At 71.6% G+C, this 107533-nt stretch carries 119 protein-coding genes, 1 tRNA gene, 6 pseudogenes and 2 riboswitches (2 of these 128 running past the window's edge); of the genes and pseudogenes, 75 read left to right on the top strand and 51 right to left on the bottom strand.

What is annotated here, in order from left to right:
- On the bottom strand, positions 1-313 hold the 5' portion of the coding sequence (locus ACFQUZ_RS10025; RefSeq protein ID WP_377440496.1) for a hypothetical protein. Its footprint begins 131 nt before the window's first position; the window shows 313 of its 444 coding nt (coding positions 1-313); its start codon is at positions 311-313; its stop codon lies off the left edge, out of view.
- Positions 314-564: 251 nt separating this feature from the next.
- Between ACFQUZ_RS10025 and ACFQUZ_RS10020 the strand changes: the two genes are divergently transcribed.
- The 3 genes from ACFQUZ_RS10020 (at position 565) to selB (ending at position 3878) form a co-directional block, all read left to right on the top strand.
- Positions 565-660: transfer RNA gene (locus ACFQUZ_RS10020), tRNA-Sec, on the top strand.
- A gap of 79 nt (positions 661-739) precedes the next feature.
- The gene (gene selA / locus ACFQUZ_RS10015; protein ID WP_377440494.1) at positions 740-2038 is read left to right on the top strand and encodes an L-seryl-tRNA(Sec) selenium transferase; all 1299 of its coding nucleotides are present in this window, start codon (positions 740-742) and stop codon (positions 2036-2038) included.
- A gap of 34 nt (positions 2039-2072) precedes the next feature.
- Positions 2073-3878 (top strand): selenocysteine-specific translation elongation factor, encoded by a 1806-nt coding sequence (selB, locus tag ACFQUZ_RS10010; protein ID WP_377440493.1) that lies wholly within the window; start codon positions 2073-2075, stop codon positions 3876-3878.
- Positions 3879-3950: 72 nt separating this feature from the next.
- Here selB and ACFQUZ_RS10005 read toward each other — a convergent pair whose 3' ends face one another.
- Positions 3951-4169 carry a hypothetical protein gene (locus ACFQUZ_RS10005; protein WP_377440492.1) on the bottom strand — a complete coding sequence of 73 codons (219 nt, stop codon included), beginning with the start codon at positions 4167-4169 and terminating at the stop codon, positions 3951-3953.
- A 208-nt stretch (positions 4170-4377) separates the two neighbouring features.
- Between ACFQUZ_RS10005 and ACFQUZ_RS10000 the strand changes: the two genes are divergently transcribed.
- Positions 4378-4533, top strand: coding sequence for a hypothetical protein (locus ACFQUZ_RS10000; protein ID WP_377440490.1), 156 nt, complete (start codon positions 4378-4380; stop codon positions 4531-4533).
- Positions 4534-4540: 7 nt separating this feature from the next.
- Here the strand turns inward: ACFQUZ_RS10000 and ACFQUZ_RS09995 are convergent, their stop codons facing one another.
- The 4 genes from ACFQUZ_RS09995 to ACFQUZ_RS09980 all read right to left on the bottom strand — a co-directional run bounded on the left by ACFQUZ_RS09995 (position 4541) and on the right by ACFQUZ_RS09980 (position 7277).
- On the bottom strand, positions 4541-5209 hold the full coding sequence (locus tag ACFQUZ_RS09995; protein WP_377440488.1) for a hypothetical protein: 669 nt from the start codon (positions 5207-5209) through the stop codon (positions 4541-4543).
- A 339-nt stretch (positions 5210-5548) separates the two neighbouring features.
- Positions 5549-5983, bottom strand: coding sequence for a hypothetical protein (locus ACFQUZ_RS09990; RefSeq protein WP_377440712.1), 435 nt, complete (start codon positions 5981-5983; stop codon positions 5549-5551).
- 137 nt (positions 5984-6120) lie between these two features.
- The gene (locus ACFQUZ_RS09985; protein WP_377440486.1) at positions 6121-6333 is read right to left on the bottom strand and encodes a phosphatidylethanolamine-binding protein; all 213 of its coding nucleotides are present in this window, start codon (positions 6331-6333) and stop codon (positions 6121-6123) included.
- A 47-nt stretch (positions 6334-6380) separates the two neighbouring features.
- On the bottom strand, positions 6381-7277 hold the full coding sequence (locus tag ACFQUZ_RS09980) for a universal stress protein (RefSeq protein ID WP_377440484.1): 897 nt from the start codon (positions 7275-7277) through the stop codon (positions 6381-6383).
- Between the two features lie 496 nt (positions 7278-7773).
- Here ACFQUZ_RS09980 and ACFQUZ_RS09975 point away from each other — a divergent pair, with 496 nt between their 5' ends.
- The 10 genes from ACFQUZ_RS09975 (at position 7774) to ACFQUZ_RS09930 (ending at position 15120) form a co-directional block, all read left to right on the top strand.
- The gene (locus ACFQUZ_RS09975) at positions 7774-8235 is read left to right on the top strand and encodes a MarR family winged helix-turn-helix transcriptional regulator (RefSeq protein ID WP_377440482.1); all 462 of its coding nucleotides are present in this window, start codon (positions 7774-7776) and stop codon (positions 8233-8235) included.
- Between the two features lie 332 nt (positions 8236-8567).
- Entirely contained in the window at positions 8568-9215 is a 648-nt protein-coding gene (locus tag ACFQUZ_RS09970) for a CDP-alcohol phosphatidyltransferase family protein (RefSeq protein WP_377440480.1), read from the top strand.
- Positions 9212-10135: a DUF881 domain-containing protein gene (locus tag ACFQUZ_RS09965; RefSeq protein ID WP_377440478.1), complete on the top strand. Its 924-nt coding sequence runs from the start codon at positions 9212-9214 to the stop codon at positions 10133-10135. The genes ACFQUZ_RS09970 and ACFQUZ_RS09965 overlap by 4 nt, the downstream gene beginning before the upstream one ends.
- Positions 10132-10464, top strand: a complete 333-nt coding sequence (locus ACFQUZ_RS09960) for a small basic family protein (RefSeq protein WP_377440476.1) — start codon at positions 10132-10134, stop codon at positions 10462-10464. Before ACFQUZ_RS09965 ends, ACFQUZ_RS09960 begins: the two co-directional genes overlap by 4 nt.
- Positions 10465-10475: 11 nt before the next feature.
- Complete coding sequence (locus ACFQUZ_RS09955) at positions 10476-11609, top strand: DUF881 domain-containing protein (protein ID WP_377440474.1); 1134 nt, start codon at positions 10476-10478, stop codon at positions 11607-11609.
- Between the two features lie 63 nt (positions 11610-11672).
- Positions 11673-12053 carry a glycine cleavage system protein GcvH gene (gcvH, locus tag ACFQUZ_RS09950; protein WP_377440472.1) on the top strand — a complete coding sequence of 127 codons (381 nt, stop codon included), beginning with the start codon at positions 11673-11675 and terminating at the stop codon, positions 12051-12053.
- Positions 12054-12265: 212 nt separating this feature from the next.
- Positions 12266-12718 (top strand): FHA domain-containing protein, encoded by a 453-nt coding sequence (locus ACFQUZ_RS09945; protein ID WP_377440470.1) that lies wholly within the window; start codon positions 12266-12268, stop codon positions 12716-12718.
- Positions 12715-13485, top strand: a complete 771-nt coding sequence (locus ACFQUZ_RS09940; protein WP_377440468.1) for a MerR family transcriptional regulator — start codon at positions 12715-12717, stop codon at positions 13483-13485. Before ACFQUZ_RS09945 ends, ACFQUZ_RS09940 begins: the two co-directional genes overlap by 4 nt.
- Positions 13486-13889: 404 nt before the next feature.
- Positions 13890-14354 carry a bifunctional nuclease family protein gene (locus ACFQUZ_RS09935; protein ID WP_377440466.1) on the top strand — a complete coding sequence of 155 codons (465 nt, stop codon included), beginning with the start codon at positions 13890-13892 and terminating at the stop codon, positions 14352-14354.
- A gap of 166 nt (positions 14355-14520) precedes the next feature.
- A complete protein-coding gene (locus ACFQUZ_RS09930) occupies positions 14521-15120 on the top strand; it encodes a MerR family transcriptional regulator (RefSeq protein WP_377440464.1) in 600 nt (199 codons plus the stop codon).
- Positions 15121-15190: 70 nt separating this feature from the next.
- Here ACFQUZ_RS09930 and ACFQUZ_RS09925 read toward each other — a convergent pair whose 3' ends face one another.
- The gene (locus ACFQUZ_RS09925) at positions 15191-15349 is read right to left on the bottom strand and encodes a hypothetical protein (RefSeq protein ID WP_377440462.1); all 159 of its coding nucleotides are present in this window, start codon (positions 15347-15349) and stop codon (positions 15191-15193) included.
- Positions 15350-15465: 116 nt separating this feature from the next.
- On the opposite strand from ACFQUZ_RS09925, the gene ACFQUZ_RS09920 reads away from it, so the two are divergent.
- The 5 genes from ACFQUZ_RS09920 to gcvP all read left to right on the top strand — a co-directional run bounded on the left by ACFQUZ_RS09920 (position 15466) and on the right by gcvP (position 20832).
- Positions 15466-15636 (top strand): hypothetical protein, encoded by a 171-nt coding sequence (locus ACFQUZ_RS09920; RefSeq protein ID WP_377440460.1) that lies wholly within the window; start codon positions 15466-15468, stop codon positions 15634-15636.
- Positions 15637-15974: 338 nt separating this feature from the next.
- Positions 15975-16397, top strand: coding sequence for a group 1 truncated hemoglobin (locus ACFQUZ_RS09915; RefSeq protein ID WP_377440459.1), 423 nt, complete (start codon positions 15975-15977; stop codon positions 16395-16397).
- 2 nt (positions 16398-16399) lie between these two features.
- Complete coding sequence (locus ACFQUZ_RS09910; protein ID WP_377440457.1) at positions 16400-16678, top strand: hypothetical protein; 279 nt, start codon at positions 16400-16402, stop codon at positions 16676-16678.
- Positions 16679-16816: 138 nt separating this feature from the next.
- A complete protein-coding gene (locus ACFQUZ_RS09905; RefSeq protein WP_377440455.1) occupies positions 16817-17668 on the top strand; it encodes an NAD-dependent protein deacetylase in 852 nt (283 codons plus the stop codon).
- Between the two features lie 145 nt (positions 17669-17813).
- Positions 17814-17909, top strand: a riboswitch (glycine riboswitch).
- A 70-nt stretch (positions 17910-17979) separates the two neighbouring features.
- Positions 17980-20832 carry an aminomethyl-transferring glycine dehydrogenase gene (gene gcvP / locus ACFQUZ_RS09900; protein ID WP_377440710.1) on the top strand — a complete coding sequence of 951 codons (2853 nt, stop codon included), beginning with the start codon at positions 17980-17982 and terminating at the stop codon, positions 20830-20832.
- A 26-nt stretch (positions 20833-20858) separates the two neighbouring features.
- Here the strand turns inward: gcvP and ACFQUZ_RS09895 are convergent, their stop codons facing one another.
- Entirely contained in the window at positions 20859-21059 is a 201-nt protein-coding gene (locus ACFQUZ_RS09895) for a DUF5999 family protein (protein ID WP_377440453.1), read from the bottom strand.
- 122 nt (positions 21060-21181) lie between these two features.
- On the opposite strand from ACFQUZ_RS09895, the gene ACFQUZ_RS09890 reads away from it, so the two are divergent.
- Entirely contained in the window at positions 21182-22489 is a 1308-nt protein-coding gene (locus ACFQUZ_RS09890) for a chorismate-binding protein (protein WP_377440451.1), read from the top strand.
- Positions 22490-22766: 277 nt separating this feature from the next.
- Here the strand turns inward: ACFQUZ_RS09890 and ACFQUZ_RS09885 are convergent, their stop codons facing one another.
- Entirely contained in the window at positions 22767-23558 is a 792-nt protein-coding gene (locus ACFQUZ_RS09885; protein WP_377440448.1) for an ABC transporter permease, read from the bottom strand.
- Complete coding sequence (locus ACFQUZ_RS09880) at positions 23555-24625, bottom strand: ATP-binding cassette domain-containing protein (RefSeq protein ID WP_377440445.1); 1071 nt, start codon at positions 24623-24625, stop codon at positions 23555-23557. The genes ACFQUZ_RS09885 and ACFQUZ_RS09880 overlap by 4 nt, the downstream gene beginning before the upstream one ends.
- 73 nt (positions 24626-24698) lie before the next feature.
- Here ACFQUZ_RS09880 and ACFQUZ_RS09875 point away from each other — a divergent pair, with 73 nt between their 5' ends.
- From ACFQUZ_RS09875 to ACFQUZ_RS09850, 6 genes are all read left to right on the top strand, one after another.
- A complete protein-coding gene (locus ACFQUZ_RS09875) occupies positions 24699-25511 on the top strand; it encodes a TetR/AcrR family transcriptional regulator (protein WP_377440442.1) in 813 nt (270 codons plus the stop codon).
- A gap of 57 nt (positions 25512-25568) precedes the next feature.
- Positions 25569-26075, top strand: a complete 507-nt coding sequence (locus ACFQUZ_RS09870) for a peptide deformylase (protein ID WP_377440439.1) — start codon at positions 25569-25571, stop codon at positions 26073-26075.
- A gap of 3 nt (positions 26076-26078) precedes the next feature.
- The gene (locus ACFQUZ_RS09865; RefSeq protein WP_377440436.1) at positions 26079-26420 is read left to right on the top strand and encodes an NIPSNAP family protein; all 342 of its coding nucleotides are present in this window, start codon (positions 26079-26081) and stop codon (positions 26418-26420) included.
- Positions 26421-26479: 59 nt separating this feature from the next.
- Entirely contained in the window at positions 26480-27178 is a 699-nt protein-coding gene (locus ACFQUZ_RS09860) for a class I SAM-dependent methyltransferase (RefSeq protein WP_377440434.1), read from the top strand.
- A 69-nt stretch (positions 27179-27247) separates the two neighbouring features.
- A complete protein-coding gene (locus ACFQUZ_RS09855) occupies positions 27248-28243 on the top strand; it encodes an NAD-dependent epimerase/dehydratase family protein (RefSeq protein WP_377440433.1) in 996 nt (331 codons plus the stop codon).
- Positions 28244-28532: 289 nt separating this feature from the next.
- Positions 28533-28608: riboswitch (S-adenosyl-L-homocysteine riboswitch) on the top strand.
- Between the two features lie 51 nt (positions 28609-28659).
- Positions 28660-29730, top strand: coding sequence for an adenosine deaminase (locus tag ACFQUZ_RS09850; protein WP_377440431.1), 1071 nt, complete (start codon positions 28660-28662; stop codon positions 29728-29730).
- 216 nt (positions 29731-29946) lie between these two features.
- Here the strand turns inward: ACFQUZ_RS09850 and ACFQUZ_RS09845 are convergent, their stop codons facing one another.
- Positions 29947-30756, bottom strand: coding sequence for a class I SAM-dependent methyltransferase (locus ACFQUZ_RS09845; protein ID WP_377440430.1), 810 nt, complete (start codon positions 30754-30756; stop codon positions 29947-29949).
- Positions 30757-30829: 73 nt separating this feature from the next.
- Between ACFQUZ_RS09845 and ACFQUZ_RS09840 the strand changes: the two genes are divergently transcribed.
- Both ACFQUZ_RS09840 and ACFQUZ_RS09835 read left to right on the top strand, forming a co-directional pair.
- Positions 30830-31426 carry a TetR/AcrR family transcriptional regulator gene (locus ACFQUZ_RS09840; protein WP_377440429.1) on the top strand — a complete coding sequence of 199 codons (597 nt, stop codon included), beginning with the start codon at positions 30830-30832 and terminating at the stop codon, positions 31424-31426.
- A gap of 250 nt (positions 31427-31676) precedes the next feature.
- Positions 31677-32450 carry an endonuclease/exonuclease/phosphatase family protein gene (locus ACFQUZ_RS09835; RefSeq protein WP_377440427.1) on the top strand — a complete coding sequence of 258 codons (774 nt, stop codon included), beginning with the start codon at positions 31677-31679 and terminating at the stop codon, positions 32448-32450.
- Between the two features lie 9 nt (positions 32451-32459).
- On the opposite strand, the gene ACFQUZ_RS09830 is transcribed toward ACFQUZ_RS09835, so the two are convergent.
- Positions 32460-33443 (bottom strand): ArsR/SmtB family transcription factor, encoded by a 984-nt coding sequence (locus ACFQUZ_RS09830; RefSeq protein ID WP_377440425.1) that lies wholly within the window; start codon positions 33441-33443, stop codon positions 32460-32462.
- Positions 33444-33502: 59 nt separating this feature from the next.
- On the opposite strand from ACFQUZ_RS09830, the gene ACFQUZ_RS09825 reads away from it, so the two are divergent.
- On the top strand, positions 33503-34414 hold the full coding sequence (locus ACFQUZ_RS09825; RefSeq protein ID WP_377440422.1) for a GNAT family N-acetyltransferase: 912 nt from the start codon (positions 33503-33505) through the stop codon (positions 34412-34414).
- A 59-nt stretch (positions 34415-34473) separates the two neighbouring features.
- On the opposite strand, the gene ACFQUZ_RS09820 is transcribed toward ACFQUZ_RS09825, so the two are convergent.
- Complete coding sequence (locus ACFQUZ_RS09820) at positions 34474-35889, bottom strand: MFS transporter (RefSeq protein WP_377440420.1); 1416 nt, start codon at positions 35887-35889, stop codon at positions 34474-34476.
- A 170-nt stretch (positions 35890-36059) separates the two neighbouring features.
- Here ACFQUZ_RS09820 and ACFQUZ_RS09815 point away from each other — a divergent pair, with 170 nt between their 5' ends.
- The 3 genes and pseudogenes from ACFQUZ_RS09815 (at position 36060) to ACFQUZ_RS09805 (ending at position 38258) form a co-directional block, all read left to right on the top strand.
- A complete protein-coding gene (locus ACFQUZ_RS09815) occupies positions 36060-36668 on the top strand; it encodes a TetR family transcriptional regulator C-terminal domain-containing protein (protein ID WP_377440418.1) in 609 nt (202 codons plus the stop codon).
- Between the two features lie 48 nt (positions 36669-36716).
- A pseudogene (locus ACFQUZ_RS09810) lies at positions 36717-37813 on the top strand (SulP family inorganic anion transporter); the annotation flags it as partial.
- A gap of 46 nt (positions 37814-37859) precedes the next feature.
- Complete coding sequence (locus ACFQUZ_RS09805) at positions 37860-38258, top strand: MerR family transcriptional regulator (protein ID WP_377440415.1); 399 nt, start codon at positions 37860-37862, stop codon at positions 38256-38258.
- Positions 38259-38486: 228 nt separating this feature from the next.
- Here the strand turns inward: ACFQUZ_RS09805 and ACFQUZ_RS09800 are convergent.
- The 6 genes and pseudogenes from ACFQUZ_RS09800 to ACFQUZ_RS09775 all read right to left on the bottom strand — a co-directional run.
- Positions 38487-39464 (bottom strand): annotated as a pseudogene (locus ACFQUZ_RS09800) (tyrosine-type recombinase/integrase); the annotation flags it as partial.
- 733 nt (positions 39465-40197) lie between these two features.
- Positions 40198-41085, bottom strand: a complete 888-nt coding sequence (locus tag ACFQUZ_RS09795; RefSeq protein WP_377440412.1) for an arginase family protein — start codon at positions 41083-41085, stop codon at positions 40198-40200.
- A gap of 56 nt (positions 41086-41141) precedes the next feature.
- Positions 41142-43520 (bottom strand): ATP-binding cassette domain-containing protein, encoded by a 2379-nt coding sequence (locus ACFQUZ_RS09790; protein ID WP_377440410.1) that lies wholly within the window; start codon positions 43518-43520, stop codon positions 41142-41144.
- 43 nt (positions 43521-43563) lie between these two features.
- Positions 43564-43974 (bottom strand): VOC family protein, encoded by a 411-nt coding sequence (locus ACFQUZ_RS09785; RefSeq protein WP_377440407.1) that lies wholly within the window; start codon positions 43972-43974, stop codon positions 43564-43566.
- A gap of 5 nt (positions 43975-43979) precedes the next feature.
- Complete coding sequence (locus tag ACFQUZ_RS09780; RefSeq protein WP_377440404.1) at positions 43980-44459, bottom strand: helix-turn-helix transcriptional regulator; 480 nt, start codon at positions 44457-44459, stop codon at positions 43980-43982.
- A 76-nt stretch (positions 44460-44535) separates the two neighbouring features.
- On the bottom strand, positions 44536-44886 hold the full coding sequence (locus tag ACFQUZ_RS09775; protein ID WP_377440402.1) for a DUF1330 domain-containing protein: 351 nt from the start codon (positions 44884-44886) through the stop codon (positions 44536-44538).
- A 53-nt stretch (positions 44887-44939) separates the two neighbouring features.
- Between ACFQUZ_RS09775 and ACFQUZ_RS09770 the strand changes: the two genes are divergently transcribed.
- Positions 44940-45143 (top strand): hypothetical protein, encoded by a 204-nt coding sequence (locus ACFQUZ_RS09770; RefSeq protein WP_377440401.1) that lies wholly within the window; start codon positions 44940-44942, stop codon positions 45141-45143.
- A 176-nt stretch (positions 45144-45319) separates the two neighbouring features.
- Here ACFQUZ_RS09770 and ACFQUZ_RS09765 read toward each other — a convergent pair whose 3' ends face one another.
- Together ACFQUZ_RS09765 and ACFQUZ_RS09760 are read right to left on the bottom strand one after the other, a co-directional pair.
- Positions 45320-46045, bottom strand: a complete 726-nt coding sequence (locus ACFQUZ_RS09765) for an SDR family oxidoreductase (protein ID WP_377440398.1) — start codon at positions 46043-46045, stop codon at positions 45320-45322.
- A gap of 112 nt (positions 46046-46157) precedes the next feature.
- A complete protein-coding gene (locus ACFQUZ_RS09760) occupies positions 46158-47111 on the bottom strand; it encodes an NAD-dependent epimerase/dehydratase family protein (RefSeq protein WP_377440395.1) in 954 nt (317 codons plus the stop codon).
- 88 nt (positions 47112-47199) lie between these two features.
- Between ACFQUZ_RS09760 and ACFQUZ_RS09755 the strand changes: the two genes are divergently transcribed.
- Together ACFQUZ_RS09755 and ACFQUZ_RS09750 are read left to right on the top strand one after the other, a co-directional pair.
- Complete coding sequence (locus ACFQUZ_RS09755; RefSeq protein WP_377440393.1) at positions 47200-48024, top strand: patatin-like phospholipase family protein; 825 nt, start codon at positions 47200-47202, stop codon at positions 48022-48024.
- Between the two features lie 111 nt (positions 48025-48135).
- Positions 48136-48888, top strand: a complete 753-nt coding sequence (locus ACFQUZ_RS09750) for a hypothetical protein (protein WP_377440390.1) — start codon at positions 48136-48138, stop codon at positions 48886-48888.
- A gap of 191 nt (positions 48889-49079) precedes the next feature.
- On the opposite strand, the gene cydB is transcribed toward ACFQUZ_RS09750, so the two are convergent.
- The gene (gene cydB / locus ACFQUZ_RS09745) at positions 49080-50078 is read right to left on the bottom strand and encodes a cytochrome d ubiquinol oxidase subunit II (RefSeq protein WP_377440388.1); all 999 of its coding nucleotides are present in this window, start codon (positions 50076-50078) and stop codon (positions 49080-49082) included.
- Between the two features lie 53 nt (positions 50079-50131).
- Positions 50132-51580: a cytochrome ubiquinol oxidase subunit I gene (locus tag ACFQUZ_RS09740; RefSeq protein ID WP_377440708.1), complete on the bottom strand. Its 1449-nt coding sequence runs from the start codon at positions 51578-51580 to the stop codon at positions 50132-50134.
- Between the two features lie 376 nt (positions 51581-51956).
- On the opposite strand from ACFQUZ_RS09740, the gene ACFQUZ_RS09735 reads away from it, so the two are divergent.
- The 4 genes from ACFQUZ_RS09735 to ACFQUZ_RS09720 all read left to right on the top strand — a co-directional run bounded on the left by ACFQUZ_RS09735 (position 51957) and on the right by ACFQUZ_RS09720 (position 55076).
- Positions 51957-52430: a nitroreductase/quinone reductase family protein gene (locus ACFQUZ_RS09735; RefSeq protein WP_377440385.1), complete on the top strand. Its 474-nt coding sequence runs from the start codon at positions 51957-51959 to the stop codon at positions 52428-52430.
- A 58-nt stretch (positions 52431-52488) separates the two neighbouring features.
- A complete protein-coding gene (locus tag ACFQUZ_RS09730) occupies positions 52489-53394 on the top strand; it encodes an aminoglycoside phosphotransferase family protein (RefSeq protein WP_377440707.1) in 906 nt (301 codons plus the stop codon).
- 62 nt (positions 53395-53456) lie between these two features.
- Positions 53457-54236, top strand: coding sequence for a lysophospholipid acyltransferase family protein (locus ACFQUZ_RS09725; protein WP_377440382.1), 780 nt, complete (start codon positions 53457-53459; stop codon positions 54234-54236).
- 45 nt (positions 54237-54281) lie between these two features.
- Complete coding sequence (locus ACFQUZ_RS09720) at positions 54282-55076, top strand: spermidine synthase (RefSeq protein ID WP_377440380.1); 795 nt, start codon at positions 54282-54284, stop codon at positions 55074-55076.
- Here ACFQUZ_RS09720 and ACFQUZ_RS09715 read toward each other — a convergent pair.
- A complete protein-coding gene (locus tag ACFQUZ_RS09715; protein WP_377440378.1) occupies positions 54972-55598 on the bottom strand; it encodes a LuxR family transcriptional regulator in 627 nt (208 codons plus the stop codon). The two genes, ACFQUZ_RS09720 and ACFQUZ_RS09715, sit on opposite strands and share 105 nt — an antisense overlap.
- Before the next feature lie 243 nt (positions 55599-55841).
- Between ACFQUZ_RS09715 and ACFQUZ_RS09710 the strand changes: the two genes are divergently transcribed.
- From ACFQUZ_RS09710 to ACFQUZ_RS09700, 3 genes are read left to right on the top strand one after another with little or no spacing between them, the layout of a single operon-like run.
- Positions 55842-56621, top strand: a complete 780-nt coding sequence (locus ACFQUZ_RS09710; RefSeq protein ID WP_377440376.1) for a glycerophosphodiester phosphodiesterase — start codon at positions 55842-55844, stop codon at positions 56619-56621.
- Between the two features lie 50 nt (positions 56622-56671).
- A complete protein-coding gene (locus ACFQUZ_RS09705) occupies positions 56672-58093 on the top strand; it encodes an MFS transporter (RefSeq protein ID WP_377440373.1) in 1422 nt (473 codons plus the stop codon).
- A gap of 31 nt (positions 58094-58124) precedes the next feature.
- On the top strand, positions 58125-58835 hold the full coding sequence (locus ACFQUZ_RS09700) for a thymidine kinase (protein ID WP_377440371.1): 711 nt from the start codon (positions 58125-58127) through the stop codon (positions 58833-58835).
- A 76-nt stretch (positions 58836-58911) separates the two neighbouring features.
- On the opposite strand, the gene ACFQUZ_RS09695 is transcribed toward ACFQUZ_RS09700, so the two are convergent.
- Complete coding sequence (locus ACFQUZ_RS09695) at positions 58912-59373, bottom strand: hypothetical protein (RefSeq protein ID WP_377440369.1); 462 nt, start codon at positions 59371-59373, stop codon at positions 58912-58914.
- A 55-nt stretch (positions 59374-59428) separates the two neighbouring features.
- On the opposite strand from ACFQUZ_RS09695, the gene ACFQUZ_RS09690 reads away from it, so the two are divergent.
- A complete protein-coding gene (locus ACFQUZ_RS09690; RefSeq protein ID WP_377440706.1) occupies positions 59429-59809 on the top strand; it encodes a GntR family transcriptional regulator in 381 nt (126 codons plus the stop codon).
- 61 nt (positions 59810-59870) lie between these two features.
- Positions 59871-61589, top strand: a complete 1719-nt coding sequence (locus tag ACFQUZ_RS09685; protein ID WP_377440367.1) for an acyl-CoA dehydrogenase family protein — start codon at positions 59871-59873, stop codon at positions 61587-61589.
- A 78-nt stretch (positions 61590-61667) separates the two neighbouring features.
- On the opposite strand, the gene ACFQUZ_RS09680 is transcribed toward ACFQUZ_RS09685, so the two are convergent.
- Genes ACFQUZ_RS09680 through ACFQUZ_RS09670 form a run of 3 tightly spaced genes read right to left on the bottom strand, consistent with a single transcriptional unit; the run spans position 61668 to position 64126 of the window.
- Positions 61668-62069: a hypothetical protein gene (locus ACFQUZ_RS09680; protein WP_377440364.1), complete on the bottom strand. Its 402-nt coding sequence runs from the start codon at positions 62067-62069 to the stop codon at positions 61668-61670.
- 33 nt (positions 62070-62102) lie between these two features.
- Positions 62103-63491 carry an MFS transporter gene (locus ACFQUZ_RS09675; RefSeq protein ID WP_377440361.1) on the bottom strand — a complete coding sequence of 463 codons (1389 nt, stop codon included), beginning with the start codon at positions 63489-63491 and terminating at the stop codon, positions 62103-62105.
- A 29-nt stretch (positions 63492-63520) separates the two neighbouring features.
- The gene (locus tag ACFQUZ_RS09670) at positions 63521-64126 is read right to left on the bottom strand and encodes an NADPH-dependent FMN reductase (protein ID WP_377440359.1); all 606 of its coding nucleotides are present in this window, start codon (positions 64124-64126) and stop codon (positions 63521-63523) included.
- Between the two features lie 81 nt (positions 64127-64207).
- Here ACFQUZ_RS09670 and ACFQUZ_RS09665 point away from each other — a divergent pair, with 81 nt between their 5' ends.
- Both ACFQUZ_RS09665 and ACFQUZ_RS09660 read left to right on the top strand, forming a co-directional pair.
- Positions 64208-64858: a TetR/AcrR family transcriptional regulator gene (locus tag ACFQUZ_RS09665; RefSeq protein ID WP_377440356.1), complete on the top strand. Its 651-nt coding sequence runs from the start codon at positions 64208-64210 to the stop codon at positions 64856-64858.
- 89 nt (positions 64859-64947) lie between these two features.
- Positions 64948-65166 carry a DivIVA domain-containing protein gene (locus tag ACFQUZ_RS09660; RefSeq protein WP_377440354.1) on the top strand — a complete coding sequence of 73 codons (219 nt, stop codon included), beginning with the start codon at positions 64948-64950 and terminating at the stop codon, positions 65164-65166.
- A 46-nt stretch (positions 65167-65212) separates the two neighbouring features.
- Here ACFQUZ_RS09660 and ACFQUZ_RS09655 read toward each other — a convergent pair whose 3' ends face one another.
- Both ACFQUZ_RS09655 and ACFQUZ_RS09650 read right to left on the bottom strand, forming a co-directional pair.
- Positions 65213-66058 carry an LLM class flavin-dependent oxidoreductase gene (locus ACFQUZ_RS09655; protein ID WP_377440351.1) on the bottom strand — a complete coding sequence of 282 codons (846 nt, stop codon included), beginning with the start codon at positions 66056-66058 and terminating at the stop codon, positions 65213-65215.
- A gap of 58 nt (positions 66059-66116) precedes the next feature.
- Entirely contained in the window at positions 66117-67100 is a 984-nt protein-coding gene (locus ACFQUZ_RS09650; RefSeq protein ID WP_377440349.1) for a tyrosine-type recombinase/integrase, read from the bottom strand.
- A gap of 243 nt (positions 67101-67343) precedes the next feature.
- Between ACFQUZ_RS09650 and ACFQUZ_RS09645 the strand changes: the two genes are divergently transcribed.
- Positions 67344-68747, top strand: a complete 1404-nt coding sequence (locus ACFQUZ_RS09645; RefSeq protein WP_377440346.1) for a hypothetical protein — start codon at positions 67344-67346, stop codon at positions 68745-68747.
- Positions 68748-68914: 167 nt separating this feature from the next.
- Here ACFQUZ_RS09645 and ACFQUZ_RS09640 read toward each other — a convergent pair whose 3' ends face one another.
- The 3 genes from ACFQUZ_RS09640 to ACFQUZ_RS09630 form a co-directional block, all read right to left on the bottom strand.
- On the bottom strand, positions 68915-69340 hold the full coding sequence (locus ACFQUZ_RS09640) for an Hsp20/alpha crystallin family protein (RefSeq protein WP_377440344.1): 426 nt from the start codon (positions 69338-69340) through the stop codon (positions 68915-68917).
- Positions 69341-69812: 472 nt separating this feature from the next.
- On the bottom strand, positions 69813-70448 hold the full coding sequence (locus tag ACFQUZ_RS09635; RefSeq protein WP_377440342.1) for an ATP-binding cassette domain-containing protein: 636 nt from the start codon (positions 70446-70448) through the stop codon (positions 69813-69815).
- 165 nt (positions 70449-70613) lie between these two features.
- Complete coding sequence (locus ACFQUZ_RS09630) at positions 70614-70880, bottom strand: hypothetical protein (protein WP_377440339.1); 267 nt, start codon at positions 70878-70880, stop codon at positions 70614-70616.
- Positions 70881-71060: 180 nt separating this feature from the next.
- On the opposite strand from ACFQUZ_RS09630, the gene ACFQUZ_RS09625 reads away from it, so the two are divergent.
- A complete protein-coding gene (locus tag ACFQUZ_RS09625) occupies positions 71061-71798 on the top strand; it encodes a hypothetical protein (protein WP_377440337.1) in 738 nt (245 codons plus the stop codon).
- 16 nt (positions 71799-71814) lie between these two features.
- Here ACFQUZ_RS09625 and ACFQUZ_RS09620 read toward each other — a convergent pair whose 3' ends face one another.
- Complete coding sequence (locus ACFQUZ_RS09620; protein WP_377440704.1) at positions 71815-72384, bottom strand: GNAT family N-acetyltransferase; 570 nt, start codon at positions 72382-72384, stop codon at positions 71815-71817.
- A gap of 143 nt (positions 72385-72527) precedes the next feature.
- Positions 72528-73082: an AAA family ATPase gene (locus tag ACFQUZ_RS09615; protein WP_377440335.1), complete on the bottom strand. Its 555-nt coding sequence runs from the start codon at positions 73080-73082 to the stop codon at positions 72528-72530.
- Between the two features lie 85 nt (positions 73083-73167).
- Here ACFQUZ_RS09615 and ACFQUZ_RS09610 point away from each other — a divergent pair, with 85 nt between their 5' ends.
- The 3 genes from ACFQUZ_RS09610 to ACFQUZ_RS09600 all read left to right on the top strand — a co-directional run bounded on the left by ACFQUZ_RS09610 (position 73168) and on the right by ACFQUZ_RS09600 (position 75523).
- Positions 73168-74085, top strand: a complete 918-nt coding sequence (locus ACFQUZ_RS09610; RefSeq protein ID WP_377440332.1) for a pentapeptide repeat-containing protein — start codon at positions 73168-73170, stop codon at positions 74083-74085.
- A gap of 82 nt (positions 74086-74167) precedes the next feature.
- A complete protein-coding gene (locus ACFQUZ_RS09605; RefSeq protein WP_377440330.1) occupies positions 74168-75031 on the top strand; it encodes an SDR family NAD(P)-dependent oxidoreductase in 864 nt (287 codons plus the stop codon).
- Positions 75032-75049: 18 nt separating this feature from the next.
- Positions 75050-75523 carry a MerR family transcriptional regulator gene (locus tag ACFQUZ_RS09600; RefSeq protein WP_377440328.1) on the top strand — a complete coding sequence of 158 codons (474 nt, stop codon included), beginning with the start codon at positions 75050-75052 and terminating at the stop codon, positions 75521-75523.
- Positions 75524-75609: 86 nt separating this feature from the next.
- Here ACFQUZ_RS09600 and ACFQUZ_RS09595 read toward each other — a convergent pair whose 3' ends face one another.
- Positions 75610-76449 carry a helix-turn-helix domain-containing protein gene (locus ACFQUZ_RS09595; protein ID WP_377440326.1) on the bottom strand — a complete coding sequence of 280 codons (840 nt, stop codon included), beginning with the start codon at positions 76447-76449 and terminating at the stop codon, positions 75610-75612.
- A gap of 112 nt (positions 76450-76561) precedes the next feature.
- Between ACFQUZ_RS09595 and ACFQUZ_RS09590 the strand changes: the two genes are divergently transcribed.
- Positions 76562-77161: an NADPH-dependent FMN reductase gene (locus tag ACFQUZ_RS09590; protein ID WP_377440324.1), complete on the top strand. Its 600-nt coding sequence runs from the start codon at positions 76562-76564 to the stop codon at positions 77159-77161.
- A 6-nt stretch (positions 77162-77167) separates the two neighbouring features.
- A complete protein-coding gene (locus ACFQUZ_RS09585) occupies positions 77168-78133 on the top strand; it encodes an aldo/keto reductase (RefSeq protein ID WP_377440323.1) in 966 nt (321 codons plus the stop codon).
- Between the two features lie 113 nt (positions 78134-78246).
- Here ACFQUZ_RS09585 and ACFQUZ_RS09580 read toward each other — a convergent pair whose 3' ends face one another.
- Both ACFQUZ_RS09580 and ACFQUZ_RS09575 read right to left on the bottom strand, forming a co-directional pair.
- Complete coding sequence (locus ACFQUZ_RS09580; protein WP_377440320.1) at positions 78247-78393, bottom strand: hypothetical protein; 147 nt, start codon at positions 78391-78393, stop codon at positions 78247-78249.
- Entirely contained in the window at positions 78390-79175 is a 786-nt protein-coding gene (locus ACFQUZ_RS09575) for a Clp protease N-terminal domain-containing protein (protein ID WP_377440318.1), read from the bottom strand. Before ACFQUZ_RS09575 ends, ACFQUZ_RS09580 begins: the two co-directional genes overlap by 4 nt.
- 96 nt (positions 79176-79271) lie before the next feature.
- Between ACFQUZ_RS09575 and ACFQUZ_RS09570 the strand changes: the two genes are divergently transcribed.
- The 4 genes from ACFQUZ_RS09570 (at position 79272) to ACFQUZ_RS09555 (ending at position 83109) form a co-directional block, all read left to right on the top strand.
- A complete protein-coding gene (locus ACFQUZ_RS09570; protein WP_377440316.1) occupies positions 79272-79760 on the top strand; it encodes a MarR family winged helix-turn-helix transcriptional regulator in 489 nt (162 codons plus the stop codon).
- 103 nt (positions 79761-79863) lie between these two features.
- Positions 79864-81297 (top strand): MFS transporter, encoded by a 1434-nt coding sequence (locus ACFQUZ_RS09565; protein WP_377440314.1) that lies wholly within the window; start codon positions 79864-79866, stop codon positions 81295-81297.
- 101 nt (positions 81298-81398) lie between these two features.
- A complete protein-coding gene (locus ACFQUZ_RS09560; RefSeq protein ID WP_377440312.1) occupies positions 81399-81809 on the top strand; it encodes a MerR family transcriptional regulator in 411 nt (136 codons plus the stop codon).
- Between the two features lie 58 nt (positions 81810-81867).
- On the top strand, positions 81868-83109 hold the full coding sequence (locus tag ACFQUZ_RS09555; protein WP_377440309.1) for an MFS transporter: 1242 nt from the start codon (positions 81868-81870) through the stop codon (positions 83107-83109).
- A 7-nt stretch (positions 83110-83116) separates the two neighbouring features.
- On the opposite strand, the gene ACFQUZ_RS09550 is transcribed toward ACFQUZ_RS09555, so the two are convergent.
- The gene (locus tag ACFQUZ_RS09550) at positions 83117-84304 is read right to left on the bottom strand and encodes a right-handed parallel beta-helix repeat-containing protein (RefSeq protein ID WP_377440307.1); all 1188 of its coding nucleotides are present in this window, start codon (positions 84302-84304) and stop codon (positions 83117-83119) included.
- A 203-nt stretch (positions 84305-84507) separates the two neighbouring features.
- Here ACFQUZ_RS09550 and ACFQUZ_RS09545 point away from each other — a divergent pair, with 203 nt between their 5' ends.
- On the top strand, positions 84508-85047 hold the full coding sequence (locus ACFQUZ_RS09545; protein WP_377440305.1) for a DUF1697 domain-containing protein: 540 nt from the start codon (positions 84508-84510) through the stop codon (positions 85045-85047).
- A 15-nt stretch (positions 85048-85062) separates the two neighbouring features.
- Here ACFQUZ_RS09545 and ACFQUZ_RS09540 read toward each other — a convergent pair whose 3' ends face one another.
- On the bottom strand, positions 85063-85290 hold the full coding sequence (locus ACFQUZ_RS09540; protein WP_377440303.1) for a hypothetical protein: 228 nt from the start codon (positions 85288-85290) through the stop codon (positions 85063-85065).
- Positions 85291-85385: 95 nt separating this feature from the next.
- On the opposite strand from ACFQUZ_RS09540, the gene ACFQUZ_RS09535 reads away from it, so the two are divergent.
- A complete protein-coding gene (locus ACFQUZ_RS09535; RefSeq protein ID WP_377440301.1) occupies positions 85386-86081 on the top strand; it encodes a TetR/AcrR family transcriptional regulator C-terminal domain-containing protein in 696 nt (231 codons plus the stop codon).
- A 5-nt stretch (positions 86082-86086) separates the two neighbouring features.
- On the opposite strand, the gene ACFQUZ_RS09530 is transcribed toward ACFQUZ_RS09535, so the two are convergent.
- Positions 86087-87070 carry a helix-turn-helix transcriptional regulator gene (locus ACFQUZ_RS09530; protein WP_377440299.1) on the bottom strand — a complete coding sequence of 328 codons (984 nt, stop codon included), beginning with the start codon at positions 87068-87070 and terminating at the stop codon, positions 86087-86089.
- Positions 87071-87123: 53 nt separating this feature from the next.
- On the opposite strand from ACFQUZ_RS09530, the gene ACFQUZ_RS09525 reads away from it, so the two are divergent.
- Entirely contained in the window at positions 87124-87579 is a 456-nt protein-coding gene (locus ACFQUZ_RS09525) for a VOC family protein (RefSeq protein WP_377440297.1), read from the top strand.
- Between the two features lie 24 nt (positions 87580-87603).
- Here the strand turns inward: ACFQUZ_RS09525 and aroA are convergent, their stop codons facing one another.
- A complete protein-coding gene (gene aroA / locus ACFQUZ_RS09520; RefSeq protein WP_377440295.1) occupies positions 87604-88881 on the bottom strand; it encodes a 3-phosphoshikimate 1-carboxyvinyltransferase in 1278 nt (425 codons plus the stop codon).
- 112 nt (positions 88882-88993) lie between these two features.
- Between aroA and ACFQUZ_RS09515 the strand changes: the two genes are divergently transcribed.
- Entirely contained in the window at positions 88994-89773 is a 780-nt protein-coding gene (locus ACFQUZ_RS09515; RefSeq protein ID WP_377440292.1) for a class I SAM-dependent methyltransferase, read from the top strand.
- Positions 89774-89813: 40 nt separating this feature from the next.
- Positions 89814-90212 (top strand): NUDIX domain-containing protein, encoded by a 399-nt coding sequence (locus ACFQUZ_RS09510; protein ID WP_377440289.1) that lies wholly within the window; start codon positions 89814-89816, stop codon positions 90210-90212.
- A gap of 80 nt (positions 90213-90292) precedes the next feature.
- Here the strand turns inward: ACFQUZ_RS09510 and ACFQUZ_RS09505 are convergent, their stop codons facing one another.
- Positions 90293-90736, bottom strand: a complete 444-nt coding sequence (locus ACFQUZ_RS09505) for a MarR family winged helix-turn-helix transcriptional regulator (protein ID WP_377440287.1) — start codon at positions 90734-90736, stop codon at positions 90293-90295.
- Positions 90737-90791: 55 nt separating this feature from the next.
- On the opposite strand from ACFQUZ_RS09505, the gene ACFQUZ_RS09500 reads away from it, so the two are divergent.
- The 7 genes and pseudogenes from ACFQUZ_RS09500 (at position 90792) to ACFQUZ_RS09470 (ending at position 94891) form a co-directional block, all read left to right on the top strand.
- The gene (locus ACFQUZ_RS09500; protein ID WP_377440284.1) at positions 90792-91136 is read left to right on the top strand and encodes a VOC family protein; all 345 of its coding nucleotides are present in this window, start codon (positions 90792-90794) and stop codon (positions 91134-91136) included.
- 387 nt (positions 91137-91523) lie between these two features.
- Positions 91524-92306, top strand: coding sequence for a maleylpyruvate isomerase family mycothiol-dependent enzyme (locus tag ACFQUZ_RS09495; protein ID WP_377440282.1), 783 nt, complete (start codon positions 91524-91526; stop codon positions 92304-92306).
- Between the two features lie 58 nt (positions 92307-92364).
- A complete protein-coding gene (locus tag ACFQUZ_RS09490; RefSeq protein WP_377440280.1) occupies positions 92365-92940 on the top strand; it encodes a DUF6817 domain-containing protein in 576 nt (191 codons plus the stop codon).
- Positions 92941-92944: 4 nt separating this feature from the next.
- Complete coding sequence (locus ACFQUZ_RS09485; protein ID WP_377440723.1) at positions 92945-93181, top strand: hypothetical protein; 237 nt, start codon at positions 92945-92947, stop codon at positions 93179-93181.
- A pseudogene (locus tag ACFQUZ_RS09480) lies at positions 93121-93318 on the top strand (alpha/beta hydrolase family protein); the annotation flags it as partial. The gene ACFQUZ_RS09485 and the pseudogene ACFQUZ_RS09480, both read left to right, overlap by 61 nt.
- Before the next feature lie 3 nt (positions 93319-93321).
- Positions 93322-94233, top strand: a complete 912-nt coding sequence (locus ACFQUZ_RS09475) for a helix-turn-helix domain-containing protein (protein ID WP_377440702.1) — start codon at positions 93322-93324, stop codon at positions 94231-94233.
- 66 nt (positions 94234-94299) lie between these two features.
- A pseudogene (locus ACFQUZ_RS09470) lies at positions 94300-94891 on the top strand (dihydrofolate reductase family protein).
- 80 nt (positions 94892-94971) lie between these two features.
- Here ACFQUZ_RS09470 and ACFQUZ_RS09465 read toward each other — a convergent pair.
- Positions 94972-95528: pseudogene (locus tag ACFQUZ_RS09465) on the bottom strand (dihydrofolate reductase family protein).
- 316 nt (positions 95529-95844) lie between these two features.
- On the opposite strand from ACFQUZ_RS09465, the gene ACFQUZ_RS09460 reads away from it, so the two are divergent.
- Positions 95845-96516 carry a hypothetical protein gene (locus ACFQUZ_RS09460; protein ID WP_377440277.1) on the top strand — a complete coding sequence of 224 codons (672 nt, stop codon included), beginning with the start codon at positions 95845-95847 and terminating at the stop codon, positions 96514-96516.
- On the opposite strand, the gene ACFQUZ_RS09455 is transcribed toward ACFQUZ_RS09460, so the two are convergent.
- Both ACFQUZ_RS09455 and ACFQUZ_RS09450 read right to left on the bottom strand, forming a co-directional pair.
- Positions 96495-97058 (bottom strand): hypothetical protein, encoded by a 564-nt coding sequence (locus ACFQUZ_RS09455; protein WP_377440275.1) that lies wholly within the window; start codon positions 97056-97058, stop codon positions 96495-96497. The two genes, ACFQUZ_RS09460 and ACFQUZ_RS09455, sit on opposite strands and share 22 nt — an antisense overlap.
- A gap of 123 nt (positions 97059-97181) precedes the next feature.
- A complete protein-coding gene (locus ACFQUZ_RS09450; RefSeq protein WP_377440721.1) occupies positions 97182-97982 on the bottom strand; it encodes a hypothetical protein in 801 nt (266 codons plus the stop codon).
- Between ACFQUZ_RS09450 and ACFQUZ_RS09445 the strand changes: the two are divergent.
- From ACFQUZ_RS09445 to ACFQUZ_RS09435, 3 genes and pseudogenes are all read left to right on the top strand, one after another.
- Positions 97977-98228, top strand: a pseudogene (locus tag ACFQUZ_RS09445) (IS701 family transposase); the annotation flags it as partial. The gene ACFQUZ_RS09450 and the pseudogene ACFQUZ_RS09445 overlap by 6 nt on opposite strands.
- Positions 98229-98662: 434 nt before the next feature.
- On the top strand, positions 98663-98884 hold the full coding sequence (locus ACFQUZ_RS09440; RefSeq protein ID WP_377440272.1) for a hypothetical protein: 222 nt from the start codon (positions 98663-98665) through the stop codon (positions 98882-98884).
- 105 nt (positions 98885-98989) lie between these two features.
- Positions 98990-99796, top strand: coding sequence for a hypothetical protein (locus ACFQUZ_RS09435; RefSeq protein ID WP_377440269.1), 807 nt, complete (start codon positions 98990-98992; stop codon positions 99794-99796).
- A gap of 802 nt (positions 99797-100598) precedes the next feature.
- Here the strand turns inward: ACFQUZ_RS09435 and ACFQUZ_RS09430 are convergent.
- The 3 genes from ACFQUZ_RS09430 to ACFQUZ_RS09420 are packed head-to-tail and all read right to left on the bottom strand — an operon-like array spanning position 100599 to position 102660.
- A complete protein-coding gene (locus tag ACFQUZ_RS09430; RefSeq protein WP_377440267.1) occupies positions 100599-101510 on the bottom strand; it encodes an NADP-dependent oxidoreductase in 912 nt (303 codons plus the stop codon).
- 26 nt (positions 101511-101536) lie between these two features.
- Positions 101537-102121 (bottom strand): NADPH-dependent FMN reductase, encoded by a 585-nt coding sequence (locus tag ACFQUZ_RS09425; protein ID WP_377440264.1) that lies wholly within the window; start codon positions 102119-102121, stop codon positions 101537-101539.
- Positions 102118-102660, bottom strand: coding sequence for a MarR family winged helix-turn-helix transcriptional regulator (locus tag ACFQUZ_RS09420; RefSeq protein ID WP_377440261.1), 543 nt, complete (start codon positions 102658-102660; stop codon positions 102118-102120). Before ACFQUZ_RS09420 ends, ACFQUZ_RS09425 begins: the two co-directional genes overlap by 4 nt.
- Before the next feature lie 199 nt (positions 102661-102859).
- On the opposite strand from ACFQUZ_RS09420, the gene ACFQUZ_RS09415 reads away from it, so the two are divergent.
- Together ACFQUZ_RS09415 and ACFQUZ_RS09410 are read left to right on the top strand one after the other, a co-directional pair.
- Positions 102860-104209, top strand: coding sequence for a DHA2 family efflux MFS transporter permease subunit (locus ACFQUZ_RS09415; RefSeq protein ID WP_377440259.1), 1350 nt, complete (start codon positions 102860-102862; stop codon positions 104207-104209).
- Positions 104210-104441: 232 nt separating this feature from the next.
- Complete coding sequence (locus ACFQUZ_RS09410; protein WP_377440256.1) at positions 104442-105173, top strand: phosphotransferase; 732 nt, start codon at positions 104442-104444, stop codon at positions 105171-105173.
- A 136-nt stretch (positions 105174-105309) separates the two neighbouring features.
- On the opposite strand, the gene ACFQUZ_RS09405 is transcribed toward ACFQUZ_RS09410, so the two are convergent.
- On the bottom strand, positions 105310-105849 hold the full coding sequence (locus tag ACFQUZ_RS09405; protein ID WP_377440253.1) for a DUF1062 domain-containing protein: 540 nt from the start codon (positions 105847-105849) through the stop codon (positions 105310-105312).
- Positions 105850-106250: 401 nt separating this feature from the next.
- A protein-coding gene (locus tag ACFQUZ_RS09400) for a serine/threonine-protein kinase (RefSeq protein WP_377440250.1) crosses the window boundary here: on the bottom strand, positions 106251-107533 show its 3' portion. It continues 190 nt past the right edge of the window; 1283 of the gene's 1473 nt are visible here — the last part of the coding sequence; the start codon falls outside the window, past its right edge; it ends in the stop codon at positions 106251-106253.

The following is a 107533-nucleotide window of genomic DNA, read 5'->3' as shown; positions in this document are numbered from 1 at the left end:
GGGTGAGCGCGTCGGTCCGGGTGCCGCATGACAGCTTGCTGGTCGAATGCCGCTCCTCCAGGCTGTTGTTGACCAGGTACACCCGCCAGTAGCCGCAGTTCGACGGTTTCTTGTACAACCATCCCTGCGCGGAGAACCGGGCACCGTCCGTGAAGACGCAGACATCTGCCTCGAAGCCGTTCCCCACATACGTCGGCTCCCGACACTCCCGCCACCACTCGGCCGCAGAGGCCGGAGACGACGGGACCAAGGCGATGCCGAGGGTGAGGATCAGGCTGCCCAGCATGGCCGACAGCCGGCCGGCCATGGGCATCCGGTGACGCTGTCGGGCTCTGCCGGCCGGGATCGGTTGAGTCTCGCCCTGGCTGGTCGGACTGGTACCACGCTCCACTGTGTCCCCTTTCCACCGGCGGTCGCCGGCCCACTGGCGATAGGTAACCATCGTTCGATGGCAGCCGATACCTCCCGCGGAGGGATCTTGATCTACCACCTGGGGGGTATGGACCCGGCCGGAAGTCGTCGGCCGCCGGGCGGGCCGGCGACCGGTGTGATTAGGTGAGCCACGGAGGCGTTCAGGTGGCTGGTGCCCCTCCCGGTCTTCAAAACCGGTGCGGCCCGGGATCCGGGCCGGGCGGGTTCGATTCCCGTCCGCCTCCGCCAATGGAGGGATCCACCGGGGCCGGGTCCGGACGCGCGGACCCGGCGACCCGACGGCACCGAGAACGCGGAGGGAACGCGCATGGAGGACCCGCGCCGGCACATTCCGCGTACCGACGTGGTGCTTGCCGATCCGCGGCTCAGCACTCTCGCGGCCAGCGCGGGTCCGGCGGCGGTCAAGGCTGCGGTGACCGCCGCGCAGCGGCGGGTCCGGCTCGGCGAGATCGCCCCCGATCAGGTGGCCGAGACGGCCGTCGCGGCGCTGACCGCCCCGGTCGACGGGCTGCGCCCGGTGCTCAACGCGACAGGCGTGCTGCTGCACACCAACCTCGGCCGGGCGGCGTTGTCGGCGGCGGCGGTGGACGCCTTGGTCGCCGCCGCCGGGCACACCGACGTCGAACTCGACCTGACCACCGGCCACCGGGCCCGGCGCGGACGGTCCACCCTGGCCACGCTGGCCGCGGCGGTGCCGGACGCCGGCGCGGTGCACGTGGTCAACAACGGTGCCGCGGCCCTGGTTCTCGCCGCCACGGCGCTCGCCGCCGGCCGGGAGATCGTGGTGAGCCGCGGCGAACTCGTCGAGATCGGGGACGGGTTCCGGCTGCCCGACCTGCTGGCCAGCACCGGCGCCCGGCTGCGTGAGGTGGGCACCACCAACCGCAGCACGGTGGCCGACTACGCGGCGGCGATCGGCCCGGACACCGGCTTCGTCCTCAAGGTCCACCCGTCGAACTTCGTCATCCACGGCTTCACCGCCACCCCCGGCGTCGCCGACCTGGCCACGCTGCCCGTGCCGCTGGTGGTGGACATCGGCTCCGGCCTGCTCGCCCCCGAACCGGCCCTGCCCGACGAACCCGACGCGGCCAGCACCCTGCGGGCCGGCGCCGCGCTTGTCACCGCCAGCGGCGACAAGCTGCTCGGCGGCCCGCAGGCCGGCCTGTTGCTCGGCGACGCGGCTCTGGTCGAGACGCTGCGCCGGCATCCGTTGGCCCGGGCGTTGCGGGTGGACAAGCTCACCCTCGCCGCGCTGCGGGCCACCCTGTACGGCCCCGAGCCGCCCATCCGGCGGGCGCTGCTCGCCGACCCGGCCGCGCTGCGTCGCCGGGTCGACCGGCTCCGCGACCGGCTGGCCGCCGCCGGGATCGAGGCCGAGGTGGTGTCGTCGGTCGCGGTCGTCGGTGGCGGCGGCGCACCGGGCGTCGAGCTGCCGTCGTGGGCGCTGTCGCTGCCCCGGCGGTACGCCGAGACGCTACGAACCGGGACGCCACCGGTGGTGGGACGGGTGGAACACGGCCGGCTGCTGCTGGACCCGCGCTGCGTGCCCGAGGACGCCGACCCCGACCTCGCCGAGGCGATCCTGCGTGCCGTGGGGACCGGCTGATGCCTTCGGCGCCGCCTGCCGTGGGAACCGGCTGATGCACGTCGTCGCCACCGCCGGGCACGTCGACCACGGCAAGTCCACGCTGGTCCGGGCGCTGACCAGGATGGAACCGGACCGCTGGGCCGAGGAACGCCGCCGGGGCATGACCATCGACCTCGGCTTCGCCTGGACGACGCTGCCGTCCGGGCGGACGCTCGCCTTCGTCGACGTACCCGGGCACGAGCGGTTCGTGCCCAACATGCTGGCCGGTGTCGGGCCGGTGCCGGCCGCGCTGCTCGTGGTGGCCGCCGACGAGGGGTGGATGCCGCAGTCGGCGGAGCACCTCGCCGCGCTGGACGCCCTCGGCGTCCGTCACGGACTGCTCGTCGTCACCCGCACCGACCTCGCCGATCCGGCGGCCGCCACCGAGCTGGCCCGGGAGGAGATCGGCGCGAGTTCGCTCGGCGCGGTCGAGGCGGTCGCGGTCAGCGGGCTGACCGGCGCCGGCCTGCCGGACCTGCGGGCCGCCCTGGACCGGCTGGTCGCCGGCCTGCCGATCCCGGATCCGGCGGCGCCGGTGCGGCTGTGGGTGGACCGGTCGTTCAGCATCCGGGGGAGCGGCACCGTGGTCACCGGGACGCTCGGCGCGGGCCGGTTGCGGGTCGGCGACGAGTTGGAGTTCGCGGGCCGGCGGGTGCGGGTGCGCGGGCTCCAGTGCCTCGGCGCCGCGGTGGACGAGGTCGCGGCGGTCGCCCGGGTCGCGGTCAACCTGCGGGGGATACGCCGAGACGAGGTACGCCGCGGCGACGCCCTGCTCACCCCCGGGCGGTTCGCCCCGGCCGACGTGCTGGACGTCCGGATCACCGGCGAACCGGCCGGCACGCTGCCCGCCGAACTGACCCTGCACGTCGGGTCGGCCGGCGTGCCGGTGCGGGTCCGCCCGCTCGGCCCGGACACCGCCCGGCTGCGGCTGGCCCGGCCACTGCCATTGCGGGTCGGTGACCGGGCGCTGCTGCGCGATCCGGGTCGGCGGTTCGTGGCCGGCGGGGTGACCGTGCTGGACGTGGCGCCGCCGGCGCTCACCCGCCGTGGCGCGGCGGTCGCCCGAGCGGCGGTGCTGGCCGGGCTCGACGGACGGCCCGACCTGGCCTCGGAGTTGCGCCGCCGCGGGCTGGTCGAGCGCACCGACCTGGACCGGATGGGGATTCCGGCGTCCGGGGCGCCGGTCGCCGGCACCTGGTACGCCGACCCGGACCACTGGTCCGCGCTGCGTTCCCGACTGGTCGAGGAGACCCGGCGGCATCTCGCGGCGCGGCCCCTTGATCTCGGCGTACCGGTGGAGACCCTGCGTCGACGGCTCGGCCTGCCGGACCGGGCACTGGTCGAGGCGCTGGTGGCCGAGCCGCCGGTGGTGGACGCGCGGGTCGGGGCGTCGGAGGGACCGGCGCTGCGGCTGGTCGAGGGCCGGGTGGTGCCGGCGGGGGACCGATCCGGCCTGCCGACGCCGTTGGCCGGGGCGGTGCGTCGGTTGACCGCCGACCTGGCCGACCATCCGTTCCGCGCGCCGGAGGCGGCCCGCCTCACCGAGTTGGGGTTCGGACCGCGGGAGATCGGAGCCGCGGTGCGCGCCGGGGCGGTGCTCCGGCTCGCCGACGCGGTCCTGCTGCTGCCGGACGCGCCGGAGCGGGCCGTCCGGGTGCTCGCCGGTCTGCCGCAACCCTTCACGCTCAGCGCCGCCCGGCAGGCGCTGGGCACCACCCGGCGGGTCGCCGTACCGCTGCTGGAACTGCTCGACGGGCGTGGGGTGACCCGGCGACACCCGGACGGGACACGGGTGCTCGCCCCTTCCCGCTCGATCTAGGGCAGATGGTAGCTGTTTGATGTCCGATCACGACCATCTGCCCTAGATCGCGAGCGTCGGCGCGGCCCGGCATCAGTCCGGCTGCAGGCTGTCCAGCTCGATCTTCTGGTACATCAGCCAGCGGGCCAACGCGGGCAGCCCGAGCAGCCACAACGGTGCCGACTCGGTCGTGCCGTTCGTGGCGTAGATGGCGAACCGCAGGTCCGGTGCCCGGTACGCCTCGATGCGCCAGCGGTGGTAGCTGTCCCGCCACACCGCCGCCGGGTCACCCATGTCCGCCGGGTCCTCCATGGCCCAACGGTAGGACCCCTCCGGAGCGCCCGAGGCCGTTCGCCGGGACCGGGACCGCGGCCGCCCCACCGCTCATCCCCGGGCAGCGGGACCTTCGCGCTCGGTCGGCGAGAACGGGGCACCGGGTGGCGGTTTCACGTTCCGCTGCGCTCGGTGCCACCTGTCATCTAGTTTGCCAAACGTGAATAATAAGGGATTTCGCGCGGTTTTGTCGATCCTGGCCGGGCTCGCGGTGATCTACCTCGGCAGCGGGCAGGAGGACGGATCGCACCAGGTGACAAATGCCCTGCTCGTCATCGGCGGCCTGGCCGGGTTGATCGTCTGGAACCTGACCAGACCCACCACCAACAAACCGGTGAGCTGACGCCTGGTCACCGTCCGGCATCGGCAAGGGACCGTTCCCTGCCCAACGTCGCGGCGTCCTCGCCGGCCAGCGACGACCGGATCAGCGCGGCGGCCAACCGGGGCACGTCGACCGGCCGCACCAGGGCAGCCAGCGCGTTCGGGTCGGTGGGCAGCCGCAGGCGTTTGGCGCCGGACACGGCGCGGCGATCGAGAAACGGCCGGACATCGGACCAGACGCCCTGCACCTCGCGGAGGAAGATGTCCGCCCCGGTGGGCCCGATACCGGGGAACGCGGTCAGCTCCCGGCGTACCGCCGCCGGGTTCGCGCCGGTCTCCCGGTGCAACCGGCGCAGGTCCCCGTGCCAGCGGTCGGCGCAGAGCCGGGCACCGTCGCCAAGCATGGTGGCGGTGCGCTCGTCGTACCGCCGGTAGTGGCCACGTCCCAGCGCGTCCACCCGGTCCTGCCAGGTCGCCTTGAGCATCGCGGCGGGGGTGCGGCAGCCGGCGGCGAACAACTCCCGCGCGGCGGCGACACCCACCCCGGCCCGGATCCGGGTGCTCAGCAGCGTGGCCAGCACCAGCAGCTGGTAGAGGGGCCCGGGCCGATCCGCCAGCTGGATGCCGGCCTCCTCGGCATACGTGCGACCGTGCCGGTCGAGCAGGTTCGTCACGATCGTCCGCTTGTCGACTGTCATGATCGCTCCATCCCTGATTCCGGGTGCGCGGACCGGCCGGTGCGACGGTCCGGCGGCCGCGGGCGAGCCAACCCTGGTCGAACGAATGCCGGCTCGGGGCGGCGGGTAACCGGGGGCGAGGACGGAAGGAGTTCCGCCATGCCCAATGTGCAGCAGCCCGAGATGCGACGTAATGGCCTGAACCCGACGGTTCAGGACAGCCGGGAACCAGCTCCGGGTGATCGTCCCGGCCAGCGCGGAGGCGGCGGCCGACCCGTACCCCGGGAGCAGGTCTCCCCGCACGGCCCGAACGGACGGCCGGTGACCCGTCGCCGCTGACCACACCGGCTCCAGGACCCGTCACACCCGCTCCAGAGTGGTCGCGGCCACCAGGCCGTAGGCCAGATGGGGCACGACGTCTGAGAGCCAGTCGGTGACGCTCCAGCTCCGCGGGTCGGTCACCCGGAGCACCGTCATCGGCGTGTCGGCGCCGACAAGCGCTCCCGCGCCCAGCAGTGTCGCGGCCACCGGCAGCGGCATCCGGCGCCGAACCAACACGGCGTAGCCCACCGCGGTCGCCACGCCGGAGAGATGACCCAGGATCGGCCCGAGGCCCGCGCGGCGGTTCGCCGCCCGGTCCTCGGGCCCGAGCCACAGGTGGGTGGCGCCGGCCAGCCGCCGTACCGTCTCGTCCGGAGTCCCGCTCGACGGTCGCCCTCGCAGGGCCATGTCCAGGTACGTCACGACGTTCAGCGCCGCGCTACCGGCGAGCCCGGCCAGCACGCCGGCCAGCAGCCGATGCCCGGTGTCCGCGGCGCGCCGTCCCGCCAGCCAACCGCCGCCCGCCGATGCCCATCCGCCACGCAGCAGCGGGCCGGCCATCGCCCGGCGCAGGCCGGAAGCGGGTACGCCGCGGGCGAGCGTCGTGGTCATCACGACTTCCGCTCGCCGGGTCCGCGTTCGCCCTGGGGACCGAGTCCGCGCTCACCCCGGACGAATCCGCGCTGCCCCCGGGCGTCCTGCAGGACCCGGTTGGCCACCTCGTCGGCGTCCTTGTCGACGGCCTGGCCGGAGTTTTCCAACCCTTTGCGCAGCCGTGACCGTTGAGTGTCGTACTTCTTGCTCCCTGGCCGTGGTCCGGGCATGTCGGTGCCTCCCTCACGCTCGACGTGCGCCCCGGGGTCAGGGCGGACTACCCGTGCGGAGGGCCGTCATGCGCCATCGGCGCGATGACCGTGGGGCACTCGGCGTGATGGAGCACGGCCTGGGACACCGAGCCGAGGATGAGCCCGGCCAGGCCGCCCCGGCCACGGGCGCCGATGACCAGCAGTTGGGCGCGGGCGGATTCCTCGATCAGCGTGGGTGCGGCCCTGCCGTGCGCCACTCGCCGGATCATCGGTACGTCCGGATAGCGGTCCTGCCACGGCGCCACCGCCTCGGCGACCCGGCGGTCCTCCTCGGCGCGCAATGACTCGGTGTCGTAGACCAGCGGCATCATGTCGCCGGGACCGGTGGACCGGGGATGCCGGAAGGCGTGCACGGCCCGCAGCTCGGCGCCGCGCACCGCGGCCTCCTCCACGGCGACGGCCAGCGCTCGCTGCGAGGTTTCCGAGCCGTCGACCCCGACCACCACCGGTCCGGGGTGCTCGGTGCCCCGGGCCACCAGCACCGGCGAGGCGGCGTACGAGGCGGTCTGCAGCGCGATCGACCCGAGCAGCAGGCTGGCGAACCCGCCGAGGCCGCGGTCGCCGATCACCACGAGACAGGCGTCGCAACTCTCCTTGATGAGCACCGCCGCCGGCTGACCGTCCACGATCTCCCCGTCCACCGGTACGTCCGGGGCAGCCCGGCGGGCCTCGGCCAGGGCGTCCGCGACGATCCGCTCGGCCTGATGCCGCAGCCCGCCTTCCTCCGGCCCGGCGGGTGGTGGCCGCACGTCGACGTGCATGGTGGGCCAGACGAACGCGTGCACGACCCGCAGCGGCCGTCGCCGGCGCCGCGCCTCGGCGGCGGCGAGTTCGATCGCCCGACGGGAGTCCGGCGATCCGTCCACCCCGACCACCACCGCGGCGTGCCTGTGTCCGTCCACCTTTCCACTATCCCTATCGCGGGCTGTGGCCTGCGGCGATACCGGAAACGAGGCTCGTCGGCCACCGACCGGGCTGCCGCGGGCTGGTCCGCGCCGTATGCTCTTTGCCCAACGGCAATGAACGGGTGGGAGGGCATGATCGACCAGACCGGTACGGTCACCGCCCACCCGCAGGGCTCGGGGTCGCGCCCGGCAGTCGAGCCCCGCCGTGGTGGTGCCTGCCCGGTGCGGAGCGCGACCACCGTCGCGCCACCGGTCCGGGATCCGACACCTGTACGGACAGGCGGCCCGGCTCGGGCCGCGAGGTCGCGGTCGAGGCGGTTGGTACGGTGATGCGAGAATTGTGGGACTATCGCGATGATGTCGGCGTACACGACCGTGTCGTCGATGTTCGTCCCCGACGGCCGGTTACCCCAGCGGTGCGGTCGAACCGGTGACGGCGGCCGTGCCGAGTCGCGCTGACGGCACCATGAACAACAACTCAGAGGACAGCCGGATGGATCGACCTCCGACCCTCGCCGAGTCGGTCGAGGCGGCAGCCGAAACCCTCGTCGGCGTGCTCGAAGCGGCGCGGACCAGGCATCCGTCCCCGGTGTCACCGACCCAGCTTCGGGTGCTCTCCCTGATCAACAGTCGGCCGGTCACAAACGTGAACACGCTCGCCGAACTGCTGCACGTCGTGCCGTCGTCGGCCAGCCGGTTGTGTGACCGACTGGAGGCCATCGGGTTGGTGTGCCGGGTGGTCGACCAGCGGGACCGCCGCGAGGTCCAGCTGCGGTTGACCGGCGCGGCCCGCACGCTGCTTGACGAGTTGCGGGACCAGCGCCGAGCGGCGCTGGAGACGGTGCTGGTCCGGATGCCCGTCCGCGCCCGTGAAGAACTGCTGTCGGCACTTGTCGCCTTCGGCGAGGCGGCGAACTCCGCGGAAGTTCCGGAGCAGCGCGCCCGGACCGCGTAGTCGTCTGTCGACGCTGACCCCTCCGGCCCGCGCGCCCGTCGTCGTTACAGCACAGCCTCCTAGGATGCTGTACGCGGAGTGGCGCGCCTCACCCGCCAACCGCGACCACGCGGCATCACCGCCGGTGAGAGGCCTGAGAGGGCGTCGCGGCGTGGCGCGTCGCGAATCGTCAAGATCGACTAAGGCCCGCTATAGTTCGCATCTGGCAGCCCGACCGCGGAGGTTCCCGCAACCAACCGGCTGCCGTCGTGTGCCACGCCGGGAGACCGGGGACGCGCGGTCCCACCGCCGCCGGGTACACCCTGGACGAACGTGCCGTGGAGGGAGGTCCGGTGTCACGTCGGCCGGCGCGGGCCTCGGCGCCCCAGCCACCCGCCGACGCCACCGTCCGCCCGGGGCGGGGAGGCGTCCTCACCATCCCCAACCTGATCAGCTTCGCCCGGTTGGCCGGCGTACCCTTCTTCCTCTACCTGCTGCTGGGGCGCCGGGCCGACATCGCCGCCGTGGTGGTACTCGCCATCGGCGGCAGCACCGACTGGGTGGACGGTTGGATCGCCCGCCGGATGGGCCAGGTGAGCCGGCTCGGCGAGCTGCTCGATCCGCTGGCCGACCGGCTCTACATCCTGGCCACCCTGCTGGGATTCACGCTGCGCGAGGTGGTTCCGTGGCAGTTCACCGTGGCCCTGCTCGCCCGTGAGGTGCTGCTCGGCGTGCGGCTGCTGGTGCTGCGGGGTTACGGCTACGGCCCGCCGCCGGTGACGTACCTCGGGAAGACCGCCACCTTCACGTTGCTCGCCGCCTTCCCGGTGTTGCTGCTCGCGGCCGCCGCGCCCGGCACCGCCGCGGTGGCGTCGCCGATCGGCTGGGCGCTGGCCTGGTGGGGGCTGGTGCTCTACTGGGCCGCCGGGGTGCTCTATCTGGTGGAGGCGGTCGGACTGATCCGGCTCGCCCGGACCGCCCGACCGCGGGAGGTCGGATGACCGAGCGCCGACGGCAACCGTCCGACCTGGGACGGGCGCGGGTGTACACCCCCGACTTCCTCACCGAACTGTTCCGCAATCCGCTCGAACCCGGGTACGCCGACGCGGCCCGGCGACGGGCCGACGGTGGCCGGAGCGGGTCCGGTCCGACCGCCCGCACGATCAGCCTGGTCGTGCTGGTGGTGGTCGGATTCCTGTTCGCGGTCGCCTACCGCCAGACGATGGCCGACGAGCCGAGCCGCAGCAAGGCGCGCGCCGGGCTGGTTCAGCAGATCACCGAGCGCGAGCAGGAGAACGACCGGTTGGCCGAGCGGGCCGATGCCCTGCGGCTCGAGGTGACCCGGCAGCGGGCCGCCGCGCTCGGCGACACCGAGGCCGCCCGGCTGCGCGACCTGGAGGCGGTCACCGGACTCGGTCGGGTCCGCGGTGACGGGGTGGTGGTCCGGGTCGCGGACGCCCCGGACGAGGAGGACGCGGTGACGGGGGAGCGCGGGCCGAACCTGGGCAAGATCCTCGACACCGATCTGCAGAACATCGCCAACGCCCTCTGGGCATCCGGGGCGGAGGCCGTCTCGATCAACGGGCAACGGCTGACGGCGACCTCCACGATCCGTCTCGCCGGCGATGCCATCCTTGTCGACTTCCGGCCGGTGACCAGCCCGTACGAGGTCTCGGCGATCGGGCCGGACCGGATGCTGGACCGCTTCTCCGGCAGCGGGGCGGCGGCCACCATGCGGGCCGTCGCCGACCGGTACGGTGCGGCGTTCGGGACGAAGCGAGCCGACAACCTGGTCCTTCCGGCGGCCAGTCAGCCGCGCCTGCGCCACGCCGAACTGCCTCCCGCACCGTCCCCGACCGCGGGGGTCGGGAGTTCGTCCACCCACAGCCCCACATCCACCCCTTCCGGAGGCGGCCGATGATCGCTGTCCTGGCGCTGATCGCCGGCGTGCTGCTCGGCGTCGTGCTCGACCCCACAGTGCCGGCGGCGCTGCAGCCGTACCTGCCGATCGCCGTGGTCGCGGCGCTGGACGCCGTCTTCGGTGGTGTCCGGGCGAAGCTGGACCGCATCTTCGACGACAAGCAGTTCGTCATCTCGTTCATCTCGAACGTGCTGGTCGCCGGGGTGATCGTCTATCTGGGCGACCAGTTGGGCGTGGGCGGGCAGTTGTCGACCGGCGTGGTGGTCGTGCTGGGGGTGCGGATCTTCGGAAACGTGGCGGCGATCCGCCGGCACCTGTTCCGGGCGTAGGTTGGACGGCGATGAGCACGCAGCATGAGGACACCGGCACCGGCTGGCCACAGCCGGACGAGCCGCCGTCGCCCGCCGTCCCGCCGGACCCCCGGCCGGACGCGCCGCCGGCTGACGGCGTTCCGCCGGGACCGGACCGCGCCGCCGAGCCGGCCGTTGACCGGCCGCCGGCCGAGCCCGAGCCGGCCGGTGGTGGCGCGGCGGACGACGCCGGGCCAGGTCCCGCCGGGTCGGCGGAGGTGGTTCCGCCGCAGGACGAGGCGACCGTACGGCTGGACCGGTCGGACACCGACGTGTCCGGCCCCCACGACGAGGAGACGGTGCGGCTGGGCCCGCCGACGGCCGGCGCGCTTCCGGCTCGGGACCAGAGTGTGCGGGACTGGCCCGCGGACGCCACGGGCGGTCCGCCGGCCGGTGACGCGCCCGGCAGCGGCCGGGATCGCGCCGGACCGCACCGGCCCAGCGCCGCCGGCGTGATGATCGTCGTCCTGCTGGCGCTGCTCGGGTTCACCCTGGTGGTGCAGCTCAAGAACAACTCCACCGATCCGGCGCTCGGCGCCACCCGGCAGGAGGACCTGGTGCGGATCCTGTCGGACCTGGAGGCCCAGCAGCAGCGGCTGCAACAGGACGTCACCGAGCTGGAGGACAGTCAGCGACAGCTGACGTCCGGCGCGGAGGGCCGCCAGGCCGCGCTCGAGGAGGCGACCCAGCGGGCCGACGAGCTGGGTCTGCTGGCCGGGACGTTGCCTGCCCGCGGCCCGGGGCTCAGTGTGCGGTTCGTCCCGGGAGACGAACCGATCGAGGCGTCCGCCCTGCTCGACGCGGTGCAGGAGCTGCGCGGCGCGGGTGCCGAGGCGATGGAGATCACCGGCGGCGACGGGCCGGCGGTACGCATCATCGCGTCGACCTACTTCGTGGACTCCGACGGGGGCGTGGACGTGAGCGGGCGCCGGTTGTCGGGCCCCTACACGATTTCGGTGATCGGTGATCCGGAGACGATGCGGACGGCGTTGAACATTGCCGGCGGGGTGGTCGCGAGGGTGAAGGGCGACGGCGGTAACGTGATCGTCAACGAGCGCGAGGTGATCGACATCGAGGCTCGGAGCAACGCGCCCGATCTGAAGTACGCGCGCCCGGTTTCCTGACCGGGCGCGCGTCGGTCCGGTCCATCCGGCACCGAATCAGTACGACGACGAAGGACACGTCTGGTGATTCCTGAGGACCTGCGGTACACCGCCGAGCACGAGTGGGTCGGCGGAGATGGCAGCGGCCCGGTGCGGGTGGGCATCACCCACTTCGCCCAGGACGCGTTGGGTGACATCGTCTACGTTCAGCTGCCCGACGAGGGAGCGTCGGTCGAAGCCGGCCAGTCGTTGGGCGAGGTGGAGTCGACCAAGAGCGTGTCCGAGATCTACGCGCCGCTGTCCGGCACGGTGGTGCGGCGCAACGACCAGTTGGCCGACGCGCCGGAGACGATCAACACCGATCCGTACGGGGCGGGTTGGCTGATCGAAATCGAGGTTTCTGATCCGGCGACGCTGGACGGGTTGCTCAGCCCGACGGCGTACCGGGAACTCACCGAAAGCTGATGCCGGCCGCGGCCGCAAGGTCGCGTCCGCGCGTCCGGTTGCCCTGCATTTCGGCGCTGGCTAGGCTCGCCCAGTCGACCGAAGACCCAATAGTTGCGCGTTGCGGAAATGCCTTTCCGGGCACGGGGAGCCAGCCGCCGGGCCGGTGATAGCCCGGCGGCCACACCCGCCATTACCCGACGCCGACCGAAACAGATCCGTGAGGTGGTCCAATGACGCGCCCAGACGACGAGTTCCCCCCACTCGACGTCACGTCGACGCTCAATCTCGGTTCACTTGACGAAGTGCTGGAGGGGCCCGACGCCGACGTCGTGCCGAGCCGGATGTCCGGTTCGCTGCCCCCGGGGATGGCACTGCTCGTCGTGCGGCGTGGCCCGAATGCCGGTGCACGGTTCCTCCTGGACCACGATGTGACCACGAGCGGCCGGCACCCGGACAGTGACATCTTCCTCGACGACGTGACCGTGTCACGGCGGCACGCCGAGTTCCACCGGGACGGCGGCACCTTCACCGTGCGGGACGTGGGCAGCCTGAACGGCACCTACGTCAACCGGGAGCGGGTGGAGGCCGCCACCCTGAGCAACGGGGACGAGGTGCAGATCGGCAAGTTCCGGCTGGTCTTCATCGCGGGGCCGCGTCCGGAGGAGGAGGCCTTCCGGGGGTGAGCGACCGTGCTGCGGCCGCGTCCCCCGACGGTCGTGTCCCGCGCTCGGACGGTCGCGCCCACCCACTGATGAGCATCGGTGAGGTGCTGGCTCAGCTGCGGGTCGAGTTTCCGGACACGACGATCTCCAAGTTGCGGTTCCTGGAGGCGGAGGGTCTGGTGGAGCCGCGGCGGACGCCGTCCGGGTACCGCAAGTACAGCTGGGACGATGTGGACCGGCTGCGGTTCGTCCTCACCGCGCAGCGGGACCAGTACCTTCCGCTGCGGGTGATCCGGGAGCAGTTGGCCGCCCGGGACGCCGGCGACGAGGTGACCCGGCCGCGGCCGGCGTTGGTGGCGGTGGGGCCCTCCGGCGAGGTGCCGGGTCAGTCCGTCGAGGGTGCGCTGGACGGTGCCGAGGTCCGGCTGGACCGGACGGACCTGCTCACCCGCAGCGGCCTGGATGCCGCGACGTTCACCGAGTTGGAGCGGCTCGGCATCGTCGTGTCCACACCGCCGGGGTGGTACGACTCGGACGCCCTGATCATCGCCCGGGCGGTGGCCGGGTTGGCGGAGTACGGGCTGGAGCCGCGTCACCTGCGGGCCTACCGGACGTCGGCGGACCGGGAGGTGGGGTTGTTCGCGCAGCTGGTGGCGCCGCTGGCCCGGCAGAGTGATCCGGCGGCGCGGGCCCGGGCCGCGGAGACGGCGCGGGAGTTGGGCGCGTTGTCGCAGCAGTTGCACGCGGCGCTGGTCCGGGTCGGGCTGCGTACGGCGCTGGGGCGTTGACCGGGTCCGGAGGCCACCGGGCGCCGTAACCGCCGGGGTGGGAAGCCCGGTCCTGCCCGTCACGGGCCTGACCCGGGTGGTGCGGTGCGGCAGCGCCTGGTTCACCCGGCCGGCGGTGCCGTCGACTGGTGAGGTCGTGGCGTCGGGCCGGTACGTCGACGCGGTGCGTCGTCGCCGTCCCGGATGTCGCGGCGCCGCCCCGGTGATCGAGTCAAAGATCTTCGGTCGGGGGCGTGCCGTAGGCTTCCGGGGGTAAGCCGTTCGAGCACGGTGGACCGGGCAACGTGCCGGCGGCGGTCCTGCTGTGGCCCGTGTACCGTGCAGGGATGGGCGGACCCGGCCGGTAGGTGGGGGTTCCGCCACGCGGGGACGGGACGGCGACAGACGACGACACGGAGGCGGCGGTGCGTGAGCTGAGCGTGGTCGGGGTTCGGGTGGAGCTGCCCACGAACCAGCCGATCGTCCTGCTCAGGGAGGTCGATGGGGACCGGTACCTGCCGATCTGGATCGGCGCGGTGGAGGCCACCGCGATCGCCTACGAGCAGCAGGGGGTCAAGCCGGCCCGGCCGCTGACCCACGACCTGCTGCGGGACATCCTGGCGGCGGTGAAGGCGCCGCTGCGCGCGGTGGAGATCACCGAGCTGAAGGAGAACATCTTCTACGCCGACCTGCTGATCGGTGACGACCTGCGGGTCTCGGCCCGGCCGAGTGACTCGATCGCGTTGGCGTTGCGCGTCGGGGCGCCGATCCGCTGTGCCGACGAGGTGCTCGCGGAAGCCGGCATCGTCATTCCCGATGAGCAGGAGGACGAGGTGGAGAAGTTCCGGGAGTTCCTGGAGCAGGTCCGCCCGGAGGACTTCGCCGGCTGATCCGGCGCGCTGGCGAGTCCGGCTCGCGCGGTGTACTCGCGTCTGGCGGCGTGTCGCGCCCTTTCGTGCGGGGTTCCACGCCGAGAGCGCTATAGGGTTGCCTTCGTCGAGGGGTGACTCGTCCCCGTTACCGGGGATGGCACCGCAGCGCGGGGAGGTTGTCCGGATGCATGAGCCACAGGATCCCGATCCGGTTGGCGCAGCACGCGGCGAGGGCGGCGTGGAGGGACCGGACGGCACGGCGGCGCACGACGGGCCGGTGGGCTATCGAGGCGTGACAGCCTGCCACGGAGTGGGGATCAGTTACCGCCAGCTCGACTACTGGGCACGCACCGCTCTGGTGGTGCCGAGTGTGCGGGACGCGTCGGGGTCGGGCACCCAGCGGCTCTACTCGTTCCGCGACCTGGTCGTGCTCAAGGTGGTCAAGCGGCTACTGGACGCCGGCGTCTCGCTGCAGAACATCCGTCGGGCGATCGAGACGTTGCGGTCCCACGGTGTGGAGGATCTGGCGGGCATCACCCTCATCTCCGACGGCACCACCGTGTACGAGTGTCGTTCGCCCGAGGAGGTGGTCGACCTGTTGCAGGGCGGCCAGGGCGTGTTCGGCATCGCGATCGGCGGCGCGTTCAAGGAAATCCAGGGCTCGCTGTCGCACCTGCCGGCGGAGCCGGCCGGTGAGGCGGTTCCCAGCACGCCTGCGGTGGACGACGACGCCGAGGTGGGCGACGAGTTGGCGGCGCGACGGGCCCGTCGACGGGCGGGCTGAGCGGGTCGGCACCGCACGGGCCCGTCGACGGGCGGGCTGAGCGGGTCGGCACCGCCCGCCGGAGCGTCGGCTAACCGGCGACGCCGACCGCGTGCCGGATGGTGTCCGGCTGTTCGAGCAGGGCCAGCATCGCGACGGCGAGATCTTCCCGGGTGATCCGGCCGCGGCCGCGGACCGATGCCTCCATAGCGGTGCGGTAGCGGCCGGTGGCCGAGCCGTTGGTCAGCATCGGTGGTCGCGACGGTCCAGTCCAGGTCGTCGGCGTCGCGTAGCAGGGGCTTCCATGGTCCGCAGGTCCTCGTAGTGGGGGGTTAACAACTGCGGGCCGAGCAGCGGGGTGGCCGGGTGCGTCCGGACGCCGACGCGGACGCGGCGGCCTCGCTGTTGCTCGGCGCCTGCCTGCACCACGCGGTGTTGAGCAGCTTCGCCGAGCGGCCGACGCCAACCGCGCAGTTGGCGGATCGGGCCCGGGCACTGGCCGAGGTGCTCGCCGCCGGGCTGCGCCCGACTGACTGAACGCTCACCCGGCCACTGTGGATGCCCGGCCGACTCCGCCAGCTCCGCCACCCCCGCCGCTCCGTCGGTAGGCCCGCCGGTCCCGTCAGCGGGACCGCGCCACCCGGACGGAAACCGTGTGCTGGTTCACATGCCACCTGCGCGAAGATGCCGTGACTTGCAGCGATGTCGGTCGTTAAAAAAATCGGGCTATCAGCGTCGACATGCGCGAGTGCGAGCATGATGCGGCGGCACCTGGCCAGCCCCAATAAGGTCCGATACCCGACAGCACGGTTATGTCGTGGCGGTGTCCCCCCCTCCGCCATTCCCCCTGAAACCCGTCGGAAGGAACTCCCCTCATGAGCGACGCGACTGCTCCGATCGACAATGCCGCGCCGGCCGCCGCCGGCCCGACGCATTTCGAGCGGATCGGCGGCACGCCCGCCGTCAAGGCCGCCGTCGACCTGTTCTACGAGCAGGTGCTCGACGACCCGCAGCTGGCGCCGTACTTCGTCGACGTCAACATGCCGGAGCAGCGCCGGCACATGGTGCTGATGCTGACCCTGGTCCTGGGCGGACCCAACGCCTACACCGGCCGACCGCTGGACGAGGCGCACAAGCCGCTGAACATCCCCGGTGCCCACTACGAACTCGTCGGCGAATACCTGGTCCGCACGCTGCGCAAGCTCGACGTGCCGGCCGACGTCATCGACGACGTACAGGCCATTCTCGGTCAGGTGCGCGGCCAGGTTGTCTCCGACGGCGATCCGGTGGGCGCCTGAGCGTGGATGCCACTCGGCTCAAGCAGAGCTGGAACCTGGTGACCTCACACGGTGACCAGGTTCCGCTCTACTTCTACTCGACCCTGTTCCTCACCCATCCCGACGTGCGCGAGATGGTCCCGACCACCATGGCGGGCCAGCGGGACCGGCTCGTCACCGCGCTCGGGCACATCGTCTCCAATGTCGACCGCATCGACCAGATCAGCGGCTTCGTCCAAGGATCTCGGCGCCGATCACCGCAAGTTCGCCGTCCGGCCGGAGCACTATCCGGCTGTCGGTGAGGCACTGCCGGCCACGCTTCGGCATTTCGGCGGCGATCAGTGGACCGATGCCGGTCCGCGCCACCGATGGCGACGTCCCCGCTCACCGGCGCCGGTGGCCGCTCGCCGTCGGGGCCCTCGCTGAGGCAGCATGGACGCGTGACGGAACTGGCGGGGGCGCGCCTCGACGCGCTGGCGGAGCTGGTGGCCGGTGGCGATGTCGTGGTGCTCAGCGGCGCGGGACTGTCCACCGAATCGGGCATACCGGACTACCGGGGTCCGAGCGGTGCCGCGCGCCGGCACAGCCCGATGACGTACCAGACGTTCACCGGGGACCCCGTCGCCCGGCGCCGCTACTGGGCCCGCAGCCACCTCGGGTGGCGCATGATCGCCCGGGCGGCCCCGAACGACGGCCACCGGGCGGTGGCGCAGTTGCAACGCTCCGGCCGGCTCGCCGGGATCATCACGCAGAACGTGGACGGGCTGCACCAGGCCGCCGGGGCCCACTCGGTCGTCGAACTGCACGGCAGCCTCGACCGGGTGATCTGCCTGGCCTGTGGCGACGTGACCGCCCGGCAGGAACTGGACGCCCGGCTCCGGGCCGCCAACCCGCGCTTCACGGCGGCGGTCACCGCGGTCAACCCGGACGGTGACGTGGACCTGCCGGACGTCGAGATCGACCGGTTCCGCCCGGTGGATTGCCGCGACTGCGGCGGTCTGGTGAAGCCGGACGTGGTCTTCTTCGGGGAGACGGTGCCCGCGCCCCGGGTGCGGCACTGCTTCGACCTGGTGGAGCGGGCCCGGCTGGTCCTGGTTCTCGGCTCGTCGCTTACCGTGATGTCGGGGCGGCGGTTCGTGGTCCGGGCCGCCAAGCTCGGCATCCCGGTGGCGATCATCAATCAGGGGCCGACCCGCGGCGACGACCACGCCACCTTCACCGTCGGCGCGCCACTCGGCCAGGCCCTGCCCGACCTGGTCCGCCGAGCGACCCCCGCCCCGGCCCCGGCCTGACCCCCCGCCGTCGCTTCGATCATGAACGTACTCGGCATGTCGATCTCCCGAACGGCCGGTGACTTGATGATCGACCGGGACGGGCGGGTCGGCGCGGGACGACGTTCGCGCACGATCGGCGCGCTGGTAGCGTGGAGCGCGTCATACCACCCACGTGGGAGAGATCGCCCGGCACGCCGGGCGGCGCCGAAGGGGCAACTCCTCCCCGGAACCTCTCAGGCAGAAGGACCACGTGGGCAACGGCACTCTGAAGCGCGCGTCGTGGCGTGACAGAGGGGGAGGCCGATCCGTCGACCTCCCGGGAGTACGCGATGACCGTTCCGCAGTTCGTTGACCGGCACGTCGGTCCGGACGCCGCCGCCGAACGCCGGATGCTGGAGACCGTGGGTTTCGGCTCCGTCGACGAGCTGATGGACGCCGCGATCCCCGAGGTGATCCGCTGGCACGGCACCCTCGACCTGCCCCCGGCGGCCACCGAGGAGCAGGCGATCGCCGAGCTGCGCGCCCTGGCCGGCCGCAACCGGGTGGCCGTCCCCATGATCGGCCTGGGCTACCACGGCACCCACACCCCCGCGGTGATCCGCCGCAATGTGCTGGAGAACCCGGCCTGGTACACGGCGTACACCCCGTACCAGCCGGAGATCAGCCAGGGCCGGCTGGAGGCGCTGCTCAACTTCCAGACCATGGTCACCGACCTCACCGGCCTGACCACCGCGAACGCCTCCATGCTCGACGAGGGCACCGCCGCGGCCGAGGCGATGACTCTCGCCCGCCGCGCCGCCAAGACCACGAGCAACGTGTACGTCGTCGACGCCGACGCGCTGCCGCAGACCATCGCCGTCATCGGCACCCGCGCCGAACCGCTCGGCATCGAGGTGCGGGTGCTCGACCTGGCCACCGAGGAACTGCCGGCCGAGTTCTTCGGGCTGCACCTGCAGTACCCGGGCGCCTCGGGGGCGGTGCGGGACCACGCCCCGCTGGTCGAGGCGGCACACGCGGCCGGCGCGTTGGTCACCGTCGCCGCCGACCTGCTGGCGCTGGCCCTGCTGCGCCCGCCCGGCGAGATCGGCGCCGACATCGCCGCCGGCACCACCCAGCGGTTCGGGGTACCGATGGGCTTCGGCGGTCCGCACGCCGGCTACCTCGCGGTACGCGGCGGGCTGGAGCGGATGTTGCCGGGCCGGCTGGTGGGGGTGTCCCGGGACGCCGACGGCGCGCCCGCGTACCGGTTGGCGTTGCAGACCCGGGAGCAGCACATCCGCCGGGAGAAGGCGACAAGCAACATCTGCACGGCCCAGGTGCTGCTGGCCGTGATGGCCGGCATGTACGCGGTCTACCACGGCCCGGACGGGCTGCGCGGCATCGCGCGGCGGGTGCACGGCCGCGCCTACGGGTTGGCGGAGTCGCTGCGCGCGGCCGGGGTGCCGGTGGTGCACGAGCACTTCTTCGACACGGTGACGGTGCGGGTGCCGGGCCGGGCCGGGGAACTCGTCGACCGGGCCCGGGAGGCGGGGATCCTGCTGCGGCTGGGGGACGCCGACACGTTGAGCGTGAGCGTCGACGAGACGACGACCGACGCGACGATGGACACGCTGCGGGAGGTGCTCGGCGGGCAGGAGGTCGGCTGGGCCGGTTACGGCCCGCTGCCGGGGGTGCCGGACGGCCTGCTGCGGACCACCGATTTCCTGACCCATCCGGTGTTCCACGCGCACCGGTCGGAGACGGCGATGCTGCGTTACCTGCGCCGGCTGGCCGACGCCGACTACGCCCTGGACCGCGGCATGATCCCGCTCGGGTCGTGCACGATGAAGCTGAACGCCACCACCGAGATGGAGCCGGTGAGCTGGCCCGAGTTCGCCAACCTGCACCCGTACGCGCCGGCCGACCAGACCGCCGGCTACCGCGAGCTGATCGGTCAGTTGGAGACCTGGCTGGCCGAGTTGACCGGGTACGACGCGGTGAGTGTGCAGCCCAACGCCGGCTCCCAGGGCGAGCTGGCCGGGTTGTTGGCGATCCGTGGCTGGCACCGCGGCCGGGGCGAGGCGCACCGGGACGTCTGCCTGATCCCGTCGTCGGCGCACGGCACCAACGCGGCCAGCGCGGTGATGGCCGGAATGCGGGTGGTCGTGGTCGGCTGTGACGCCGAGGGCAACATCGACCTGGCGGACCTGGATGCCAAGATCGAGAAGCATCGGGACGCGCTGGCGGCCATCATGGTCACCTACCCGTCGACGCACGGGGTGTACGAGACCGGTATCGCCGACCTGTGCGCCAAGGTGCACGACGCCGGCGGCCAGGTGTACGTCGACGGGGCCAACCTCAACGCCCTGGTGGGGTTCGCCCGGCCCGGCCGGTTCGGCGCGGACGTGTCGCACCTGAACCTGCACAAGACGTTCTGCATTCCGCACGGTGGCGGCGGCCCGGGAGTGGGGCCGGTGGCGGTGCGCGCCCACCTCACCCCGTTCCTGCCCGGCGACCCGCTGGCCGCGGCCAGCGGTGACCAGAGCGGCGGTGACGTGGCGCGGCCGGTGATCTCGGCGGCGATGCACGGGTCGGCCGGCATCCTGCCGATCCCGTGGGCGTACCTGCGGATGATGGGCGCCGACGGCCTGACCCGGGCGACCGGCGTGGCGGTGCTGGCGGCGAACTACGTGGCGGCCCGGCTCCGTGGCCACTATCCGGTGCTGTACGCGGGGAACAAGGGCTTGGTTGCCCACGAGTGCATCCTCGATCTGCGGCCGTTGACCAGGGCGACCGGGGTGAGCGTCGACGACGTGGCGAAGCGGCTGATCGACTATGGCTTCCACGCCCCGACGATGTCGTTCCCGGTGGCCGGGACGCTGATGGTGGAGCCGACGGAGAGCGAGGATCTCGCGGAGCTGGACCGGTTCTGCGACGCGATGATCGCCATCCGCGAGGAGATCGACCGGGTCGGTGCGGGACAGTGGCCGGCGGGGGACAATCCGCTGCGCAACGCGCCGCACACCGCCGCCATGGTCACCGGTGACGAGTGGGAGCGTCCCTACCCGCGGTCGCTGGCGGCGTACCCGGCTGGGGTGTCCCGGGTGGGCAAGTACTGGCCGCCGGTACGCCGCATCGACGGCGCGTACGGCGACCGGAACCTGGTCTGCGCCTGCCCGGCGCCGGAGGCGTTCGAGGGCTGACGCGGTCGTTACGGAGGGTGGTCGGGTCAGACCGGCATGGCGTGCCGGGCCGGCCCTCGGTGGGGCGCGACGGTGCTGCCGTCGGGCAGCAGTTCGCCGGTGTCCTCGAACACGATCACCCCGTTGCAGAGCAGGCTCCAGCCCTGCTCACGGAAGCAGGCGATGACCCGGGCGGCCTCGCGGTCGGTAGCCTCGGCGGAGGGACAGGTGGGTTGGTGCTGACACATCGGGTTCTCCGGAAGTGGGGGTGCTGTGTCATGGTTCACATGATCAGTGACGCACGGTACCAAGCAGAAGCGAACTCCATCGAGCAGAAACCCGTCGGAGTCGCACAGAATCCACCCAACGGATGAGGCAAGTGGGTCCACTCGGTGTGGAATCGGTTCCATACGTGTCGCGCGCCGCGATCGACACGTCGCGCAGCGCTGTCGCGGCGGTGCCGTTGGTGACGCCCACCCCCATGGGCTCCCCGGGCGGCTGCCGTGACCGACTGGTCGAGTTGGGCCGGCTGGAGTGGCGGCTGGGTGACGCCGGCGACCCGGCGCAGACGCTGGAGGACTTCCTCGCGAGGTACGGCCTACCGGTCGTCGACCTGGCCGCCGGTCCCGACCCGTCGCACCGGGCGGGCGGCGCGTACCCGTCAGGCACCCATCCGCCGGACCGGCTGTGCGGGACGTACCCCGCAGCTTGGGTGTGCGGCGCCGCGGTACTGGTCGGCGCCGCCGCGGCGGCCCGGATGACCGGTGCGCCAGCAGGCCCCGCCACGCCGGCACCGGCCGTACCGGACCTGGTGGCGATCGTGTACGGCCATGACGAGGCCCCCCGCTCCGTCGTCCCGGCGGCCGGGCACTGGTCGGTCGGGCCGTGGCAGGACAGTTGGACCGCCCGGGAGCACGCCGACGCCGTGCGGCGGGTCCGCGCCGCGATCGGCCGTGGCGACGTGTACCAGGTCAACGTGGTGGGTCACGCGCGGGCCCGGTACAGCGGCGATCCCGCGCGGGCGCTGCACCGGCTCTCGGTGCTGCCGGGCGCCCGCTACGGCGGGGTGCTGGCCGGTGCGGGGTGGGCAGTGGCGTGCGCCTCCCCGGAGACGCTGGTGGAGGTGGTCGGCGGTCGGATCGTCACCCGACCGATCAAAGGCACCCGACCGGCGACCCCGGTCGGCCGGCGGGAGCTGCTCGCGTCGGCGAAGGAACGTGCCGAACACGTGATGATCGTCGACCTGGAACGCAACGACCTCGCGCGGGTGGCCCGGATCGGCTCGGTGCGGGTCACCGACCTGTTCGCGATCCGCCGCTGGTGCGGGTTGTGGCAGGCGGAGTCGACGGTGGAGGCGGACCTGCGTCCGGGCGTCGGGCTGGCGGAGTTGCTGCGTGCGGTGTGTCCCGGCGGGTCGGTCACCGGTGCGCCGAAGCTCGCCGCGCTGGCGGAGATCGCCGGGTTGGAGCCGGTCGGGCGCGGCCCGGCCATGGGACTCGCCGGTTGGGTGGCCGCCGACCGGATCGATCTCGGGCTGACCATCCGGACGGCCGCCGCCGACGGCGAGCACCTGCACCTGTGGGCCGGTGGCGGCATCACCTGGGGCAGCGATCCGGCCGCCGAAGTGGCCGAGGCCGCGGCGAAGGCCGGTCCGCTGCGTGCCGCGCTGACCGGCTGACCCCGCGCTGACCCGCCGCGTGGGGCTGACCGGCTGCACTGCGCTGACACGACCGCACCGCACCGCGCTGACACGCCACGCCGCACCGCGCTGACCGGACCAAGCCAGCCGCACGGTCCGGTGTCGCGGTGGCCATGGTCGACTCGGTATGCGGCATGTCGGGGGGTGAGCGTGGTCGTAATGCCGCGAGATGCCGCACATCGGGTGGATCTTCTCCGACCTCACCTACCCCCTCACCCACCTCACCGGACCGGAGGCGCACCGACGTCGGTGCGCCTCAACGGCGCAGGCGGCGGTAGCGGCGTACCGACAGGGGCAGGAACACGGCGATCAGCACCACCGGCCAGGCGGCGGCCAGCCAGATCGCGTGCTGGGCGGCGAAGCTGTCGCCGCCCCAGCCCGGGTTGCCGAACAGTTCACGGGCGGCGGCCGCGGTGGCCGACAGCGGGTTCCACTCGGCGATCGCGGCCAGCCAGCCCGGCATGGTCTGCGGGGCCACGAACGCGTTGGAGGCGAAGCCGATCGGCCAGATCAGGATCTGCATCGCCACCACCGACTCGGGCCGCCGGAGCACCAGGGCCAGCCAGATCCCGAGCCAGATCAGCGCGAACCGCAGCAGCAGGAGCAGCCCGACCGCCAGGGCGGCGGCGGCCAGCCCGTCACGCCACCGCCACCCGACGGCCAGCCCACAGGCCATCATCACGGCCAGTCCGGCGATCGAGTTGAGCAGGTCGGCACCGGCCCGGCCGGTGACGACGGCGGAGCCGGCCATCGGCATGGAGCGGAACCGGTCGGTCACGCCGCGCGCGGTGTCGGTGGCCACCGCCGTGTACGTCGCCTCGACGCCGAAGGCCATTGTCATGGCGAACATGCCGGGGATCAGGAACTCGCGGTAGTCCCCACCACCCGGCACGACGATCGCGCCACCGAACAGGTAACCGAAGATCAGTACGACCAGCACCGGGAAGAGCAGTCCGATGATCACCTGGGCTGGTTGGCGGCCCCAGTGCAGCACGGCCCGCCCGGTGATGGTCGCCCCGTCGGCGAGGGCCCAGCGCAGCCTTGTCATGCCGTCACCATCCGCTCGTCCGGTCCCGCGTCGACCGCTGCCGTCGGCCCGGTAGCCGCCGCCGTCGGGCCGGCGCCCCCCGGCGGCCACCCGGCGGTCCCCGGGGCGTCACCGGGATGTCCGGACGCGTCGCCGGTGAGCCGGAGGAACACCTCGTCCAGGGTGGGCCGGCGGACGCCGACGTCGGCGACCGCCAGGCCCGCGTCGTCCAGCCCGCGCAGGGTGACGGTCAGCGCGGCGACCCGGTCGGTCACCGGCACGCTGATCCGCAGCGTCGCGTGGTCCACCTCGCCCGGGTGGCCGAGGGCGCGCCGGAGCATGGTGGCGGCGGTGTCGAGGTCCTCGGGTCGGCGCAGGACGACGTCCAGCCGGTCGCCGCCGAGGGAGTCCTTGAGTTGTTCGGGGCTGCCGCCCGCGATCTGCCTGCCGTGGTCGACCACCCGGATGTCGTCGGCCAGTTGGTCGGCCTCGTCCAGGTACTGCGTGGTGAGCAGCACGGTGGTGCCGTCGGTGACCAGGGCGCGGACGGCCGCCCACACCTCGGTGCGGGTTCGCGGGTCCAGGCCGGTGGTCGGCTCGTCGAGGAACAGCACGGCCGGCGCGGTGATCAGGCTGGCCGCCAGGTCGAGCCGCCGGCGCATGCCGCCGGAGTAGCCGCCCACCGGCCGGTCGGCCGCCCCGGTGAGGCCGAACCGGTCCAGCAGTTCACCGGCCCGGGTCCGGGCGCCCCGGGCGCCGAGGTGGTGCAGCCGGCCGAAGAGCACCAGGTTCTGCCGGCCGGTGAGGATCTCGTCGACGGCCGCGTGCTGCCCGACCAGGCCGATGCGTCCGCGTACCCGGTCGGCCTGGCGGACCACGTCGAGGCCCGCCACCCGGGCCTGGCCGGCGTCCGGCGACAGCAGGGTGGTCAGGATCCGGACCGCGGTGGTCTTGCCGGCCCCGTTGGGGCCGAGTAGGCCGCAGACCGTGCCGCGCGGCACGGTCAGGTCCAGCCCGTCGAGGGCGGCGGTGTCGCCGTAGCGTTTCCGCAGCCCGTCCGCCTCGATCATCACGTCGGGTGTGGTCATCGTGCCTCGCTTCCATATGTGTCGTACGCTGTACGGTACACCATACGGTACGAGGGACGGTACAGTGATCGCGATGACCACCGAGTACACCGGCACCGGGGATCCGGCCCGCAGCCTCGCGCTGCTGTGGCGCACCCGGGAGCGCGTCAGCCGCAGAGGCCGTCCGGACCTGAGCGTCGAGCGGATCGTGCGGGCCGCCATCGAGGTGGCCGACGCCGACGGACTGGCCGCGCTGTCGATGCGCCGGGTCGCCGAGAAGCTGGGCGTCGGCACCATGTCGCTCTACACGTACGTGCCGGGCAAGGGCGAACTGCTCGACGTCATGCTCGACACGGTCTCCGCCGAGACGCTGGATCCCGATCCCGACACCGAACCGGCCGACCCCGGGGACTGGCGGACCCGGCTGGACCGCATCGCCCGGCGTAACTGGGCGCTCTACCTGCGCCATCCGTGGCTGCTCCAGGTCGCCGCGGCCAGCCGGCCGCCCCTGGGCCCCAACACCATCGCCAAGTACGAGCGGGAGCTGCGGGCCGTCGACGGCATTGGCCTGACCGACCTGGAGATGGACGCGGTGGTCACCCTGGTCACCGGGTACGTGCACGGCGCGGTCCGGGGCGCGGTGGAGGCCGCGCAGGCCGCCGCCAGCACCGGGTTGACCGACGAGCAGTGGTGGCACGCGCATGCCCCGTACCTGGAGAAGGTCCTGGACCCCCGGCGCTACCCGCTGGCCGCCCGGGTGGGCTCGGCGGCGGGCCAGGAGTACCGGGCGGCCGGCGATCCGGCCCGGGCCTTCGAGTTCGGGCTGGCCCGCATCCTGGACGGCATCGAGGTGCTCGTCCGGGGCCGGCCGGCCCCGGACGAGGGCGGGTCGCGACGGGCCGGATGAGGGCGGGTCGCGGCCCGGCGTAGCCCGGAGGGGTAACGAACCGATAGCCTTCCGGTCATGACGATGCGGCCCATCCGGATCATCGGTGATCCCGTTCTGCGTACCGCGTGTGACCCGGTCACCAGCTTCGACGCCGAGCTGCGTGGCCTGGTCACCGACCTGCTGGACACGATGGACGGCGCCCCCGGGCGGGCCGCCGTGGCGGCGCCGCAGATCGGCGTGGCCGCCCGGGTGTTCGTGTGGGACGTCGAGGGCAGCCGGGGTCACCTGGTCAACCCGACGCTGGAGCTGTCCGACGAGCCGCAGACCGACGACGAGGGCTGCCTGTCCGTCCCGGGGTTGTCCTTCCCGACCCGGCGCGCCATGCACGCGGTCGCCCGCGGCGTCGACAAGCACGGCGAGCCGTTGGCGGTCTCCGCGAGCGGCTATCTGGCCCGCGCCCTGCAACACGAGTACGACCATCTCGACGGCCGGTTGTACGTCGACACCCTGTCCGGGGAGGTGCGGCGCCGGGCGCTGCGCGAGATCCGGGCCGGCAGGTTCGCCAGCCCCACGGCGGGCTGATCCGTGATCACGTGTGTGGTCGAGTACGTCATCGACGCGAACAAGATCGACGACTTTGAGCGGTTCGCCCGCCGGTGGATGGACCTGGTGGCCCGCCACGGCGGTGTCCACCACGGCTACTTCCTGCCCGCCGAGGGCGCCAGCGACCGGGCGATGGCGCTGTTCAGCTTCCCGAGCCTGGCCGCGTACGAGACGTACCGGGGGAGGTTCGGATCGGATCCCGACTTCGTGGCCGCCGACCGCATCCGCGACGAGACTGGCTGCGTGCTGCGCTACGAGCGGACCTTCATGCGGCCGGTGCTGCCGGAGCCGGGCCCGGATCCGACGTCGCCTGGCACCGACTGACCCGCCGGCCCGGCGAAATGCGGCTGCGCGGCGGGCCGCCGTCCTGGCACCATCGCCCGGTGACCGAGCCCTGGATGATCGACGAGTTGGCCTTCGCCGGACCGGAGCACCTGGACGCCGGGTACGTCGCCGGCTACGACCGCAAGTCCGGCAGCGACCCGGTCGACGACGACCTGGCGGTGCTGCGTACCCACGGAATGCCGGCCTCGGCCACGGTGCTGGACCTGGGCGCCGGCACCGGACGGTTCGCGCTGGCCGCGGCCCGTCAGGTGGCCCGCGTGGTGGCGGTGGACGTCTCGCCGGCGATGCTGGCCCACGTGGCCGGCGCCGCCGCCCGGGACCGGCTGACGAACGTCGAGTGTGTCCGCGCCGGGTTCCTCAGTTACGCGCACACCGGTGCGCCGGCCGACGTCGTCTACACCCGACACGCCCTGCACCAGGTGCCGGACTTCTTCAAGGCGGTGGCGTTGCACCGGATCGCGCGGTCGCTGCGCCCCGGCGGCCTGCTGCGGATCCGGGACCTGATCTTCGACGTGGCCCCGGACGGGGTGGTCCCACTCGTGGACCGCTGGTTGGCCGGGGCGGCCGACGATCCGGCCGCCGGCTACACCCGGGACGACTACGTGACCCACCTGCGCACCGAGTTCAGCACCTACCGGTGGCTGTTCGAGCCGATGCTGGACGCCGCCGGCTTCGACATCCTCGACGTGTCGTACGCGGCGGACATCTACGGCGCGTACACCTGCCGACGCCGCTGAGGCATTCCGCTTTCTGCTGTCAGCAGTACGGCGGTCGGCTCGTCGGCGGGCGCGGGCATGATGGCCGGCATGCGGATGCTGATGTTGGGCGGGACAGGTTTCGTCGGTCCGGCGATCGTCACGGGGGCGCTGGCCCGGGGCTGGGAGGTCACCACCTTCCACCGGGGCCGCAACGCACCGCCGCCGGGTGCCCGGTCCCTGCTCGGCGACCGCACCGGGGATCTGTCGGCGTTGGCCACCGGTGAGTGGGACGTGGTGGTGGACACCTGGTCGGCGGCGCCGTCGGTGGTACGGGACGCGGCCCGGGCGTTGGCCGATCGGGTCGGCCGGTACCTCTACGTCTCCAGCCGTTCGGTGTACGCCTATCCGGCGCCGCCCGGCCTGCCGGAGGACGGTCCGCTTGTCGACGCCGACCCGGACGACGGCGACGTCGACTACGCCCGGGCCAAGCGCGGCGGGGAACTGGCCGCCACCGACGTGTTCGGGGACCGGGCGCTGCTGATCCGGGCCGGTCTGATCCTGGGGCCGGGGGAGGACATCGGTCGGCTTCCGTGGTGGCTGCGCCGCATCGCCCGCGGCGGTCCGGTGCTCGCTCCCGGTCCGGCCGACCTGCCGTTGCAGTACATCGACGTGCGGGATCTGGCCGAGTGGACGCTGCACGCGGCGCGGGAGGGGCTGTCCGGCCCGTACAACCTGGTCAGCCGGACCGGGCACGCCACCATGGCCGACCTGCTCACGGCCTGCGTGGCGGCGACCGGGTCGGACGCCGACCTGCGGTGGACCGATCCGGAGCCGATCCTGGCGGCCGGGATCGAGCCGTGGACGCAGGTGCCGATCTGGTTGCCGCCGGGGGAGGCGCACGACGCGATGCACCGCGGTGACGTCGGTCGGGCGTTGGCGGCCGGGCTGCGCTGTCGCCCGGTGACCGAGACGGTGGCCGACACCTGGGCATGGCTGCGTGGCCTGCCCGGTGGCGAGCCACCGCAACGCCCGGACCGGCCGGTGGTGGGCCTCGATCCGCGCGTCGAACGGGATCTGCTGACCGAACTGGCGGCGCGTCACTGACCCGCTGCGCCTGTCGACTCGGCCGGGCCGGCGCGGACCACGGGGGCGCGCGCCGGCCCGTCAGCCGGCTGACGGTCGCGGCCATGCCGCAGGCCCTCGATACGACCGCCGGCTAGCCGTCGAGGGACCGCCCCCGGGGCTCGGGATGGGCCCGCAGCGCCGCGGCGAACCATCTCGGTTTCGCCGGGTCGGCGCCCTGAGATCAATGTTCGGCAGAGTCCCGCTGGCGGCGAGCGTGGCGCGTCGCGGAGGGTTGTCGTCACCACGCGATCTTGTTAGCGTGCCGTTACGGGCCGAGAGGCGCTGCGACGGATGACCCTCCGCCACGCTCGGCCCGTTCCTTGGTCCAAGGGCGCCTCCCGCCGGGGAGGCCGCCGCCCTTCCGGCGGATCACCCGCACGGTGAGGGATGTGCATATGGCAACGGACCTGACTGACTTCATCGCCGGCCTGCCCAAGGTCGAACTGCATGTTCACCACGTCGGGTCGGCGACACCGCAGACCGTGGCTCGGCTGGCCGAACGGCACGCCGGGACCACTGCGGTGCCCGCCGACCCGGCGTTGCTGGCCGAGTACTTCACGTTCACCGACTTCGCGCACTTCGTCGAGGTGTACCTGTCGGTGGTGGACCTGATCCGCGACGCCGAGGACGTGGCGACGCTCACCTACGACATCGGCGCCGGCCTGGCTGCCCAGTCGGTGCGGTACGTCGAGTTGACGCTGACCCCGTACTCCTCGATCGTGCGTGGTATCCCGGCCGAGGCGTTCTGCGAGGCGGTGGAGGACGCCCGGCTGCGGGCCGCCCGCGACCACGGTATCCAGCTGCGCTGGTGTTTCGACATCCCGGGCGAGCCCACGATGACCGGCGCCGACGTCACCCTGGAGGTGGCGCTCAAACAGCGCCCGGACGGGCTGGTCAGCTTCGGGCTGGGCGGTCCGGAGTCCGGAATCTCCCGCGCCCGGTACGCCGAACACTTTGCCGCCGCGCGGGCAGCCGGGCTGCGCAGCGTTCCGCACGCCGGGGAGTCGACCGGTCCGCAGACCGTCTGGGACGCGGTACGCCATCTCGGCGCGGAACGCATCGGTCACGGCATCGCCGCCGCCCGTGACCCCGAGTTGATGGCTTACCTTCGCGAGCACGACATCGCCCTGGAGGTGTGCCCGACCTCCAACGCCTGTACCCGCTCGGTGCCGTCGCTGGCCGAGCATCCGCTGCCGCGGTTGGTGGCCGCCGGCGTGCCGGTCACCGTCAACTCCGACGACCCGCCCATGTTCTCCACCACCCTCAACAGGGAGTACCAGGTGGCCGCGGATCTGCTCGACCTCGACGAGCGCGGCGTGGCCGAGTTGGCCCGCCAGGCCGTGCGGTACTCGTTCCTCGACGCCGCGGGCAAGGCCGCCGTGCTGGCCGAGATCGACGACTATCTCCGGGCGTCCTCGTCCCGTTCGACCGCGACGACCGGTCCGAGCGCGGGGGATCACCGATGACCGCTGGCGGCGCCGGCGGCGGCCAGGTTGTGGGCCCGCGGGCATTTCGCGCACCTCGGGGTGGCGGTGGTGCCGTCGCTGCAGGCGGCCGTGGACGCCGCGCTCAATTCTCGTGCCTTCACAGATGACCGAACGATTGAGCTAGCATCCTAGGAATCTGTAGCTGGTGTGGTCGCCACAACGGTGACGACCACACCAACGAAGAAGCGGACGCAATCAGCCGCGACGAACGGCGGCCACCGCGACGGTGGCGTACGGGACGGTCAGCTCGCCGCCAAGCGCGTCGATGGCGGTGCCGACGGCGGTGAGGATCCGGTCGAGGGCCTCCCGGGGGAGGCGGGTGAAGAGGCCGGAGGTGGGGACCTGGTCGAGCCACTCGTCCCGGGTGTAGGTCTTCTCCCAGTCGTGGCGCCACAGTTGTGGCTCGTCGAACCCGTCGGTCGCGCGGATGGCGTCGGCGGCCTTGTCGAACATCTTCTCGTAGGTGTCCAGGGCCGTTCCCATGGAGCGCAGGTTGACCGGCGCGTCGGGTACGGCCTGTTCGAACGCGGTGGCGAGGGCCTCTGCCACCGCCGACGGCAGCTGCGCCACGTGCCAGAACGGTGCCAGCAGGCCGCCCGGACGCAGGACGTGGGCGGCGGTGCTGGTCCCCGCCACCGGGTCCACCCAGTGCCAGGCGGTCGCGGCGATGACGGCGTCGAAGGTGCGTCCGGCGGCGTTCCAGGTCTCGAAGGTGGTGACTTCGACGTCGAGTCCGTCGCGGCGGGCGAACTCGGCCATCCGGGTGTCGGGTTCGATGCCCAGGACGGTGCAGCCGGCGGCCTGGAACTGCCGGGCGGCCGTGCCGGTGCCGCAACCGACGTCGAGGATGTCGGGTCCGGGGCTGGCGGCGACGATCCGGTGGACGAGGGCGTCGGGGTAGGCGGGTCGGGTGCGGTCGTAGCGTTCCGGGTCCACGCCGAAGGACTCCGCTGCTTGGCGGTGCTGGTGGGAGTCGGGCGAGGGTCGCGCAGACTGAGTGGGCATGCGCCCACCTTAAGTGGGCAATCGCCCACTCGGCAACAGGGTAACCTCAGACAGGCAACGGAAAGGGACCTCGGTGCCGACAGGAACAGCCATCCGCGACGTCCGCCAACAACTGTTCAACGCCGCCGACCGCATCCTGCTCCGGGACGGGCCGAGCGGGCTGACCAGCCGAGCGGTCACCGCCGAGGCCGGCTGCGCCAAGGGCGTCCTGCACCGGCACTTCGCCGACTTCGACGCCTTCCTCGCCGAATTCGTGCTCGACCGCGTCCACCGCATGGACCCCCAGGCCGCCGCGCTCCGCGAATCGGCCGGCACCGGCACCGTCGTCGACAACCTCACCACCGCACTGACCAGCCTGTTCGGCTCGGTCGCGGTCGCACTCGTCGCCCTGATCACCTTCCGCGACGAACTGCGCGCCCGACTACGGGACACCTGGCCCGCCGGCGTCCCGGTGCTCACCGAAGCCGCGACCACGATCGCCACCTACCTCGCCGCCGAACGCGACCTGGGCCGCGTCGCACCACACACCGACGTCGACACCCTCGCCGCCATGCTGATCGGCAGCACCCACCTGCTGTTCGCCGACCGGACCGGGGCAACACCACCGACAAGCGCCGTCCGCGGAACAGTGACCGCGGTCCTCGCCGGCGCGATGCCAGCACCGGGCTGACCCCACCTCGCGCGAGCACCGCAACCAGCGGCTCCGACCGTCAGCGACGGTCCGCGTCGGCGGCGCGGACGTTACCGCGAAGGACCGGCCGACCGGCTCCCGGCCGCCCGGCAGTCACCGCCAGCGACGGTCGGACCGCATCCGCCGCAGCGCGACCCCGACCGCTCCCACGGCCACGAACAGCAGCATCGAGCAGAGCAGCACCTTGATCACGCAGCGACTGTGCCACACCGGGCCGTAGGGTGCAGGGGTGCGCCTGGTGACCTTCAATCTCCTGCACGGCCGATCCCCGCATGACGGCCTCGTCGACGCCGACCGCCTCGCCACCGCGGTCAGCGCCCTGGACGCCGACATCCTGGCGTTGCAGGAGGTCGACCGGGACCAGTCGCGTAGCGGCAAACTCGACCTGACCGCGGTGGCGGCCAAAGCCCTCGACGCCCCGTCGCACCAGTTCGCCGCGGCCGTCGTCGGCACACCGGGGGAGCGGTTCCGGCCGCTGACCCACGACGACGACGGACACGGTGAACCCTGCTACGGAATCGGCCTGGTCAGCCGCTATCCGGCCCGGGCGTGGCGGGTGACCCGACTCAAACCCGCGCCCGTGCGGTCCCCGGTCTACGTGCCGGGCAACGGGTTCATCCTGCTGCACGACGAGCCCCGGGTGCTGCTGGCGGCGGTGCTGCAAACCCCGTTCGGAGACGTGACAGCGGCGGCGACGCACCTGTCGTTCGTACCCGGCTGGAACGCCTACCAACTGCGGCAGGTGGTCCGCGCGCTACGCGACCTGCCGGCGCCCCGGGTGCTGCTGGGCGACCTGAACGTGCCGGCCGGCGTCGCCGCCGCGGTGACCGGCTGGCGCCCACTGGGCCGGGCGGCCACCTATCCCGCCGCCCAGCCACGGGTGCAACTCGACCACGTCATGGTGGACCCCGACGGTGGGCAGCGGCTGACAACCGTCGCCTCCGTCAGCACCCCCATCTCGGCGATCTCCGACCACCGCCCACTCGTCGTCGACCTGGTCTGATCCGCCCGGTCAGTCGGGGCCGAACAACGCGGCAAGCGCCTCACCCTCGGCCGTACGGTGATAGACGACCCGACGGCCCGCGCGGGCACCGGTCACCACCCCACCGGCCCGCAGCACCGCCAGGTGGCCGCTGACCGTGCCGAGAGACACCCGAAGGGAACCGGCGAGCTGGGTGCTCGTCGCCGGGCGGGCCAGTTCCCGCAGCACCCGAGCCCGGCCCGGGCCGAGCAACGTCGCCAACGGATCCGCCGCACCGGCGGCCCGATACTCCGGCGCGCCGGCACCGCGGGCGGGATACACCAGGGCGTACCGCGGCGGGTCCTCGCACGTCCACCAGCCACCACCAGACGTGTACGGAACGAACACCAGCCCCTCGTCACTGATCGACCGGTCCGGGAACGGCTGGTCGCTGAACCAGATCGCGTCCCGCCCCACCCAGGTGACCCGACCGGTCATGCCGACCACCGCCCGCCGCCACCCGTGGGAGCCGATCAGTCCCACCCGGTGCGTGATGTCGCGTTCCAGAACCGCCCGCCGACGTGGCCAGTCCGGCGCCACGAACCGCTCCCACCCCACCCGCAGCACGCCCGCGACACCGGCCGCCAGATCATCCGCGGCCAGCCATTCGACGGCAGGGGGCTGCCAGCTCGCGGCCAGCGCGTCGGCCATGCTGGCGCGTACCGCGTCGTCCGGATGCGCCGCGACGACGGCGAGTTCGTCGTCGAGGTCGGTGTCCAAGCCGCCGGCGGGTGGCGGGGTGACCGTGTCCGGCAGCCATTTGGTCGCGGCCACCAGACCCAGCAGCCCGGCGGCGACCTCGTCGCCGGCCAGCCAGGACCGGTAGGCGGGTTGGTGTCGGGCGTGCCAGCCGGCCAGCCACGGCGGCGGGGTGGCACGGTGTAGCGCGATCAACGCGCCCAGTGTCTCGGCGAGGGGGGAGATGGCGAACCGGGACCGCGCGAGAGCGGCCGGGCCGAACCGGAGCAGAGTCATCGTTACGCCTTCCGGCGCAAGAATAGCGGCCCCCGGGCCGACTCCGGCACCCTGCCGGCATGTCTGACCTTCTCCCACCGCCCGGCTACCGGGCCCGGCCCGCGAACCTCGCGGACGTCTCCGAGATCCACCGCCTGGTCACCGCCTGCGAACAGGCCCTGCACGGGCGGGCCGAAGCCGACGCCGACCGGATCGCCGCCGAACTGTCCCGGCCCGGCCTTGATCCGGCCGCCGACAGCATCCTGGTGTACGCCCCGCCGGGCGACCTGGCCGGCTGGGCCTGGGTGGACCGGCGCTGCGTCGTCGACGTGCACCCGGGGCACCACGGCCGTGGCATCGGCGCCTTCCTGCTGACCTGGGCGTGCCGGCGGGCACGGGCACGGGGCACCACCCGACTCACCCAGACCGTGCCGGACGCCGACCGGGCCGCGGCGGCCCTGCTGCGCGACCGGGGGTTCACCCCGCTGGTCAGCGAATGGTTGCTGGGGATCGACCTGGCCGGTGAACCGCAGGTGCCGACACCGCCGGCCGGCGTCACGGTGCGCCCGTTCCGCGCCGGTGACGAGACCTCCGTGTACCAGCTGGTCGAGGACGCGTTCGCGGAGTGGCAACCGCGCCGCCACACGTACGACGAATGGGCCCGGCTCACCGTGCGGCGCACGAGTTTCGCCGCGGAGCTGTCGCCGCTGGCGTTCGCCGGTGACGCCCTGGTCGGCGCGGTGCTGTCCCTCGACGGATCCGACCACGACGGCGACGGCTACGTGGAGCGGGTGGCGGTACGCCGCGACCATCGGCACCGGGGGATCGCCCGGTTGTTGCTGCGGTACGCGTTCCGCGCCGGCCACCAGCGCGGGCAGCGGCGCGTCATGCTGGCGACCCATTCGGACACCGGCGCGCTGGCCCTGTACGAACGGGTGGGGATGCGGGTCCGGCGCAGTTCCACCGTGTATGCCTGTGATGTCGCCGACTGACGTCGTACGGCTTCGAGGGGAACGGCACCGCCGACGTCGCTGACTCGGGGGGTACGACGTCATGCGCTGCTTGTTCCGCGTGCTCGTCGGTGTTCCAGTGGGTCCGGTCGTGCTGGGAGGGCGAGCGCCAGGGGGGCGACGGCGGCGAGGGCCATGGCGGTGATCGCGAAGGCGTGGCTGTACGCGGTGGCGGGTTGTTGGGGCGTGCCGGAACCGGGGTTGGTGAGGGTGATGAGGGTGGCCAGGCCGACGGCGCCACCCACCTGTTTGGTGGTGTTCATGAGCCCGGAGGCGGCGCCGGCGTCGGCGGTGGGAACGCCGGAGGTCACGGTGGCGGTCAGGGGGGTGACGAGCAGGCCACCGCCGATCGACAGGGCGGTCGCCGGAGCGAGCACGCCGGACCAGTAGGTGCTGTCCGCGGTGAGGTGGCTCTGCCACCAGAAGCCGGCGGCGGCGACAAGGCCACCGGTGGCGATCAGTGTCCGGCTGGGAATATGCCGCATCAGCCAGGGGGTGAGGCGCAGTCCGACGAGCAGCGTCAGCAGGGTGTGGGGAAGGAACCCAAGGCCGGTTTGCAGAGCGGTGAAGCCGAGTACGTGTTGCATGTACAGGGTCAGGAAGTACCACATGGAGATCTGGAAGGCGGCGCCGACGAGCAGGGTCAGCAGGTTGCCCAGCCAGATCGCGCGGGGGCGGAGCAACCGCAGCGGCAGGAGTGGCTGTCGGGTTGTCCGTGCCTGGGTCAGCACGAACGCGGTGAGGGCGGTCAGCCCGGTGGACAGGGCGGTCAGGGGTGCCGGGTCGACCCATCCGTCGGTGTGCGCCGCGGTGATGCCGTAGGTGAGCGTGGCCAGGCCGACGGTGGCCAGCATCGCGCCGGGGAGGTCCAGCCGGCCCGCGCGTTCCCGGGGGTGGTCGTCGGTCACGACGGCGGTGATCAGGGCGATGGCTGTCGCCCCGATCGGCAGGTTGATCAATAGGGTTGATCGCCATGTCAGGTACTGCGTAAGGGCGCCGCTGAGCAGGTTGCCGGCCGCGCCGCCGGCCAGGCTGACCGCGGTCCAGATGGCCAGGGCGCGGGTGCGGCGGGCTCCTTCCGGGAAGGTCGCGGTGAGCATCGTCAACGTCGCCGGTGCCAGCACCGCGGCGCCCAGTCCCTGCATCGCACGGGCGGCGATCAGGACCTCGGCGGTGGTGGCGAGCCCACCGATGAGGCTGGCGACCGTGAACAGTCCCAACCCGGCACTGAAGGTCCGCTTGCGTCCGTACAGGTCGGCCAGTCGTCCGCCGAGCAGGAGGAAGCCTGCGAACATCAGCGCGTAGGCGTTGGCCACCCACTGGAGTCGGGTTGGTGGTAGGTCCAGGACCCGCTGGATCGATGGCAGGGCGACGTTCACCACTGACACGTCGAGGACCACCATGAACTGCGCCGCGCATGCCAGTGCCAGCACCACCGTGGCCGTTGTGTGACGCATCGGCTCCTGGTTCCCGGCTGGCGGCGAAGGCGGATCGTCGCCGGTTCGCCGTGGTGCCATGGACGCCTCCCCACCATCAAACCGATGTGATCACATTGCTTTGATAGGCTTCAGACGCTAGCCAGGCGAGAGCCGCCAGGTCAAACCGATGTGAGCCCGGGGGAGAGGTGATGGTTGGTGGCACCCGAGGCGTAGGCCTCCACCACGAGCAGCGGCGTACCGACATCGCCGACGCGGTGCTGGCCATTGTCGCCGAGAACGGGCTGGCGGCGGTGTCGCAGGCCGCCGTCGCCGCCCAGGCGGGCGTGTCACCTGGGCGCGTCCAGCACTACTTCCCGGCCAAACAACAACTGATCGAGGCTGCGTTCGAACGGGGCAACAGCCTGGCCAGCGCCCGCATCGCCGCCGCGACCCCCGACGGCGGCGCCAGCGATCCGCGACACGTGCTCACCGTCGTCCTCACCGAGCTGATCCCCTACGACGCCACCACACGCGCCCATATGCGGGTGCGGCAGTCATTCACCGCGGCCGCCCTGGCCGACAAGGCCATCGCCGCCCGGCTGCGGGATGACTACGCCACCCTTCATCGCCGGTTGGCGGAGTTGCTACGCCGCGACCAACGCCGCGGCCGACTCCAACCGGATACTGATGCCGGCGGGACCGCCGTGACACTTGTCGCACTCGCCGAGGGGATGGCCTACTACGTCCTCATCGGCGTCTATCCGGCGGGCGCCGCCCGCGAGCGCGTCCACGCCGCGATCTCCGACGTCTACGTCTGACGTACGGCTTCGCGGCCGGCCCACATGCCACCGGCGACACAGAGCTGCATGGCTGCGCTGCTGTCGGCTGCCCGCCACCCGTCCCGCCCGTCGTGGCTGTCACCACCGGTGCTACGCACCGAGGTCCTCGCCGGCCTCGTCGTGGCACTCGCGCTGATCCCGGAGGCGATCTCATTCTCCATCCTGGCCGCCGTCCCGGCTCCGCTGGTGGCGATCATCGCACTCACGGTGTTCACGGCCGTCGCCCACGTCGCCGTGCCGAACGTCGGCGACGAAGGCACCCTGCCGGACAGCCTGCCGCTGTTCGGACTGCCCGATGTGCCGTTCACCCTGGCCACCCTCCAGCTGATCGCCCCGTACGCGCTGGGCATCGCCCTGGTGGGGCTGCTGGAGTCGCTGATGACGGCCAAACTCGTCGACGACATCACCGACACCCACTCCAACAAGACCCGCGAGTCCTGGGGACAGGGTGTCGCGAACATCGTCACCGGCTTCTTCGGCGGCATGGGCGGCTGCGCGATGATCGGCCAAACGATGATCAATGTGAAGGCATCCGGTGCCCGTACCCGCCTATCGACGTTCCTCGCCGGCGTGTTCCTGCTCGTCCTCGTCGTAGCGCTGGGCGACGTGGTGGCGCTGATCCCGATGGCCGCCCTGGTCGCCGTGATGATCATCGTGTCGGTGGCGACGTTCGACTGGCACAGCATCGCGCCGGCCACACTGAAACGGATGCCGTGGGGGAGACCATCGTCATGGTGACCACCGTCGCGGCGACCCTGGCCAGCCACAACCTCGCCGTCGGCGTCGTGCTCGGCGTGCTGACCGCGATGGTCATCTTCGCCCGCCGGGTGGCACACCTGGCCGAGGTCACCAGCGTGCTGGACCCAGACGGCACCACCCGCATCTACTCGGTGCACGGCGAACTGTTCTTCGCCTCCAGCAACGACCTCGCCTACCAGTTCGACTACGCGAACGACCCTAACAACGTTGTGATCGACCTGTCCCAGGCACACATCTGGGACGCGTCCTCCGTCGCCGCGCTGGACGCCATCACCACCAGGTACGCCACCAGGAACAAGAGGGTCGAGATCGTCGGATTCAACGAGCCCAGCGCCGCCATGCACGACACCCTCGCCGGCACCCTCAAGGTCACTGACGACCGCGGCGACTCCGCCCGGGCAGACTGGTGGGATGAGGGGACGGCACATGCAGACCGGCGAGGTCGCCGAACGCGTCGGGCTGAGCATCCGCACCATCCGCCACTACGAAGAGGTCGGCCTGGTCCCGCCGTCGGCACGCAGCGAGGGCGGGTTCCGCCTCTACACCGATCCCGACCTCGCCCGCCTCACCGTCGTCAAACGCATGAAACCGCTCGGATTCACCCTCCACGAGATGCGTGACCTGCTCGCCGTCCTCGACAACCTCGCCAGCGACACCACACCTGACACCACGCGGGCCACGCTACGTGAACGGCTTGCCATGTTCCACACCGCCGCCCAGACCAGAATGAACACACTCCGCGAACAACTGGCCACCGCCGAAAGCTTCGCCCAGCAGATGCAGGAACAGATCAACCTGCACAACACCTGAACATCGATCGTGGCGTCCGTGACCGCGACCGGGTCCAGCGCCCGCCCTCGTACGCCAACCGGCACCACGGATCCGATGTCCCGGAGGACCCGCCGCACCGCGCATTGCCAGGAGCCGGCCCCCCGGATCCGGTCAAACCGGCCAGTCTCCAGCCTGGAAGGCGGCACCCGGATGCCGACCGGCAGCTCGCGCTGACACGTTAGGCGCCTCCGCGGCGTCGGCACCCGCCAACTCCCGCAAGGCACGGTTGGTGCGATTCGCGCGCACCGCGGCGCGCTGCGCATCGGCGGTGACCTCGATGTAGTTCTGACTGGTCGACAGGCTGGCATGCCCCAGCAACCGCATGATCTCGGCGACGTTCGCGCCGTCCTCGGCCAGCCGGGTCGCGAACGTGTGCCGCAACGCGTGCAACTGCGCGCCGCGCGGCACCCGGTCGGTGATGCCGGCCCGCCGGTAACAGGACGCCACCAGATACTGCAACCCACCGCGGCGCAACGGCCCACCCCGGCGATCCACAAGCAGCGGACCGTCCGGGCGGACAGTACGGTGACCGAACCGGCGCCGCCGGCTGTCCAGGTAGCCGCCGACCACCCGGTCCAGGTCATCCTCGATCGGCACGATCCGCGGCCGGCCGCCCTTGCCGGCGACGTGGATCCGGCGTTCACCGGGCCGACCGGCCACCGAGTCGACCCGCAGATCGAGCAGCTCGGCCAGACGAAGACCGGCGCACAGCGCCAGCGCGAGCACCGCCACGTCGCGCTCCGGCCACGGGTCGCGCTGCCGCTGGTCGGCCCGGGCCACGGCGCTGAGCAGGACTTCGGGTGTGTCAGCACCGCGCAGCGGCTTCGGCGAGTGGGCGGGGACGCGGGGCCGGTCGACGGCCGACATCGGGTTGCCGGCGACGATGCCCTCGGCCACCAGGAACGTGAAGAACGCGTTCCAGCTGGACCACGCGCGGTGGATCGAGGCAGGGGAGCGGTCGGTGGCGAATCGGGCGAAGGCGGCCCGCAGTGTACGGGTGGACAGCGCGCCCAGCGGCAGGTCGGGCAGGGGGAGTGGGGCCGGGGTGTCGGTGACCAACCGGGCGACGGCGTGCAGGTCGCGCCGGTACGCGGCGACGGTGTGTGGGGAGGGTTTGCGGGTCGAGAGCGCGGTGAGAAAGGCGTCGATCAGCGAGGGGAGGGGCTCGTCGGTCGCATCCTGCATAAGGGACATTATGCATCTTTCTCGCATATAACTCTAGTGGGTGGGCGGTAAGCCGAACGTCCGACTACCGCTGCCCGCCGACCCAGACAGCCCGCGTCCGGCGGTGCGTGATGCGGGCCGGCGGTGCGGGCCGGCGGTCGGCCGCTGGCCGGGGACAGGGGCCACGCCGCGCGGTAGCCAGCCGAGGGCGGCGGGTGGTCAGGTCAGGTCACGGTCAGTGCGTCGACCGGCTCAGCGCCGACGCCGGCGACGCATCCGGGGCCTCGCCGACACAGCCGACACCTGATCACTCCGGCAGTCCCGACGCTTGATCGACACAAGGTCAGCGATGTCGGTGGGTCCGCCCACCCGGGACGCCGCTGTTTCGTCGTCCGGGTTCGACGTTGGCAAGCCGGGCGCGGTAGGCCCCGGTGTGTCGACGGAGCGAGCCACCCGCACCCACAGGTTGACATAATGTCAATTATCGAACGTTTGTGGAACGGGGTTCCTCCGCACCGCCTGGCCACTCCGCGAAAGTGGCGCTAGCTGGTGCCATGACCGCGGTCCTCGCTGGCGCGATGCCGGCAGGTCACGCCCGATCGTCTCCTGTCGCCTCGACTGCCCTGGCCAGACGTGCTGGCCGCCACGATCGAGCACTGGCTTGCTCGGAAGGCAGACCCATCCGGAACCGCGAGCGACGAGCCAGTTGGCTGGCGCAGACCTTCCCCGCTGGCCGAGCTGACCGGGTCGGTGTTCAGCCGCGGACGGCCTCGACGACCGCGTCGGTCAACTCGGCGGCGTAGCGTCCGTCCGGGTCGAGGTCCGGGTCGTAGATGGTGACCTGCATGCCGACACAGCCGGGCGCCGCGAGCAGCGGACGCAGCAGTTCGACCAGGTGTGGGTAGTCCAGTCCGCCCGGGTCGGGCGCGTCGGCGGCCGGCATGACGGAGGGGTCGAGCACGTCGGCGTCCAGGTGCACGAAGAAGCCGTCGCAGGTGGCGAAGTGCCCGACCACGTCGTTCCCCACCACACCTGGTCCGGCCGCGACGATCTCCGGTGTGGTGCGGACGGTGATGCCCAGGTCGCGTACCTCCGCCAGTTCCTCGTCGTAGTCGCGTACGCCCAGCACGATCAGGTCGTCGACGCGGCAGTACGGTGCCAGTCCGTCGATGTCGGCGATGTCCGGCTGGCCGCGACCGGTGATGATGGCGGTGCCCTCACCCGCCGAGGCCCCGACGTACGGGCTGTTGCCCGGGTGTCGGAAGTCGATCGATCCGTCGAGGTACGCGATGCCGTAGCGGCCGCGGCGACGCAACGCCAACGCGGGGCCGAGCAGGATGGAGCAGTCTCCCCCGAGCAGGAGCAGGAGGTCGCCGCTGTCGACCACCGCGTCTACCCGGTCCGCCAGGGTGCGGGTGTACCGGGCGAGCGCGGCCGCGTTCAGCACGCCGTCCCCCGGCTTCCAGCCGTGGATGTCGTATCGGGGCGGGACGACGACGCCGCCGTCGCGTGCTCCGAGCCGGCGTGCCAGCCCTTGGTCGCGCAGTGCCCCGGCCAGCTTGTAGCAGCCGGGGATGGTGCCGGGTGCGGGGGCCCGCAGGCCGAGGTTGGAGGGCGCGTCGAGGACGGTGACCGGGCGCATCGGGACACGATAACGGGTCCGGCGGTGGCTCCCTACCGGCACGAGACCGTACTGAGTCAGGCGCTGACGTAGTCCGCGAGGTGTTGGCCGGTGAGGGTGGTGCGGTCGGCGACGAGGTCGGCGGGGGTTCCTTCGAAGACGATCCGGCCGCCGTCGTGGCCGGCTCCCGGACCGAGGTCGATGATCCAGTCGGCGTGTGCCATGACGGCCTGGTGGTGTTCGATGACGATGACGGACTTGCCGGCGTCGACGAGCCGGTCGAGCAGGCCGAGGAGTTGTTCGACGTCGGCGAGGTGCAGGCCGGAGGTCGGTTCGTCGAGGATGTAGACGCCGCCTTTGTCGGCCATGTGGGTGGCCAGTTTGAGGCGTTGTCGTTCGCCGCCGGACAGGGTGGTCAGCGGCTGGCCGAGGCTGAGGTAGCCGAGGCCGACGTCGGCGAGCCGGCCGAGGATGGTGTGTGCGGCGGGGGTGCGGGCGTCGCCGGAGCCGAAGAATTCTCTGGCGTTGGTGACGGACATGGCGAGGACTTCGCTGATGTCGTGGCCGCCGAGGTGGTATTCGAGGACGGCGGCCTGGAAGCGCCTGCCTTCGCAGTCTTCGCAGGTGGTGGTGACGCCGGCCATCATGGCGAGGTCGGTGTAGATGACGCCGGCGCCGTTGCAGGTGGGGCAGGCGCCTTCGGAGTTGGCGCTGAACAGTGCCGGTTTCACGCCGTTGGCCTTGGCGAACGCCTTGCGGATCGGGTCGAGTAGCCCGGTGTAGGTGGCCGGGTTGCTGCGCCGGGAGCCGCGGATGGCGGTCTGGTCGACGGCTATCACCCCGTCGCGCCGGGCCACGGAGCCGTGGATGAGGGAGCTTTTGCCGGAGCCGGCGACGCCGGTGACGACGGTCAGGACGCCGAGGGGGATGTCGACGTCGACCTTGCGCAGGTTGTGGGTGTCGGCGCCGCGGATCTCGAGGGTTCCGGTCGGGGTGCGTACCGACGGTTTGAGGCGGGCCCGGTCGTCGAGGTGGCGGCCGGTGCGGGTGTCGGCGGCGCGTAGCTCGGCCACGGTGCCTTCGAAGACCACCTGCCCGCCGGCGGTGCCGGCGCCGGGGCCGAGGTCGACGACGTGGTCGGCGATGGCGATGGCTTCCGGTTTGTGTTCCACGACCAGGACGGTGTTGCCCTTGTCGCGTAGCCGCAGCAGCAGGTCGTTCATGCGGGCGATGTCGTGTGGGTGCAGGCCGATTGTGGGTTCGTCGAACACGTAGGTGACGTCGGTCAGGGACGACCCGAGGTGGCGGACCATTTTCACGCGTTGTGCCTCGCCGCCGGACAGGGTGCCGGCGGGGCGGTCGAGGCTGAGGTAGCCCAGGCCGATCTCGACGAACGAGTCGAGGGTCTCCCCCAGCGCGTCGAGCAGCGGGGCGACGGAGGGTTCGTCGAGGCCGCGTACCCATTCGGCGAGGTCGTTGATCTGCATGGCGCAGGCGTCGGCGATGTTCATGTTCTTGATCTTGGAGGAGCGGGCCTCGGGGCCGAGTCGGGTGCCGTCGCACTCGGGGCAGGTGGTGAAGGTGACGGCGCGGTCGACGAAGGCGCGGATGTGCGGCTGCATCGCCTCGCGGTCCTTGGACAGGAAGGACTTCTGGATGGCCGGGATGATGCCGGTGTAGGTGAGGTTGATGCCCTCGATTTTGACCTTTGTCGGTTCCTTGTACAGCAGGTCGTGCAGTTCGGTCTTGGTGTACTTGCCGATGGGTTTGTCGGGGTCGAAGAAGCCGCAGCCGCGGAAGATGCGGCCGTACCAGCCGTCCATGGTGTAGCCGGGGATGGTGATGGCGCTCTCGTTGAGCGACTTGGTGTCGTCGTAGAGCGCGGTGAGGTCGAAGTCGGTCACTCTGCTCATGCCCTCGCAGCGGGGGCACATGCCGCCGAGCCGGGTGAATGTCGCCTTCTCGGTCTTGGTCTTGCCGGCGCCGCGTTCGACGGTGATGGCGCCGCTGGCGCGTACCGAAGGGACGTTGAACGAGTAGGCGTTCGGTGGGCCGATGTGCGGCTGGCCGAGCCGGCTGAACAGGATGCGTAGCATCGCGTTGGCGTCGGTGGCGGTGCCGACGGTGGAGCGCGGATTGCTGCCCATCCGTTCCTGGTCGACGATGATCGCGGTGGTCAGGCCGTCGAGGACGTCGACCTCCGGCCGGGTCAGGGTCGGCATGAAGCCCTGCACGAAGGCGCTGTACGTCTCGTTGATCATGCGTTGGGACTCGGCGGCGATCGTGCCGAACACCAGGGAGCTCTTGCCCGAGCCGGAGACGCCGGTGAACACCGTCAGGCGTCGCTTGGGAATCTCGACGTTGACGTCTTTGAGGTTGTTCTCGCGGGCGCCCCGGACCCGGATCAGGTCGTGACTGTCGGCGGGGTGCGGGTCGGCCGGGGTGGCCTTGCTCATCGTCTCTCCCTGTGTCGGGGCCGGTCGACCCTCGCCGGCGTGGTCAGCGCGTTTGCTGGATGCGGATCAGGTTGCCGGCCGGGTCGCGGAAGGCGCAGTCGCGGATCCCGTACGGCTGGTCGATGGGTTCCTGCACGACCTCGGCGTCGCTGTCCTGCAGGCGGGCGAAAGTGGCGTCGAGGTCGTTGCTGGCCAGGTTGATGCCGGCGTAGGTGCCTTTGGCCATCATCTCGACGATGGTGCGGCGTTCGTCGTCGGTGACGCCTGGGTCGGCCGCCGGCGGGTGCAGGACGATGGACGTTCCGGGCTGGTCGGGCGGGCCGACGGTGATCCAGCGCATTCCCTGGTAGCCGACGTCGTTGCGGACCTCGAAGCCGAGGGTGTCGCGGTAGAAGGCGATGGCGGCGTCCGGGTCGTTGTGTGGCAGGTAGGCCGAGTGAATGGTGATGTCCATGCCGGTCACGCTAGCTGCGGCTCCGTGGCGGGAGCTTCTCGATTCCTGATCGGTCTGGTCACCTGTTTGGCCACGCACGCCGGGATGCCGGCGGTGGCCGTTGTGGCGTGCGTCCGGTAGACGCTGGGCGGCACACCGACCAGCTCGGTGAAGCGGGTGCTGAAGGTGCCCAGTGACGAGCAGCCGACCGTGAAGCAGACATCGGTGACGCTGAGGTCGCCGCGGCGCAGCAGGGCCATCGCCCGTTCGATGCGGCGGGTCATCAGGTAGGCGTACGGTGATTCGCCGTACGCCTGCCGGAACTGGCGGCTGAGGTGCCCGGCGGACATGTTGACGCCGCGGGCGAGCGCCTCGACGTCGAGGGGCTGCGCGTACTCCCGGTCGATGCGGTCGCGGACGCGGCGCAGCAGCGCGAGGTCGCGGAGCCGCTGCGCGTCGGTGGATCTGCTGCTCACCTGCGCGATGCTGCCACGTGGGTCCGACATTGCCCAGTATCGCCGCTCGGCCCGGCGGTCCGGTGCCGGCGGGAGGAATCCCGGCGGTCCGGTGCCGGCGGGAGGGTCAGGCCGGGCCGTCGAGCTGGGTACGCATGGCCGCTGCCAGCCCAGCCGCGTCGTAGTCCGGTCCCACCCCGGCGACGATGATCGCGTCGGCGTCGAGGTTGCGGGTCCGCAGGGGCAGAATGTCCTGGTACGCGGGAGAGTCGTACCAGGCGTGGGCGCTGGCCCGGTCGGGGAACTCGATGACGACGATCGTGCCGGGCCACTCCCCTTCGAGGACGTCGACGCGGGGGCCGTGGACGAGGAAGCGGCCGCCGAAAGGGCTCAGTGTTTCCTGGATGCGTTCCAGGTATTCGACCACTTCCCCGTTCGCGGCGATCGTTTTCAGGTGGGCGATTGCGTATGCAGACATCGGATCCGTTTCCACGTAGGTGTCGTCGCCACCGCGCTGGCTGGTGGTCGTTCATGCTAGGCCGTTTCGTCCTCACCGTGCCGACCCGCGGCTGCGGGAGGGTGGACCGGGACGAGCCGTACGACGGGGAGTTCCGGGCAACCAACCTGGGGCTGGAGGATCCGGGCGGGTTCTGGGCGGACCTGCGGTTCCCGGACGTGCTTGCGGTGGACGTGGTGGACCGGACGGTCAGTCGCGTCGAGCTGCCGGGCGGCTGAGTCGGGGTTTAGGGGCCGGGTGGTGGCTGGCGGGTGGACCGTAGCGCTCGGGTGATGATGTCGACGGCCCGGGTCAACGCCAGATGCGGACCTCGGCGCGGACAGGGTGGATCACCTGTGGGAACGCGCGGGTGCTTAGCACGGTATCTGGCGGACCCGGCGCGGGTGACAACGGGTCACAGGCCGCCAGCGACGCGCAGGGTGGCTCCGGTGGTGTAGGAGGCGTCGGGGCCGAGCAGCCAGGTGATCGCTCCGGCGACCTCGTCGGCGGTGCCGGCGCGGCCCAGCGGGATCCGGCCGGCGGCGCGGACGGGTCGGTCGGGCATGCCGGAGCCGGCGTGGAACTCGGTGTCGATGATGCCCGGCGAGACGGTGTTGACCCGGATGCCGCGTGGGGCGAGTTCCTTGGCCAGGCCGACGGTGAGGGTGTCGGTGGCGGCCTTGGTGGCGGCGTAGTGGATGTACTCGTGAGGGCTGCCGAGGGTGGCGGCGGCGGACGAGATGTTGACGATGGCGCCGCCGGTTTCCATCCGCCGGGCGGCCTGCTGGGCGCACAGGACGTAGCCGATGAGGTTGACGTCGACGACGCGGCGCAGGTCGGCCACGTCGAGGTCGACGAACGGGCCGATCAGGCTGCCCACGCCGGCGTTGTTGACCAGGCCGGTCAGCTGTCCCAGGTCGGCGGCGGCGTCGAACAGGCGTACCACGTCGGTGGGGTCGGCGGTGTCACCGGCGACGGTGGTCCCCCGCCGGCCGGCGGCGCGGACGTCGGCGAGCACCGCCTCGGCGGCGGCGGTGTCGCGGCGGTAGCCGATGACGATGTCGTGTCCGGCGGCGGCGAGCCGGCGGACGGTCGCGGCGCCGATCCCCCGGCTGGCGCCGGTCACCACGGTCACGGGCATGCGGTCCCCTCCCCTGGAACGAGGCGTTCCACTGTGGACGGCGTGGCCGTCGCGTGTCCGCAGCGTATCGGGGACCGGGCCGGTCGAGGTGGTCGCGCCGGGGTGGTGCCGGTCACGTTCCGGTGAGCAGCCGGGCCTCCTCCGGGGCGGTCAGGCCGCAGCTCAGCGGAGGCTCGCCGCGGGCCCGATCCCAGGCCAGCGTGTCGGCGGCGGTGACGGCGAGCGGGGTGGCCGGCAGCCCGGCGGCCCGGGCCCGGGCCGGACTGCGCTGCTGGGTGGACCAGTCGGCGCGGACCAGCGGGAAGAACGGCGCCACGGCGGCCGGGTCGACGGGTACGAGGTCGATCCGGGTGCCGGCGACGGTGGCGCAGGTGTGGATCAGGTCGGCGAGGGTGGTGGGTTCGGCGGGACCGACGGCGTGGAACGTGCCGGGCTGGTCGTCGGTGAGCAGGCGGACGACGAATCGCCCGAGGTCACGCACATCGAGCACCTGGACCGGTTGCGCGGGATCGCCGGGCAGCGCGACCCGGCCACCGCAGGCAGCGCGGCGTACCCAGTAGGTGAAGGTGTCCTGGGGATCGTGCGGCCCGGCGATCTTGCCGGGCCGCACGATGGTGGCCCGGTTGCCGTAGCGGGTCCGGACGTCCTGTTCGCAGGCGACCTTCAGGGGGCCGTAGGTGTCCTCGGTGAGTTCCTCGGTGCCGCTGCGGTCCGCGGGGCGAAGCGGGGTGTCCTCGTCGGAGTCGGGGCCGACGTCGGCGCGGGTGTAGACGGCGTTGCTGGAGATGAACAGGTAGCGGCCCACCCGGTCGTCGAGGGCGGTGCTGGCCTGGTCGACGTGCCGGGGGACGTAGCCGGTGGTGTCGACGACGGCGTCCCAGGTGCCGTGCCGCAGCGCGGTGTAGTCGCCGGTGTCCCGGTCACCGATGCGGCGTTCGACGTCGGGGAACAGGGCGGTGCCGGTGCGGCCACGGTGGAACAGGGTCACCTCGACGCCGTGGGCGAGCGCGTCGGTGACGATGGCCCGGCCGACGAAGGACGTACCGCCGAGGATCAGGATGCGCACGGCCGCCGAGGATAGCGGCGGTGGCCGCGGGTCGCGAGGTCGTTTACGGTGTGCGGCACGGCGGTCGTTCGGTGGATGGGTGGCGCGCATGTCCGGTGGTTCGGCGCTGGTGCTCGGTGGTGGTGGGGTCACCGGGGTGGCCTGGGAGCTGGGGATGCTGGCCGGGTTGGCCGACGCCGGCGTCGACCCGGGTCGGGCGGAGCTGGTGGTGGGGACGTCGGCCGGTTCGGTGGTGGGGGCGCAGGTGACCACCGGCACCCCGATCGAGCAGCTGTACGCGGGACAGTTGCGCGGCCCGGGCAGCGAGCTGCCGGCCCGGATCGGGCGGACGGTCCTGGCGCGCTGGATGTGGGCGGTGGTGCGGCACCGGGACCCGCGGCGGGCGCGGGCGGCGATCGGCCGGTACGCGTTGGCGGCGCGCACGCAGGACGAGGCGCGTCGGCGGGCGGTGATCGCGGCCCGGCTGCCGGGACACGAGTGGCCGCGGGAGCCGCGGCTGCTGGTGACGGCGGTGGACGCCGCCTCCGGGGAGTTCGTGGTGTTTGACCGGGCCTGCGGGGTGTCGCTTGTGGACGCCGTGGCGGCCAGTTGCGCGGTGCCGATGGTGTGGCCGCCGGTGACGATCGACGGGCGACGCTACATCGACGGTGGGGTGCGGTCGGCGGCCAACGTGGATCTGGCGGCCGGGTGCGATCGGGTGCTGGTGTTGGCGCCGATGACGCTGGGGGTGGCCAGGCAGGTGGGCCGGTTGCCGGCGGCGACACGGGTGGTGCTGGTGAGCCCGGACCGGGCGGCCCGGGCGACGATCGGCCGTAATGTGCTGGATCCGGCGCGTCGGGCGGCGGCCGCGCGGGCCGGTCGGGCGCAGGCGGCGGCGGTGCGCGACCGGGTGGCGTCCGTGTGGGGGCGGTGAGCGGGCCCCCGCGTACGCTTCGCGCGTCGTCGGAGGGTCGAGGTGCCGGTGTCGGACCCGCCTGGTAGGAAGATCAGAGAAAATCAAACACGTGTACGAAAGAGGAATCTGATGGCCGCCGCACGCGCCGCTGTTTCCGGGTTGGCGCCCCAGGACCTGCAGCACATCCGGGACACCCTCGCCGGGGGACGCAAGCCGAAGGTGATGTTCACTGAGTCGGCCGGCCAGATCGCTGGGCAACTGGGTCAGGTGGTGGAGCTGACCGATCCGGCGGTGTCGGACGAGTGGCTGGTCGTGCGGTTCGGTAAGGACGAGTTGCCGTTCTCCCCCGCCGACCTGCGGATCCCGCCGAAGGGTGCGCGGCGGGCGGAGCCCAGGCCGGAGCCCGAGCCGGAGCCGGCGGCCCCGCAACCGGAGTTCATGCTGGACCGGGCGCCGGTGCCGGCGGCCCGGAAGGAGGCGCCGTCCCCGGCGGCCCGGAAGGAGAAGGAGACGGCGATGCCGGCCGAGCAGCAGACGAGTTCCGACCCGGGTGTGTCCGCGGCGGAGCGGAAGCCGGTGCGGCGGGCAGGCAAGGCCGCGCGGTCCAAGTCGCCGGCCGGGTTGACCGTCACGCTGTCGTACGCCGAAGGCGAGTGGACGGTGGCGGCCACCCAGGGCAGCAAGGCCCTCGCCAAGCCGTACGTGGTGAAGCCCGCGGAGGCGTTGAAGATGGTGGCGCTTGTCGACGTGCCCGGGGTGCACGAGGCGGTGGAGCAGATCATGGCGGCGGAACGGGCGGAGGCGCAGGCGCAGGCCGACAAGCTGCGGGCGGAACTGGCCGAGATCGAGGCCCGGCTGGCCGAGTTGCGTGACGTCGGTTGACCGGCGTCGCCCGTCCGGGATCGGCCCCGCCGCACCGTCGTCGGACCGGTCGACCGTGCGGCCGGATCGCGGACCGGCCGACCGTGCGGCCGGATCGCGGACCGGCCGACCGTGCGGCGGGATCGCGGACCGGCCGACCGTGCGGCGGGATCGCGTCGGACCGGCCGACCGTGCGGCCGGTCCCGGTCCGCTCAGTGGTCGGGGATGTGCGCCACCCCGATGCGCTTGCGGAACACCCAGTAGGTCCAGCCCTGGTAGGCCAGCACGACCGGGGTGGCCACCACCGCCACCCAGGTCATGATCTTCAAGGTGTACGGGGTGGAGGACGCGTTCGCGATGGTCAGCGCACCCGCCGGGTCGCCGGTGGAGGGCAGCACCAGGGGGAACAGCGCGGCGAACAGGGTGGCCACGGTCAGCCCGATGGCGGTGGCGGTGCCGGCGAAGGCCCAGCCCTCCCGGCGTACCCGGGCGGCGGCCAGGCCGGCGAGCAGGGCGAGGGTCGCGGCGGCGGCGAGCACGGTGGCGGTGGTGTCGCCGCGTAGCCGCAGCGTCCAGGCCAGGAACGCGACGGCGAGCACGCCGGTGCCGGTGCCGGTGCGCACGGCGAGGGCACCGGCGCGGTGCCGCACGTCGCCGGTGGTCTTGAGGGCCAGGAACACGGCGCCGTGGGTGACGAAGACGGCCAGGAACACCGCACCGCCCAGCAGCGCGTACGGGTGGAGCAGATCGAGCAGGCCGCCGGTGTACTCGTGGTCGGCGGCCAACGGCACGCCACGGGTGATGTTGGCGAACGCGACGCCCCACAGGAACGCCGGCAGCAGCGACCCGATGAAGATGACGGTATCCCAGCGGCGTTTCCAGGTGGCGTCGGTCCGCTTGTGGCGGTACTCGAAGGCGACGCCGCGGCCGATCAGCGCCAGCAGGATGAGCAGCAGCGGCAGGTAGAAGCCGGAGAACAGGGTGGCGTACCACTCGGGGAAGGCGGCGAACATGGCGCCCCCGGCGGTGATCAGCCACACCTCGTTGCCGTCCCAGACCGGGCCGATCGTGTTGATCAGGACGCGGCGTTCCCGGTCGTCGCGGCCGAGTACCGGCAGCAGGATGCCGACGCCGAAGTCGAAGCCCTCCAGGATGAAGTAGCCGGTGAACAGCACGGCGATGAGCAGGAACCAGATGGTGGGCAGGTCCACGTCGGACTCCGATGGTCGCTCGGGGTGGGTGGCTTCGGGTTCGGTCGGTGCCGTCAGTAGGCGAAGGCGAGCGGCCGGTCGGCGTCGCTGTCGGTGTCGTCGGGGACCGGGTCCGGGGTGACGTCGGGGACGCCGGCCTTGGCGTAGCGGATCAGCAGGCGGACCTCGACGACGGCGAGGGTGGCGTAGATGAGGGTGAACGCGGTGAACGAGGTGAGCACCTCGGTCAGCGAGACGCTGCGGGAGACACCGTCGCGGGTGAGCATCTCGCCGAAGACGATCCACGGTTGCCGGCCCATCTCGGTGAAGATCCAGCCGAACGCGTTGGCCGCGAGAGGCAGCAGCGGCATGACCAGGCCGGCGCGTAGCAGCCAGCGGCTGGTGGGGGTGCGGTCCTTGCGCAGGGTCCACAGGACGAGCAGGGCGATCGCGGCGGCCGCCAACCCGAAGCCGATCATGAAGCGGAAGCTCCAGTAGGTGACCGGGATGATCGGGGTGTAGCTGCCGGCGCCGTACTGGGCGGCGTACTGGGCCTGGAGGTCGTTGATGCCCTGCACGGTGCCGTTCGGGTCGCCGGTGCCGAGGAACGACAACAGGTACGGGATCTTCAGGGCGAACACCTCGCGGCTGCCGTCGAGGCTGCCGACGGTGAGCACGGAGAAGGCGGCGGGGCTTTCGGTGGTGTAGAGGCCCTCGGCGGCGGCCATCTTCATCGGCTGCACCTCGGTCATGATCTTGCCTTGGATGTCGCCGGTGATGACGACGACGGCGGCCGAGACGAGGGTGACCCAGGCGCCGAAGCGGGCGGCAAACCGGTAGGCCGGGGTGTCGGCGCCGGCGGCGTTCGCGTCGGCACCGCCGGTGGCGGCGCGGCGGCCGCGGACGAGGTGCCACATGGCCACGGCGACCAGCAGTGACCCGGCGACCAGGAACGCGCCGGCGAGGGTGTGCGGGAAGGTTATCAGGGCGACCTTGTTGGTGAGGACGGCGACGATGTCGGTGAGTTCGGCGCGGCCGGTGTCGGGGTTGATCCGGTAACCGACCGGGTTCTGCATCCACGAGTTCGCGGCGAGGATGAAGTACGCGCTGAGGTTGGTGCCGATCGCGGCGGCCCAGATGCTGGCCAGGTGCAGGCGCTTGGGCAGCCGGTCCCAGCCGAAGATCCACAGTCCGATGAATGTGGATTCGAGGAAGAACGCCAGCAGCGCCTCCATGGCCAGGGGCGCGCCGAAGACGTCGCCGACGAAGCGGGAGTAGTCCGACCAGTTCATGCCGAACTGGAACTCCTGCACGATGCCGGTGACCACTCCCATCGCGAAGTTGATGAGGAAGAGCCGGCCGTAGAACTTGGTGAGCTTGAGGTACCGCTCGTCGCCGGTGCGGTGCCAGCGGGTCTGCAGGATGGCGACCAGCACGGACAGGCCGATGGTCAGCGGGACGAACAGGAAGTGGTAGACGGTGGTGACACCGAACTGCCAGCGGGCGACGTCCAACGCGTCCACCAGGAACCCCCCAGGCACTCATACTACGAGACGTAGTAAATACTACTGCCCGTCGTAGAGGATTTGACAGGGCCGGGAGACCCGGATCGACCCGGGACCAATGACCTTGATCACTCGGTGGTCTCGGCCGCGCCGGTCCCGGTGGTCCGTCGGCCCAGCGGTGGTCCGTTGGCCCCGCGGCGGTCCGTCGGCCCCGCAGCGGTCCGTTGGCCCAGCGGTGGCTGGTAACCCGACCACGCGCGGCGGCGATACGCCGGCTGATCGGTCGGGGTGCCCGGCGGCGGCCCGCTCAGGCGGTTCACCATCCGGGCGGTTGACCGGGCCGCCGCTGGCGTCCGGCTCCTACCATCGCCGGTGTCGGCATTTGGAGGTCGTCATGTCGGTCAAGGATCGGGCAGGGAAACCGAAGCTTCCGCCGCGCTGGTTCATCCGGCTGGCCTGGCGGGTGCACCGGGGCCTGTACCGGGTGTTCCGGGGCCGGGTGGGGCTCTGGCGGCCCCGCCCCGGCCGCTGGGGCACCCTGCGGCTGTCCACGACGGGAAGCCGCAGCGGCCAGCAGCGCGGCGTCATCATCGCGTACCTGGAGGACGGGCCGAACCTGTTCACGCTCGCCATGAACGGCTGGGGAGCGGGCGAGCCCGCCTGGTGGCTCAACCTGCGGGCGCATCCGGACGCCGCGGTCGACCTGGTCGACGGACGCCGGCTCGTGCGCGCACGCGCCGCAACGGGCGACGAGCGGTCCCGGCTGTGGGCCCGCTGGCGCGAGATCGACGCGAACCTCGATGCCTTCGCGGCGCTGCGGCCGTCCGAGACCGCCGTCGTGGTCCTGGAGCCACGCACCACCGGGTAGGGGGCCGGGCCGAAATGACTGGCCCCTCGGACCCCTCGGGCGCAAGGATCTCCGCGTGATGCTGCACGAGGACGAGGTCGCGGTCGATCCGGCGACCATCAGGGCATTAGTGGAGGCGCAGTGCCCCCAATGGGCCGGTCTGCCGTTGTCGCCGGCCGGCGCGGGCACCGACAACACCATGTACCGGCTCGGTGATCAGCTTCTTGTCCGGCTTCCCAGGACCGCCGAGAAGGCGCGGTCCCTGCGCAAGGAACAACGGTGGCTACCCCGGCTGGCGCCACTGCTGACGCATCAGATCCCGGCACCCGTACACGCCGGAACCCCCGCCGCCGCGTTCCCCCTCCCCTGGTCGATCTACCGGTGGATCGACGGCGACGAGGCCGGTCCGGGCACCGTGCAGGACTGGACGACCTTCGGGGCAGACCTGGCGGCCTTCGTCCGCGCGCTGCACGACGTCGACCTGATGGGAGCCACCCGCGCGGGCGACCTGAGCGGGTACCGCGGGGGCAGCCTGCGCGACTGCGACGGGTGGATCAGCCGGTGCTTCGCCGACTGCCGCCGCACCGTCGCGACGGAACTCGACATCGAGTCCCTGCACCGCTTCTGGCGGGCCGGGATCGCGCTGCCCGACCCGTCGGCGCCACACGCCTGGCTCCATAGTGACCTGAAGCCGACCAACCTGCTCGTCAGGGACGGCACTCTCGAGGCCGTCATCGACTTCGGGGGCCTGTCCGTCGGCTTCCCCGACGCCGAGCACGCCGCGGTATGGGACCTGCCGCCGCAGGCACGGCACGGGTACTGGAGCGTCACCAGGCTCGACGAGGCGACCTGGACCCGGGCGCGGGCCTGGGCCGTCGCGGTCGGTGTCAGCGGCATCTCCTACTACTGGCACACGTATCCGGCCTTCGTCGCCGAGTGCCGGGCACGGCTGCGGGGCATCCTCGACGACGCCGCCAGCCGATGACGAGGCCGGGGCGTGAACGCGTACACCGATCCGCGCGCGCGACGTGCGACGATCACCGGCTGATGGACACCTCTTCCGCTGACCGGTGGCGACCTCCCCCGCTGTGGCGTGGCCTCCAGACGTTCGCCCGCGTCCTGCTCGCCCCGTTCGCCCGGCTGCGGGTCACCGGAGACGTGCCGGCCGGGCTGCGCGACGGCCCACTGATCCTGGCCGCCAACCACCTCAGCCCGGCCGACCCCGCGGTGCTCACCGCCGCCTGCCGGGTCCGCCGCGTCGCCCCCCGCATCATGGCCACCGGCGGATTGTTCCGGGCACCGGTGGTCGGTTCCCTGATGCGGGCCAGCGGCCACCTGCGCGTCGACCGCCGCACCACCACCGTCGCCCAGGCCCTCGACCGGGCCTCAGCCGCCCTCGGCGCCGGCTCGGTGGTGCTCGTCTATCCGGAGGGCCGCATCACCCTCGACCCCGGGCTGTGGCCGGAACGGGGCCGCACCGGCACCGCCCGGCTCGCCCTGGCCACCGGCGTAACGGTGGTGCCGGTGGCCCAGTGGGGTTCGCACGAACTGCTGCCGTACGACGCGCCGAAGGGGGCTCTGCGCTCGCTGGCCCGGGCGCTGCGCCGCCGGCCGGTGGTGCGGGTGCGGTTCGGCGAGCCGGTCGACCTGGCCGACATCGACCCCGCCGCGCCCGGCGCGGCGGTGCGAGCCACCGAACGCATCATCGACGCGCTCACCGAGACCCTGGCGGGACTGCGCCCCGACGAACCCGACCTGCCCAGGCACGTCGACCCCAGCCGCCCGGTCTCGACCAGCCGGTCCCGGCCCCGACGCCGCACCGGCTGAGCCGCGCACCGGCGGACCGGCGGCCGTGCCGTACCGTGACTCCCCATGAGCGCGGCCGTCACCGTCGAGCGGGTGGTCACCGAGCGGGGCGAGCTGGTACTGCGCCGGCACGGCGACCACCACGAGATCATCAGCAACGGGGTGTTCCTCATGGACACCCGGGCCGGTGAGTCCGAACGCCTGCTGGTGCGTGCCGCCCTCGGCGCCGTACCGCCGGGGGCACGGCTGCTGATCGGCGGGCTCGGCGTGGGGTTCTCGCTGGCCGAGGCGGTCCGCTCCGCGACGCCCGCCGAGATCGTGGTCGTGGAGATCGAGCCGACGCTCGTGACCTGGCACCGCACCCACCTCGCGTCGGTAAGCGGCAACGCCCTGGCCGATCCGCGGGTCCGGGTCGTCACCGCGGACCTCGTCCGGTGGCTGCGCACCACCGACGAGACCTTCGAGGCCATCTGCCTGGACACCGACAACGGTCCGGACTGGACCGTCTTCGCCGGCAACGCCGCCCTGTACGACGAGACCGGGGCCACCCTGCTCCGCGACCGGCTGACCGACGGCGGCGTGTTGACGGTGTGGAGCGCCGCGACGGCACCGGACTACGTCGAGCGGCTGCGCGCCGCGATCGGCCCGGTGACGACGTACCGGGTGGAGGTCGCGCGCGGCGAACCGGACGTGGTCTATCTGGCCCGCCGCGTCGACAACCCGTCCGCGGCGTCGCGACCAAGCCTGGCGGACGACCTACCCGGATCCACGCTGCCGCAGGTAGAACCGGACCGCCTCGCGGGTGGTGCGCACCCCGAACAGGTGCCGCACTCCGGCGATGCGCCGGTTCGCGGTACGTAACGACAGGAACTCCGCCGCCGCCGCGGCGGCGATCGTCTCGCCATTGGCCAGCCGGTCCAGCAGGGCCCGCTGCTCGGGTACCAGGCGTTCCACCAGAGCCCGCTGCTCGGGTACCAGCCGAGGGCCGGCCGGCTGGCCGGGGACCCGCAGCGTGCGAGCCGCGACCGGGGCCAGCCGGACCGGACCGAGCCGACCCAGACCGGCCAGCACCGCCCGGCCGACGGGCGCCGCCGGATCCACCACCGCCAGCACCGACGTGCCGCGCGCCGCGGCGCTCAGCACCGCCTCGGCGGTGCGCGCGTCCGGCACCGGGCCCACCAGCATCACCGCCGGGTCCGCCGGTCCGTCCGGTGCGCCGCCGATCCCGCCCGGTGCCACCGGGAAACCTCGACGGGGCCGGTAACCGGCCCGCTCCACCACCGCCAGCAGCGCCGCCGCGTCCGCCGCCGACGCCGCCACGCACCGCACCGGTTCCCGGGGGTACGCGGCCGGTGTGGCGCGGGCGCTCGGTTGCCCGGTCATCGGGTCACCGCCGGAGCCCAGACGGCGGACCGGCGGGCGCGTGCCCCGGTGACCGACGGTGCGTACGGCACAGTCCCTCCCGCAAAGCCGACCAACCCCGGGGCCGCCACTGTGACCAGGCACGCCGGGTCCTGAGCCGGCAGGATAGACCGACCCGGGCCGTCACCGAGGGACGCCGCACCGATACGCGTCGCAACCATTGCGGTTACCCATCGGTCACCTGCGACCCGGCATACTTCGGAGGTGACCGCACGTTTCCCGTACCTCGACGCGCCCGCCCCGCTGGCCTTCGCCCACCGCGGCGGCGCCGCCGACGGCGACGAGAACACCGCCGAGGCGTTCGCGCGGGCCATCGCCCTGGGCTACCGGTACGTCGAGACCGACGTGCACGCCACCGCGGACGGCGTGCCGGTGATCTTCCACGACCCGACGCTGGAACGGCTCACCGGTGAGCCGGGTCGCGTCGCCGCACTGCGCTGGGCCGACCTGGCCAGCGTGCGGGTCGCCGGGGCGGCCGCGGTCCCCCGGCTCGACGAGGTGCTCGGTGCGTGGCCGGAGGTGCGGTTCAACATCGACGTCAAGGCCGGCGGCGGTGTCGACCCGACGGTGGCGGTGGTGGAACGCGTCGGAGCCGGCGACCGGGTGCTGCTCGCCTCGTTCAGCGACGCGCGGCTGACCCGGCTGCGGTCCCTCGCCGGCCCGAAGGTCGCCACCTCGCTGGGCATGCGCGGGGTCGCCCGGCTGTGGCTGGCCTCCCGCACCGGCACGCGGATCACCCTGCCGCCGTCGGTGGTGGCCGCGCAGGTGCCGGTGCGGCACGGACCACTGCGGGTGGTGGACCGCCGGTTCGTGGACCACGCCCACCGGCTCGGCCTGCAGGTGCACGTCTGGACGATCGACGATCCGGCCGCCATGACGGGGTTACTCGACCTCGGTGTGGATGGCATCATGACCGATCGCGTCGACCTGCTTCGCGAGACGTACCGCACCCGTGGCCACTGGCCGACCGACCCGCCCGGCTGACACCGCCAGAGGCGGGCGGCCGGGGCCCGCCGACCCGGAAAGGGACCACCATGGCCTCCAGTGCCGCCGACCCGGCCACCGGACCGGGCGAGCCGGTCGGCCCCGCCGGACCGGCCGGTCCACCACCGGCCACCCGCCGGGAACGCAGAGGGTGGTACGTCTACGACTGGGCCAACTCGGCCTTCCAGACCACGGTCATCACCGTGTTCCTCGGGCCGTTCCTCACCTCCGTCACCGAACTGGCGGCCGGTTGCGAACTGGGGGCCGACCGCTGCGACGGGTACGTCTACCCGCTGGGCATCAAGGTCGCCGCCGGCTCCTTCTACCCGTACCTGATCTCGCTCTCGGTGTTCCTCACCGTGTTCGTGCTGCCGGTGATGGGTGCGGTGGCCGACCGGTCGCTGCACAAGAAGCGGCTGCTGGCCGGCGCCGCGTTCACCGGCGCCGGGGCGACCATCGCGATGGCGTTCGTCACCGGCGACCGGTACCTGCTGGGCGGGGCGTTGTTCGTGGTCGCCAACATCTCGTTCGGTGCCGCGATCGTGGTGTACAACTCGTTCCTGCCGCAGCTCGGCGGGCCCGACGAGCGGGACGCCATCTCCAGTCGCGGCTGGGCCATCGGTTACCTGGGCGGTGGGCTGCTGCTGGCGCTGAACCTGGTGGCCGTCAGCATGCTCACCGAGGACGGCAACCCGCAGCGCACCCTGGACCTGGCCCGCTGGTCGATCGTGTCGGCCGGGGTGTGGTGGGCGGCGTTCACGCTGGTGCCGCTGCGCTGGCTGCGGGAGCACCCGACGACCGAGGCACTGCGCGCCCACGGCAACGTGCTCACCGACGGGTTCCGGCAACTCGGCCGCACGCTACGGGAGATCAAGGCGTACCCGCTGACGTTGTACTTCCTGCTCGCGTTCCTGGTCTACAACGACGGCATCCAGACCGTCATCACCCTGGCCAGCCAGTACGGCACCGAGGAACTGCGGCTGGAGCAGGGCACCCTGATCGTGACGATCCTGCTGGTGCAGTTCCTGGCGTTCGGCGGGGCCCTGCTGCTCGGCGCGTTGGCCGGCCGCATCGGTGCCTGGAAGACGGTGCTGCTGAGCCTGGTGCTGTGGACCGGTGTGATCGTCGCCGCATTCCGGCTGCCGGCCGAGGCACCGGTGCCGTTCATGGTGCTGGGAGCCGCCATCGGGCTGGTGCTCGGCGGCAGCCAGGCGCTGAGCCGATCCCTGTTCAGCCAGCTCATCCCGCGCGGCCGGGAGGGCGAGTACTACGGCTTCTACGAGATCAGCGACAAGGGCACCAGCTGGCTCGGGCCGCTCGCGTTCGGGCTGGTGTTCCAGCTCACCAACAGCTACCGGGTCGGGCTGGTGTCGCTGCTGGTGTTCTTCGTGGTCGGGTTCCTGCTGCTGCTGGCCGTGCCGATGCGGCGGGCCGTGCTGGCCGCCGGCAACACGCCACCCAGGGTGCTGTGAGGCGACCCGCCGGCGGCTAGGCTGCCCGACCGTGACCGACGACTCCGCCCTCTCCCCCACCTGCCTGGCCCATCCCGCGTCCGCGGGACCGGACCACGCGGGCTGCACGCCGCAGCGGCGCGACGGGCGACCGCTGCACGCCGCGGTGCTGAAGTACTTCTGGGGTCCGATGGACTGCGGCAAGTCGACGATGGCACTGCAGATGAACTACAACCACGCCCGGCAGGGCCGGCGCGGGCTGGTGCTGACCCGCATCGACCGGTCCCTGGGGCCACGGGTCACCACCCGGATCGGACTCGCCCACGACGCCATCGAGGTCACCGACGACCTGGACCTGGTGGCACTGGTTCGCGGCCGGTGGGCCGAGGGCGTCCGGGTCGACTACCTGATCTGCGACGAGGCCTGCTTCTACACCGTGCGGCACGTCGAGCAGATGGCCGAACTGGTCGACTCCTTCGACGTGGACGTGTTCGCGTTCGGCCTGGCCACCGACTTCCGGGCGGAGATGTTCCCGGCCGCGCGACGATTGTTCGAACTGGCCGACGAGGTGACCCGCATCCAGGTCGAGGTGCTGTGCTGGTGCGGCCGGGAAGGGCTGCTCAACGCCCGGGTGGTCGGTGGCGCGGTGGCCCGCGAGGGTGAACAGGTGGTCATCGGGGACACGGTGGACGACGCGCAGGTGCGCTACCAGGTGCTGTGCCGGCGCCACCACCGCACCGGTGACCTGGGGCCGATGACCTGACGCCCGACAACCGGGCCGGAGTGACCCGTGACCGCCGGGGCCGGCCCGAACCGGCCGGCCCGCGTCGCTGCCCGGCTCAGATCGGGGTGTCGCCGCACACCCGCCAGGTGCGGCCGTCCTGGACGACGTCCAGCGTGCGGCGCTCCACCGCGCCGGTACGGCGCACCACGTCGACGGTCACCGTGCCGTGCGGCCGGCCGTCCTTCGTGGCCACCGACACCGTGCCGATCGTGTACCGGAGCACCGCGTCCAGCCCGCCGGTGCGGCGGACGAACTCGTCCCGGGTCCACCGTTGCCGGCTGGCCGGGCACAACTCGTCGTAGGCGTGGCCGGCATTGCCGGCGGACACGTCGTGCAGGAACGCGTCAGCCGCCGCCCGGACCGGCTCCTCGGTGCCCCGCAGCGCCTGCAGATTCCACACGCCGAGCCCGGCGGCACCGATGCAGCAGACCAGCAGGATCAGGCCGGTCGCCACGAGGGCGACCCGCCACACCGACCGCCGCCGGGCCGGGTACGCGGCGGCGCCCTCGGAGGCCATGCCCCTCACCGTAGATAACGGCCGGGCGCGACCGCAGCGGAACGCCGCTTGGTAGATTCGCCGCATCCTGAGCATCGACATCGACCCACGGTCCACCGTTCCGCCGTACGAGCAGATCCGGGCGGGGGTCGCCACGCGCGCCGCGGACGGCTCGCTGCCGGCCGGCACCCGGCTGCCCACGGTGCGCGACCTGGCCACCCGGCTCGGGGTGGCCGCCAACACGGTCGCCAAGGCCTACCGGGAACTCGAGCACGCCGGGCTGGTGGAGACCCGCGGCCGGCACGGCACCTTCGTCACCGCCCGCGCGGCCGGCGTGTCACGGGAGGCCCAGCAACTGGCCGCCCGGTACGCCACGGACAGCCGGGACCTCGGCGTCGACCCGCGGCAGGCCCTCGCCCTGGTCCGGGCGGCATTGGGCCTGGACCCGCAGGACTGACCGCGGGCCGGCCCGACCGGCTACCGTCGGCGCATCGTCCCCCGATGGCGCAGGAGCCGACATGCCCCGCTTCGTGCAACCCGCACCCATCGCCACCGACCCGTACGCCACCGACCGGCTGCTGCACACCTGGCTGGACCGGCACCTCGGCACCGACGGTCTGGCCGCCGCGCAACCCCGGTTGACGGCACTGGCCGCCGAGGTCGCCGGGCCGCTGCGGGCGGCGCACGCCGACGCGGAGGAACACCCGCCGACACTGGTGCGGTACGACCCGTGGGGAGCCCGCATCGACCGGATCGACACGTCCGCCGGCTGGCAGGCCCAGCGTGCCGCCGCCGCCCGGCACGCGGTGGTGGCCCTGCCGTACCTGCCGGACGCCCGCGGCACCTGGGGCGCCGCGGCCCGGATCGTGCAGCACGCGCTGCTGCACCTGTACGGGCCGGAGTCGGCGACCTTCTCCTGCCCGGTGGCGATGGCCGACGGCGCCGCGGCGCTGCTCAACCTGCCCGAGGTGGACGGCGACGTCCGGGACGCCTGGCTGCCCCGGCTCACCGCCACCGACCCGGCTGTCGCGGTCACCAGCGGGCAGTGGATGACCGAGGCGCAGGGCGGCTCCGACCTGGCCCGCTCCGGCACCACGGCGAGCCGGGCGCCCGACGGGTCGTGGCGGCTGACCGGGGACAAGTGGTTCTGCTCGGCCGCCGACGCGGCGATGGCGGTGGCGCTGGCCCGGCCCGAGGGCGCCGGCCCCGGCAGCCGGGTGCTGGTGCCGTTCCTGGTGCCCCGGTACGCCGCCGACTCACCACTCGCCCAGGCCGACCTCGACCCGGGCGCCCCGGCACCCGGCGTCCGGGTGCACCGGCTCAAGGACAAGCTCGGCACCCGGGCCCTGCCCACCGCCGAGATCGGGCTGCGGGACGCGTACGCGGTCCCGCTGGGTGACCCCAACCGGGCCGGACTGGCCCGGGCGATGACGCTGGTGGTGGTGACCCGGCTGCACAACGCCGCGGCCGCCGCCGGCGGCATGCGACGCGGCCTGGACCGGGCCGTCGCCTACGCGGCCACCCGGCAGGTCGCCGGCGGCCGGCTGGCCGACTCCCCGCTGCACCGCGCCACCCTGGCCACCCTGGCCGTCGACGCCGCCGGAGCGTTCCTGCTGGCCGGGCACGCGTTCGCGCTGCTCGGCCGGATCGAGGTGGGCTCCGACCCGGCCGCCGCCGACGAACTGCGGATCGTCGCGCCGCTGGCCAAGTTGGCCACCGGCCGGCTCGCCGTGTCCAGCGCCAGCGAGTACGTGGAAAGCTTCGGCGGGGCCGGCTACGTCGAGGACACCGGGGTGCCCCGGTTGCTACGCGACGCCCAGGTGTTGCCGATCTGGGAGGGCACCACGAACGTGCTGGCCCTCGACGCGTTGCGGGCGGTGGTCCGCGACGACGCCGCGCCCGCGTTGCTGCGCCGCCTCGACGCGGCCGCCGACACGGCCCGCAAGCTGCACCCGGGCCTGGCGGACACGCTCGCCTCCGCCGCCTCCCGGTTGCGCGCCGACCTGGCCGAGGTGGCGGCCGACCCGACGGGGCCGGCGGTGCTGGCCGGGGCGCGCGGGCTGGCGCTGCGGATGGCGTACGCGTTGACCGCGGCCCTGCTGGTCGAGCAGGCTGCCTGGGGCGACGAGGTGGCCGAGGTGGCGGCCCCGCTGTGGGGTCGCCGCTGGCTACGCAACGAGGACATCGCCGTAGCCGCCCACTCCCACGCCGACACCCTCCTGCCCCACCCCCGCTAAGCGTCGATCCCGCTGAGCGTCGATCAGGAGGTTACCGAGCGAGTCGGAGATCAAAGTGCCGGGCAACCTCATGATCGACTAGGCTGGTGGAGCGGCGGAGAGGCGGAGAAAGCCGGCGACGCGGGGCGAGAACGTGATCGAGGTCTGGTCGCCGAGTGCGGCGCGTACGCCGTCGGCGACGTCGGCGTCCGGCTCGCCGAACACCTCGAACCGCACCACCGCGCAGTGCCTCATGACCTCCTGAATGTAGGGATCGGCGAGCTTCCAGTGGGCGCGGACGGCGTCGGAGTCCTGGTAGAGCTGGAAGCTGTGCGCGAGCATGTGTTCGGTGTCCACGAAGGTCTGCACCATCAGCTGCGACCCGTGCTCGTGGGTGAAGTCGACCGCCTGCGTGATGGCGTCGCGGAAGCGGTCCAGGTGGCCGTCGGTGATCCGCATGGTGTTGCGGAAGAGAAGGATCGTGTCGTCCTGAGTGGTCACGGTTCGACTGTGCTCCCTCAACGGGACTTGAGGTCAAGGCCCGTCGGTTGACCTTCGGGCCCGCGCGGCCCCCGGCGCGTCCGCGCCGTTGCGTACGAGACGGCCCGTGACCAGTGCTGCCGTCGCGCAGAGGAGAGCCAGGCCGAGCAGCGTGAGGCGCCAGGCGTCGGTCAGGTGCTCGCCCAGGAACTCGGCGTCGGTGGTGGGAATGTTGCCGGTGGCGACGCGCCCGGCAACCTCGGACGAGCCCAACCGGGTGCTCAGCAGCGCGGTGACAGCGGCGCCGAAGAGTGCGAGGACGAGGGCGTTGGCTGTGCTGCGGACGGTGTTGAGCATGCCGGCGGCCATGCCCGCGCGGCCGGCGTTGACCTGGTTCATGGCCTGGGCGTCGATGATGCCGGCCGCGAGCCCGGCACCGGCGCCGATCGTCAGCAGCGGCCCGGCCAGGCTCGCGATGTCGATGTCGGCGTGCAGGCGGCTGAGCCAGGCGTTGCCCGCGGCCTGCACCACCAGGGCGCTGGTGATGACGATCGCCGGACTGTCACCGCGGTTGACCAGACGGGCGGCGAGGGTCGGCAGGAGCACCATGGGTACGGTGGGCGGCAGCATGATCAGGCCCGTGGTGGCGGCGCTGTATCCGGCCGGCGACTGCAGGTAGCTGGGCAGGAAGGCCAGCACGCCGCCGTAGCCGAAGGCCATCGTGCTGGCGGCCAGCAGCCAGCCCGTGAACCGGCGGTGACGCAGCAGGGTCAGGCTGGTCGCCAGCACGGTCGCACCGGCCCAGGCGATGCGTGACTGGTCGGTGTCCCGGGTCTCGCTCATGGTGCCGGTCCCGACGAGCAGGGCGAGACCGACCAGCGCGAACACGCCGAAGCCCAGTCGCCATCCCAGGGCGCCGACCATCCACCCCGAGGCGGCGGGGCCGAGGGCCAGGCCCAGCCCGGCGGTGGCGCCCATCGCGGCGAACGCGCGGGTGCGTGCCCGCCCGGTGAACGTCGCGGCGAGGATCGCTCCCCCTGACGCCATCACCGCGGCCGCGCCGATGCCGGTGAGTACCCGCGCCGCGAGCAGTCCCCCGATCATGGGCGCCACGGCTGCCGTGAGGCTGCCGGCCGCATAGGCGCCAGCGCCCAGGCGGTAGATCCGCCGCCGTCCGAGCGCGTCGGCGAGCGAGCCGGCGACCAGCATGAGCGCCGAGGCGGTCAGGAAGTAACTGGTCACGACCCACTGCGCGGCGGCACCCCCGGTGTTCAGGTCGGCGGCGATGTCCGGGATCGCCACGGCGGCTCCCGACATGGACATCGGCAGTGCGAGGAAGCCGGCTAGGACCACCAGCAGCGTGCCGCTGGCTGACGGTGGTCCTGACCTTGACGCGATGAAGTGGGTCTCCGATGTGCCGGGATGCTTGGGTGGCGTGCCCATGGGGTCGGCCTCCTGCCGTCGCGCGGTTGTCAGCGGTTGTCCGCCTGGTTTCGCACGGAGGCCAGGGCACCGCTCCACGCGATCAGTTCCGCCACGAGTTCGCCGAGGTCGTCCGCGTGTCGCTCGGCGGGTGCGAAGACGCCGGTGGTGGTCGGGTCGGCCGGGTCGAGGCCGGTGTAGTCGAAGTCGGTGAAGGTGTTGAGGGCGACCTGGGTGCGCACGTCGGCGAGCTTGATCTCCGCGCCGATCTGTCGAAGCTGCTCGACAGCACGCACCCCGCCGTTGACGCCGTAGCTGACGAATCCGACCGCCTTGTCGTTCCATTCGTAGAAGAGGTGGTCGATCGCGTTCTTCAACGGGCCGGGCACTCCGTGGTTGTACTCGGGCGTGACGAACACGTAGCCGTCGAAGGACGCGATGGCCTCGGCCCATCGCCTGGTGTGCGGGTGGGTGAAGGCGAGGCCGTAGAGCGCCGGCACGTCGGGCGCCGGAAGGTCGAACGCGGCGACGTCGAGCGACTCGAAGGTCGCCCCGTCCGAGCCGTGCTTGCGGGCGATGTCCAGCGCCCACTCGGCCACGGCCTTGCCTCGGCGGTGGCTACGGGTGCTGGCGGTGATGATCGCGATGCGGGTCATGAGGATCCCTTCCTGGTGTAAAGTACAACGAGCACTTTACGCAGTAGGATGAGCCGCGCAACCAGTCACGTGGGAGGTCCTGTGATTCACCGCTCAAGCGATCCCGAGCAGCATGGCGGGAGCAGGCTGAGAGCGGCGAAGCGCGCCGCGATCACGGCCGGCGCCCTGGAAGTGTTCGCCCGTGACGGGTACGCGCGGGCGAGCGTCGACGCGATCGCGGTCGAGTCCGGTGTCTCGACCCGCACCATCTACAAACACTTCGCCGACAAGGCCGCCCTGTTCGCCGCCGTGATAGCCGACTCGGCCGCCAGCGTGGCCGCCGAGGAGAGCGCGTTGATCGCCCACCACCTCGACGGCGTCACCCGAGCCGAGGAGATCGGACCCGCGCTTGTCGACTTCGCCAGGACGTGGCTGTCCGACACGACCCGGTCCAGTGCGCATCAGGCGCTGATCCGGCAGGTCCACGCCGAGGCGACCCACCTCGGTCACGACATCGTCGCCACCTGGTGGCGGGCCGGACCAGGTCGGGTACGCGCCGCCCTGGCCGAGCGCCTGGCCCGATGGGCTGACGAGGGACTGCTACGGGTAGCCGACGCCGAACAGGCCGCGGTCCACTTTGCGCAACTCGTCTCGGCGGCCCCCGGGCCGCCGACATCGGACCTCACCGCGTCCGAACGCGAGGCATGGATCGCCGCCGGCGTGCAGGTGTTCGTACGCGGCTACGGCACATGACCGGACGCCGCGACGACGACGCCCGCTCATCCGCCGACCGACTGCGGTGAGTTCTGCGGGCCCCATCGACACCCGACCAGCATGTCGCCATGGCCGAGTCGTTCACCGTAGCCCTGCGCGGATACGACATGAAGCAGGTCGACGCGCTTCTGGCGCAGGCCGACGAGGCGCTTGCCGGCGACAGCGGTGTGGCCAGGGCAGCGGCCCGGCACGCCCTCCAGACGACCACGTTCACCGTTCGACTCCGTGGCTACGCGCGCGCGGAGGTCACCGAGGCCGTGACTCGACGGATGCGTTCGCTCGGCTAGCTAGCCCGCGCCACCGCGGCGGACGTGCCCGGACACCTGCCGGGACTCAGCGCAGCGGCCCGCGGGCCACGGCGGCCGACATCGTCTCCGCGTCGCCCGGTGCCACCCACTCCAACCACCAGGTGGCACCCGCCTCGGCGATCTCCCCCAGGTAGGCCCGCTCGGCCCGCTCGTCGCAGCGGCGTCGCCGGCCACCGATCGCCACGTCGAAGGGCCGACCCCCGGCCCCGACCGTCGGCGTCCGGTCCACCAGGCCACGCACCTCGTCCGGGGTGAAGTCGGACCAGTCGTCGGTGGAGGTGAGCTTGTACGGCACGATGCCATCGCACCTGGCGGCCCGGCGCAGCACCGCCTTCGCCTCGGCGCTGCCGCCCACCCAGACCGGCACCCGGGGCACCTGCACCGGCGGCGGGCGCAAGGCCACCGCGTCCACTGTGTAGTGCTCGCCGCGATGGGTGACCGGCTCCCCACCGAGCAGGCCGGTGAGCAGGTCGAGACCCTCGTCCAACATCACCGCCCGTCGCTTGGCGTCGGTCTGCTCGCCGAACCCCGTCAGGCTCCGGTCACCGGAGTCACCCAGGCCGACCCCGACGGTGGTCCGGCCGCCAGACAGGTGGTCGAGGGTGAGAACCTGCCGGGCCAGGGTGGCGGGTCGACGGCGAGGCAACGCGGTGACCGTGGTGCCCAACCGGATCCGATCGGTGCGCGCTGCGATCGTGGCGAGCATCTGCCACACGTCGAACGTCGGGGGGTCACCGTCTCCCGGATAGACGATGTAGTCCTCGAAGAACACCCCGTCCCAACCCGAGCGTTCCGCGAGGATTCCCAAATCCACCAGGGTGGACACCTCGATGCCCGGACCACCGCAACAGAGTTCCAGACCGTGCCTCATGTCCGCCGAGGCTAAGGCCAGGCTGTGACAAGCTCGGAATTCGTTGTACGAGCCCCGATCAGCGGGAGCCGCGGCGGGCCCGGGCCGCCCAGATCGCGTACGCCGGATCGCGGTCCAGGTTGTGCCGGTCCCGGTCGTAGCGACGGGTGGTACGCGGATCAGCGTGCCCCATGGCGTCCTGCACGTCCTCCAACGGCACCCCCTCGGCGCGCGCCGTGGTGGCGAACGCGTGCCGGAGCGAGTGCGGCGACAGCCGCGCCCAGGCCGCGATCCCGGCGTCCCGGGCCAGCCGGCGGACCAGCCGGAACACCGTGTGCCGGTCGAGCCGGCCACCGTTGACGGTGACCAGCAGCGGACCGGTGAGCCCGTCCACCGGAATCCCCCGCGCGGCGGCCCGTTCAGCCAGGTAGTCGTCGATCACCTCGGCCGCGGCGGGGGTGAGGGCGCGGCGGCGGGCCCGGCCACCCTTGCCGACGAACCGCAGACTGCGGTGACCGCGTTCCCGACCGAGGTCGGTGAGGTCCAGCGCGACCAGCTCCCCCACCCGCAGGCCGAGGTCGGCCAGCAGGGTCACCACCACCCGGTTGCGGGTGGCGACGGGACCGGTGGCGGCCGCCGCGGTGGCCAGCAGGTCGTCCACCTCCCGCGCGGTGAGGCCCACCGTGGCCGAGTGGTCCCGGTCGACCCGGGGCCGGTCGGCGCCGGTCACCGGATTGACGTCCACCGCGCGCAGCTTCACCAGGAAGCCGTACCAACTGGACAGAGCCGACAGCTTGCGCGCCACGCTTGTCGCGGCCAGCCTGGTTTCCAGGTCGCGGGCGTGGGCGTTGACGTCCAGGAACGTCGCCCGTAGCGGGTCGATGTCACGTCCGGCGCACCAGGCGAGCCAGCCGGCGATATCGCCGCGGTAGGCGGTGCGGGTATGAACGGACAGGCGCCGGTTGGCCAACCACGCGTCGGTGAGGTCCATCGGGGCACCGGTCGGTGTGGCGAGCGGCGAGGGTGCGGACCGGACCGCCACTCCGGCGTGTGACAGGGACATGTCGGAAAGATTCTCAGGATCCGCGCCGGTTGGCCACGGCGACGCGCCGGTGCGCTCCCCAGCCCGCTTCGCTGGCCGTTACGTACGCGCCGTCCAGCCGGTTATGCCATAGGACCAGGACCGCCTACCCGCCAGCGACTGATCGAGCTGCCGGCTGCGGTGTTTCGCTCGGTGCGTTGAGTACGGCGAGGAGGCCCCCGCGTGCGACCCGGCGGACCATCGTCATTTCAGGTAGGCGTTAGCGTGCTCCTCGCGCTGCTCCTAGGGCTGGTCTTTCCGGCAGCCCTACGTACCGGAGAGGGTGGGACGCCGGCCGCGCTGGCCTTCTGCGTGATGGCGCTCGCCGGCGCTCGGCTGGGGCGGCTGGTCGCGACCGGCGAGCCGCGCCTCATGGAGTTCAGCTTCTGGACGTTCGTCTACGTCTTCCTGGGGCTCCCGGCGCTGATCCAGTTCCAGACCGCCACGTTCCCGGCGGTGGCCCCGTGGTTCGACCATAACCTCAGCGACGACGCCATGTGGGCGACACTTATCGGTTCGTCGGCCGCGTTCGTCGGGGTCTGGTTGGCGACGGGCCTGCCGGTCGCGGATCGCTCCATGTCCGCCCGTCCTATCAACGAGGGGCGGGCCTATCTGCTGGCCGTCGGCGCCCTCATGGCGAACCTGTACTACCTGGCCCGGGTCGGACCGGCGTCATTGTTGTTGAGTAGACAGGAACTGGTCGAGGTCAAGGCAGCGATCTGGCCGGATATCGAAACGGGGATGGCCGCGCTGATGCTGGCCGCGTGTACGTTGCCGCTGCTCGTCGCCTTCATCGGCCTGCTCCGGGTAAACCGACAACGGACGGCCCGCGGTGAACCTCGGCGCTACCTGCTGCTTATCCTGGTCGGCTGCGCGGTCGTCTACTCCATCAACCCGATCAGCAGCCCTCGCTACCACACGGGGACGGTCCTGCTGTCCATGGCGGCGGCCATGGGGGCGTACGCCACCGCATGGCGCGCCAGGATTTCGGCCCTCGCCTTCATATTCGGCCTGATCTTCCTGTTTCCTGTTGCCGACGCCTTCCGGCGGCCAGGCGGCGCAAACTGGCAGTTCGACCCGTGGTTCGCGTTGACCACCGGAGATTTCAACTCGGCGACACAGACCATCAATTCGTTGACATTCATCAATGACAACGGAATCGCATGGGGTCAGCAGTTGCTCGGTGTCCCGCTGTTCTGGGTGCCGCGCCATGTCTGGCCGGAGAAGCCGGATGCCACGGGCGTCGTCATCGCCGAATACATGGGATATCCCTACACCAACGACTCGTCACCGCTGATCTCGGAACTCCTGATCAACGGGGGTTGGCCCCTCATGATCATCGGGATGCTCGTCGTCGGCTGGTGGGTTCGCCGCAGAGACGACTACTTCATTCAGCGGCATCGACTCGGCGAGCGTCCAGCGGAGTTCGGCTGGATTCTTCCGTTCTATCTCATCATCCTGCTGAGGGGATCGCTGCTGTCGGCCGCTCTGCACTTCGCGGTCATGTGGGTGGCGGCGCGATTCGTCATCGGTAGGTCCGGCGCTGCCGGCATGGCTCCTCCGCGACAACGCCGGTCCCATGCGTCCGCCACCGACGTAGCGACTTCGTCAGGCGGGCGGCGACCGTGACGGGCGGCCAACACGGCACGGCAGCGAGAGTGCGCTCGTCGGCTACCCGGTGATCGACACGCCAACACAGGAGTTGATCTGGCGCCCGGGGACTGCGGGAATGCGTCGGCGGCGTCCCGGGCTCGGTACGCCGCCGACACTGTTGCCAACAGCTCGCTTTGCGGGGGTCAGGAGCGGATCTCGCGGCGGCCGTTGTCGGAGGTGGAGATGTTCACCCGGCGCGGCTTGGCCCGCTCCGCGACCGGGATCCGCAGGGTCAGCACGCCGTTCTCGTAACCGGCCTCCAGCTTGTCGGTGTCGAGCGTGTCGCCCAGGAAGAGCTGCCGGGTGAACACCCCCATCGGCCGCTCCGCCGCCACCAGCTCGACCTTGTCGCCGGTCGGCCGGCGACGCTCGGCCCTGACCGTCAACACGTTGCGCTCGACCGTGCAGTCGATCGACTCCGGGTCAACGCCCGGCAGGTCGAACGCGGCGTAGAACCAGTCACCGTCCCGGTAGGCGTCCAGGTGCATGACGGCCGGGCGGGTGGTGGTGCCGAAGAACTGCTCCGCGAGCCGGTCCATCTCACGGAAGGGGTCGGTACGCATCAACATCGCTGCGCCTCCTCGATGCTCTCTACGTTCCAAAGCTCAGGTTGACCGCTAAGTTGAGCCTCCCCGGCTCAACTTCCTCTTCTTATTTAGCTCGTCCCCGCGCCGTCGTCAAGTCGCCGGCGGCGATACCCCCGGGCCGTGTCCGGAAACACCCCGGCGCAGCTCGGACCGCCCGTTCGCCGCCGCGCAGTACGCTCCGATGGCGCTACGCCGACGCGGAAGGGAGCTGGTCGGGTGGGCACCGAGCTGACCCTGCTGAGTCGGGTGGCGTTCCGGGACCAGGAGATCGCCGGTCCGCGGCTGCACGCGCTGCTGGCCCTGCTCGCCGCCGATCTGCGCACGGCACCGCCCGGCTGGTCGAGGCACTGTGGCCGGACCGGCAGCCCGAGCACCCCACCAAGGCCCTCCAGGTCCTCGTCTTCCGCGCCCGCGGCCAACTCGGGGCCGAGGCCATCGCCAGCACCCGCACCGGCTACCGGCTCACCCTGCGGAAGGACCAGGTCGACGCCGCCGCCGTCCTCCGGCACGCGGCGCAGGCCGCCCGGCACGCCCGCGCCGGCGACCACCCGGAGGCGCTCGCCGAGGCCGAGGCCGGCCTCGCGCTCTGCGCCGGCCTGACCGAGGACGCCGGTCGGCACGACGACCCGCTGGCGAGGCTGCGGGCCGACCGGAGGGCCATCCACCAGGCGCTGGTACGGGAACGCGCGCTGGCGCTGGCCCGGCTCGACCGGTTCACCGAGGCCGTCGACCCGCTCACCCGGCTGCACGCCGACCATGCCTGGCTGGCGCTGGCCACCATCCGGCTCGGGGCGCTCGACGAGGCGAGCAGGCCGTCGACTGCCGCGAACTGCCCGGTCACGCCGATCGCGGCGCGGACCGCGTCCGGCTCCCGGGCCACGTCGTGGTCGGCGACCCGGGCCTCTCCACCGTCCGCGCGGATCAGCGTGGACAGGATCTGGACGGTGGTTGTCTTGCCGGCACCGTTCGGACCGAGCAGCGCGAAGACCGTCCCGGTCGGGACGGTGAAGTCGATGCCGTCGAGGACGACGTGGGCACCGAAGGACTTGCGTAGCCCGGTCACCGCGATGGCCGATGGGCGTGTGGTCACACCCGCTCCCTTCCTGACACTGTGGCAGTGCTGCCATGACCAGGAAGAGCGTGCGTCGGGCCGGACTCACCGCGGTTTCACGCCGGTTTCACCGCCTCCCGACACGTCGCGAAACCCGGTCCGTGATCGGAGTCACCGGACCGGGTTTCGTGACGTGTCGGGAGGTCAGCCGGTCGCTTCTCCGGACTCGGCGAGGGGCGAGGCCACCCGGTTCTCCGGGTTCTCGACCCCCGGCTGGCCGCCGTCCGGGGCTACCATGCCGTCGTAGTTGTAGACCGGCAGCCGCCGGCCGTCGTGTTCGCGCTCCTGCGTGGTGGGGATGTACCGGTGGATCATCCCGTCGATCTCGATCTCCAACAGTCCTTGCCCGCTGGCGGCGGCGGAACTGCCGTCCCGCGGGCCGCCGAGCAGAATAACCTCGTCATTCGCCATGTCCGTCGCCTACCCGGGGTCTCCCGGCCAGAAACACGACGGGGGCCGGATGCGACGCGGTCGCCGGACCCGCGACGCGGTGCGCCGGACCCAGCCCGCGGCCTGGAACTGCCGGGCGGCCGTGCCGGTGCCGCAACCGCGACAAGGTTGGGGTGCGACGGATGGGGTACCGCAGCCGCCATGGCGACGACAAGCCCGGTCCTGCGCGACCGGACCGGTGTGCTGGACGCGGCGGCCAGCGCCCTCGGCGGCCTGTTCGCCGGACTGAGCCGGGTACGGCACGACAAGCCGATCCACACCCCCGGCTCGGTGTACGCCGCCCGGTTCCACCGGGCCGGCGTCGCCGGGCCCTGGTCCACGCCGTGGCTCACCGAGGGTGGCGAGGAGGAGGGCATCGGCCGGCTGTCCCGGGCGGTGGGCCTGCCGTGGCCGCTGCCGGACGTGCTCGGGCTGGCACTGCGCTTCCCGGGCCCCGAGGGGCGGCCCTGCGATCTGCTGCTGTCCACCACCGGACTGGCCCCGGTGGCCCGGCATCTGATGCTGCCCCGGGTGGCGGCCGGCCGGGCTGTCTACAGCACGTTGTTCCCGTACCGGGACCGTCGCGGAGCGGTGCTGCTCGCCGCGTTGCCGGACCGGATCACCAACGCGGCCGGCGACCAGCTCCGCTTCGTGCTCGCCGCTGCCACCCCGGGCAGCCGCTGGCGGCCGTTCGGCACGGTCGAGCTGACCCGGCCGGCCGGGGATCCACCCGTCACCTTCGACCCGGTGCGGCATCCCCTGCCGGGGCTGTTCCTGCCGGACCCCGTCGCCCGGCTGCGGGCGGTGAGCTACGCCGCCGCCCGGCAGGCCCGCGGCTCCGGCCTGGACGCCGGATTCGGATCCGGCGTGGACGCCGGGTCCGACGGCGGCACGCCGTGAGAAAGGAGGACCGGGCTCAGCCGAGCCGCTTGGTGAACCAGTGGTCGGCGTACGGGTCGGTGTTGTGCGGTGGGCCCTCGACGTAGCCGTGTCGGGCGTACATCGCGCGTGCCTCCACGAGGTCGCTGCGGGTGTCCAGACGCATCCGGTCGGCGCCGGAGCGTCTGGCGGTCCGTTCGGCGGCGTCGAGCAGCGCCACGCCACAGCCGCGGCCACGGTGTGCGGGTCGGACGTAGAGCCGGCTCAGCTCCGCGACCCCTCCGCCGAGCAGGCGGATCCCGACACAACCCGCCGGATCGCCCACCTCACCCCCACCGCCGGCCACGTCGGCGGCGCGCGTCCCGTCGGCGGCGCGCGTCCCGTCGGCTTCGGGCCCCGGATCGGTGGGGTCGGCCAGCAGGAAGATCCCCGTCGGCGGCGCCAGGTCGTCACTCGGGTGGTCGACCAGCACGGCGTCGATCTCGTCGGGTGCCAACTCGCGGTTCCAGTACCGTCCGGCGATGTCCGCGATGTAGTCGCGCAGGATCGCGGCGCTGCGAGGCTCGGTGACGGCCGTGGGGGTGACGGTCCACGATCCGATGGTCATCAGGGTCACGCACCGATCCTGGCAGGCCCGGGGCACCGGCCGCGCGGCATATTTCCGCCATGCCGGCTGCCGTGGCTTCGTGCGGCTGGCCGGGAACCTGTGTCGGCTGCCCCCGGGGGCGTGGCGGGACAGGTGTCGCGCGGTCAGCCGCCGAGTCGATCGAGGACGAAGTCGACCCGCGCCGCGACGTCCGCCTTCGGCAGGGCGACCAGGTCGTACCCGTGCCGGCGGTAGCCCTCCACCACGGCGTCGTGGGTGCGCACCGCCTCGGCGAAGTCCTGTTTCCGCTCCTCGTCGTGCGCGTAGATGTCGGGCCAGGGCGGCGCGACGAACACCACCGGCTGGTATCGGAACAGCCGGGCCGCCGTCGTCACGTGCTCCGGTACGTCCCGCCCGAGCAGCAGGTGGTACCCGACCAGGTCGGGCACGCCCCGGTCGAAGAACACCGGGCCGGGCAGGGCGGCAGCCTCGCGGTGGGAACGCATCTCCCAACTGAGCATCAACTCCGCGTAGAGCACCGTGTCGGCGGTGTGCAGCGCCCGCCCGCCGATCAACGTCTGGTCCTGGATGATCGCCCGGCCAGCCTCGGCGACGGTGGCGCAGCCGGCGGTGGCCAACGCTTCCAGCAGGGTGCTCTTGCCGGCGCCCGGCCCGCCGGTCACCACGACGAACGGCGGGGGTGCGGATGGTGGCGTCATGCCCAGAACGGTAGGTCGACCGGCACCGGATCCGGCCGCCGGGCTACCGTTGTCGGTCGTCCATCGCGCGAGGAGTGTGTCGACCATGTCGGAGCAACGCCAGCCCGTGCCGGTGGTCATCGGCCGCCAGGAGCCGCTGCGCGCCGACTGCGCGCGGTGCTTCGGGTTGTGTTGCGTGGCACCGGCGTTCGCGGCGTCCGCCGACTTCGCGCTGGACAAGCCGGCCGGCCGGCCGTGTCCCAATCTGGGCACCGACTTCCGCTGCGGCATCCACAGCCGGCTCCGCGAGAGCGGCTTTCCCGGCTGTACGGTGTTCGACTGCTTCGGCGCGGGGCAGCAGGTGGCGCAGGTCACCTTCGGTGGTCGGGACTGGCGGGCCGCCCCGGAGACCGCCGCCCAGATGTTCGACGTGTTCGCGGTCATGCGTTCCCTGCACGAGCTGCTCCGGTATCTGATGGAGGCGCGTGCGCTGGCCGCGGCGGTTCCGGCGTACGCCGAGATGGACACCCTGATCGCCGAGCTGGTGGCGCTGACCGGGGAACGCCCCGAGGTGGTGCTGGACGCGGATGTGCCCGCCCACCGGGAGCGGGCCAACGCGCTGCTGACGTGGGCCAGCGAGCTCGCCCGCGCTCCGGTGTCCGGTCGGACCGCGGACCACCGGGGCGCCGAACTGATCGGGGCGAAGCTGCGCCGGGCGGATCTGCGCGGCGCCACCCTGCGCGGGGCGTACCTGATCGGGGCGGATCTGCGCGGTGCGGATCTGCGGCTGGCCGATCTCATCGGTGCCGACACCCGGGGCGCCGACCTCGCCGGCGCCGACCTGCGCGACGCGCTGTTCGTCGTCCAGGCGCAGCTCGACGCCGCGCGCGGGGACGCCGCCACCCGGCTGCCCCGGGGCCTGAGCCGTCCGGCGCACTGGAGCACGATCGGCGGCCCGGACGGGTCCGGTGACCGGCAGCCGGGCCGCAACCGCCGCCGGACCCGGCCGGTCCGGCGGCGGTGACGCATCCGGGCTGGTTCAACGCCCCGCCCGAATCTGAGCGCGGCTTGCCTTCAAGCGCGCTCGAAGCTTTAGCGTCGAGGCCGTGACCACGACGAAGGTTTGGATCATCACAGGCGCGAGTTCGGGACTCGGCCTGGCACTCGCCGAGGCGGCGCTCACGGCTGGTGAGCAGGTGATCGGAACCGCGCGACGGGTCGACCGGTTCGACGGGCTCACGGCACGGTACGGGGATCGGTTCCTCGCCATTGAGCACGATGTGCGCGACACGGCGGGAGCGGCCGCCGTCGTGCAACGGGCGCTGGAGGCGTTCGGGCGCGTCGACGTGCTTGTCAACAATGCTGGCGCCGGACAGGTCGGCGCCGCCGAAGAGGTCACGGATGCCGCGCTGCGGTCCATGCTCGAGCAGCACCTGTTCGGTCCGGCCGCCTATGTGCGTGCCCTGTTGCCCCACCTGCGGGAGCGTCGCTCGGGTGCGATCGTGCAGATGAGCAGCCAGGGCGGGCGGATGTCGTTTCCCGCCGTCGGCAGCTATTCAGCCGGCAAGTTCGCGCTCGAGGGCTGGTCGGAGGCGCTCGCTGGCGAGGTCGCACCGTTCGGCATCCGCGTACTCATCGTTGAACCCAGTCGCTTCCGCACTGCGTTCAACGCCGCCGATGTGCTCAGAACAGCGCGGCAGAGTTCGATATACGACAAGGTCATCGGTGCCGTGCGCGCGAACATGATCGAGGCCGACGGCATCCAGGAGGGCGACCCGGCACGCGCCGCCCGAGTGATCCGCGACATCCTTGACACTCCCGACGCGCCGCTGCGGCTCCCCCTCGGTGCCGAGGCGGTTCGCAACCTCACCCGCGTCTACCGTGGTGCGCTCGACGACGTCGAGAGATGGGCGCCTGTGAGCGAGTCGGCGGACTTTCCCGGCATGCCGCCCGCGGTGCGCGCGTTCTGATCGCCGTACGCTGGGGTGATGGCCACTGAGGCGTTGGTCGAACGCATCCTCGCTGCCAGCGAGGGATCATCATGGTCGGCGATCGATGCGCTGCACGAGCTGCTCGATGACGCCACGATCGAGGCCTCGGCGATGCCCACCAGTGTCGCCGAGGCGGCCCGGCTTGTCGGCCTGTCGACGCACACCCTCCGGTACTACGAGCAGGAGGGACTCGTGCGACCCGCGCGCAACGCCTCCGGGTACCGCGAGTACTCCGCGTCCGACCTGCGCCGTCTCGTCTTCCTCACCCGGATGCGCCTGTCCGGCATGACCATGACCGACCTCAAGCGCTACATCCTGCTCGTCGAGCAGGGCCCGAGCACCATCCCGGAACGCCGCCGCATCATGCTCGACCAGCGCGACCGAATCACGCGGCAGATCCGTGAGCTGGGCCTGGCGCTGGAGACCACCGAGTACAAGATCCGCGTTTACGGCGGACACCCGGAAGGCTGACGCCGCCAGCCCGCCGACGAGCGTGTTCCGCCGGTGAAGGCGACACGTGCCGACGGCGCCGACCTGCTGCGATACGACGACGGGTGTCAGACTGCGCGGAGGGTGGCGCGGTGCGAGTGTCGGCCCAGGTGATCGACCGCGGTGGCGGTCGCATCGTCGGCGGGTAGGAGGATGATCAACTGTTGGGCGTCTGGGGCGGGAAGCTCCAGCATCTCCCGATCCCACCGCAGCTGGTAACCCTGGGGGTGCGCCATCCTCAGCGGTGTTCTGGTCGGAGGAATGTGACGGTGCAGGCGCCGGGTGAACTCGGCGCCGGCAACAGCCGCGAACTCGGCCGTGAACCATTCGAAGGTCTCGGTGGACGGCCCCAGCCACAGGTTGAAGACCTGCTCGTCGGCGATCTGGTCCCAGTCGATGAGGATGGTCCTGGCCCGGGGGTGCGTGAAGACATATCGGGTCAGGTTGGGTTGGTCGGTGCTCAGCAGACCGGTGTCACGCATGACCGTGGAAAATCCGTTGGTATGGGCCAGGATGTCACCGAGCCGGTTGGTGACGAAGGCGATGCCGGGCTCCAGAAGCTGGAGGATCTGGTGGACAGCCGGTCGCACCGTGCGCTCGGGCGGCGCCGGACGGTCGTGCCGGGCGCACGCATCTCCGCTGATCTTGGCGAGGTAGTCGAGATAAGTGCGTTCGGCGGCATCGAGCTGCAGCGCGTCGGCGAGGGCGTTGACGATGGAACGGGACGGGTTGCGGTCGCGGCCCTGTTCGATCCTGGTGAGGTATTCGACACTGATTCCGGCTCGACTGGCCAACTCCGAACGGCGTAGCCCCGGCGCACGTCGTCTCTGGTGCTCCGCCAGCCCCAGATCCTCGGGTCGGAGGCTGTCACGTTTGGCCCGGAGAAAGGTCCCCAGCGGCGTACCCATGATACGAGTTTACGGTGCGCTGCCGGCTGTCGGTGGGGCGCAGGCTGGCCCTGTGCGGGCCAGCCTGCGCCCGGTCTGGCTACCGAGTCGGGACCGGCAGATCGTCTACGGCATGAGCGACAAGAGCAAACTCGTGGTCATCATCGGCAGCGTGCGGGAGGGCCGGTTCGGGCCGGTCGTCGCCGCCTGGCTGGCGGCTCAGATCCGGGCGCACGGCGGATTCGACATGGACGTCGTCGACCTGGCCGACGTGGACATCCCGCTGGCGCTACCCGCCGCGCCCCCGAAGTTCGCCGGTGACGACTACCCGCGCCCGGCAGGCATGAAGGAAGTCACCATGAAGTTGGCGGAGGCCGACGCGTTCGTCATGGTCACGCCCGAGTACAACCACAGCTATCCCGCGGCTCTGAAAGCGCTCATCGACTGGCACTTCACCCAGTGGACCGCCAAACCCGTGGCGTTCGTCAGCTACGGCGGCGCGGCCGGTGGCCGGCACGCCGTGCTGCACCTGGAGAACGTGCTCACCGAACTGCACGCGGTGACCATCCGCGACGGACTGGCCTTCCCCAACTACTTCACCGCCTGGCAGGACGGCACACCGGTCGACGCCGCGGCGGCCGGCTACGCCAAGACGCTGCTGGAACAGCTCGGCTGGTGGGCGCGGGCCCTGCGGGCCGCCCGGACCGCCGCACCGTACCCGGGTGGGGCGTGAGCACCGATGGATCACACAACGCTTGGCGTCTCGGGCCCACGGGTGAGCCGGATCGCGCTCGGCTGCATGGGTTTCGCGCAGCCCACCCACAGGCACCCCTGGACGCTGGGCGAGGACGCCGCGCAACCGATCTTCCGGCGGGCGGTCGAGTTGGGTATCACCCTGTGGGACACCGCGAACGTATACGGGCACGGCACGTCTGAGGAGATCCTCGGCCGTGCCGTTCGCCGCTACACCCGACGCGAGGAGGTGATCATCGCGACAAAGGTCGGCTTGCCGATGCACGAGGGGCCCGCCGGGTCCGGCCTGTCCCGTCAATCGATCACGCAACAGATCGATGCCTCGCTGCACCGGCTCGGCACCGACTACGTGGACGTGTACCAGGTCCACCGCTTCGATCCGCTGACTCCTGTCGAGGAGACGATGGAGGCCCTGCACGATGTCGTCACCGCCGGCAAGGCTCGTTTCCTCGGTGCCTCATCGATGGCTGCCTGGCGGTTCGCCAAGATGCAACACGCTGCTGACATGCATTCCTGGACCCCCTTCGTGTCGATGCAGAACCAGTACAGCCTCGTTCAGCGCGAGGAGGAGCGGGAAATGTTCGGGCTGCTCGCCGACCAGGGGGTGTCCAGCCTGACCTGGTGCCCGCTCGCCTCAGGCCGCCTGGCCCGCCCGTACGGGCAGCAGACGTCGCGTTCGACGAACGACCGGATCGGACGGCAGTTCTTCGACGGCGTCGACCGCCCCATCATCGACGCTGTGCAGGTCGTCGCGGACCGTCGTGGCATCACCATGGCCCAGGTCGCGCTCGCCTGGATATTGGGTAACCCGGTGGTGGCGGCACCCGTCGTGGGTGCGACCGCGCCCCACCACCTTGACGACGCCGCAGCGGCTACCAAGGTCACGCTCAGCACTCAGGAGCAGATCATGCTCACCGCTCCCTACACACCCCGGCCGCCGACCGGCTACTGAAGCGCCACCGGCGCACGGACCGAGGTGGCGCAGCCGCACCCGGTGCGCGCCGCGATGCCGGCCAGCAGGTCTGCGACCGCCAGCTTCGGCGTACGGCCCCGGTGAGTTCGTCGTCACGGCGCCAGCAGCGGCCAGATCGCCGCGAGGAAGACGACAAGCGCCGCCAGTGCCGTCCGGAACCGCCGGCCCGGCAGCGGGTACGCCGACCGCCGTACCCGGATGACCGTCCGGCCGACGCGCGGGAGGGCCACGCTGGTCATCGGGCGTCGTCCGAGGCTGCCCGGTCCGCACCCGGGTGGAGGCGCCGCTCCAGGCGCTCGATCCGGTCCACGAGCGGCTGGAGTTGGCGCTGCACGGCCGTGGCGAGGGCGGCCATCGGATCGGTGGAGACGGTCGTGCCACCGGCGGGTGCCGTGGTGGCGCGCAGGTGCACGTATCCGGCGAGGGCGGCGGACACGGCACGCCGGGTCAGCCGCGGCTCGGCGCCGAGCGCCCGCAGCACCTGCCCGGCGACGCCGTCCGGCTCACCGACCAAACCCAGCAGCAGGTGTTCGCAGCCGATGTAGTTGTGCCCGAGCGAGGTCGCCTCGGCGACGGTGAGTTCCAGGGCGGCGGCGGCCGTGGTGCTGAACCCCGCGCCCGAGCCGGCGGCTTCCGCGTCGGCCGGGTGTCGGGCGAGTTCCCTCGTCACCTGGGCCGGATCGATGTCGATGGCACGCAGGACGTGCAGGGCCAGGTTGCCGCCCTCGGCGATCAGGCCGCCGAGGAGGTGTCCGGTGCCGACGACGGGCGGGCGTTCGCCGGCGTCGGTGCGGGCTCGTTCGATCGCCAACTGGACGCTGGTCAGGGCGCGTTCGGTGAACGCCGGCAGCCGGTCCGCCAGGTCCTCGACCCCGAGGCTGCCGGCCGCCGTCTGCCGGATCGCGGTGATCCGGCGGACCGCCTGCTCCAGGGCCCGTTGGCACACCGCCGAGACGGGAACGCCGGCCTCCTTCACGGCCTCGGCGAGATCGTCGGGGAGGTATACGTTGATTTTTGGCATGCACCCATCATACCCCCATTGGGGTTACTTAGGCGACCGAACGGCATCGATCGTCGTCGGATGATCTGTCACGGACCAATCGGTACGCTGGGACCCATGACCGCCCTGGCCCCCCGCACCAGCCAGCCGGACCTGTCGTACCTGCTCGACCACACCAGCCACGTGCTACGCACCCGGATGGCGACGGCTCTCGCCGAGATCGGCCTCACCGCCCGGATGCACTGCGTGCTGGTGCACGCCCAGCAGGAGGAACGCACCCAGATCCAGCTCGCGGAGATCGGCGACATGGACAAGACCACGATGGTCGTCACCGTGGACGCGTTGGAGCGGGCCGGGCTGGCGGAGCGTCGTCCGTCCAGCACCGACCGGCGGGCGCGGATCATCGCGGTCACCGGGAAGGGCGCCGAGGTGGCCGCGCGCAGCCAGCGGATCGTCGACCGGGTGCACGCCGAGGCCCTGGCGGCACTTCCCGCCGACGAGCGCGAGGTGTTCCTGTCGGCGATGAACCGGCTGGTCAGTGGACACCTCGCGGAGCCGGTAGAGCCGCCGCGGCCGGTCCGCCGGGCACGCCAGCGGGAGCGCTGAGCAGGCGCGCGAGCCGAGTCGACGGAGAGGTGGGTCACAGGCAGATTGTCTGTAACAAAACTATCTACTACGGTCCTCCTGTCGGATCAACAGGAGGACCGTGATGCCCACTCCCCGCTCGCGCTGGCTCGCGCTGGCCGTACTCGCCACCAGCATGTTGATGACCATCCTCGACGGCAGCATCGTGACCGTGGCGATGCCGACCATCCAGACCGACCTCGGCTTCTCCCCCACCGGCCTGAGCTGGGTGGTCAACGCGTACCTGATCGCATTCGGCAGCCTGCTGCTGCTCGCCGGCCGGCTCGGCGACCTGCTCGGGCGCAAGAGGCTGTTCCTGGCCGGCGTCGCGGTCTTCACCGCCGCCTCGCTGCTGGCCGGGGCCGCCACCACGCCGGCCATCCTGCTCCTCGCCCGGTTCCTGCAGGGCGTAGGCGCCGCCCTGGCCACCGCCGTCAGCCTCGGCATCCTGGTCACGCTGTTCACCGAGCCCCGAGACCGGGGACGCGCCATCGCGGTGTTCAGCTTCACCGGAGCCGCCGGCGCCTCCATCGGCCAGGTGCTCGGCGGCATCCTCACCGACGCCCTCACCTGGAACTGGATCTTCTACATCAACCTGCCGATCGGGCTGGCCGCGCTCGTCCTCGCCGGGTACGCGGTGCCCGCCGACCGGGGCGTCGGGTTGGCCGCCGGCGCCGACGTGCCGGGCGCGGCGCTGGTCACCGCCGGCCTGGTGACCGGCATCCTTGCGGTGGTCACCATCGAAGACGCCCCGTCGGCGGTCACCCTCGGTCTCGGCGGCCTCGCCGCCGCCCTGCTCGTCGGGTTCGTCGCGCGCCAGGCCACCGCGCGTACCCCGCTCATGCCGCTGCGGATCTTCCGCGTCCGCGCCGTCGCCGGGGCCAACCTGGTGCAGGTTCTGCTGCTCGCCGCGTGCTTCTCGTTCCAGGTCCTGGTCGCGCTCTACCTGCAGCAGGTCCTGGGGTACGGCGCCACCGGCACCGGACTGGCGATGCTGCCCGCCGCGCTTGCCATCGCCGTGGTCTCGCTCGGCGTGTCCGCCCGACTGAACGCCCGGTTCGGCGAGCGCGCCGTCCTGCTCGCCGGTCTGGTGCTGCTCATGGGAGCACTCGGCCTGCTCGCCCGGCTTCCGGTGCGCGCCGACTACGTCACCGACCTCCTGCCGGTGATGCTGCTCGTCGCCGGGTTCGGACTGGCCCTGCCGGCGCTGACCGCGCTCGGCATGTCCGGGGCGAAGGCGGACGACGCGGGCCTGGCCTCCGGCCTGTTCAACACCACCCAACAGGTCGGCATGGCGCTCGGCGTCGCGGTGCTGGCCACCCTGGCCGCCGCCCGCACCGACCGGCTGCGCGCCGCGGGCGTGACCGAGGCGGCGGCGCTGACCGAGGGCTACCGGCTGGCCTTCGCCGTGGGTACGGGATTACTTGTCGCCGCGTTCGTCGTCGCGTACCTGACCCTGCGCCAGCCGGCCAGCGTGCCCGACGGTCCTGCCCGGTCCGCCGCCACCGCGAGCGCCTGACGAGGTTCCCGCCACCGCGAGGGCCTGACCATCCCCGGTCGTGACGCCACGGATCGTGCGACGATCCGTGGCGTCACGACAATCGGGAAGGGATGTGACCCGTGCTCATCGGTGAGCTGTCCGAACGCACCGGCGCCAGTCGCCGATCCATCCGCCACTACGAGCAGCAAGGGCTGCTGACGGCGCGACGGACGAGCAAGGGCTGGCGGGAGTACGACGAACAGGCCGTCCACCGGGTGCTCAACGTCCGGGAACTGCTGCGGGCGGGCCTGGTCGTGGACGACATCCGGCACGTCGCCCCGTGCCTGGACATGAAGACAGCCGAGTTCCTGGCCTGTGACCGCCCGCTGGCCGGGTCGGTGGAGATGTACCAGCGGAGGCTCGCCCAGGTCGACGCACAGGCGGCCGAGTTGAGCCGATACCGCGCGGAGCTGGCCGCCCGCCTCGCCCGCCTTCGCGCCACCACGGCCGATACCGACGACTTCGCGGAGTCGTTGCGCTCGAACGCTTGACCGTGACACCGGTGTCACCACCTACCGTGCGGTCAACCGTCGAGGAGGTAGTGACACGATGCGTGGACCCCGCGTGCCGGGCTGGCTGTACGTGTTGTTCCTGGCCCTGTTGACCACCGCGACCGACGAGTTCGTCATCGCCGGCGTGCTGCCCCGGATCGCCACCGATCTGCGACTCAGCCCCTCGGTCGTCGGCCAGTTGGTCACCGTGTTCGCGTTGGCGTACGCGGTGGGCGCACCCACCCTCGCCGTGGTTGTCGCCCGGTGGCCGAGACGGACCGTACTGGTCTGCGGCCTGGCTGTTTTCGTCCTGGCCAACGTGGCGTCGGCGATCGCTCCGAGCTTCGGGGTGCTGCTGGCGGCCCGGGTCGGCGCGGCCCTGGCCGCCGCGGTGATCACGTCGGCGGCGTTCGGCACCGCGGCCGCCGGGGCACCGCCCGGCCAGCAGGGTCGCTATCTCGCGGTGACCACGGCCGGCATGACCGTCGCACTGTTCACCGGGGTCCCGGTGGGCACCGTTCTGGGCGACCTGGTCGGCTGGCGCGCGACGTTCTGGCTGATCGCAGCCGTCGGCACGGTTACCGCGATCGGGTTGCTGATGACGGTGCCCACGCTGCCCGGGGAGGCGCCGCCGGCCACGTTGGGGCAACGACTTGCTCCGCTGCGGTCCCGGGCGGCGTTGCGACTGGTGGCGGTGACGTTCCTGGCCGCCGGTGGTGGCCTGATGTTCTACACCTACCTGGGCGTGTACGTGGCACGAACCGGCGCGGGTCGTCCCCTGTCCGTGGTGCTGCTGGTGGCCGGGGTGGCCGGCCTGACCGGTGCCCTCCTGTCCGGGCGGGCGGTCGACCGGCTCGGTGCGCGGTTCAGCCTGCGGCTCGTCCTCGGGGGCCACGCGCTGGCCCTGCTGGTGATCGCCGGAGCCGGGTTTCTCGGCGTGGGTGGCCCGCCCGGGTTGGTGATGCTGCTGGTGCTGGTCGCACTCTGGTCGATGTTCGCCTGGGGGCTGACTCCCCCGGTGCAGGGCAGCATGTTCGTGGCGGTCGGTCCGGCCGCGGCGATGCCCGCGCTCGCGTTGAACGTCGCCGGTCTCTACCTCGGCACGAGCGTGGCCGGGGCACTCGGCGGACTCGTGCTCGCGGCGGCGGATGCCCGCCTGATCCCGTTGCTCGGCGCTCTGTTCCTGGTCTGCTCGTACCTGCTCGCCGCGGGCCCGCCCGGCGGCCGGGACCGGGGCCCGCGACCCGGCCACCAGCACCCGGACACGGTCGTGGCGAACGCCGGGACGACCCGCCGGTGACACCACCTCAGCGGTACGCGCACACCACGCCGGCGCAGCCGTTCGGGTCCCCGCGCGAGACGTTGCCGCCGCCGTCGCGCACGCTGCCGACCGGCAACGCCTCGATCCCGTGGTCCGCGTTGTGGTACGTCTGGTTGCCCGCGACCACGAGCGGGCTGTCCACCGGTACGGACAGGTGCAGCCCGTCGTCGATGCGCCGGCCGTCGCCGTCCACCTCGGTGCCGGCGTAGCCGTTGTGGCGGAACACGTTGCCGGAAATCACGAACTCGTCGTCCGGTCCGGCGAGCGGGTCGGCGGCCTCGATGAACACGCCGGCCGAGCCGTTGCGGACGAACTCGTTGTCGGTGATCGTCAGGTCAGCCACCTGGGCCAGGTAGAAGGTGGATACCCGCACCCCCACCCCGGTGTTCACGAAGCGGTTGTCACGCACCAGCAACCCTCGACCGTCGGACTCCAACCGGACGCCGACCCGCATGTCCCGGAACAGGTTGTTCTCGATCCGCAGCCCGTCGGCCAGCAACCCGTAGACACCGGCACCGGAGAACACGTTGTCGTGGATCGTGTAATCACCGGCCTCGGTGACGTCGATCGCCGTGTCGGTCAACCGGCTGCGGGCCAGCTCGAACGAGTAGAACTCGACGCCGCCGATCCGGCTGCCGACCAGCACGCTGTTCACGGTCGACACGCCCTGGACGCTGATCGCCGACAGGTAACCGCCGGTCATCCGGACCTCGGTCAGCGTCAACCCCTGCCCGTACGAGGTGCCGACGCCCGACCGGGTGAGCGCGCTGTCGCTTATCGACACCCCGGAGAACTGGGTCGCCTCCAGGTTCGTGTCGACCAGCCGGACACCGGTCAGGGCGATGGTCGCGACGTCCTGCAGCAGAATTCCGCCCGGGAACCCCCGGACGGTGCCGTCGCGGACCGTGACGCCGGACAGGGTCTGGTCGCCGGCGACCGTGATCGCCCGTCCACCGGGGTCACCGACGATCGCGTACCCGTTCAGGTCGATGGTGACGCCGCTGGCGCCGACGATCAGGGCGTCGCCCGCGCACCGCAGGTTGGCGCTGAGGGTGACGCTCTCGGTTATCGTGTCGCCGCAGCGGACCGGCGGTCCGGCGGCGACCGCGGGTACGGGCGCCCCGGCTACCGCCATGGTCGCGGCCAGGACCAGCGACATCGCCGTTCGCATCATTTCTGGTACTCCCCTCGCCAGCGGTCACGTCGGCCCGCAGCCTAGGCACGGAGAGTATGCGGCCGACAGCACACGGTCGCCGATCTGACCGGCGGCTGGCACGTCGCGAGGTCAGCGCGGCGCCGGGATGACACGCGCATGGGCCGTGCGCCGTCTGCCTGGCGTACCTCCGCGCTACCGCCACCGTGGCTACGCTCGGCGGCATGACGACGACCCGGTACGCGGCGCTGCTGCGTGGGATCAACCTGGGCAAGGCCCGTCGCGTCGGCATGGCGGATCTGCGCGCGGCCCTGACCGAGGGCGGCTACCAGAACGTGGCGACCCTGCTGCAGAGCGGCAACGTGGTGCTGGACGCGGACGAACCGACCGACAAGCTGGCCCGGTCGATTGAGCGGATCATCGAGAAGCGGTTCGGGTTCGCTGTGGACACGATCGTGCGCAGCCGCGCCGACCTGGCCCGGATCGCCGCGTTGAACCCCCTGGGTGGGGTGGCCACCGACGGCGCGAAGTATGTGGTGGTGTTCCTGGCGGAACCGGCGGCAGCACCCGTCGAGGCGGTGCTGACGGACATCGACCTCGGCGACGACCGGTATGTCGTCGACGGGGCCGAGGTGTATGCCTGGTGCCCGCACGGGCAGCGCGACAGCCCGGTTCTGACCGCCCTCGGCAAGGTCAAGGGCGGGCCGTCGGCCACCGTGCGCAACTGGAACACGGTGGAGAAGCTGCTGGCCATGATGGACTGACGCTCGTCCCGAGGCTCATCGCGTCGTGTCCAGGTGGACCTCGACGTCGTAGATGAGCCGCACCGGCTCGCCGTTGGTGACGCCGACGAAGACGGGTTCCGCGGCCGGGGTGCGCCCGCGCCGCCAGACCTCGTCCCGGGCGGCGTCGCGGGACTCGCGATGCACCTTCCCGGCCTGGTGGAGGTCGAGCACCCGGCGGGCGACGCGCTTGTCGCAGTCGAGCTGTATCCGCATGAGTGGCATGGGTCGGTGGCGTCCTTCCCCGCTGGGTCCTTCCGTGTCTCCGACCTCAACTTAACAACGTTAGATTTGTCGAGCAATGTTATAAAGTCGCCGGCATGGCCGTCGGCGACAAGCAGACCCGGAACCCGCGCGACCCCGGCACCGTCTGGCTCCGGCCGGATCCCGACCGGGCCCGCCGGGCCGCCCCACTGACCCGGGAGCGCATCGTCGAGGCGGCCGTGGCGCTGCTCGACGACCACGGCGCCGACGGGCTGACCATGCGGAACCTAGCGCAGCGCCTCACGGTCACCCCCACCGCGCTCTACTGGCACGTACGCACCAGGGACGACGTCCTCGACCTGGCCGTCGACGAGATCTTCGGTGAGGTCCGACTGCCTGCCGCCGACGGCGACTGGCGGGACGACGTGCGAACGTTGGCACGCCGGTGGCGGGCGACGATGCTGCGCCATCCCTGGGCGCCGGGCCTGGTCGGTCGTCCGATGCTGGGGCCCAACGTCCTGACCCGCACCGAGTTCCTGCAAGCGGCGCTCGTGCGCGGCGGTTTCACGGGGGCCCACCTGGCCGTCGTCACCCGACTGGTGGCCAACTACGTGATCGGCGCCGCGCTGACCGAGGCCACCTGGCGGCAGGCCTCGGGTCCGCAAGCGGGAGCGGCCCGACGCCACATCACGGCGGACCCGACCGCCTACCCCACCCTGGTGGCCTCCGGACACCTCGACGACGCGCGGTGGAACGACGACGACCTGTTCGCGCGCGGCATCGACACCATCCTGGCGACCCCGCCGACGTAGGCGACCTAACCGGGAGTGGAGCGCCTCGGCTGTTGGTCCGCGACCGGGCCGTAGCGTCCCACGATCTCGGCACCGAGGCGGGCCAGTTCGGCGCGGACGGACGGCGGTTCCGGCACCTCCGCCATGGCGCCCCACCCCGCGAGGTGCCGGGCGATGTCCAACGGCGTGGGCGCGCCGACCCGCACCCGTACCCGACCGTCTCCGACGTCCTCGGGCTCGGAACAGTGCCGGCCGAACTGGTTCCGCAACACCCCCACGTGCCGGGCCTCGACCAGCACGGTCGCCCAGGTGCGGGACCGACGTCGCTCCACCTCCGTGACGACCTGTCGCCAGGCGCTGTCGAGGGTGACCCCGTCCGGGGGCCGCTGCGCCAGCTCGTCGACGACCTCGACCCCGACGATCCGGTCGACGCGGAAGGTACGTTGGCCCCGGTCGGTGCCGGCGACGAGGTACCAGACCTCGTCCTTGTCGACCAGCCCCCACGGGTCGATCAACCGTTCGCTACGTTCCCCGCCCCGCCCCGTGTAGGCCAGCCGGACCTTCCGGCGCCGTACGACGGCCGCCTGCAACAGCTCGACAAGCGGTGGCCGCTGCCGATCCCGTTCCCCCCAACCGACGGGATCGATCATGGTTGCCTCGGCGGCGGACTCGGCGTCGAGCCGGAACGGCTGCGGCAGGGCGCGCACCAGCTTGCGCAGCGCCGAACGGGCCGCCGCCGATCCGGCGGTGACCGGCCCGGCGAGCAGGAACAGGGCCTGCGCCTCGGGCGCCGACAAGCCAGTCAGGTCGGTCCGGGCACCACCCACCAGGGACCAGCCGCCGCCCCGGCCCGCCTGCGGATACACGGGTACGCCGGCCGCCGAGAGAGCCTCCAGATCGCGCCGGGCGGTGGCCACCGAAACCTCCAGTTCCGTGGCCAGGTCGGCGGCGGTCACCCGCCCCCGCGCCTGCAGGAGCAGAAGGACGGCGACAAGACGGTCGGCGCGCATGTCCCCAGCCTGCCAAACAAAGTGCTCAAAAGGTGAGCACTTTAGGTCGCAGGATGGTTCTCGTAACCCCACCTGACGAGGAGCAGATCATGTTGCGAGGACTCACCACCGCCGTCTACTTCGCCGACGACGTGCCGGCAGCCGTGCGCTGGTACACGGAACTGTTCGGGGTCGAGCCGTACTTCGTCCGCCCGGTCGACGGCCCACCCGCGTACGTCGAGTTCCGCATCGGCGACTACCAGCACGAGTTCGGCCTACTCGACCGCCGCTTCGATCCGTCCGGGCCCGCGGAGCGCCCCGGCGGTGCCATCACCTACTGGTACGTCGACGATGTCGAGGCCAGCGTCGCGCGGCTGCTGTCCAGGGGCGCCACCCCGCACGACAAGCCGGTCGAGCGGGGTCCCGGGTTCATCACCGCGTCCGTGGTCGACCCGTTCGGCAACATCCTCGGCGTCATGTACAACACCCACTACCTGTCCGTCCTCGACTCGTTCCGCACCGGAGCCTGAGGCAGGGATCGGGATCTGGCCCGGCTACCGCAGCCGGGCCAGATCCCGGAAGAACCCGGGGTACGTCTTGGCGACGCAACCCGGGTCGGCGATCTCGATACCGGCACTGCGCAGGCCAAGCAGCGACAGGCTCATGGCCATCCGGTGGTCGTCATAGGTAGCGAACCTGGTGGGCCTCGGGACGCCCGGACGGACGGTGAACCCGTCCTCGTGTTCGACCGCGTCGATGCCGGCCCGGCGCAACTCGGTCACGATCGCGGCGATCCGGTTGGTCTCCTTACCCCGGATGAAACCGATGCCCCGTACCCGCGTCGGGCCGTCAGCGAACACGGCCACCGCGGCCAGGGTCTGCGCGGTGTCGGAGATGTCGGCCATGTCGACGTCGATGCCGCGCAGCACCCCGCCGCCGCGCACCGTCAGCGAGTCGGCGGTGCGTTCCACCCGCGCGCCCATCCGTTCCAGCAGGTCGGCGAAGGCGACGTCGCCCTGGATGCTGCCCGTGCCCAACCCGTCGACGGTCACCCGCCCGCCGGTCACCGCCGCGGCGGCGAGGAAGTAGGACGCGGCGCTGGCGTCCGGCTCGATCGCGTAGTCGACGGGCCGGTACCGGCCCGGCCGCACCCCCAGATCCGCCACGGGTACGCCGAACGCCGCCATGACCGCCGTCGTCATCGTCACGTACGGCACCGACACCAACGGGGATGTCAGCTCCACGCTCAGGCCGTCCCGCATCAGCGGCCCCGCCATCAACACCCCGGACAGGAACTGGCTGGACAGGTGCCCCGGGAGCCGGACCGGACCGCCGTTGAGTGGCCCGGTGACCGTCACCGGCAGGTGTCCACGATGCGCCGCGTCCTCGACCCGCGCACCCAACCCGCGTAGCGCCTCGATCAGCGGCCCGAACGGGCGGGCCCGTAACTGATCGCTGCCGTCGACAACGGTCCGACCCGGCCGCAGCGCCGCGGCGGGCAGCACGAACCGGGAGGTGGTCCCGGACTGCCGGGCGTCGACCCGGGCCGGCTCCGTGGACCGGCGCGGGTCAACGCCCGTCACGGTCACGACGCCCGACGATTCGTCGACCGTGACATCGGCGCCGAGCGCCGACACGGCGCCCACCATCGCGTACGTGTCATCGGCGAACAGGGTCCCCGAGAGCCGGCTCCGCCCGTCGGCGAGCGCGGCACACAGCAGCGCCCGGTTGGTGATGCTCTTGGATCCGGGTGGCCGAAGCGTCACGTCCGGCGGAACCGGAACGGGCGGCACAGCCAGGACGTCGGGAAGGTTCTCGGGATGCGGCGACACGGCATCAGTCTCGCTGATGGCGGTGGCGGTGGTGGCGCCGGACCTGACCCGGATCCGTTGCCGGCAGGGCCGCGGTCCCGCCGCGAGGGCCGTGTCCGGCTATGGTGATCGGGTGGATCAGGACGAACGACACCGGCACGCCTCGTCCTTCGGTGCGGCGGCGGTCGCGTACGCCGAGCATCGTCCGGACTACGCGCGGGCCGCGGTGCGGTGGGCGCTCGGGTCGGCGCCCGCCCCGCGGGTGCTCGACCTCGGCGCCGGGACCGGCAAGCTGACCGCCACGCTCGTCGCGGCGGGTGCCCACGTCACCGCGGTCGAGCCCGACCCGGGGATGCTGACCGAGCTGCGCCGCGCCTTGCCCGACGTTCCGGCACTGCCGGGCAGCGCCGAGTCGATCCCGCTGCCGGACGCGTCCGTCGACGCCGTGCTGGCCGGCAACGCCATGCACTGGTTCGACATGGCCGTCGCCGGGCCCGAGATCGCCAGGGTGCTCGGCTCCGGCGGCGTCCTGGCCGGTCTGTGGAACGTCCTGGACGACCGGGTCGACTGGGTCGCCGGTCTGGCGCGGGTCAGCGGAAGCGCGGCCGTCGGCCCGCGTGACACGCCCGCCAGCTGGCGTCTCGAGACGGCCACCATGCACCTTCCCCGGACCGGCGGAGCGGCCCGGTTCGGCTCGCCGGAGCAGGCCGAGTTCCCGCATGGGCAGCGGCGCACCGCGGACTCCCTCGTCGCCACCCTCGCCACGAGGGCGGGCATGCTGGTCATGACGGAACAGGAACGACAGGCGACACTCGGCCGGATCCGTGGCTACCTCGCGAGCCGACCCGAGACCGCGGCCGGCGAGTTCGTCCTCCCGATGCTGACCTGCGTCCTGCGGGTCCGGCGGCTGTGACGGGTATCGTGGGATCCATAGTGGTCGGCGGGTGCGGATCATGACCGTCATCGACAAGGTCGCCTGGATCCGCCTGGAAGGCGGCGCGATCCTCAGTTCCAGATCCCGCGGTAAAGACGTCTACTACATCCCCGGCGGCAAGCGGGAAACCGGCGAGAGCGACATCGACACCCTGATCCGCGAGATCCGCGAAGAACTCAGCGTCGACATCGTCGCCGACACCGCCCGGCCCGCCGGCACCTTCCAGGCCCAGGCCCACGGCCACCCCGACGGGACAATGGTCCGCATGAGCTGCTACACCGCCGACTACCGAGGCATCCTGCGGCCCAGCAGCGAGATCGCGGAGATGGTCTGGCTCACCCATGCCGACCGTGACCGGGTCTCCCCCGTCGACCGGATCATCTTCGATCATCTGCACGAGGCGGCACGGCTGCGCTGAGACGGAGGATGTCCGTCCCCTCCCACAGTGGCCGCGTGCTGTCCGCCGTCAAGGGCCTGTCCCGCCAGCCTGGTGCGTGCCTAGCCGGCGGGGAAGGAGGCCAGGCACGCGGCGAGATCCTGACGTAGCCGCAGCTGCTGCTCCCGGGACAGCGGGGAGAACAGCCGCTTTTCGACGCTGCGGACGGCCACGCTTGCCCGGCGCAGCACCGTCTGGCCGTGCCAGGTGAGTTCGGTTGGCAGCGCCCGTCCATGGGGTGCCTGGTCGGGGCGGGTGAGCAGGCCGCGGTCCTGGAGCCGGCGGAGGACCAGGTTCATCGATTGGCGGGTGACGAAGGCGCGGCGGGCGAGTTCCGCGTTGGACAGTCCCGGGGCCTGGCCGAGCAGTTCGAGGCACGCGTACTGCGGGACAGACAGGTCCAGCGGCCGCAGAGCTTCGTCCATCGCGGTTCGCATCGAGGCGTGCACCTGTTTGAGGACGTAGCCCACCGACAGCTCCAGATCCCCGACTGGCTCTTGCTCCATGTCAGCATTCTGACATACGGTGGATGTCAGCAAGCTGACATGAGAGGACACGACCATGACCGGAAACGTCACGTACTTCGAGCTACCGAGCAGCGACATCGTCGCGACCCGGCGGTTCTGGGGCTCGCTGTTCGACTGGACGTTCCACGAGGGCAACTTTCCCGGCTACTCGATGATCCAGGGGCCCGAGCCGATGGGCGGCGCCCCACACGACGACTCGTCGCGCCACCCGCGGATCTACTTCGCCGTCGATGACATCAACGCCGCTGTCGCGCGGGTACGCGAGCTGGGCGGCACGGCAGAGGACCCGATGACGATCCCATCCGGCGCGTACGCCCATTGCACCGATGATCAAGGCGTGGAGTTCAGCCTGTCCCAGGAGGCAGGAGACCACGCTTGAGTCGCACCCACGCCGGCCAGCCGGGGCCTCATGTGTCCCGGCACCCACCGGTGCGGCCACTGCTTCCGCTCGCGCTGGCCACCTTCGCGGTACGGATCATCACGGGGTGACCCTGCACGATGCTGAGGGCAACGAGTTCTGCGTCGGGTGAGCGCCCAGGCGCCGGGACTGGCCGGTGAGCCGGTCGTGCACCGTGGCGGTGCCGGTCAGCGACGGCCAGGTGCGGCCCCGGTCGCACGCCCGGGAGGCGCGCGACGGCGGACCGACGGGTGGCGTATGGCGCAGCGACGATGGCGACAGCGGGAGGCGGCCGCCGTGACCCGGGCACGCGGCGGACGAAAGGTCAAATCGCTGTCAGTTGTCGGGGTCCGGTGGTAGACAGCGTCGGTGACAGAGACTCTGGAGTTCCCCGAGTTGCTGCGGCTGATCGACGAACGGTCGACCGCATTCCAGACTGCGGTCGCCGCCGCCCCCGACCTCGACGCGCGGGTGCCGACCTGCCCCGAATGGACGCTGCTCGACCTGGTACGGCATATGGGCGAGGGGCGCCGCTTCTGGGCCGCCGCTGTCGCCGCGGGTCCTGTCGCCGATCCCCCGACCAGGTCGTCCGCGTCGGACAGCGACCCGACCCAGGGTCGTGAAGCCCTGCTGGCCTGGTTGGCCGCGTCGACGCGGCAGCTCCTGGACGTGTTGCGGGAGGCCGGTCCGGATCGCGGCTGCTGGACCTGGTGGGGCACGTCCCAGTCGCCGCGGACCAGCGGCGCCGTCGCCCGGCACCAGCTCCAGGAGATCGCCGTGCACACGTACGACGCCCAGGTCACGGTGGGCACCCCGCAGCCGCTGCCGGAGGAGGTCGCCCTGGACGGGGTCGACGAGTTCCTGTCCACCTGCTGCGCCACGACGGACGCCTGGCCGCACGAGCCCGCCACCGTCGACTACCACACCACCGAGGGCCGATCCTGGCGCCTCCGGCTGTCTCCCGACGGCGCGCGGGTCGCCCGCCTCCCCACTCCCCCGACCGACAAGGGTCACGACGCGTCCGGCGCGTCCGCCCGAGGGCCGGCCGGTGATCTGGTCCTGGCGTTCTACGGCCGCGTTCCGGTGGACTCCCTCAGTCTCGACGGCGACCGACGGGTGTTCGACCAGCTCATGGCCTGGGAGCCGGAGTAGGGCGGCGCGGACGCGACCCGGGGCTGTCTGTCGGCCGCGGCTTGCGTAGAGTCGGACCATGGGCGTGGACTCCGATGCGCGGCGCTGGTTGCGGCAGCGTGGCGCGGAAAAGATCCAGCACCCCGGCGGTACGCTCTACGCCCACCTGTGCCGGGTGCACGACCGCCTCGCCGCGCTGGGATGCGGCGTTGACGCCCAACTGGCCGGTCTCACGCATGCCGCATACGGCACGGACGGCTTCGATGTGACACTGCTCGACCGGACCGATCGAGCCACGCTACGCAACCTCGTCGGCGACAACGCCGAGGCCCTGGTCTACCTGTACGGGGCATGTGACCGCAGGCGGACCTGGCGGAACCTGGCGGCGACGGGTGAGGTGGTCGACCGCTTCACCGAACAGACGTGGAGCCTGGGCCCCGACCAACTGCGACCCTTCGTGGATCTCAGCATCGTCAACGAACTGGACGTCATCGAGCAGGATCCTTCTATCGTGGACAGGTACGGCGACTACTTCCGCTCGCTGTTCGCCACCTGGGCACCGATCGCCTCCCTGGGGGTAACCAACGACGGGCGGCGAATCCTCGGCGACGGAGAGCACGCCGGCGACGGCCCAGGGTCGATATCGGGATACTGAACGCATGGCTGGTCTGACCGCCGAACTCGTCGTTGATGGCCGTACCCCACGCACGCCGGCGCTGGCGCCGAACGGCCAATCCATCTGCTACGTTCTGGCCTCCACCAGCCGCGTCGGTGACCACCTCGACACCGAGCTGTGGCTGGCCGACGTCGATGGCGAGGCTGCGGCGGCACGCCGGGCGACCGCTTGCTCGTACTCCCGGTCGGCAGAACCGCGTCCGACGGTCCGTTCTCGCTGATCACGATCGTGCTCGGCGGCCCGTACGATCGCTACGCCGACTGGTGCCAGTTGTTCTGGTTCCCCAGCGCGCAATGGTTGGCCGCCGCCGGCTACGCGGTGTTCCTGCCCAATCCGCGCGGCGGCCAGGGCCACGGTGGAGTGGGAGATCGTCCTGACCGACGCCGGCCGGCCTGGAGCATCACGGCGCGCGATGCCGGCGATACTGTGGCCGTGGAGTACGTGTCCAGAGCACCGCGACCGCCGCTGCACGGGCTGATCGACGACCTCTACTACCTGGAGGGCGCGCCGCCGTACGCCCGGCTGACGTTGCCGCCGGGACCGTCGGGGTTGCTCATCGTCAACCTCGGGGCGCCGTTCCGCATCCGCGCGGGCACCGACATCGAGACGGGCGAGTACGCCGACGGCTGCGTGGTCACCATGCCCACCAGCGCCTACGAGTTCGGCTATCCGCCGCAGACCCGGTCCGTCGGCGTGCACGTCAGACCGTGGGGGCTGGCGCCGTTCCTGCCGATGCCCGCGGCCGAGCTGTGTGACCGACCAGTGACGGTGGAGCAGGTGTGGGGCCGGCCCGCAGTTGCTGGGCTGCGAGACCGGCTGGCCACGGCGGACGGACCGCACCAGATGCTGACACTGATCGAGGAGGAGCTGATGCGACGGCTGTGCGGGACCGCCGGCCTGGGGCTGGTCCGCCATACGAGCGGCGTCATTGCGGCGGCCGGCGGTGCGGTGGCGATCGGCGACCTGAGCGTGGCAGCAGGCGTCAGCAGCACTCATCTGGCACAGCGGTTCAAGGAGCTCATCGGCGTCACGCCGAAGCGGCTGGCCCGTACCTACCGCTTCGCCGCCACCGTGTTCTCGATCGACCCCGCCGGACCGATTGACTGGAGCGATCTCGCCGGTAGCGCGGGCTACTTCGACCAAGCCCATTTCGGCCACGAGTTCCGGGCGTTCACCGGGCTCACGCCGACCCGGTACGTCGAGGTCCGGCGACGGTTCCTGCGCGAACATCCCGGTCACGCGCTGGACGGCTGGCCGCTGCCGGCCGATTGATTTCGTACAAGAGCGGCCCCTCACGACACGCTAGTTTGGGCGCAACCCAGAGCAGAGGAGCGCCCCGTGGGCAAGGTGGTCATGTACGGCTCGGTGTCGGTGGACGGCTTCGTCGCAGACGAGAATGACCAGCCCGGACCGCTGTTCGACTGGTTGTCCAACGGTGACGTCCCGTTGGACGACAGCGGCGAGGTGAAGGTGTCGCAGACGTCCTACGACTACACCCGGGCGTACTGGGACCAGATCGGGGGTGACCGTCGTCGGCCGCCACGTCTTCGACATGACGGACGGCTGGGACGGGAAGCCTCCCGGCGGGGTCGACCACGTGGTCGTCGTGACGCACCGGCCGCAGCCCGAGGGCTGGGATCCCGAGGCGCCGTTCCATTTCGTCGACGGTGTCGAGGCAGCCGTGGCCAGGGCGCAGGAGCTTGCGGGTGACCGCATGGTCGAGGTCGCCGCTGGCGACGTCGGTGGCCAGGTGCTTGCCGCAGGCCTGGTCGACGAGGTACGCATGGACGTCGTGCCCGTCGTGTTCGGGTCCGGCAAGCGCTTCTTCGGCTCGGTCCACGCGCAGCACCTGTTGGCGGATCCTGACGTGACGATTCAGGGCGACCGGGTCCTTCACCTGCGCTATCGGGTGACCGACAACCCGACCTGACCTGATCGACGGCGCGTCGTGGGCGGACCCGGTGGCCGAGCCTGGCCGCCGGTGCGCTGACCGCGATGGACTCCTGTGGTTCAAGGTGCGCGGCGGTAGTGCATGGCCACCGTGCCGTTGCGGAGTGGCTCCACTGAGAGCAGCTCGAGCTGGCGCGTGCCGGGTAGCCCGCCCTGGTGCAGCGTCGGGCCGTGGCCGGCAATCCTGGGATGGACGAGCATCTTGTACTCGTCGATCAGGTCCAGCCGGTCGAGCTCGGTGGCGAGCTTGCCGCTTCCGAGGAGGACCCGGCCGGGGTTGCGTCCTTGAGCTTCTGCACGCCCTCGCGCAGATCACCGGCGATGTGGTGGCTGTTGGCCCACGGGAAGTCCTTGCGCGTGGACGACACCACGTACTTGGGTTTGGCCTCCAGCTTGACCGCCCACTCGCGCATGGCCGGCGGTGCCTCCTCGTCGCCGCGGGCAACGGCCGGCCAGTAGCTCTCCATCATCTCGTAGGTGACACGACCCCACAGCATTGCCCCGCCCTCGTCCATGAGACGGGTGAAGAAGGCGTGCGTCTCGTCATCGGCGATCCCCTCCCGGTGGTCGACGCAGCCGTCCAGGGTGAGGATGAGGCTGAAGATGAGCGGTCCCATGGCCGGCGAGTCTAACCCCGCTATGGCGTCGGTCCGGGATTACATCACCGCGAATCAGTGCGCACCTTAACTGTCATTATGATGCGCGCGGGGTGCTGGCCAGCATGGTCTGTAGCCGGCTCCGTCTGAGCTATTAATGAATTACTGATAATGCTATAACGACAAAAACTTCGGAGTTTCACTCGAACTGGCCTGCCCGACTGGCAGGGTCGTGTAATCAAACTGTCTGGTATTTCCGGCGGGTGGCCGTGACCGAGGTGACTCTTGGTGAGATTGCTGGGGTCGGAGCAGTGCGAGAGGCTCGTCGAGGTTAGATGTGCCGGTGACGGTTCATGACGTAGCGAGTGCCCTGCCAGACATCGCGGTGCTTCGCCAGCGGTGTCAAGCGTTGGCGATGTTGGACGCGATCATGAGTCCGGAGTGGGAGTCGCGGTACTACTCGTTCGATTCCCGGTGGGCGCCGGGCGAGCAGATGGCGTCGATGCGAAACGGGTCGGGTGACGCGTGGTCGATCGTGTTCTCGTCGGCTGGCGCGTTCATTTGGGGCTTCGACCACGAGTCGCCGATGAGTCCTGCCAACAACGACGATGAGCTGTGGCCGGGCCTGGTCGACGCGGTGCCGGAGGTCTTCTCGGGTTGTGTCGCTGAGCCGGCGTTCAGCTTCGACGGCACGCTGGAAGCGACGGTGTGCCTGTGGCGGCAGCAGGGCGATGACCGGTGGCATGCCGGGGAGCTGTTCTTTCCCGCGGGTGATGATCCCGATGGGGCTGACAGGCTGTTCCAGGTTCTCGTCGAAGGCAGCCCGGTGGCGTACCAGCGCTTCGCAGAGGACTACTACGAGACGGCCGTCGATGTGGAAGCGGTCGGCGAGATCTTCGCTCTGCACCCGCTGACCGACGACCTGGTTCGCCGCTTGAATCCCGATCTTGTGGTGGGCGATCTCGGGGAGGATCTCGCGGAGATCGGTTACCCGTCTCGGCCGGTGTAGCGGTTCCACGTTCCACCGGCCGCGGCGTGGTGGCGCTGGGTAGTGGTGTAGTGAAAGCCGAGGGCTTGGGCGATGACCGGTGCCGGGGCTTGGAGGACGAGTTGGTGCAGTGCGGCCAGGCGGCCGGGAATGGTGGGGACGCCGAGGTCGCGGATAAGCGGGCCGATCGTGCGGGTAGTCAATGGCTGGCCGGCGCGGCGTCCGGGGAACAGCCAGCGGGCGTTGCGGTTGGTGGCGGTGCGCATGTTGGTGCGCTGGTCACGTAGCGCCAATAGCAGGTCGGCGACGGGTTCGGGGACCGGTGTTGGCGGGTCGCCCAACCGGAGCAGGACGTCGGAGCCGGTGGTGTCGATGTCGTCGAGGGTGAGGCCCAGGATACGGCCGAGCGGTTGGGCGTAGAGCAGCAGCAGGATTGCAGCGACGCGGGCGCGGAGCTCGCCGGTGTCGTCGGTGATCAGCTTGCGGAGTAGTCCGATGCGCCGGTGCTGTGTGATCGGCGATTGCTGGCCGGGTCGGTGCGCGGCGATGTGCAGCCGTGGCATGTGCCCGGCGTGGGCGGCCCAGGTCAGGAACGGTTTGAGGAGCTGCCGGTGACGCGGCGGGTGGGTGACGATCCAGCGGTCCAGGTCGTGCTGCCGGAGTCGGGCGAGGGTGAGCCTCTGCTCCTAGACTCCGGCGAGGAAGTCGCCAGCCCGCAGGATCTGCTGTCCGAGTTCGCCGCGGGTGCTGCGGCTCACGGGCCCGCGTTCGGCGCGGCGGCGCAGCCAGGGTAGTTGATGCCAGGTGGCGTATTGGCGCAGCAGCCGGCGCTGTTCGGTGTCGGTGATGGTGTCCAGGTGCTCGAGTAGCCATCTCTCGAAGAGCAGGATCTGCTTGTCGATCGGGGGCAGGACACCGCACTGCGTGAGCAGTTCCCGCATGTGGGCGGCAGCTCGCCATGGTTGCAAGCGGTGGAACGCGTCATGGTTAAGTTCGATGTCGCCGCGGCCCAGACCTCGCAGCAGGTCCGCAGCCGGAGCGGGGACGCCGTGCCGGGAGGAGACCCAGGCCAGACCGGTGAGCGGGTTGTCCATGCTGGTCAGCAGCTCGGCCAGGGGCGCCAGTTCAGGGCGGATGCGGCCGGTGCCGTCGTCGAGGAGTTCGGCGATCCGCCGGGTAAACGTGCAGCGGGCGCAGCGGCGGCCGGCGTGCAGCTTGCCCTCTTGCCCGCACTCGGCGCAGGTATACGAGATGGAGAATCCGGCGCAGCTGGTGCAGATCAGAGCCCGGTCCTCGGCCCGCCGTCCGGCCAGGAGCCGGTCGTAACTGCAGCCGGGGCAGCGGCCCTGGGTCCGCAACGCCCGATCTTGGCAGGTGCGGCAGACCTGGCCGTCAGGCCACCGAACGGTGGAACTGCGTCGGCCGCAGCGGACACAGTCGCGGACGAACCAGCGTTCGTACTGCTCAGCGGTGTAGGTCCGGCTCATTACGTCTGCTTCGGCCCGCGCGGCACCCGGCTACGCGAACTGGTGCGGGTCGCCGGTAGCCGTTGGTCGGTGGAGGAGGCGTTCCAGACCGCGAAGAACGAGGTTGGCCTGGATCAGTACCAGGTGCGCCGCTACGACGCCTGGTACGCCCACATCACCCTGGCCATGGCCGCAGCCGCGTTCCTCGTCGTCACCCGCGCCATCGAAGCCGCAAAGGGGGCGGCACCGCCAGCGAGGGCGGCCTGATACCGCTGAGCAGCAACGAAATCCGCCGCCTGTTCGGCAAGCTCGTCCTTATCGGACGCACCGTGGCCGATCACGTGCTGCACTGGTCAACCTGGCGCCGCCGTCGGCAAGCTCAAGCGAAAGCCTCCCACTACCGCAAACGACTCGAACCACCATAAGTCACGACCCGCCGTTGCAGTACTAACGGGACACCAGCTCAACCACCACTGACCAGCGCGGGCCGCTCGTAAAGATCAGCTACTTGGCCCCCTGGTGCCGCCATTCTTACCAACACCCGTCTTCGCGGCGACCTTTCTGCTGCGCGGGATGTGCTCGGCGGTCGGCCGGGTCGACGCCCTGGCGCCGTGGGTGGCCTCGGACCACTTCGAGGAGCTGGGCCGCCCGCCGCGGCTGCTGCACGGCGGATTCGGGCTGCTCACCGTCGGCAGTCCAACGTGGACGGCACGGCCGGGCTGGATCGCCTGGTCACCGTGCGGTTCACCGGCCTGGCCGAAGGCGCGCACGAGCTGCGGATCTGGCGGGTCGACGCGCTGCATGGCAACGTAGGCGCCCGCTGGCTGGCATTGGGCGCCGGCGCGGACTGGCCGGACGACGAGCAGTGGCTGGCGCTGTCCGCGGAGGATCACCTGGACGAGGCCGAACCGGCCCGGACGTGACTGCCGGGCCGGACGGGACCATGGCGGTGGAGGTGGACCTGCCGATGCCGGGGATCGCCTATCTTCAGATCACTTGGTCCGGCCGGGTGGCGAGGGGAGCTCTTGATGGCGGACGATCCGTTCCAGGAATGGCTCGGCAAGGTGCATGTGCGGATCGAGCTGCTCTCCGACGAGGACCTTCCCGGTGACCTGCGGTTCGACTATTCGGCCGCCTCGCTGGCCCGCCTCGAATCGGTTCTACTCGAGCGGTTCGCTGATCCGCTCGACGTTCTGGCGTCCGGCAGCCACGAGTTGGTGCTCGGCGCCGCGGCGTACCTCGGGGAGTCGCTGCTGCGGGCCGGCGGCGGCTCCTGGATTCCGGACCCCGAGCCCGCGGCCCCGTTCCCCCGCCCGGCGATCGTCAGCCCCGACCCGGCGCTGGGACTCCCGGCGGTTTTTCCGATGCGGACAATCGCCGCCGCCGTGGGCAGCCGGGACGGCCAGCACTTCGCCGAGTTGTTCGAGAAGTGGCAACGGGCCGCGGAGCAGACGGGCTCGGTCCTGTCCCGCTGGCTGGCCCGGTGGGAGGCGGAGTTCCCGGACTGGATCGCCACCTACGCGCCCGGCGAGGCGTGGGACTTCTCACCGGAGTCGCTGGACGCCCTGGAGTCCCTGGCCCGCCGGGTCACACCGTCGCCTGAGGACCTGCTGAGCCCGGGCAGGGCGGATTTCCGCGGCGGTGCGGCCTGGTACGTGGGTGAGGTCTTCCGGCGCGCCCTGGGCGGTCAATGGGACAGCGACCGCGACTCGGAGTTTCTCCGCCAGGTCGGCCCGCACCGCGGAAAGATCATTCCCGTCGTGACCTTGAAGCGTTCTCTGCAGGACCCGGGCCGGCTCCGCAAGCGGTACGACGCGTTTGCCGCGATGCAATAGAACCCCGCCAATCAAGCGTCCGTAGTGGTTGACGGGGGACGGCATCGCTCACTTCTGCCGGAAGACGATTCTCTGCGGCCGGATTGATCGTCGCCATGATGATCGGCTTCGTGTCGATCGCCGGAGCGCCCGCGGTCGCCGGCCCAACACCATTCACCCCGCCGAACCATGCACCGGCACCTGGCCACCCTCGGCATCTACGTGCGGCTCGGCGAGAAGACCTCCGCCCGCATCACCGCCGAGAACGACGAGCACCACCGCCGGCACCGGCGCTGACTTCCGTCCCACTTACTGAGATCACGGAAAACGGCCGAATCGGCCGCCGGGGAACCTCACCATGAGGAGCTGCGCCCCAGGTCAGGGTCTAGATCAACTGCTTACCGTTGTTTTTGGTCTGAAAACTACGGGCGGCCCAACTGGCGCGGATATGGCGTACCCGACCGGTGTGTGCCGGTGGAGGTAACGAAGCAGTGCAGGCGTTTCGGGGCTGCCCACCGTCTTCGTGCGGAAGCACGCTAAGGAGTAAGGCCACCGAGGGCGGTCTGGTCGACGGTCGGCCTGTCGTTCTGATCAAGGACGTCGTAACCACCGGAGGAGCACTACTGGCATCCTGCGCACATCTCCGGTCCATCGCGCCCAGGTGGAGACAGTGGTCTGCGCCATCGACCGCAGTGGCACCAACGCCATGTTCAGAGCCACAACGTTTCCTCCTCGGCAGGATGCCAAGTCAGGAGGTGTCCAGTCTCAGGGGGTGACGTCATCATGAAGGGACAGATCTCAGCCGATCTGGGAACCGTCCGAGTCAGCCCACCATCAGGACGACCTTGCCACGGACGTGTCCGGTCTGTACCTCGTGGTGCGCGCGGCTGGCTTGTGTGAGTGGGAACGTCGCGTGAATAGGTAGCTGCAGTCTGCCCTCTTCGTACATCGCGACGAGTTCGGTCAGCGCGGCGGTCGAGCGGGCACCGACGCGAAGTATCCCGAACGTCTTCGCGGCTTCGGTGTCGACCAGGGTGCCGATGCGGTGCGGATCCCGCACGAGCGCGAGGGAAGCGGTGATCGCGACGCCGCCGATGGCGTCGAGCGCGGCGTCGACGCCCTCGGGTGCGAGTGCGCGGATCCGGTCGACGAGGCCGTCTCCGTAGGTGACCGGGGCCGTGCCGAGCGAGCGGAGGTAGTCGTGGTTGTGTTCGCTGGCGGTGCCGATGGCGGTGGCACCCCATTGGCGGACGAGTTGTACGGCGATGGTGCCTACGCCGCCGGCGGCAGCGTGGATGAGGACGGTGTCGCCGGGGTTGACGCCGATCTGGCGCAGTGCGGTGTGGGCGGCCTGGCCGGCCGCGGGTAGGCCGGCGGCGACCGTCCAGGGCATCGCCGCTGGCTTGCGCACCGCGTCGACGGCATCGACGACGACGTACTCGCAGTAGCTCTGGGTGCTGGCCGACCCGAGCACCTCGTCTCCTGTCACGAAACCGGCGACGCCGTCACCGACCTGGTCAACGATGCCGGCGTACTCGTTGCCGAGGCGTTGCGGAAATGTGGCTGGCATCGTTGTGGCGAAGTCGCCGCGCCGCAGTTTGACGTCGACCGGGTTGACGCCTGCGGCCTTCACCCGGACGCGAATCTGGCCTGCGGCGGGCTGTGGTAGATCGATCTCGACGGGGTGTAGCACGTCGGGGCCGCCGTAGGCGGTGAACGCGATCGCTGTAACCATGAGGGCTGTTCCTGTGGAATCGGTGATCAGGCGGGGTACGGCTGGGCGGCGCGGGCGGCGCGTAGCGCTTGGGCCCACCAGGTGAGGTGACGCAGCAGCTTGGCGGCGGCGGTGTTGGCGGTGTGCGGGTTGATGAGTTCCCCGTGGGGGTTGAACTGGTTGTGTGCCAAGTGGAAGCTGACGGTCTCGCGGATACCGACGGCGTGTACCTCGGCGAAGACCTGTCGTAGCTGTTCGACCGCGCGCAGGCCGCCGGCCAGTCCGCCGTAGGAGACGAAACCCACCGGTTTGGCCTGCCATTCGGAGCGGACGGCGTCGATCGCGCGTTTCAGCGCGGCGGGGTAGCCGTGGTTGTACTCGGGGGTGACGAGGACGAACGCATCGGCGGCGCCGACGCGGGCGGTGAGCGCCGTCACCTGCGCTGTCTGCTCCAGGTTGTCCGGTAGCGGGATGTCGTAGAGGTCGATGACGTCGAGTTTCAGGTCGTCGTGTTGCTCGGCGCGGGCGACGAACCAGCGGCCCACCGTCTCGCCGAAGCGCCCCTTTCGGGTGCTCGCGATGATGACGGCGATCCGCAGCGGCCCGTCAATCTCAAGGTGCTCGGCGCTCATCGTGCTGTCCTTTCCTGAGTGGCTCGTGCCTCAAGGTCGACCGGGTCTCGTCGGGTATGGGCCGCAGGGGCCGGCAGGCCGCGGCGGACCTCGGTGAGCGTCTGGGCGAGGTCCGCGCGCTGCTGATCGGTCAGCCCACCGAACGTGAGCCGTTCAAGCTCAGACCAGATCGCGCGGACCTTGGGACACAGCCGCCGACCTTTGCCCGACAGAGCGACGATCATCGTTCTCTTGTCGGTGCTGGAAGGGGTGCGCGTGATGAGGTCGGCGCGCTCCATCGCCTGGAGGGTGTTGGTGACGGTGGACCGGTCACGCCCGAGGAAATGGACGATCTCCGACTGCGGAGATCGCCCGTTCTCCTGCAGGAACAGCAGCACCAGTTCCTGCGGGGCGACCAGTTCGATGCGCTGCAACATCGCGGTCGCGGTCGCGGCGTGCGCGCGGACGGTCTGCAGTAACAGCGAGCTCAACGGCGCCTCGGCGACGCTTATCCCGACGTGCGGCGCCCGAGCGCCACCCGCGCCAGCCTCAGTGGTCATGATCTCACGCTAGCACCTTTGTTGGCATGCCATCAATTCCGCCCTAATGTTGGCATGCCAACAAGAAGGGTGGGGTCACATGAGTCAGGACGCGGGCAGGACAGGCGTGACCGAGCGGGACACGAGACAGGAGCACCTGGCAGGCGCGCCGGCGACGACGGAGCGGCTGGATCCGGCGCTGCTCCGGCTCGCCGGGATCGTGCTCTTCGGTGCGACGGCCGCGCTGCTGGACACCACAATCATCAGCGTCGCGCTGGATCAGCTCGGCCAGGCGTTCACCGCCCCTGTCTCCACCGTGCAGTGGGTGTCCACGGCATACCTGCTCGCGATGGCGCTGATTATCCCGCTGACCGGGTGGTGCGTCGATCGGTTCGGCGCCAAGGCGACCTGGCTGTGCACACTGGCGCTGTTTGTCGCCGGCTCAATGCTGTGCGCAGCCGCCTGGTCGGCGGAAAGCCTGATCGTCTTCCGGGTAGTGCAGGGACTCGGCGCCGGAATGATCCTGCCGTTGACCCAGGTCATCCTCGCGCAGGCGGCCGGCTCACGCCGCTTCGGCCGGGTCATGGCGCTGGTCGCCATCCCCGGAAACCTCGTTCCCATCGTCGGACCAGTGCTCGGCGGCCTCATGCTCAACGCCCTGCCGTGGCGGTGGATCTTCCTGATCAACGTGCCCGTCTGCGTAATCGCCTTCGTGTTGGCCTGGTGGAAACTGCCCGCCGATCCGCCCCAGGGCCGCCCCCCGCTTGATGTGCTGGGCCTCGCCGTGCTCTCACCGGCCGTCGTGGCGATCGTCTACGGTCTGTCCAGGGCGGGCGCGGAATCCAGCTTCGCCGCCGTCAATGTGCTCGCGCCCATCGCGATCGGTCTCGCCCTCCTCACGGTGTTCGCCACGCACGCCCTGCACACATCCAAGACTCCCATCATCGACCTACGACTGTTCCGGCACCGCTCGTTCAGCGCGTCAGCCGCGCTGATGTTCCTATCCGGCGCGGCGCTCTACGGTCCAATGTTCCTGCTGCCCCTCTACTACCAACAGGCCCGCGGATTCGACGCGCTCACCACGGGCCTCACACTCGCCCCCCAAGGCATCGGCACGGCCCTCGCTCTGGCCGTCGTCGGCCCACTGGCCGACCGTATCGGCGCCAGACCGCTGGTAGCCCTCGGCGCGCTGACCACCACAGCCGGCACACTCGCCTACACCCAGCTACCGTCCGGCCCAGACGACGTCCTCCTGATCGCGTCTCTTGCGCTGCGCGGCATCGGCCTGGGTGCGGTGGGAATCCCGACCATGGCAGCGGCGTATCACCAGCTACCGCACTCCGCGATCCCTCGTGCGACCAGCGCCACCAACGTGATCCAGCGTGTCGGCGCGTCCTTCGGCACCGCGCTGGTCGCTGTGATCCTTCAACAGCAGATCAATGACCAGGCCAGCGGCGGCGCATCCCCCGAGATCCTCACTCACGCGTTCGCGAACACCTTCTGGTGGACGGTCGGGTTCGCGGTCCTCTTCCTCCCACTCGCCATGTTCCTGCCTCGAAGAAGCCGGTAGAGCGCATCCGGGGCCGGCATCGGCGTCCATCGACCGGCCCCCGGAACACGCCGTCGACACGGTCGCGACCCGCACAGTGCCGACATGAACAGGTTCGGCCGGCTCAGAGCCGGCGGACGGTGGCGGCGTCCACCTCGCCCGACCCGACGTTCGCCTGAGGAAGGGGGCACGCGACTCAGCGCCAGGCTCGCGCAGGAACCCCCAGGCAGTCCGCGACCCGTACGATGCGGCCGTGGGATGGGATGCGCTCCGGCAGTGGGATGAAGACGTCGCCCGCGTCGAGCCGCTGACTGGCGGAGTCGCCAACGATGTGTGGAGCGTGCGGGTCGATGGGCACCTCGCGGTCGCTCGTCTCGGATCCAGGAGCGCCGCTGACCTGACCTGGGAGACCGCGCTCCTGCAATACCTCGATCGTGCGGGTCTGAGCGTGCCGGTGCCGATCCCGACCAGGGACGGCCGGCTGTTCGCCGACGGACTTGTCGTGATGACCTACCTGCCCGGCGGACCACCCGAGACGCGGGCCGACTGGCGCCGCGTGGCCGGCACGCTTCGCGACCTGCACCGGTTGACGCAGGGCTGGCCGCAGCGCCCGGGTTGGCGATCATCGACCGACCTCCTGCATGCCGAGGTCGGGACGAGGATCAACCTCGCCGCGATGCCACCGGAGGGTGTGGCTCGGTGCCGGGCAGCGTGGGCGCGGCTCGCCGGACGTCAGACATGCGTCGTCCACGGCGACCCCAACCCTCGCAACGTTCGCATGACCGCCGGTCAGGTCGCGCTGATCGACTGGGACGAGTCACATGTCGACGTCCCCGACCTTGATCTCGTGCTGCCCAACAACGCCGCCGGCCTGGGCAGCGACGCGTACGATGTCGCCGCGCAAGCGTCGGCCGCGTGGGAGGCCGCCGTCTGCTGGGACGACGAGTACGCCGTCAAGCGGCTCGCCGAAGTCCGCGCGGTGTGAGAACGCGTCCGAGGACTGGGAGTTCGGCGGCCAGGTCAAGTCCGGTGCCGCAGAAGACTGTGCCGCGCCTGCCGGTGTGGCCAGGCGCGGCACACCGGCAGGCGCGCCACACCGGCAGGCTCGGCACACCGGCCAGCTAGTCCCCGGCCATCACGGTGAAGGTGAATCCGGAGATCGTCGGACGGCGTAGTGCGATGTCGCATTTGACCCGACGCAACACCTCGCTCCTACTGATGCCCAGCCCATGCGCGATGAGCCAGTCCGGGCGAATCGGCACCGGATCCTCGAAGACGACATCCACCTGGACGGGCCACCCCTCGTCGACCCACGCCGACGGAATGTCGAGTCGCCAGGCACCCGCCCAGTCCAGAGCGAAGCGGTTGCGGCGGGCGAGCAGCGGGTCCAACAACGTGGCCGCCACCAGCTCCGGATCGTTGACCCGGTAGCCCCGGAGTTCGGCCGGATCGAAGGATCTGACCGGCGTTCGCTCGTACACGGTGATCTTGATTGTCCGGTCGCAGGACACGCAGCGGACCAGCAGCCACACGTCCAGCAGCTTGCCGTTGGCGTTGACGCGGAACCTGCCGGCGCCGGTGGTGGCCGACGTCGACCGGCAATCCACGCACCGCAGCGACAGCAGCGGCAACCTGGTTCGACGGACGACCCAGGGCAGCACGATATGAGGTTGTGAAGACATGAATTCCAGACCTGATCTCTGAGACCTGACCCGAGGTCGAACACGCGCGACCTCGAACGCTTGATGACCGGGCGCGCCAGGGCAGCCCGGCGGAACCGACGGTGACGTCGGCTACCGGTGAGCGGAAAGTGTCAGGTCTAAAGGGCAGGCGGGGTCATGCGATGTCCTCTGTCCTCGCTTCGACGGGCTGCGGGCAACCTACGGCAACGCCCGGGGAAGGCTCAACCGGTTTCGACAGGTAACGTCATGAGTCCGCCGGGCCTTCAGCAGCGCGACCAGCGCCGGCCACGCCGGCCAGCCGAGTGCCGCAGCCAGTCCCGGGTTGACGTCGCCGACGGCGAGCGGGACCGGCCGGTACGGACTGCCGGTGTCCGGCTCGGCTACTGGGGGCTTTCCTTGATCCGTGGCACCGGTGTGCCGTCCGAGCAGGTCGCCTTGATCTCGCTCTCGTTGCTGGTGGACAGCAGCACCACCTGGATCTCGCCGTCCGGGCCGGGGTCGTGGTCCTTGATCTGGTAGCCGGGTTTCACGACGAGATCGGTAACCTGGGCGTCGTCACCCCGACAGAGCACGGTGACGACGCCACCGAAGGCCGTGATGGGCGTTCCTGGTGCCGCCGCCGTCGAGCGGGCCGGTGCCGTCGAGCGTGCCGTCGCCGTCGCGCCGGCCGCGGTTGTCGGCCTCGGGGTGGTGGTTGCCGCCGGTGCGGTGGGCCGAGGCGTCGGGTCCGCGGCGGACGGGCCGGCTGGCGCGGACGATCCGGCGGCTGGACCGGACGCCGACGCGGACCCGCCCGGCGCGGTGGACGGCTGCGGGATGGCGGATGGCTCCCGATCCCGGTCGGCGAGGACCGCGCCCAGCGCCGCGACGGCGAACGTCGTCCCGGCGACGGCCGCCACGCGCAGGAGGCGGCGGCGCTGGGACGTGGCCACGGGGCGGCGGGTCTCGGGAAGCGTCGTCGGCCGGCCGCCGGGTCGGGGTGGTGACCCCGCGGCCGGCCCTTCGTCCGGGTCGTTCTCCGGCGACGTGGCCATGCCGGCGGCCACCGCGAGAACCCGGGCCACCTCGGCGGCGGGTGGGCGGTCCACTGGTTGTTTGGCCAGGCACCGGCGGACCAGGTCGTCGACCTCGGCAGGTACGTTGTCCATCGGTGGCAGCGGCGACGGCTCGACATAGGTGTGCGCCCTGAGCATCTGGGTGGTCGTCTCGGTGCGCCACGGCAGCCGGTTGGTCAGCGACCGGTACACCAACAACCCGAGCGCGTACACGTCCGATGCGGGCACCACCTGTGCGGCGGTGAGTCGCTCCGGGGCGAGGTAGGCCGGGGTGCCCATCAGGTGTCCGTCGGGGTCGGTCTCCGGTTGGCCGGCGATGGCCGCGATGCCGAAGTCCAGGACCTTCGCCCCGGACGGTGTCAGCATCACGTTGGACGGCTTGATGTCGCGGTGCACCAGGTTCCGCGCGTGCGCGGCGGTGATCGCGTCGGCGACCTGGGCGCAGACCCGCAGGGCGGTCCGGTGCGGCATCGGTCCGGCGGCCAGCCGCTGCGCCAGGGTGGTTCCGGTCAGCATCTCCATCACGACGTAGGGCAGGCAGTCGCCGCCCGGGTCGGTCGACTCGCCGTAGTCGTAGACGTTCGTCACATGCGGGTGGGACAGCTTCG

Source organism: Plantactinospora sp. GCM10030261 (assembly GCF_042666615.1).
Lineage (GTDB): Bacteria > Actinomycetota > Actinomycetes > Mycobacteriales > Micromonosporaceae > KBS50.
This window is presented reverse-complemented; position numbering and strand designations above follow the sequence as displayed.

What these genes read in the sequence shown, in the direction of transcription:
- selA (WP_377440494.1), top strand. Translation starts at nt 740, where the DNA reads ATGGAGGACCCGCGCCGGCACATTCCGCGTACCGACGTGGTGCTTGCC.
- selB (WP_377440493.1), top strand. Translation starts at nt 2,073, where the DNA reads ATGCACGTCGTCGCCACCGCCGGGCACGTCGACCACGGCAAGTCCACG.
- ACFQUZ_RS10005 (WP_377440492.1), bottom strand. Translation starts at nt 4,169, where the DNA reads ATGGAGGACCCGGCGGACATGGGTGACCCGGCGGCGGTGTGGCGGGAC.
- ACFQUZ_RS09995 (WP_377440488.1), bottom strand. Translation starts at nt 5,209, where the DNA reads ATGACAGTCGACAAGCGGACGATCGTGACGAACCTGCTCGACCGGCAC.
- ACFQUZ_RS09985 (WP_377440486.1), bottom strand. Translation starts at nt 6,333, where the DNA reads ATGCCCGGACCACGGCCAGGGAGCAAGAAGTACGACACTCAACGGTCA.
- ACFQUZ_RS09975 (WP_377440482.1), top strand. Translation starts at nt 7,774, where the DNA reads ATGGATCGACCTCCGACCCTCGCCGAGTCGGTCGAGGCGGCAGCCGAA.
- ACFQUZ_RS09965 (WP_377440478.1), top strand. Translation starts at nt 9,212, where the DNA reads ATGACCGAGCGCCGACGGCAACCGTCCGACCTGGGACGGGCGCGGGTG.
- ACFQUZ_RS09960 (WP_377440476.1), top strand. Translation starts at nt 10,132, where the DNA reads ATGATCGCTGTCCTGGCGCTGATCGCCGGCGTGCTGCTCGGCGTCGTG.
- ACFQUZ_RS09955 (WP_377440474.1), top strand. Translation starts at nt 10,476, where the DNA reads ATGAGCACGCAGCATGAGGACACCGGCACCGGCTGGCCACAGCCGGAC.
- ACFQUZ_RS09945 (WP_377440470.1), top strand. Translation starts at nt 12,266, where the DNA reads ATGACGCGCCCAGACGACGAGTTCCCCCCACTCGACGTCACGTCGACG.
- ACFQUZ_RS09930 (WP_377440464.1), top strand. Translation starts at nt 14,521, where the DNA reads ATGCATGAGCCACAGGATCCCGATCCGGTTGGCGCAGCACGCGGCGAG.
- ACFQUZ_RS09925 (WP_377440462.1), bottom strand. Translation starts at nt 15,349, where the DNA reads ATGCTGACCAACGGCTCGGCCACCGGCCGCTACCGCACCGCTATGGAG.
- ACFQUZ_RS09915 (WP_377440459.1), top strand. Translation starts at nt 15,975, where the DNA reads ATGAGCGACGCGACTGCTCCGATCGACAATGCCGCGCCGGCCGCCGCC.
- gcvP (WP_377440710.1), top strand. Translation starts at nt 17,980, where the DNA reads ATGACCGTTCCGCAGTTCGTTGACCGGCACGTCGGTCCGGACGCCGCC.
- ACFQUZ_RS09895 (WP_377440453.1), bottom strand. Translation starts at nt 21,059, where the DNA reads ATGTGTCAGCACCAACCCACCTGTCCCTCCGCCGAGGCTACCGACCGC.
- ACFQUZ_RS09890 (WP_377440451.1), top strand. Translation starts at nt 21,182, where the DNA reads ATGAGGCAAGTGGGTCCACTCGGTGTGGAATCGGTTCCATACGTGTCG.
- ACFQUZ_RS09885 (WP_377440448.1), bottom strand. Translation starts at nt 23,558, where the DNA reads ATGACAAGGCTGCGCTGGGCCCTCGCCGACGGGGCGACCATCACCGGG.
- ACFQUZ_RS09880 (WP_377440445.1), bottom strand. Translation starts at nt 24,625, where the DNA reads ATGACCACACCCGACGTGATGATCGAGGCGGACGGGCTGCGGAAACGC.
- ACFQUZ_RS09875 (WP_377440442.1), top strand. Translation starts at nt 24,699, where the DNA reads ATGACCACCGAGTACACCGGCACCGGGGATCCGGCCCGCAGCCTCGCG.
- ACFQUZ_RS09870 (WP_377440439.1), top strand. Translation starts at nt 25,569, where the DNA reads ATGACGATGCGGCCCATCCGGATCATCGGTGATCCCGTTCTGCGTACC.
- ACFQUZ_RS09855 (WP_377440433.1), top strand. Translation starts at nt 27,248, where the DNA reads ATGCGGATGCTGATGTTGGGCGGGACAGGTTTCGTCGGTCCGGCGATC.
- ACFQUZ_RS09850 (WP_377440431.1), top strand. Translation starts at nt 28,660, where the DNA reads ATGGCAACGGACCTGACTGACTTCATCGCCGGCCTGCCCAAGGTCGAA.
- ACFQUZ_RS09845 (WP_377440430.1), bottom strand. Translation starts at nt 30,756, where the DNA reads ATGCCCACTCAGTCTGCGCGACCCTCGCCCGACTCCCACCAGCACCGC.
- ACFQUZ_RS09830 (WP_377440425.1), bottom strand. Translation starts at nt 33,443, where the DNA reads ATGACTCTGCTCCGGTTCGGCCCGGCCGCTCTCGCGCGGTCCCGGTTC.
- ACFQUZ_RS09825 (WP_377440422.1), top strand. Translation starts at nt 33,503, where the DNA reads ATGTCTGACCTTCTCCCACCGCCCGGCTACCGGGCCCGGCCCGCGAAC.
- ACFQUZ_RS09820 (WP_377440420.1), bottom strand. Translation starts at nt 35,889, where the DNA reads ATGCGTCACACAACGGCCACGGTGGTGCTGGCACTGGCATGCGCGGCG.
- ACFQUZ_RS09815 (WP_377440418.1), top strand. Translation starts at nt 36,060, where the DNA reads ATGGTTGGTGGCACCCGAGGCGTAGGCCTCCACCACGAGCAGCGGCGT.
- ACFQUZ_RS09805 (WP_377440415.1), top strand. Translation starts at nt 37,860, where the DNA reads ATGAGGGGACGGCACATGCAGACCGGCGAGGTCGCCGAACGCGTCGGG.
- ACFQUZ_RS09795 (WP_377440412.1), bottom strand. Translation starts at nt 41,085, where the DNA reads ATGCGCCCGGTCACCGTCCTCGACGCGCCCTCCAACCTCGGCCTGCGG.
- ACFQUZ_RS09790 (WP_377440410.1), bottom strand. Translation starts at nt 43,520, where the DNA reads ATGAGCAAGGCCACCCCGGCCGACCCGCACCCCGCCGACAGTCACGAC.
- ACFQUZ_RS09785 (WP_377440407.1), bottom strand. Translation starts at nt 43,974, where the DNA reads ATGGACATCACCATTCACTCGGCCTACCTGCCACACAACGACCCGGAC.
- ACFQUZ_RS09780 (WP_377440404.1), bottom strand. Translation starts at nt 44,459, where the DNA reads ATGTCGGACCCACGTGGCAGCATCGCGCAGGTGAGCAGCAGATCCACC.
- ACFQUZ_RS09775 (WP_377440402.1), bottom strand. Translation starts at nt 44,886, where the DNA reads ATGTCTGCATACGCAATCGCCCACCTGAAAACGATCGCCGCGAACGGG.
- ACFQUZ_RS09770 (WP_377440401.1), top strand. Translation starts at nt 44,940, where the DNA reads ATGCTAGGCCGTTTCGTCCTCACCGTGCCGACCCGCGGCTGCGGGAGG.
- ACFQUZ_RS09765 (WP_377440398.1), bottom strand. Translation starts at nt 46,045, where the DNA reads ATGCCCGTGACCGTGGTGACCGGCGCCAGCCGGGGGATCGGCGCCGCG.
- ACFQUZ_RS09755 (WP_377440393.1), top strand. Translation starts at nt 47,200, where the DNA reads ATGTCCGGTGGTTCGGCGCTGGTGCTCGGTGGTGGTGGGGTCACCGGG.
- ACFQUZ_RS09750 (WP_377440390.1), top strand. Translation starts at nt 48,136, where the DNA reads ATGGCCGCCGCACGCGCCGCTGTTTCCGGGTTGGCGCCCCAGGACCTG.
- ACFQUZ_RS09735 (WP_377440385.1), top strand. Translation starts at nt 51,957, where the DNA reads ATGTCGGTCAAGGATCGGGCAGGGAAACCGAAGCTTCCGCCGCGCTGG.
- ACFQUZ_RS09730 (WP_377440707.1), top strand. Translation starts at nt 52,489, where the DNA reads ATGCTGCACGAGGACGAGGTCGCGGTCGATCCGGCGACCATCAGGGCA.
- ACFQUZ_RS09725 (WP_377440382.1), top strand. Translation starts at nt 53,457, where the DNA reads ATGGACACCTCTTCCGCTGACCGGTGGCGACCTCCCCCGCTGTGGCGT.
- ACFQUZ_RS09720 (WP_377440380.1), top strand. Translation starts at nt 54,282, where the DNA reads ATGAGCGCGGCCGTCACCGTCGAGCGGGTGGTCACCGAGCGGGGCGAG.
- ACFQUZ_RS09715 (WP_377440378.1), bottom strand. Translation starts at nt 55,598, where the DNA reads ATGACCGGGCAACCGAGCGCCCGCGCCACACCGGCCGCGTACCCCCGG.
- ACFQUZ_RS09705 (WP_377440373.1), top strand. Translation starts at nt 56,672, where the DNA reads ATGGCCTCCAGTGCCGCCGACCCGGCCACCGGACCGGGCGAGCCGGTC.
- ACFQUZ_RS09695 (WP_377440369.1), bottom strand. Translation starts at nt 59,373, where the DNA reads ATGGCCTCCGAGGGCGCCGCCGCGTACCCGGCCCGGCGGCGGTCGGTG.
- ACFQUZ_RS09685 (WP_377440367.1), top strand. Translation starts at nt 59,871, where the DNA reads ATGCCCCGCTTCGTGCAACCCGCACCCATCGCCACCGACCCGTACGCC.
- ACFQUZ_RS09675 (WP_377440361.1), bottom strand. Translation starts at nt 63,491, where the DNA reads ATGGGCACGCCACCCAAGCATCCCGGCACATCGGAGACCCACTTCATC.
- ACFQUZ_RS09670 (WP_377440359.1), bottom strand. Translation starts at nt 64,126, where the DNA reads ATGACCCGCATCGCGATCATCACCGCCAGCACCCGTAGCCACCGCCGA.
- ACFQUZ_RS09660 (WP_377440354.1), top strand. Translation starts at nt 64,948, where the DNA reads ATGGCCGAGTCGTTCACCGTAGCCCTGCGCGGATACGACATGAAGCAG.
- ACFQUZ_RS09655 (WP_377440351.1), bottom strand. Translation starts at nt 66,058, where the DNA reads ATGAGGCACGGTCTGGAACTCTGTTGCGGTGGTCCGGGCATCGAGGTG.
- ACFQUZ_RS09650 (WP_377440349.1), bottom strand. Translation starts at nt 67,100, where the DNA reads ATGTCCCTGTCACACGCCGGAGTGGCGGTCCGGTCCGCACCCTCGCCG.
- ACFQUZ_RS09640 (WP_377440344.1), bottom strand. Translation starts at nt 69,340, where the DNA reads ATGTTGATGCGTACCGACCCCTTCCGTGAGATGGACCGGCTCGCGGAG.
- ACFQUZ_RS09630 (WP_377440339.1), bottom strand. Translation starts at nt 70,880, where the DNA reads ATGGCGAATGACGAGGTTATTCTGCTCGGCGGCCCGCGGGACGGCAGT.
- ACFQUZ_RS09625 (WP_377440337.1), top strand. Translation starts at nt 71,061, where the DNA reads ATGGCGACGACAAGCCCGGTCCTGCGCGACCGGACCGGTGTGCTGGAC.
- ACFQUZ_RS09620 (WP_377440704.1), bottom strand. Translation starts at nt 72,384, where the DNA reads ATGACCATCGGATCGTGGACCGTCACCCCCACGGCCGTCACCGAGCCT.
- ACFQUZ_RS09615 (WP_377440335.1), bottom strand. Translation starts at nt 73,082, where the DNA reads ATGACGCCACCATCCGCACCCCCGCCGTTCGTCGTGGTGACCGGCGGG.
- ACFQUZ_RS09610 (WP_377440332.1), top strand. Translation starts at nt 73,168, where the DNA reads ATGTCGGAGCAACGCCAGCCCGTGCCGGTGGTCATCGGCCGCCAGGAG.
- ACFQUZ_RS09600 (WP_377440328.1), top strand. Translation starts at nt 75,050, where the DNA reads ATGGCCACTGAGGCGTTGGTCGAACGCATCCTCGCTGCCAGCGAGGGA.
- ACFQUZ_RS09595 (WP_377440326.1), bottom strand. Translation starts at nt 76,449, where the DNA reads ATGGGTACGCCGCTGGGGACCTTTCTCCGGGCCAAACGTGACAGCCTC.
- ACFQUZ_RS09590 (WP_377440324.1), top strand. Translation starts at nt 76,562, where the DNA reads ATGAGCGACAAGAGCAAACTCGTGGTCATCATCGGCAGCGTGCGGGAG.
- ACFQUZ_RS09585 (WP_377440323.1), top strand. Translation starts at nt 77,168, where the DNA reads ATGGATCACACAACGCTTGGCGTCTCGGGCCCACGGGTGAGCCGGATC.
- ACFQUZ_RS09580 (WP_377440320.1), bottom strand. Translation starts at nt 78,393, where the DNA reads ATGACCAGCGTGGCCCTCCCGCGCGTCGGCCGGACGGTCATCCGGGTA.
- ACFQUZ_RS09575 (WP_377440318.1), bottom strand. Translation starts at nt 79,175, where the DNA reads ATGCCAAAAATCAACGTATACCTCCCCGACGATCTCGCCGAGGCCGTG.
- ACFQUZ_RS09570 (WP_377440316.1), top strand. Translation starts at nt 79,272, where the DNA reads ATGACCGCCCTGGCCCCCCGCACCAGCCAGCCGGACCTGTCGTACCTG.
- ACFQUZ_RS09565 (WP_377440314.1), top strand. Translation starts at nt 79,864, where the DNA reads ATGCCCACTCCCCGCTCGCGCTGGCTCGCGCTGGCCGTACTCGCCACC.
- ACFQUZ_RS09555 (WP_377440309.1), top strand. Translation starts at nt 81,868, where the DNA reads ATGCGTGGACCCCGCGTGCCGGGCTGGCTGTACGTGTTGTTCCTGGCC.
- ACFQUZ_RS09550 (WP_377440307.1), bottom strand. Translation starts at nt 84,304, where the DNA reads ATGATGCGAACGGCGATGTCGCTGGTCCTGGCCGCGACCATGGCGGTA.
- ACFQUZ_RS09545 (WP_377440305.1), top strand. Translation starts at nt 84,508, where the DNA reads ATGACGACGACCCGGTACGCGGCGCTGCTGCGTGGGATCAACCTGGGC.
- ACFQUZ_RS09540 (WP_377440303.1), bottom strand. Translation starts at nt 85,290, where the DNA reads ATGCCACTCATGCGGATACAGCTCGACTGCGACAAGCGCGTCGCCCGC.
- ACFQUZ_RS09535 (WP_377440301.1), top strand. Translation starts at nt 85,386, where the DNA reads ATGGCCGTCGGCGACAAGCAGACCCGGAACCCGCGCGACCCCGGCACC.
- ACFQUZ_RS09530 (WP_377440299.1), bottom strand. Translation starts at nt 87,070, where the DNA reads ATGCGCGCCGACCGTCTTGTCGCCGTCCTTCTGCTCCTGCAGGCGCGG.
- ACFQUZ_RS09525 (WP_377440297.1), top strand. Translation starts at nt 87,124, where the DNA reads ATGGTTCTCGTAACCCCACCTGACGAGGAGCAGATCATGTTGCGAGGA.
- ACFQUZ_RS09510 (WP_377440289.1), top strand. Translation starts at nt 89,814, where the DNA reads ATGACCGTCATCGACAAGGTCGCCTGGATCCGCCTGGAAGGCGGCGCG.
- ACFQUZ_RS09505 (WP_377440287.1), bottom strand. Translation starts at nt 90,736, where the DNA reads ATGGAGCAAGAGCCAGTCGGGGATCTGGAGCTGTCGGTGGGCTACGTC.
- ACFQUZ_RS09500 (WP_377440284.1), top strand. Translation starts at nt 90,792, where the DNA reads ATGACCGGAAACGTCACGTACTTCGAGCTACCGAGCAGCGACATCGTC.
- ACFQUZ_RS09490 (WP_377440280.1), top strand. Translation starts at nt 92,365, where the DNA reads ATGGGCGTGGACTCCGATGCGCGGCGCTGGTTGCGGCAGCGTGGCGCG.
- ACFQUZ_RS09485 (WP_377440723.1), top strand. Translation starts at nt 92,945, where the DNA reads ATGGCTGGTCTGACCGCCGAACTCGTCGTTGATGGCCGTACCCCACGC.
- ACFQUZ_RS09455 (WP_377440275.1), bottom strand. Translation starts at nt 97,058, where the DNA reads ATGCCACGGCTGCACATCGCCGCGCACCGACCCGGCCAGCAATCGCCG.
- ACFQUZ_RS09450 (WP_377440721.1), bottom strand. Translation starts at nt 97,982, where the DNA reads ATGAGCCGGACCTACACCGCTGAGCAGTACGAACGCTGGTTCGTCCGC.
- ACFQUZ_RS09435 (WP_377440269.1), top strand. Translation starts at nt 98,990, where the DNA reads ATGGCGGACGATCCGTTCCAGGAATGGCTCGGCAAGGTGCATGTGCGG.
- ACFQUZ_RS09430 (WP_377440267.1), bottom strand. Translation starts at nt 101,510, where the DNA reads ATGGTTACAGCGATCGCGTTCACCGCCTACGGCGGCCCCGACGTGCTA.
- ACFQUZ_RS09425 (WP_377440264.1), bottom strand. Translation starts at nt 102,121, where the DNA reads ATGAGCGCCGAGCACCTTGAGATTGACGGGCCGCTGCGGATCGCCGTC.
- ACFQUZ_RS09420 (WP_377440261.1), bottom strand. Translation starts at nt 102,660, where the DNA reads ATGACCACTGAGGCTGGCGCGGGTGGCGCTCGGGCGCCGCACGTCGGG.